Annotated in this window: 103 protein-coding genes (2 of these 103 cut by a window edge); 31 read left to right on the top strand and 72 right to left on the bottom strand. The window is 47.7% G+C overall.

What is annotated here, in order from left to right:
• The 4 genes from HHL17_RS01490 to HHL17_RS01505 all read right to left on the bottom strand — a co-directional run.
• A protein-coding gene (locus tag HHL17_RS01490; protein ID WP_169223040.1) for a glycoside hydrolase family 125 protein crosses the window boundary here: on the bottom strand, window positions 1-879 show its 5' portion. The gene continues 552 nt to the left of window position 1, outside the view; 879 of the gene's 1,431 nt are visible here — the first part of the coding sequence; the start codon lies at window positions 877-879; the stop codon falls past the left edge of the window.
• Between the two features lie 64 nt (window positions 880-943).
• Window positions 944-3,373 (bottom strand): bifunctional YncE family protein/alkaline phosphatase family protein, encoded by a 2,430-nt coding sequence (locus HHL17_RS01495; RefSeq protein WP_169223041.1) that lies wholly within the window; start codon window positions 3,371-3,373, stop codon window positions 944-946.
• Window positions 3,374-3,738: 365 nt separating this feature from the next.
• The gene (locus HHL17_RS01500) at window positions 3,739-7,137 is read right to left on the bottom strand and encodes a methylmalonyl-CoA mutase family protein (protein WP_169223042.1); all 3,399 of its coding nucleotides are present in this window, start codon (window positions 7,135-7,137) and stop codon (window positions 3,739-3,741) included.
• Window positions 7,138-7,812: 675 nt separating this feature from the next.
• Complete coding sequence (locus HHL17_RS01505) at window positions 7,813-8,532, bottom strand: NUDIX hydrolase (RefSeq protein WP_169223043.1); 720 nt, start codon at window positions 8,530-8,532, stop codon at window positions 7,813-7,815.
• 165 nt (window positions 8,533-8,697) lie between these two features.
• On the opposite strand from HHL17_RS01505, the gene ligA reads away from it, so the two are divergent.
• The 3 genes from ligA to HHL17_RS01520 are packed head-to-tail and all read left to right on the top strand — an operon-like array spanning window position 8,698 to window position 11,961.
• Window positions 8,698-10,803, top strand: coding sequence for an NAD-dependent DNA ligase LigA (ligA, locus tag HHL17_RS01510; RefSeq protein WP_169223044.1), 2,106 nt, complete (start codon window positions 8,698-8,700; stop codon window positions 10,801-10,803).
• 4 nt (window positions 10,804-10,807) lie between these two features.
• Window positions 10,808-11,248: a nucleoside deaminase gene (locus HHL17_RS01515; protein ID WP_168871166.1), complete on the top strand. Its 441-nt coding sequence runs from the start codon at window positions 10,808-10,810 to the stop codon at window positions 11,246-11,248.
• A gap of 41 nt (window positions 11,249-11,289) precedes the next feature.
• Complete coding sequence (locus tag HHL17_RS01520; protein ID WP_169223045.1) at window positions 11,290-11,961, top strand: acetyltransferase; 672 nt, start codon at window positions 11,290-11,292, stop codon at window positions 11,959-11,961.
• A 72-nt stretch (window positions 11,962-12,033) separates the two neighbouring features.
• Here HHL17_RS01520 and HHL17_RS01525 read toward each other — a convergent pair whose 3' ends face one another.
• From HHL17_RS01525 to HHL17_RS01535, 3 genes are all read right to left on the bottom strand, one after another.
• The gene (locus HHL17_RS01525; protein ID WP_169223046.1) at window positions 12,034-12,966 is read right to left on the bottom strand and encodes an SPFH domain-containing protein; all 933 of its coding nucleotides are present in this window, start codon (window positions 12,964-12,966) and stop codon (window positions 12,034-12,036) included.
• 194 nt (window positions 12,967-13,160) lie between these two features.
• A complete protein-coding gene (locus HHL17_RS01530) occupies window positions 13,161-13,370 on the bottom strand; it encodes a hypothetical protein (protein ID WP_168871163.1) in 210 nt (69 codons plus the stop codon).
• Window positions 13,371-13,667: 297 nt separating this feature from the next.
• On the bottom strand, window positions 13,668-14,372 hold the full coding sequence (locus HHL17_RS01535) for a LuxR C-terminal-related transcriptional regulator (RefSeq protein WP_169223047.1): 705 nt from the start codon (window positions 14,370-14,372) through the stop codon (window positions 13,668-13,670).
• A gap of 239 nt (window positions 14,373-14,611) precedes the next feature.
• On the opposite strand from HHL17_RS01535, the gene HHL17_RS01540 reads away from it, so the two are divergent.
• On the top strand, window positions 14,612-15,217 hold the full coding sequence (locus HHL17_RS01540) for a superoxide dismutase (RefSeq protein WP_169223048.1): 606 nt from the start codon (window positions 14,612-14,614) through the stop codon (window positions 15,215-15,217).
• 137 nt (window positions 15,218-15,354) lie between these two features.
• On the opposite strand, the gene HHL17_RS01545 is transcribed toward HHL17_RS01540, so the two are convergent.
• From HHL17_RS01545 to HHL17_RS01655, 23 genes are all read right to left on the bottom strand, one after another.
• Window positions 15,355-16,149, bottom strand: a complete 795-nt coding sequence (locus HHL17_RS01545) for a 3-keto-disaccharide hydrolase (RefSeq protein ID WP_169223049.1) — start codon at window positions 16,147-16,149, stop codon at window positions 15,355-15,357.
• 19 nt (window positions 16,150-16,168) lie between these two features.
• Complete coding sequence (locus HHL17_RS01550) at window positions 16,169-17,551, bottom strand: Gfo/Idh/MocA family protein (RefSeq protein WP_169223050.1); 1,383 nt, start codon at window positions 17,549-17,551, stop codon at window positions 16,169-16,171.
• Window positions 17,552-17,697: 146 nt separating this feature from the next.
• The gene (locus HHL17_RS01555) at window positions 17,698-19,374 is read right to left on the bottom strand and encodes a S41 family peptidase (RefSeq protein ID WP_169223051.1); all 1,677 of its coding nucleotides are present in this window, start codon (window positions 19,372-19,374) and stop codon (window positions 17,698-17,700) included.
• Window positions 19,375-19,431: 57 nt separating this feature from the next.
• The gene (yidD, locus tag HHL17_RS01560; RefSeq protein ID WP_078669980.1) at window positions 19,432-19,653 is read right to left on the bottom strand and encodes a membrane protein insertion efficiency factor YidD; all 222 of its coding nucleotides are present in this window, start codon (window positions 19,651-19,653) and stop codon (window positions 19,432-19,434) included.
• Window positions 19,654-19,744: 91 nt separating this feature from the next.
• Window positions 19,745-20,143 carry a ribonuclease P protein component gene (locus HHL17_RS01565; protein WP_317166564.1) on the bottom strand — a complete coding sequence of 133 codons (399 nt, stop codon included), beginning with the start codon at window positions 20,141-20,143 and terminating at the stop codon, window positions 19,745-19,747.
• Window positions 20,144-20,155: 12 nt separating this feature from the next.
• A complete protein-coding gene (rpmH, locus tag HHL17_RS01570; RefSeq protein ID WP_012788729.1) occupies window positions 20,156-20,311 on the bottom strand; it encodes a 50S ribosomal protein L34 in 156 nt (51 codons plus the stop codon).
• 188 nt (window positions 20,312-20,499) lie between these two features.
• Window positions 20,500-21,009 (bottom strand): OmpH family outer membrane protein, encoded by a 510-nt coding sequence (locus HHL17_RS01575; RefSeq protein ID WP_169223052.1) that lies wholly within the window; start codon window positions 21,007-21,009, stop codon window positions 20,500-20,502.
• Window positions 21,010-21,070: 61 nt separating this feature from the next.
• The gene (locus HHL17_RS01580; RefSeq protein WP_169223053.1) at window positions 21,071-21,586 is read right to left on the bottom strand and encodes an OmpH family outer membrane protein; all 516 of its coding nucleotides are present in this window, start codon (window positions 21,584-21,586) and stop codon (window positions 21,071-21,073) included.
• Between the two features lie 66 nt (window positions 21,587-21,652).
• Window positions 21,653-24,409, bottom strand: a complete 2,757-nt coding sequence (locus tag HHL17_RS01585; RefSeq protein ID WP_169223054.1) for a BamA/OMP85 family outer membrane protein — start codon at window positions 24,407-24,409, stop codon at window positions 21,653-21,655.
• Window positions 24,390-25,151 (bottom strand): isoprenyl transferase, encoded by a 762-nt coding sequence (locus HHL17_RS01590; RefSeq protein WP_169223055.1) that lies wholly within the window; start codon window positions 25,149-25,151, stop codon window positions 24,390-24,392. Before HHL17_RS01590 ends, HHL17_RS01585 begins: the two co-directional genes overlap by 20 nt.
• 220 nt (window positions 25,152-25,371) lie before the next feature.
• Complete coding sequence (gene porG, locus HHL17_RS01595; RefSeq protein WP_169223056.1) at window positions 25,372-26,238, bottom strand: type IX secretion system protein PorG; 867 nt, start codon at window positions 26,236-26,238, stop codon at window positions 25,372-25,374.
• A gap of 170 nt (window positions 26,239-26,408) precedes the next feature.
• Window positions 26,409-27,299: an NAD kinase gene (locus HHL17_RS01600; RefSeq protein ID WP_169223057.1), complete on the bottom strand. Its 891-nt coding sequence runs from the start codon at window positions 27,297-27,299 to the stop codon at window positions 26,409-26,411.
• Window positions 27,300-27,317: 18 nt separating this feature from the next.
• On the bottom strand, window positions 27,318-28,757 hold the full coding sequence (locus HHL17_RS01605) for a POTRA domain-containing protein (protein ID WP_169223058.1): 1,440 nt from the start codon (window positions 28,755-28,757) through the stop codon (window positions 27,318-27,320).
• Window positions 28,758-28,875: 118 nt separating this feature from the next.
• Window positions 28,876-29,535 (bottom strand): CBS domain-containing protein, encoded by a 660-nt coding sequence (locus HHL17_RS01610; protein ID WP_169223059.1) that lies wholly within the window; start codon window positions 29,533-29,535, stop codon window positions 28,876-28,878.
• A gap of 117 nt (window positions 29,536-29,652) precedes the next feature.
• Window positions 29,653-30,429 (bottom strand): alpha/beta fold hydrolase, encoded by a 777-nt coding sequence (locus HHL17_RS01615; RefSeq protein ID WP_169223060.1) that lies wholly within the window; start codon window positions 30,427-30,429, stop codon window positions 29,653-29,655.
• A 60-nt stretch (window positions 30,430-30,489) separates the two neighbouring features.
• Window positions 30,490-31,032 carry a CvpA family protein gene (locus HHL17_RS01620; protein WP_169223061.1) on the bottom strand — a complete coding sequence of 181 codons (543 nt, stop codon included), beginning with the start codon at window positions 31,030-31,032 and terminating at the stop codon, window positions 30,490-30,492.
• A 93-nt stretch (window positions 31,033-31,125) separates the two neighbouring features.
• The gene (locus HHL17_RS01625; RefSeq protein WP_169223062.1) at window positions 31,126-31,575 is read right to left on the bottom strand and encodes a GatB/YqeY domain-containing protein; all 450 of its coding nucleotides are present in this window, start codon (window positions 31,573-31,575) and stop codon (window positions 31,126-31,128) included.
• A gap of 32 nt (window positions 31,576-31,607) precedes the next feature.
• Window positions 31,608-31,955, bottom strand: a complete 348-nt coding sequence (gldC, locus tag HHL17_RS01630) for a gliding motility protein GldC (protein ID WP_169223063.1) — start codon at window positions 31,953-31,955, stop codon at window positions 31,608-31,610.
• Between the two features lie 55 nt (window positions 31,956-32,010).
• Complete coding sequence (locus HHL17_RS01635; RefSeq protein WP_169223064.1) at window positions 32,011-33,123, bottom strand: glycosyltransferase; 1,113 nt, start codon at window positions 33,121-33,123, stop codon at window positions 32,011-32,013.
• Between the two features lie 66 nt (window positions 33,124-33,189).
• A complete protein-coding gene (locus tag HHL17_RS01640; RefSeq protein ID WP_169223065.1) occupies window positions 33,190-33,624 on the bottom strand; it encodes a hypothetical protein in 435 nt (144 codons plus the stop codon).
• Between the two features lie 46 nt (window positions 33,625-33,670).
• The gene (locus HHL17_RS01645) at window positions 33,671-34,801 is read right to left on the bottom strand and encodes an ABC transporter permease (protein ID WP_206155888.1); all 1,131 of its coding nucleotides are present in this window, start codon (window positions 34,799-34,801) and stop codon (window positions 33,671-33,673) included.
• An 87-nt stretch (window positions 34,802-34,888) separates the two neighbouring features.
• Complete coding sequence (locus HHL17_RS01650; RefSeq protein WP_169223066.1) at window positions 34,889-36,031, bottom strand: glycosyltransferase; 1,143 nt, start codon at window positions 36,029-36,031, stop codon at window positions 34,889-34,891.
• Entirely contained in the window at window positions 36,032-36,832 is an 801-nt protein-coding gene (locus tag HHL17_RS01655; RefSeq protein ID WP_169223067.1) for an alpha/beta hydrolase, read from the bottom strand.
• A gap of 295 nt (window positions 36,833-37,127) precedes the next feature.
• Between HHL17_RS01655 and HHL17_RS01660 the strand changes: the two genes are divergently transcribed.
• Window positions 37,128-38,921, top strand: coding sequence for an acyl-CoA dehydrogenase family protein (locus HHL17_RS01660; RefSeq protein WP_169223068.1), 1,794 nt, complete (start codon window positions 37,128-37,130; stop codon window positions 38,919-38,921).
• A 157-nt stretch (window positions 38,922-39,078) separates the two neighbouring features.
• A complete protein-coding gene (locus tag HHL17_RS01665; protein WP_169223069.1) occupies window positions 39,079-40,821 on the top strand; it encodes an N-acetylmuramoyl-L-alanine amidase in 1,743 nt (580 codons plus the stop codon).
• A 54-nt stretch (window positions 40,822-40,875) separates the two neighbouring features.
• On the opposite strand, the gene HHL17_RS01670 is transcribed toward HHL17_RS01665, so the two are convergent.
• Window positions 40,876-43,089 (bottom strand): M28 family metallopeptidase, encoded by a 2,214-nt coding sequence (locus HHL17_RS01670; RefSeq protein WP_169223070.1) that lies wholly within the window; start codon window positions 43,087-43,089, stop codon window positions 40,876-40,878.
• Between the two features lie 246 nt (window positions 43,090-43,335).
• Between HHL17_RS01670 and HHL17_RS01675 the strand changes: the two genes are divergently transcribed.
• The gene (locus tag HHL17_RS01675; protein WP_078669957.1) at window positions 43,336-43,680 is read left to right on the top strand and encodes a carboxymuconolactone decarboxylase family protein; all 345 of its coding nucleotides are present in this window, start codon (window positions 43,336-43,338) and stop codon (window positions 43,678-43,680) included.
• Window positions 43,681-43,728: 48 nt separating this feature from the next.
• Window positions 43,729-44,769, top strand: a complete 1,041-nt coding sequence (locus HHL17_RS01680) for a 2-oxoacid:ferredoxin oxidoreductase subunit beta (RefSeq protein WP_169223071.1) — start codon at window positions 43,729-43,731, stop codon at window positions 44,767-44,769.
• Window positions 44,770-45,010: 241 nt separating this feature from the next.
• Here HHL17_RS01680 and HHL17_RS01685 read toward each other — a convergent pair whose 3' ends face one another.
• Window positions 45,011-45,649 carry a LysE family translocator gene (locus HHL17_RS01685; protein ID WP_169223072.1) on the bottom strand — a complete coding sequence of 213 codons (639 nt, stop codon included), beginning with the start codon at window positions 45,647-45,649 and terminating at the stop codon, window positions 45,011-45,013.
• 23 nt (window positions 45,650-45,672) lie between these two features.
• Window positions 45,673-47,217 carry a GH3 family domain-containing protein gene (locus HHL17_RS01690; RefSeq protein ID WP_169223073.1) on the bottom strand — a complete coding sequence of 515 codons (1,545 nt, stop codon included), beginning with the start codon at window positions 47,215-47,217 and terminating at the stop codon, window positions 45,673-45,675.
• A 166-nt stretch (window positions 47,218-47,383) separates the two neighbouring features.
• Between HHL17_RS01690 and HHL17_RS01695 the strand changes: the two genes are divergently transcribed.
• Window positions 47,384-48,154, top strand: coding sequence for an inositol monophosphatase family protein (locus HHL17_RS01695; RefSeq protein WP_169223074.1), 771 nt, complete (start codon window positions 47,384-47,386; stop codon window positions 48,152-48,154).
• A 12-nt stretch (window positions 48,155-48,166) separates the two neighbouring features.
• Window positions 48,167-49,198, top strand: coding sequence for a thiamine-phosphate kinase (thiL, locus tag HHL17_RS01700; RefSeq protein WP_169223075.1), 1,032 nt, complete (start codon window positions 48,167-48,169; stop codon window positions 49,196-49,198).
• Window positions 49,199-49,303: 105 nt separating this feature from the next.
• On the opposite strand, the gene HHL17_RS01705 is transcribed toward thiL, so the two are convergent.
• The 7 genes from HHL17_RS01705 to HHL17_RS01735 form a co-directional block, all read right to left on the bottom strand.
• The gene (locus HHL17_RS01705) at window positions 49,304-50,983 is read right to left on the bottom strand and encodes an ArnT family glycosyltransferase (RefSeq protein WP_169223076.1); all 1,680 of its coding nucleotides are present in this window, start codon (window positions 50,981-50,983) and stop codon (window positions 49,304-49,306) included.
• 41 nt (window positions 50,984-51,024) lie between these two features.
• The gene (nagA, locus tag HHL17_RS01710; RefSeq protein ID WP_169223077.1) at window positions 51,025-52,122 is read right to left on the bottom strand and encodes an N-acetylglucosamine-6-phosphate deacetylase; all 1,098 of its coding nucleotides are present in this window, start codon (window positions 52,120-52,122) and stop codon (window positions 51,025-51,027) included.
• 12 nt (window positions 52,123-52,134) lie between these two features.
• Window positions 52,135-52,524 carry a VOC family protein gene (locus HHL17_RS01715; protein WP_169223078.1) on the bottom strand — a complete coding sequence of 130 codons (390 nt, stop codon included), beginning with the start codon at window positions 52,522-52,524 and terminating at the stop codon, window positions 52,135-52,137.
• A 12-nt stretch (window positions 52,525-52,536) separates the two neighbouring features.
• A complete protein-coding gene (locus HHL17_RS01720; protein WP_169223079.1) occupies window positions 52,537-53,343 on the bottom strand; it encodes an amidohydrolase in 807 nt (268 codons plus the stop codon).
• A 65-nt stretch (window positions 53,344-53,408) separates the two neighbouring features.
• Window positions 53,409-53,867 (bottom strand): regulatory protein RecX, encoded by a 459-nt coding sequence (locus HHL17_RS01725; protein ID WP_169223080.1) that lies wholly within the window; start codon window positions 53,865-53,867, stop codon window positions 53,409-53,411.
• A gap of 5 nt (window positions 53,868-53,872) precedes the next feature.
• Entirely contained in the window at window positions 53,873-56,218 is a 2,346-nt protein-coding gene (locus HHL17_RS01730) for an ATP-dependent helicase (RefSeq protein WP_169223081.1), read from the bottom strand.
• A gap of 392 nt (window positions 56,219-56,610) precedes the next feature.
• Entirely contained in the window at window positions 56,611-57,111 is a 501-nt protein-coding gene (locus HHL17_RS01735) for an RNA polymerase sigma factor (protein ID WP_078669945.1), read from the bottom strand.
• A gap of 77 nt (window positions 57,112-57,188) precedes the next feature.
• Here HHL17_RS01735 and HHL17_RS33690 point away from each other — a divergent pair, with 77 nt between their 5' ends.
• Window positions 57,189-57,320, top strand: a complete 132-nt coding sequence (locus HHL17_RS33690) for a hypothetical protein (RefSeq protein WP_262889020.1) — start codon at window positions 57,189-57,191, stop codon at window positions 57,318-57,320.
• Between the two features lie 88 nt (window positions 57,321-57,408).
• Here the strand turns inward: HHL17_RS33690 and HHL17_RS01740 are convergent, their stop codons facing one another.
• From HHL17_RS01740 to HHL17_RS01775, 8 genes are all read right to left on the bottom strand, one after another.
• A complete protein-coding gene (locus HHL17_RS01740; RefSeq protein ID WP_169223082.1) occupies window positions 57,409-57,939 on the bottom strand; it encodes an HdeD family acid-resistance protein in 531 nt (176 codons plus the stop codon).
• An 888-nt stretch (window positions 57,940-58,827) separates the two neighbouring features.
• The gene (locus HHL17_RS01745) at window positions 58,828-60,315 is read right to left on the bottom strand and encodes a M28 family peptidase (RefSeq protein ID WP_169223083.1); all 1,488 of its coding nucleotides are present in this window, start codon (window positions 60,313-60,315) and stop codon (window positions 58,828-58,830) included.
• A 126-nt stretch (window positions 60,316-60,441) separates the two neighbouring features.
• Complete coding sequence (gene rpiB / locus HHL17_RS01750) at window positions 60,442-60,903, bottom strand: ribose 5-phosphate isomerase B (RefSeq protein WP_169223084.1); 462 nt, start codon at window positions 60,901-60,903, stop codon at window positions 60,442-60,444.
• Between the two features lie 33 nt (window positions 60,904-60,936).
• Window positions 60,937-61,794: a twin-arginine translocase subunit TatC gene (tatC, locus tag HHL17_RS01755; RefSeq protein ID WP_169223085.1), complete on the bottom strand. Its 858-nt coding sequence runs from the start codon at window positions 61,792-61,794 to the stop codon at window positions 60,937-60,939.
• A 581-nt stretch (window positions 61,795-62,375) separates the two neighbouring features.
• Window positions 62,376-63,641, bottom strand: a complete 1,266-nt coding sequence (locus HHL17_RS01760; protein WP_169223086.1) for a hemolysin family protein — start codon at window positions 63,639-63,641, stop codon at window positions 62,376-62,378.
• Between the two features lie 42 nt (window positions 63,642-63,683).
• Window positions 63,684-64,253: a guanylate kinase gene (gene gmk, locus HHL17_RS01765; RefSeq protein ID WP_169223087.1), complete on the bottom strand. Its 570-nt coding sequence runs from the start codon at window positions 64,251-64,253 to the stop codon at window positions 63,684-63,686.
• 109 nt (window positions 64,254-64,362) lie between these two features.
• On the bottom strand, window positions 64,363-65,673 hold the full coding sequence (gene murA / locus HHL17_RS01770; RefSeq protein WP_169223088.1) for a UDP-N-acetylglucosamine 1-carboxyvinyltransferase: 1,311 nt from the start codon (window positions 65,671-65,673) through the stop codon (window positions 64,363-64,365).
• Window positions 65,670-66,383, bottom strand: coding sequence for a DUF4290 domain-containing protein (locus HHL17_RS01775; protein ID WP_169223089.1), 714 nt, complete (start codon window positions 66,381-66,383; stop codon window positions 65,670-65,672). The genes murA and HHL17_RS01775 overlap by 4 nt, the downstream gene beginning before the upstream one ends.
• A 140-nt stretch (window positions 66,384-66,523) precedes the next feature.
• Here HHL17_RS01775 and HHL17_RS33330 point away from each other — a divergent pair, with 140 nt between their 5' ends.
• The 3 genes from HHL17_RS33330 to HHL17_RS01785 all read left to right on the top strand — a co-directional run bounded on the left by HHL17_RS33330 (window position 66,524) and on the right by HHL17_RS01785 (window position 67,886).
• Complete coding sequence (locus tag HHL17_RS33330; RefSeq protein WP_206155889.1) at window positions 66,524-66,850, top strand: SDR family NAD(P)-dependent oxidoreductase; 327 nt, start codon at window positions 66,524-66,526, stop codon at window positions 66,848-66,850.
• Window positions 66,792-67,034 (top strand): SDR family oxidoreductase, encoded by a 243-nt coding sequence (locus HHL17_RS33335; protein ID WP_240975069.1) that lies wholly within the window; start codon window positions 66,792-66,794, stop codon window positions 67,032-67,034. The genes HHL17_RS33330 and HHL17_RS33335 overlap by 59 nt, the downstream gene beginning before the upstream one ends.
• A gap of 147 nt (window positions 67,035-67,181) precedes the next feature.
• The gene (locus tag HHL17_RS01785; RefSeq protein ID WP_169223090.1) at window positions 67,182-67,886 is read left to right on the top strand and encodes an alpha/beta fold hydrolase; all 705 of its coding nucleotides are present in this window, start codon (window positions 67,182-67,184) and stop codon (window positions 67,884-67,886) included.
• A 3-nt stretch (window positions 67,887-67,889) separates the two neighbouring features.
• On the opposite strand, the gene HHL17_RS01790 is transcribed toward HHL17_RS01785, so the two are convergent.
• A complete protein-coding gene (locus tag HHL17_RS01790) occupies window positions 67,890-68,819 on the bottom strand; it encodes a tryptophan 2,3-dioxygenase family protein (protein WP_169223091.1) in 930 nt (309 codons plus the stop codon).
• A gap of 66 nt (window positions 68,820-68,885) precedes the next feature.
• Entirely contained in the window at window positions 68,886-69,353 is a 468-nt protein-coding gene (locus HHL17_RS01795; protein WP_029465139.1) for an Lrp/AsnC ligand binding domain-containing protein, read from the bottom strand.
• 506 nt (window positions 69,354-69,859) lie between these two features.
• Here HHL17_RS01795 and trmB point away from each other — a divergent pair.
• The 9 genes from trmB (at window position 69,860) to HHL17_RS01840 (ending at window position 76,422) form a co-directional block, all read left to right on the top strand.
• Window positions 69,860-70,567 carry a tRNA (guanosine(46)-N7)-methyltransferase TrmB gene (gene trmB / locus HHL17_RS01800; protein WP_169223092.1) on the top strand — a complete coding sequence of 236 codons (708 nt, stop codon included), beginning with the start codon at window positions 69,860-69,862 and terminating at the stop codon, window positions 70,565-70,567.
• The gene (locus HHL17_RS33805) at window positions 70,539-70,745 is read left to right on the top strand and encodes a DUF5522 domain-containing protein (protein ID WP_169223093.1); all 207 of its coding nucleotides are present in this window, start codon (window positions 70,539-70,541) and stop codon (window positions 70,743-70,745) included. The genes trmB and HHL17_RS33805 overlap by 29 nt, the downstream gene beginning before the upstream one ends.
• Window positions 70,669-71,118 (top strand): MGMT family protein, encoded by a 450-nt coding sequence (locus HHL17_RS01810; protein ID WP_169223094.1) that lies wholly within the window; start codon window positions 70,669-70,671, stop codon window positions 71,116-71,118. The genes HHL17_RS33805 and HHL17_RS01810 overlap by 77 nt, the downstream gene beginning before the upstream one ends.
• Window positions 71,119-71,153: 35 nt before the next feature.
• A complete protein-coding gene (locus HHL17_RS01815; RefSeq protein ID WP_169223095.1) occupies window positions 71,154-71,597 on the top strand; it encodes an IPExxxVDY family protein in 444 nt (147 codons plus the stop codon).
• A 91-nt stretch (window positions 71,598-71,688) separates the two neighbouring features.
• A complete protein-coding gene (locus HHL17_RS01820) occupies window positions 71,689-71,919 on the top strand; it encodes a 4a-hydroxytetrahydrobiopterin dehydratase (protein WP_169223096.1) in 231 nt (76 codons plus the stop codon).
• A gap of 19 nt (window positions 71,920-71,938) precedes the next feature.
• On the top strand, window positions 71,939-74,020 hold the full coding sequence (locus HHL17_RS01825) for a histidine kinase (RefSeq protein ID WP_169223097.1): 2,082 nt from the start codon (window positions 71,939-71,941) through the stop codon (window positions 74,018-74,020).
• A 38-nt stretch (window positions 74,021-74,058) separates the two neighbouring features.
• Entirely contained in the window at window positions 74,059-74,808 is a 750-nt protein-coding gene (locus HHL17_RS01830; RefSeq protein ID WP_169223098.1) for a LytR/AlgR family response regulator transcription factor, read from the top strand.
• A gap of 297 nt (window positions 74,809-75,105) precedes the next feature.
• Complete coding sequence (locus tag HHL17_RS01835) at window positions 75,106-75,744, top strand: TetR/AcrR family transcriptional regulator (protein WP_169223099.1); 639 nt, start codon at window positions 75,106-75,108, stop codon at window positions 75,742-75,744.
• 63 nt (window positions 75,745-75,807) lie between these two features.
• The gene (locus HHL17_RS01840) at window positions 75,808-76,422 is read left to right on the top strand and encodes an outer membrane beta-barrel protein (protein WP_169223100.1); all 615 of its coding nucleotides are present in this window, start codon (window positions 75,808-75,810) and stop codon (window positions 76,420-76,422) included.
• A 187-nt stretch (window positions 76,423-76,609) separates the two neighbouring features.
• Here the strand turns inward: HHL17_RS01840 and rho are convergent, their stop codons facing one another.
• On the bottom strand, window positions 76,610-78,319 hold the full coding sequence (gene rho / locus HHL17_RS01845; RefSeq protein WP_169225880.1) for a transcription termination factor Rho: 1,710 nt from the start codon (window positions 78,317-78,319) through the stop codon (window positions 76,610-76,612).
• Between the two features lie 464 nt (window positions 78,320-78,783).
• Between rho and asnS the strand changes: the two genes are divergently transcribed.
• The 4 genes from asnS (at window position 78,784) to HHL17_RS01865 (ending at window position 83,577) form a co-directional block, all read left to right on the top strand.
• Window positions 78,784-80,223 carry an asparagine--tRNA ligase gene (asnS, locus tag HHL17_RS01850; RefSeq protein ID WP_169223101.1) on the top strand — a complete coding sequence of 480 codons (1,440 nt, stop codon included), beginning with the start codon at window positions 78,784-78,786 and terminating at the stop codon, window positions 80,221-80,223.
• Window positions 80,224-80,417: 194 nt separating this feature from the next.
• On the top strand, window positions 80,418-80,948 hold the full coding sequence (locus tag HHL17_RS01855; protein ID WP_169223102.1) for an ExbD/TolR family protein: 531 nt from the start codon (window positions 80,418-80,420) through the stop codon (window positions 80,946-80,948).
• A gap of 118 nt (window positions 80,949-81,066) precedes the next feature.
• Window positions 81,067-82,023: an isopenicillin N synthase family dioxygenase gene (locus HHL17_RS01860; protein ID WP_169223103.1), complete on the top strand. Its 957-nt coding sequence runs from the start codon at window positions 81,067-81,069 to the stop codon at window positions 82,021-82,023.
• Window positions 82,024-82,473: 450 nt separating this feature from the next.
• A complete protein-coding gene (locus HHL17_RS01865; protein ID WP_240975546.1) occupies window positions 82,474-83,577 on the top strand; it encodes a chromate transporter in 1,104 nt (367 codons plus the stop codon).
• A gap of 1 nt (window position 83,578) precedes the next feature.
• Here the strand turns inward: HHL17_RS01865 and HHL17_RS01870 are convergent, their stop codons facing one another.
• From HHL17_RS01870 to ku, 5 genes are all read right to left on the bottom strand, one after another.
• Window positions 83,579-84,910 carry a sigma-54-dependent transcriptional regulator gene (locus HHL17_RS01870; RefSeq protein ID WP_169223105.1) on the bottom strand — a complete coding sequence of 444 codons (1,332 nt, stop codon included), beginning with the start codon at window positions 84,908-84,910 and terminating at the stop codon, window positions 83,579-83,581.
• 145 nt (window positions 84,911-85,055) lie between these two features.
• A complete protein-coding gene (locus HHL17_RS01875; protein ID WP_169223106.1) occupies window positions 85,056-85,556 on the bottom strand; it encodes a hypothetical protein in 501 nt (166 codons plus the stop codon).
• A gap of 26 nt (window positions 85,557-85,582) precedes the next feature.
• Window positions 85,583-87,445: a DNA ligase D gene (gene ligD, locus HHL17_RS01880; RefSeq protein ID WP_169223107.1), complete on the bottom strand. Its 1,863-nt coding sequence runs from the start codon at window positions 87,443-87,445 to the stop codon at window positions 85,583-85,585.
• A gap of 53 nt (window positions 87,446-87,498) precedes the next feature.
• The gene (locus HHL17_RS01885) at window positions 87,499-88,107 is read right to left on the bottom strand and encodes a DNA polymerase ligase N-terminal domain-containing protein (protein ID WP_169223108.1); all 609 of its coding nucleotides are present in this window, start codon (window positions 88,105-88,107) and stop codon (window positions 87,499-87,501) included.
• Window positions 88,104-88,892, bottom strand: a complete 789-nt coding sequence (gene ku / locus HHL17_RS01890; protein WP_169223109.1) for a non-homologous end joining protein Ku — start codon at window positions 88,890-88,892, stop codon at window positions 88,104-88,106. The genes HHL17_RS01885 and ku overlap by 4 nt, the downstream gene beginning before the upstream one ends.
• 120 nt (window positions 88,893-89,012) lie before the next feature.
• Here ku and HHL17_RS01895 point away from each other — a divergent pair, with 120 nt between their 5' ends.
• On the top strand, window positions 89,013-89,360 hold the full coding sequence (locus tag HHL17_RS01895) for a hypothetical protein (RefSeq protein ID WP_169223110.1): 348 nt from the start codon (window positions 89,013-89,015) through the stop codon (window positions 89,358-89,360).
• Here HHL17_RS01895 and HHL17_RS01900 read toward each other — a convergent pair.
• From HHL17_RS01900 to HHL17_RS01910, 3 genes are read right to left on the bottom strand one after another with little or no spacing between them, the layout of a single operon-like run.
• Window positions 89,349-89,546 (bottom strand): hypothetical protein, encoded by a 198-nt coding sequence (locus tag HHL17_RS01900; RefSeq protein WP_169223111.1) that lies wholly within the window; start codon window positions 89,544-89,546, stop codon window positions 89,349-89,351. The genes HHL17_RS01895 and HHL17_RS01900 overlap by 12 nt on opposite strands.
• Window positions 89,524-90,093 (bottom strand): YciE/YciF ferroxidase family protein, encoded by a 570-nt coding sequence (locus HHL17_RS01905; protein WP_240975070.1) that lies wholly within the window; start codon window positions 90,091-90,093, stop codon window positions 89,524-89,526. The genes HHL17_RS01900 and HHL17_RS01905 overlap by 23 nt, the downstream gene beginning before the upstream one ends.
• 29 nt (window positions 90,094-90,122) lie before the next feature.
• Window positions 90,123-90,323: a hypothetical protein gene (locus HHL17_RS01910; protein WP_169223112.1), complete on the bottom strand. Its 201-nt coding sequence runs from the start codon at window positions 90,321-90,323 to the stop codon at window positions 90,123-90,125.
• 321 nt (window positions 90,324-90,644) lie between these two features.
• Between HHL17_RS01910 and HHL17_RS01915 the strand changes: the two genes are divergently transcribed.
• Window positions 90,645-92,075 carry a sensor histidine kinase gene (locus HHL17_RS01915; RefSeq protein ID WP_169223113.1) on the top strand — a complete coding sequence of 477 codons (1,431 nt, stop codon included), beginning with the start codon at window positions 90,645-90,647 and terminating at the stop codon, window positions 92,073-92,075.
• 79 nt (window positions 92,076-92,154) lie between these two features.
• Window positions 92,155-93,594, top strand: coding sequence for a hybrid sensor histidine kinase/response regulator (locus tag HHL17_RS01920; protein WP_169223114.1), 1,440 nt, complete (start codon window positions 92,155-92,157; stop codon window positions 93,592-93,594).
• Here HHL17_RS01920 and HHL17_RS01925 read toward each other — a convergent pair.
• The 4 genes from HHL17_RS01925 to HHL17_RS01940 all read right to left on the bottom strand — a co-directional run bounded on the left by HHL17_RS01925 (window position 93,575) and on the right by HHL17_RS01940 (window position 98,305).
• Window positions 93,575-94,099, bottom strand: coding sequence for a low affinity iron permease family protein (locus HHL17_RS01925; RefSeq protein ID WP_206155891.1), 525 nt, complete (start codon window positions 94,097-94,099; stop codon window positions 93,575-93,577). The genes HHL17_RS01920 and HHL17_RS01925 overlap by 20 nt on opposite strands.
• Before the next feature lie 60 nt (window positions 94,100-94,159).
• Entirely contained in the window at window positions 94,160-95,593 is a 1,434-nt protein-coding gene (locus HHL17_RS01930) for a sigma-54-dependent transcriptional regulator (protein ID WP_169223115.1), read from the bottom strand.
• A gap of 68 nt (window positions 95,594-95,661) precedes the next feature.
• On the bottom strand, window positions 95,662-96,060 hold the full coding sequence (locus tag HHL17_RS01935) for a response regulator (RefSeq protein ID WP_317166503.1): 399 nt from the start codon (window positions 96,058-96,060) through the stop codon (window positions 95,662-95,664).
• Window positions 96,029-98,305, bottom strand: a complete 2,277-nt coding sequence (locus HHL17_RS01940; protein ID WP_169223117.1) for a glycosyltransferase — start codon at window positions 98,303-98,305, stop codon at window positions 96,029-96,031. Before HHL17_RS01940 ends, HHL17_RS01935 begins: the two co-directional genes overlap by 32 nt.
• 580 nt (window positions 98,306-98,885) lie before the next feature.
• Between HHL17_RS01940 and HHL17_RS01945 the strand changes: the two genes are divergently transcribed.
• On the top strand, window positions 98,886-99,164 hold the full coding sequence (locus HHL17_RS01945) for a hypothetical protein (protein WP_078669906.1): 279 nt from the start codon (window positions 98,886-98,888) through the stop codon (window positions 99,162-99,164).
• Between the two features lie 15 nt (window positions 99,165-99,179).
• On the opposite strand, the gene HHL17_RS01950 is transcribed toward HHL17_RS01945, so the two are convergent.
• From HHL17_RS01950 to HHL17_RS01990, 9 genes are all read right to left on the bottom strand, one after another.
• A complete protein-coding gene (locus HHL17_RS01950) occupies window positions 99,180-100,208 on the bottom strand; it encodes an NAD(P)H-dependent glycerol-3-phosphate dehydrogenase (protein WP_317166504.1) in 1,029 nt (342 codons plus the stop codon).
• Window positions 100,209-100,319: 111 nt separating this feature from the next.
• A complete protein-coding gene (locus tag HHL17_RS01955) occupies window positions 100,320-101,675 on the bottom strand; it encodes an efflux RND transporter periplasmic adaptor subunit (protein WP_169223118.1) in 1,356 nt (451 codons plus the stop codon).
• A gap of 23 nt (window positions 101,676-101,698) precedes the next feature.
• Window positions 101,699-103,051 (bottom strand): TolC family protein, encoded by a 1,353-nt coding sequence (locus tag HHL17_RS01960; RefSeq protein ID WP_169223119.1) that lies wholly within the window; start codon window positions 103,049-103,051, stop codon window positions 101,699-101,701.
• 154 nt (window positions 103,052-103,205) lie between these two features.
• A complete protein-coding gene (locus tag HHL17_RS01965) occupies window positions 103,206-103,871 on the bottom strand; it encodes an ABC transporter ATP-binding protein (protein WP_169223120.1) in 666 nt (221 codons plus the stop codon).
• Between the two features lie 73 nt (window positions 103,872-103,944).
• Complete coding sequence (locus HHL17_RS01970) at window positions 103,945-106,353, bottom strand: ABC transporter permease (RefSeq protein ID WP_169223121.1); 2,409 nt, start codon at window positions 106,351-106,353, stop codon at window positions 103,945-103,947.
• A 10-nt stretch (window positions 106,354-106,363) separates the two neighbouring features.
• The gene (locus HHL17_RS01975; protein WP_169223122.1) at window positions 106,364-108,757 is read right to left on the bottom strand and encodes an ABC transporter permease; all 2,394 of its coding nucleotides are present in this window, start codon (window positions 108,755-108,757) and stop codon (window positions 106,364-106,366) included.
• A 28-nt stretch (window positions 108,758-108,785) separates the two neighbouring features.
• The gene (locus tag HHL17_RS01980; protein ID WP_169223123.1) at window positions 108,786-111,191 is read right to left on the bottom strand and encodes an ABC transporter permease; all 2,406 of its coding nucleotides are present in this window, start codon (window positions 111,189-111,191) and stop codon (window positions 108,786-108,788) included.
• A gap of 94 nt (window positions 111,192-111,285) precedes the next feature.
• Window positions 111,286-113,676, bottom strand: a complete 2,391-nt coding sequence (locus HHL17_RS01985; RefSeq protein ID WP_169223124.1) for an ABC transporter permease — start codon at window positions 113,674-113,676, stop codon at window positions 111,286-111,288.
• Between the two features lie 11 nt (window positions 113,677-113,687).
• A protein-coding gene (locus HHL17_RS01990; protein ID WP_169223125.1) for an ABC transporter permease crosses the window boundary here: on the bottom strand, window positions 113,688-115,343 show its 3' portion. 744 nt of this gene lie beyond the right edge of the window; 1,656 of the gene's 2,400 nt are visible here — the last part of the coding sequence; its start codon lies off the right edge, out of view; its stop codon occupies window positions 113,688-113,690.

Raw genomic sequence — 115,343 nt, forward strand, 5'->3', positions numbered from 1 at the left:
ATCTTTATAGATCTCGGTGCTGATCTCTGACAGCTGCCGCAGTGATACTACCGCAAACATGTTGGACGGGATCAGGAAAGGGAATACGGTAGCATCGTCCGAAGGACGGAAAATAGAAACAATCAGGCCTACCGGCAACATCGGCGAACCGTAACCGGAATTGGGCACAGTGTCCGACTGCCAGGCAGTTACACGCTGAAATTTATACGGTCCTTTGCCTTCTTTACGCTGCTGCTCTTTGAAGGTTTTCACGATCAACTGGGCAGACTGCTTGTATTTTGCATCAAACACACTGGTATCGCCACCGTGCTTCCAGTAGTGGTAAGCCAGCCGCACAGGGTAACAGAGCGAGTCTATTTCCCATTTGCGTTCATGCAGCTCCGGCTTCATGTCTGTCAGGTCTTTTTCCCATTCGCTACCGGTAGGGCCGTCGTTGAAGGCGTTGGCATACGGGTCTATCAGGATACATTTCGCCTGACGGTTAATGACGCCTGCCACCATCTGCTCCAGCTTCTTGTCTTCCTTAATGAGCGGAATATATGGCCACACCTGTGCGGAAGAGTCGCGCAGCCACATGGCATTGATATCACCAGTGATCACGAAAGTATCAGGACGGCCTTCCAGCGTTTTGAAATTAACAGTTGTATCAAGGGTATTTGGGAAGCAGTTCTCAAACATCCAGGCCAGTTTGTTATCGGCAATCTGTTTTTTAACGTTGGTGATTGTCTTTTCCACCGCGTCGCTGGTGAACTTACGTTTCGCCAGTGGCGGACGTTGGGAGGAATAACCATCCCAGCCCAAAACGGTTTTGGGCATTCCCAGTCCAACAGCACCTGCCAGCAGCGCGCTGTTCCTGATAAAATCTCTCCTTGCTACCATACTGTTTATTACGTTTAAGTAGGGCTAAAATAGAAAAGTTTCCGGGATTTGCTTAAACGATTTATCAATCATCGTCATCTTCCTTCTCCTGGAGCTTCACAAAGGCGCTCCGACGGGGTGCCGGCATCACCGCATTTTCGCCACGGACGGCCTTCCACACCACTTCGTTCAGCTCCAGATCAGGTACCCTGTCTTCATGGGCCAGGTCAAAAGCAGCAGAACGGCGGGCGCTCTCGTTCCAGGCGGTATTCCTTTCACGGATATCCACATTGGCTTCCAGCGCCACATAAGGCGTCAGATCAGGCGTAGCGGTGAACAGTTCCCACATAGGGGTAGCAGCAGCATCATACTGGCTCATTGGCGGCAGCCCAAGGATCAGCTCCATGGTACGCAGCATCCCGGAAGTAGAGTACATATTGTGGTTCACGGTATTCCGCTTCACGTAAGGACTGATAACATACGCCGTGGAACGATGGGCATCGATATGATCAGGACCATTCTGGGCATCGTCTTCCAGAATAAAAATGGCGCTTTCTTTCCAGATGCGGCTATGGGAGATATATTCGATCAGTTTGCCTACCGCCAGATCGTTGTCCGCAACGGAAGCGTAAGGAGAATAGGCGCCTTTACGCATACCACTGGTATGGTCGTTGCCCAGGCGGACCGTATTAAAACGAGGTACTGCATCGGCTGCGAGCAAAGAATCAAAATCACGCTGCCAGATCTGTTGGCGGTCCACATCCAGTACTGTCAGGTCAAATGCCGGGTAATCCTTGCAGAAGTGGCCTTCCAGCGTTTTCAGGGTAGCGGAGCCTTTGCCGGTAAACTCGCCGTAGCTGCGGAAGCTCACGCCTGCACGGGCGCAATAATCCCAGATAAACCCTTTTTTCGGATAAGCGATTTTACGGCTGCCTTCATAATCATAAGTACCGCCTCTGCCACCGTAGCTGGTAGGCCAGGTTTTTTCCGTATAGTCGGTAGCGTAAGCAGCGGTGCTCCAGTTATGGCCGTCAGCACTTACTTCAGCATCTACATAAAAATTGTCCAGCAGTACATAGTCTCTTACCAGCTTGTGCTGATTGGGCGTGATACGCTCGGGAAAAATACAGAGACTGCTGTCCCCATTCCCGGCTTTGATGTCGCCCAACACCTGGTCATAGGTACGGTTTTCCTTGATGACGTAAAACACGTATTTGATCGGAGAAGTTTGTCCGGCTTCCTGTGGAATGGGATTACCTTTTTCACCGGGGGCGCGCAGCTCTTTGTTTTTCGTATAGGGGGTGTTGTCATACACCAGCTTAGACCACTGGCCCAACACTTTCTCTCCCGGTTCCCGGAAGATGGACAGCGTGCCTTTGAACAGTCCGGCGATATATTGTACAGAACGGTCTTTACGGGTATTAGCCTCATGCGATCCGCTGGCATCTTTACGGCTGATAGGATTAGGCCCTTCCGGATTGGCCATGGAAGTAAAACCCTTACCATTTGCCACCAGTACCTTTTTACCGGTAACACGTACACAGGTGGGATACCAACCTACAGGGATAAACCCTTCCGCATGGCTTTTGCCCGGAGTAGCCACATCGAATACGGCGAGGCAGTTATTATCTGCGTTAGCGATATACAGTGTTTTGTTGTCATCGGACAGCGCCAGTCCGTTGGTAGTAGAACCTGTTGGCGCATCCGGATACAGTGCCGCGTGCAGGTTCTCAATTACTTTTCCATCTGCAGTAGTAACAACAGATACGGAGTTATCATTGGCATTGGCCACATACAGATACTTACCATTTTTTGATAGAATAATTTCGTTAGGATGACTACCTGTTTTTATCTCCTGTACTATTTTATCGGTGGCAATATCATATACCGCTATAGCATCGCCTCCCCACAGAGAGATATACAGCGTCTTGTTATCTTTAGACAGCAGGCAGGTAAAGGCCTCTGCGGACAACGGTATACGTTTGATCACTTTTTTTGTTGCCAGGTCCAGCAGATAAAGGCTGTTATCTTCCTTGGTTACTACGTATAGCCTGTTACGTGAGTTATCCATCGCCATGCCGGTAGGGCATATTTTCTCTTTAGGCCAGGACAGTCCAAGGCGGATGCTGTCTGTAGCCACCAGCTTATTCTCACGAAGCTGGTATTCCCGGATCACGTTGTCATTGGCGCCGGAAGCGTAGAGCGTTTTCTCATCCTTGCTGAACGCCAGCCCATACCATGATTTGGGGATGACTACTTCGTCCAGCAATGTCTCCTGCCGGGCGTCTATTAGTTGCAAGGTGTGTTTACTCTGTCCATTGTTGTTGACAGCGAGATATTTTCCTGAACCGGAGAGCACCATGTTCAGGGGCAAATCTCCCAGGGGCAGGGAATGTCCAACAGGTGTAAGGGACCACCCGTTTGGCAACAATACCCGTGCGGCCACGGTGTCTGGCGTTTGTGCTGCTACCTGCAATGAGGCCAGTAACAGCGCGCTGAAAATCATTTTTTTCATATGCATATGCGATAATGTGCTGATAATAAACCAATAAGACTGGTAAAAATAGAACAGGCGCCCAGAGCGAAGCAATAGCCAAACGATTGATAATACTAATATAACATTTCCCAGGGCTAAAGCCCTGGGCTACGATGTTTTTCAGGACATCAAAATGATTGGGCCTTTAGTATTGGGGGATTGCTTTTATGGAGCTAAACAATGCAGCCAGGATCTTTAACCTGGGAAACAGCTTTATTTACGAATCTGTAGCGAATGTGCAAAAAAATGGGCCGACCCAAGGCCAGCCCATTAAAATAAATCAATGATTGTCTTCTTTTATCTCCGCCCATCAGGCGAATCAGCACTCATCATGGCTATCACAGTTACATGTTACGGCGGTACTGTCCACCCACTTCATACAACGCATGGGTGATCTGTCCGAGGGAACAGTGTTTCACGGTTTCCATCAGTTCTGCAAAAAGGTTTCCGTTATTGATGGCTACCTGTTGCAGCTGTTTCAGGGCTGCAGCGTTTTTCTGTTGATGACGGTGCTGGAAGGCTTCCAGTGTTTTAATCTGGAAATCCTTTTCCTCTGTGGTGGAGCGGATCACCTCTGCCGGTATAATGGTAGGAGAGCCATTTTTGTTCAGGAACGTATTCACCCCTACGATAGGGTATTCACCGGTATGTTTCAGTGACTCATAGTAGAGGCTTTCTTCCTGGATTTTATTACGTTGGTACATCCTTTCCATGGCGCCGAGTACGCCACCGCGTTCGGTGATGCGTTCAAATTCTGCCAGCACGGCTTCTTCCACGAGATCGGTCAGTTCTTCGATAAAGAAAGAGCCCTGTACAGGGTTTTCGTTTTTAGCAGTGCCCAGTTCGCGGTTGATGATCAGCTGTATGGCCATCGCCCTTCTCACACTTTCTTCCGTAGGCGTGGTGATGGCTTCATCGTAAGCGTTGGTATGGAGGGAGTTACAGTTATCGTATATCGCATACAGCGCTTGCAGCGTGGTGCGAATATCGTTGAAGTCGATCTCCTGTGCGTGGAGGCTTCTGCCGGAAGTCTGAATATGGTATTTCAGCTTCTGGGAGCGATCGTTGCCCTTGTATTTGTATTTAATGGCTTTAGACCAGATACGGCGCGCTACGCGGCCTATCACGGCATATTCAGGGTCCATGCCATTGCTGAAGAAGAATGACAGGTTAGGCGCAAAATCATCGATATGCATACCGCGGCTCAGGTAGTATTCCACATAGGTGAAACCGTTGGCCAGGGTGAAGGCCAGCTGCGTGATAGGATTGGCGCCGGCTTCAGCGATGTGGTATCCTGAAATGCTGACAGAGTAGAAGTTGCGGACTTTCTGCGTAATAAAATATTCCTGCACGTCGCCCATGAGTTTCAGGGCAAATTCAGTGGAGAAGATACAGGTGTTTTGTGCCTGATCTTCCTTCAGGATGTCTGCCTGTACAGTACCACGGACGGTACTGAGGGCGTGGGCGCGGATTTTTTGATACACTTCGCGGGGCAATACCTCTTCACCGGAGATGCCGAGCAATGACAGGCCGAGGCCGTCGTTGCCGGCCGGCAGGTCGCCATTATAATGCGGCAGCGGATGATCTTTGAATTTCTCGCGGATGGTAGCCTGCACCTGTTCGGTCAGTCCATTTTCGTGGATATATTTTTCACACTGCTGATCGATGGCTGCATTCATGAAGAAGGCCAGCAGGATAGGCGCTGGACCATTGATGGTCATAGACACCGATGTTTTCGGATCGCAGAGATCGAAACCGCTGTACAGTTTCTTGGCATCATCTACCGTGGCAATGCTTACGCCGGAGTTACCAATCTTTCCGTAGATATCCGGACGTACGGCCGGGTCTTCTCCGTAGAGCGTCACGCTGTCGAATGCGGTGGACAAGCGTTTGGCCGGCTGATCGAGCGATACGTAGTGGAACCGTTTGTTCGTCCTTTCCGGACCGCCTTCACCGGCAAACATACGGGTAGGATCTTCTCCTTCGCGTTTAAGCGGGAATACGCCGGCAGCATAAGGGAATTCTCCTGGCAGGTTTTCGGTGAGCTGCCACCGCAGGATATCTCCCCAATCGTTGTACTTAGGCAGACTTACCTTCGGAATACGGCTATGGCTGAGGCTTTCGGTGAACAGTGGTAATTTGATCACCTTGTCTCTTACCTGGAATTCGTAGTTGTCCGCTGCATATTTTTTCAGCAGTGCCGGCCATTCGTCCACCAGTTTTTTGCATTCCGGATGAAGCGCTTCAGAGAGTTTCGTCTGGATATCGGCCAGCAACGGAGCTTTAGAAGCATCTATTGCTATAACGCCCGCTATCTGATACAGTTGAGTGGCGATTTTACATTGCTCATCCACCCACTTGCTGTAGTCGGCGATAGCTTCGCCGATTTCCGCCAGGTAACGTACCCTTGCCGGAGGGATGATCTGGGATTTGGTAGTGGTGGATTTCAGGCTTTCATGCGCCATCGGGCCGAAAGGAGCGGCGGTTTTTTCCACTACTTTTTCCATCACCCTTTCAAAGAGCAGATTGATGCCCGCGTCGTTGAACTGAGAGGCGATGGAGCCCACCACTGGCAGTTCTTCATCCTTTGCCGTCCACAGGGTATGGTTACGTTTATATTGTTTGCGCACATCGTGCAGGGCATCGAGGGCGCCGGCTTTATCAAACTTGTTGATGGCGATCACATCGGCGTAGTCCAGCATGTTGATTTTTTCCAGCTGGGAAGCCGCGCCGTATTCCGGTGTCATCACATAGAGCGACACATCGCAGTAGTCGGTGATGGCCGTATCGCTTTGACCGATACCGGATGTTTCGAGGATGATAAAATCGAAGCCTGCCAGTTTACAGATGTCGATCGCTTCCTGGATATGTTCACTGATGGCTTTATCGCTTTCGCGGGTAGCGAGGGAACGCATGTAGGCCCGTGGGTGATGAATGGCGTTCATCCTGATACGGTCGCCCAGCAGGGCGCCGCCCGTCTTTTTCTTGGAAGGGTCTACCGAGATAACGGCCACCGTCTTATCAGAAAAATGAGTCAGGTAGCGGCGTACCAGTTCGTCTGTTACGCTACTCTTACCAGCGCCGCCGGTGCCGGTGATACCCAGTACCGGAGAGGTTTTATCTGCCGGTGTGCTGGTGATGTGCGTACCTTCGTCAGCATCTACGGTAACGGCCTTGCGGGCTTTAGCGCCACTCAGCAGCGCTACCGGTATATCGTTTTCCGCGAGACTGATAGCGCGGGCAATGATTTTCGGGTTTTTACTTTTCTTCAGCTGCGGGATATCTTCCACACTGCCCCCACTGGTCAAGGGTGTAACGGCGATATCGCACTGGCTGATCAGGTCTTCAATCATACCTTCGAGGCCCATCTGGCGGCCATCGTCGGGAGAGTACAGGCGAGCTATGCCGTAAGCATGCAGCTCTTCTATTTCAGCAGGCAGAATAGTACCACCGCCACCGCCGAAGATTTTAATATGCCCGCAGCCCTTTTCCTGCAGCAGGTCATACATGTATTTAAAAAATTCCACGTGCCCACCCTGATAGGAGGTGACGGCTATGCCCTGTGCGTCTTCCTGTACCGCACAGTCTACTATTTCCGCAGCTGAGCGGTTATGCCCCAGGTGGATCACTTCGGCGCCTTTAGCCTGCATGATACGCCGCATGATATTGATCGCGGCATCATGCCCGTCGAATAGTGCTGCTGCGGTTACAATACGTACCTTATGTTGTGGTGTATATGACATATGAGATGCTTTTTCACACAAAGGAGCTATCCTTTGCCAGATTACCAACTTTGCGAGCTATGCAAGTTACGGAAAAACTGCCTGAAATACAGGAGTAACAGGGGTTTAGAAGAGATCAAACGGAAAAAGATTCCTGTTGCAAATTATTTAAGCATACTGCGGATGGGTTAGTTTTTCCCTAAAACAACTTTCCCCTGTACAAATCACTGTACAAGGGAAAGCGTAGAAAATAAGACACTTACAAAAGTGCTCAGCGGCCTTCTTGTTTCATAACGTGGAACTATAAAATCAAACTATTGATAGATACTTAATTGATTTTTTTCTGGCATACTTGATAAATGGAAAATTTCTAACTCCGACTCAATGGCAAAAACGTACAAATACGATTTAAATTCTGGTTTTCATCCCACCTTTTTTTCAAGGTGTGTATATCTTACACAATCTTACTTAAATTTTTGTTAAAAACAAACTTTTTTTCCCTTTTTATGGAGAAATAAGTTCAAACGTCCGCACCACGGGACATGAGGCGCTTAATCCTTCCTGGCAGAGGATTTCACCGACATATATATTAACAGGAATTTGGGTGGACATCCACCGGGAGGCTAAAAAAATATCATCTCAAAATAGAGACAAGTATCATGCATTCACAGGCTGCCAATTAGCAGCACCGGGAGATCAAAACCCAATACCCAGGTAGCGTTTTTTGCGCTGGTCGTATTTATCGAAATTGAACTTGTATAGTTTGGCAGGGCGGTGTGGCACATCTTCCTCTTCCTCATTGAGGTCCATCAGCAGGTCCATAGACAGGAACTTCTTCCGGAAGTTACGACGGTCCAGTTCCACATCCAGTATAGCTTCATAGAGGTTCTGTAATTCACGCAGAGAGAACTTCTTGGGCAGCAGGTTAAATCCGATTGGCTGCACCATTACCTGTTGTTTCAGGCGCTCGTGGCAGGTATCCAGTATCTGCTTATGGTCAAAAGCCATGTTTTGCAGGTCTTTCACCGAATGCCAGTGCAGGTCATTATTATGGTTTTTCAGTTCCACATGTTCGATGTTCACCAGCGAATAATACGCCACCGTGATCACACGACCGGCAGGGTGGCGGTTGATAGCCCCAAATGTCTGCACCTGCTCCATGTACAAATCATCCAGTCCCGTACGTGCTTTCAACACCCGGTAGGCTGCTTCGTCCAGCTCTTCATCCGGCCGCACCACATCTCCCAATAATGACCATTTTCCTTTATATTCCTTCAGGTCAGACTCAATCAGCAGCACTTTCAGCTCATTTCCGTTAAATCCGAAAATGACACAATCTACCGATATGGCAACCTTGAAATAACTCTTAATCTCAACAAGGTGAGTATTGATGTTTTTGGTGTACATAGACATCATAAAAATACGTGGAATTACAATTATCGTCTTAAACCTTGTGCTAAGGTGTTCATAATCCAAATGAAAGAAAAAAACGGGACATTAAAAGCAAAAAGACCGAATTTTTTGCTTTGTTTTAGCGAAGCGGAAAGATAAGTTTATTTTTACAGCTCAGTATCAAGCATTATGTACACAAAGGAAATAGAAATAACCCTGGCAAAGCTGGCCAAAGACCTGCTGAAGCACCAGCAGCAACAAACATTGCTGCATTCCATTGACGAAACCCTGGAGGCATTACGCCGGGTCATCACCTACAACGACTGGCGCTATTATGTACAGAGTGATCCCGTGCTCAGTGACTATGAGTACGACCAACTCTTTGCCTGGCTGAAGAAACTGGAAACAGAACATCCTGATCTCATCAGTCCGGACTCCCCTACCCAGCGTGTGGCCAAAGGCCTTACCAAAGAATTTGTGACGGTACAGCACCTCGTGCCCATGCTTAGTCTTGAGAACTCCTATAATGCAGACGACCTTATTGACTGGGACCGCAAAGCCCGGGAAGCCGCAGGATTACAGGAGATAGAATATTGTATAGAACCTAAGTTCGACGGCGCCAGCATCTCCCTTATTTATGAGAACGACCGGTTGACCCGAGGGGCCACCCGCGGCGATGGCATCGCCGGTGAAGACATCACCACCAATATCCGTCAGATCCGCTCCATCCCGCTGTCTGCCAGCTTCTCCAAATATGGTATTCATCAGATAGAAATACGAGGGGAAGTGCTGATCAACAAAAATACCTTCAAGGCATTCAATGATAAACGTATCGCTGAAAACCTGCCACCGCTGGCTAATCCACGTAATGCCGCCTCCGGCTCATTGCGCATGGTAGACCCCAATGAAGTGGCCAAACGCGGTCTGGAAGCGTTTCTCTACCATATGAGCTATCATACCATGGAAGCAGGCCAACAGGAACCGGATGCCATCAAAACGCACAGCGGTACCCTGGACCTCTTGTCCACCCTCGGTTTCCGCAGCCCTGCCAAAGAGAAAAAAGTAGTGAAAGGCGTTCAGGCAGTCATCGATTACTGCCTTCAGTTTGAAGCAGAACGTGACAACCTGCCCTACGAAATCGATGGTATGGTGATCAAAGTAAATGACTATGCCCTGCAGGATAAACTGGGAATGACCACCCACCACCCCCGCTGGGCCATCGCTTATAAATTCAAAGCCCGTCAGGCTACCAGCCGCCTCCGTGCAGTGGAGTTCCAGGTAGGCCGTACCGGTTCCATCACACCGGTGGCCAAGATAGACCCTGTTCACATCGGCGGTGTGACAGTATCTTCTATCTCCCTCTTTAACGAAGATGTTATCCGGGAGAAAGACCTTAAACTGGGCGATATGGTGCTGGTAGAAAGAGCCGGCGACGTAATCCCCTACATCGTTAAGTCCGTCGCTGACCTCCGCACCGGAGAGGAAACGGATATCGTATTCCCCACCCAATGCCCCGTTTGTAACGATCAACTCGTAAAACCGGAAGGGGAAAGCGTTTTGCGTTGCACCAATATCAACTGTGAAGCACAGGTAGTAGAACGGATGATCCACTTCGTCAGCAAAGACGCCATGGACATCAAAAGTTTCGGGGAAAGCAATGTCCGTAAATTCTATGCACAGGGCCTCATGAAAGATATCCCCGGCATTTATGAACTGGATTTCGAAAAGATCGGCGCCATGGAAGGCTTTGGCAAAAAATCGCTCAGCAATCTGCAAACAGCGATCGACCAATCCAAGTCGCAGCCCCTGCACCGGCTCATTTTCGGCCTCGGTATCCGTTACGTAGGTGAAACAACCGCCAAAACCCTGGCCAATGCCGTTAGCAACATTATGGACCTGCGCAACTGGACAGAAGAACAGATCCTTGCACTGGAAGATATCGGCCCTAAAGTTGCCGGCTCCATCCGGGCCTTCTTCACCAATGACGACAACATCCATATGCTGGAGAAACTGGCATCGCTGGGCATCAACATGACCAACACCAAGAGTGAGCGCCATACCGGCGGCAACCTCGCTGATCAAACCTTCCTCTTCACCGGTACCCTGCACAAACTGAAACGCAGTGAAGCAGAAGAAATGGTGGAACAACAAGGCGGTAAAATCGTGAGCGGCGTGAGCAGTAAGCTCAACTACCTCGTAGTAGGCGAAGAAGCCGGCAGTAAACTGGAGAAAGCAAAAAAAATCAACACCATCAGGATTATCACAGAAGATGAGTTCCTGGAGATGATTAAATAGGATTATGATTGACGATACTTATTATATGAAGCAGGCGCTGAAAGAAGCGCACAAGGCTTTTGAAGACGGAGAAGTGCCCATCGGTGCGGTAGTAGTGCTCAATAACCAGGTGATTGGCCGCGGGCATAATCAGGTAGAGCGGCTGAATGATTGCACCGCCCATGCAGAAATGATCGCACTGACCGCCGCATTTAATACGCTGGGCAGTAAATACCTGATGGAGGCCACGCTGTATGTTACCGTAGAGCCGTGCCTGATGTGTGCCGGCGCCTTGTACTGGAGCAAGATCGGCCGTATCGTTTATGCAGCGGCGGACGACAAGAACAGTTACCGGCGCGCCACCGGCGAACGATCGCCCTTCCATCCAAAAACAAAGCTGGAAGCCGGCCCTTGTAAGGAAGAGAGCCTGCAACTGATGAAAACCTTTTTTGAGCAAAAACGCTAACCATATTTCTGAACCAAACATTTATTGAGAGACCGGAATTTATGCACAGAAAAAATATCGTTGTCATTGGCGCTTCCGGCCATGGCAAGGTCGTAGCGGATATCCTTTCACAGATGCCCGGGTACCGGGTGGTGGGGTTTATTGATGCCTTCATAAAAAAAGGGACGGTGTGCTTTGGTGACCTGACCGTTTTGGGAGGGGAACAGGACCTGCCGGAACTGATGGCTGCACATCAGATAACAGGAGGAATTGTAGGTATCGGTGACAACTGGATACGCAGTCAGGTAGTAGCCAAAATACAGGCCATCGCGCCATCCTTTGAGTTTATCAATGCCATTCACCCTTCCGCCGTGATATCCGATACTGCCAATATCGGCCATGGCAATGTAATTGCGGCCAATGCAGTAATCAATACCAATGCAAACATAGGCGATCACTGTATTGTTAATACGGCTGCCTGTATAGACCACGACAACCATATGGATAGCTATGCCAGCGTAGCTCCACGGGTAGTTACCGGCGGTAATGTGGCCATCGGGGCATATACGGCTGTCAGCATTGGCGCCGTGGTAAAACACGGTATCAGCATTGGTGAGCAAAGCATCGTTGGAGCTGGTGCCGTAGTGCTTAAACCGGTTACATCTTTCAGTATCTGGTATGGCGTACCTGCCCGTAAAATGGGAGAACGCAAGGCGGGAGACAAGTATCTGTAAATGTAAATACCAGTCAAAATAAAAGGCGCCCGGCAGTTTCATACTGCCGGGCGCCTTAGTATATGGAACTTTTTATTTTTCCGTTTTATTCTGCATCAGTTTATTCATTGCCATCATCTGTTTCATGGTTTGGTCCATGCCTTCAGAAGAGCCATCGAGGAAGATAACGTTGCCTTTGGAGTTCTCTGCAAAGTTTTTAATGGCTTCCGTCCACATAGAGAAGAGGATCACAGAAGTGTCGAGATTGGCCTGCTGCATTTCTTTAGCGGCTGTGGTCATACCTTTGGCCACCTCTTCGCGGAACAGGGCTACACCCATACCACGCAACTGTGCGGCCTGGCGTTCTGCTTCCGCAGCAATTTTGATAGCGTTACCATCTGCCTCAGCAGCTTTGGTTTTAGTGATCAATAGCGCCTGGCCTTCGTTTTCTGCGGCAGCTTTCAGGTTGTTGGAAGCTACCACTTGTGCCATGGATTTCATGATCACTTCATCAAAAGTAATATCATTCATCTGGAGATCGAGCAGGTGAAAGCCCCACTCTTCCAGGGTTTTGTCTATCTGTTCTTTTACGTGCTCCGTAATGTCCTTACGCAGGCCGAGTACTTCTGCCTGTCTTTTGGTGGCCACAAAACCACGGATAGATCCTTCGATGGTGCGTACCAGCGCCTGCATGAAGCTTCTTTCATCCATGAACTTAAAAGCTACGTTTTTCAGGGTCTCTTCATCCTGGTTCCATACGGAATACAGCAGCATCGCTTTAAAATAAACGTTGGCCTGGTCTATCGTAATGGCCTGAAACTCCAGCTCTACTGATCTGTTCTGGATGGAAATTTTCTTAAAGACTTTTTCAATCAGGGGTATTTTCCAGTTCAGACCGGGAAACAGTATCCGGCTATATTTACCGAAAATAGTGGTAATAGCCACATTGCCCTGCTGTACGGTCACAAAAGAAGATAAGATTACTATCAGTGCCAGAAATCCCAGGATCATCAGAAATACATTCATAATGCGTTTTTTTGGTTAGGGTAGGGTTTGATGGCCTAAATATAATCAAATAAACCGCAATGTTCAGGAAGGGCAAGGGAATACCGGCAAGCTAAAAGCAGGTTAATTTTGAGGGCGTTTGTATGAAGACAAACAATGGATGAAAAACTGAGCTTAAAAAGACAATGAATGAAAATTATAAAAAGCTGAGTTAATTAGATCCGCTGTTTTCTTCTGAAGTATATGAACACATCGTCCAGTTCAATTTGTTTCAGCTGGTAGGCCAGCCGGGTCCTCAGATCTTCCGTCTCGTCCTTGATCTTTCTGTACTGGTCCTTCAAATTTTCATAACGCTCAACGATCTCTTCTGCGGTGGCAGTTTGGTCCAGTTGTAAGATATAAAATGCTCTTTCCTCGGTTATCATAGTGATAGGGGTATTTCAGCCAATAATCATGTCCGGATGTTTAAAAAACATACTTCTTTTTGATTCACTAAATTAGTGGAGATACAAAAGCAAGCAAATACCCAACCTTGGGTATTTTTATGAAAATTTAGCAAGGTTTAGCAAAAAAAACTTCGCACTTTTTGCAATCGCAAAGGTTGACAATCAACAATATACAATTTATTAATATACTTTTCATCCTTAATGGTAAATGCTGAGGGCAATAAAAAAACGATGCTAAAACAAGAAAAACTGATACTATTTTACCTTTAAGGCCAATTATTGAAAGCCTATCTTCCGGGCGATGGCCACCAGCTCTGTGGTATTACGCACCTTCAGTTTCAGCCGGATATTTTTGCGATGGGTCTCAACAGTGTAACGGCTTAGGTTCAGGGAGTTGGCAATCTCCTTGTTATTGAGCCCCTGTACAGCCAGTCCCAGCACATCCTTTTCACGTGGGGTGAGCTTGTTCAACAGGTTTTCGTTCTGCCGGCGCAGTATCTCATTCAGCGCCACCGTCAGTTGGGCATTGGTATCAATGGCATTGGTGAGGTCCAGGAAAGCACAGATGATCTCTTTTACCTTCCCATGGCTGTCCCATGTAAAGGGTACTTCCATCCCAAGAAGCCAGCGGTAGTCCGTGTCCCCTTTCTTACGGATGCGGGCCACGCCACCGAAATGGCTCTTATTGTCTATGAATGATTGCTGAGCTACGCTCGCCATCTTAAAATCATCCGGATGCATGATATGCCGGAAGAAATCCATCCCTAAACCCGTCATCTCCGCAGGAGCATAGCCAAATGCTGCCGCCAGATAATGGTTGCACCAGGTAATGGTTTTGTTATTGTTATCATAACAATAAAGCATGGCAGGTACACTGTTTACAATGCTCTCCAACCATTGATGACGATCTTTTAGCTGCTCATTTTCCTTTTGCAAGGCGGTGAGGGAAAGGTTTTGCCCTAAGTCCGAGCCTGTATGCATACTATACGTTTTAAACAAACAATAGGTAAACAACTGTCAGGCACATACGAAAAAACATGTCTGATGTTACGTCCTTTTTAAACCGAGTATATGTAAATATAAAATAATTTTCAATATGACACAGCATTGGACGGGGCCTAATTTAGTAATTGAAAATTGAAATTGATTTTTAACGGATTGGCAGTAAATTTGGCGACTATCTGTAAATAATATTTTCAAACCCAATAAAAATAAGAGTTATGGCATTTACACTCCCGAGCTTACCCTACGCTACCGATGCGTTAGAGCCGCATATTGATAAATTGACAATGGAAATTCACCACGGTAAGCACCATCAGGCATATGTTGACAATCTGAACAAAGCGATTGCCGGCACTGAGAATGAGAACAAATCCCTGGAAGAACTGGTGGCAAATGCTGGAAAAATCAGCCCTGCTGTAAGAAACAACGGCGGTGGCCACTGGAACCACAGCTTTTTCTGGACCAGCCTCGCTCCTAATGCCGGTGGCCAACCTACCGGTAAACTGGCTGAAGCCATCAACAGCACTTTTGGTTCTTTTGATGCCTTCAAAGAGAAGTTCAACGCTGCCGGCGCTACCCGCTTCGGTTCCGGCTGGGCATGGCTGCTGGTAAAAGACGGTAAACTGGAAGTTTCTTCCACCCCTAACCAGGACAACCCGCTGATGGACGTTGCTGAAGTAAAAGGCACTCCTATCCTCGGTGTTGACGTGTGGGAACACGCTTATTACCTGAAATATCAAAACCGTCGTCCGGAATACCTGAATGCATTCTGGAACGTGGTTGACTGGAACGCTATCAACAAAAGATACGAAGCTGCCCAATAATATTTAGGGATTTTTTGATTTGCGAATTTTTTGATTTCGCGGATCAGCAATAAAAAAGCAGACCGAAGCGAGTGATTCGCTTCGGTCTGCTTTTTTATTAGTTTACGAAATCAAAAAATTCGCAAATCAAAAAATTCCTAAATCTCTTTGATCTTGATGTTCTTGAACCAGATCTCGCTGCCATGGTCCTGCAACGTAATGTGGCCTTTTTTAGACATCCCGTAGCCTTTGGCATCTTTCCATTTACCTTCTGCTTTGTGTTTCTTCCACTCGTCTGTCCACAGGTCATATTCAGCGGTTTTCTGACCATTCAGCCAGTGCTCTACATGTCCTTTGTTGACGATGATTTTGGTGGTATTCCACTGTCCGATAGGATTGGAAGCAGCCACCAGCGGAGGATTCATGGCATAGTTAGCGCCGGTCTTCTGCCAGTCTTCCAGTTTCTCCGGGAAGTTGTTGTCATCAATGATCTGATACTCCGGGCCACTCAGGTACGGTGCATCAAATTCTTCTGTTACCATATACAGGATACCGCTGTTACCTTTAGCCGCCAGCTTCCAGTCGGCCGTCAGTTCAAAGTTTTCGTATTCTTTATCGGTGATCAGGTCACCACGTTTATCACTTTTATCGGTTGTGCTGCCCAGGCAGTGCAAAACACCGTTTTCCACTACCCATGGTTCTGTAGGCTTGTTCTTAAACCCACGCCAACCATCTTTGCTGGTGCCGTTGAACAATAACTGCCAGCCCGCTGCTTTATCAGCATCGCTGAGGGAAGTAATGGCAGCAGTGTCCACCGCTGTTGAAGAGGGTGCGGCGGTTATCACCGAATCCTTTACGGCCGTTGAATCTTTTGCTTCTTTGGTAGCGCCTCCGCCGCATGACATCACGGTAGCAGCCATAACGGACAAGGCAGGTACTAAAAACTTCTTCATATGGTTCACGTTTTTATGATTAAACAACTTTCAGGTTCTGTGGGTCCCACTGAATGATCTTATTGTTGAAATAACTTTCGTTACACAGTAACGCCGGTGCGGCTGCACGGAAGCCGAACAACGGATCTTCCGCTACTTTACCGCCGGTACGCATGGCATTGAACAGGTTGTAGAAGTGATCAAAATGCGCACCTTTATAGCCTTTATCTGCTTCATATACCATTTTATCGGGAGGCAACATGTCCGCACGGTGATAGGTATACGATTTGGCGGCATCCGCAGCGGCGTTGGCGGCTGCCAGCGGATCATTCTCGTCTGCCGCTATTCTGTTGCGGTACAACGTTACCCGGTCCCATTCTACGGTCATGGAACCTTCGCTGCCCACCATGCGCAGGTAGTTGGTACCACCGGTACCATCAACGAAGTTGACGCGGAGTGACAGGTTAAACGCAGGATGGATAGCTGTTTCAGGATAATCAAACATACCGAGCATGATATCCGGTACTTCACGGCCGTCTTTCCAGTAACGCAGGCCACCGGTAGCCATTACTTTATTAGGCCCGATGGAGCCGGTCACCAGGTGAAGGCTGGAGAACAGGTGCACGAACAGGTCACCGGAAACGCCGGTACCATAGTCTTTGTAGTTACGCCAGCGGAAGAAACGCAGCGGGTCAAAAGCGCGCTTGGGCGCGTTTTTGAGGTAAGCGTCCCAGTCAACCGTTTTGGTGGAAGCATCTGCCGGAATAGGATACTGCCAGGCGCCGGTGGGCGACATACGTGCCCAGAAGCCTTCAGCATAGTTCAGTTTACCGATAGCACCGTCTTTCAGCAGCTGACGGGCTTTTTCGTTGCCCAGTGAGCTCATGCCCTGGCTGCCTACCTGGTACACTACCTTGCTGTTTCTTTTCTGTGCGTCCACTACGGCAGGGCCTTCAGTCACATCATGTACCATTGGCTTTTCGCAATAAACAGATTTGCCTTTGTTCATCGCTGCCACAGAAATCTCCTTATGCCAGAAGTCCGGCACTGCAATGATCACCGCATCGATATCTTTACGGTCAAGGATTTCATTGTAGTTACGGGTCGTGAAGATATCATTGCCCCATTTCTTTTTGGCATCCGCCAGGCGGCCGTCATACAGGTCGCAGGCTGCCACCAGTTTCACACCGGGTACGGTGATCGCGGTGTTGGCATCTGCTGTGCCCATGCCACCGGCGCCAATCAATGCCACCTGAATCTGGTCATTGGCACTGTATTTTTCGTTTAGTCGTGAGAGTGATTCAACGTTCCGTTTTCTGTCAGCTGCTGTAATGATGCTAGGCAATAAAGAAGCCCCCACCACACCTTTTGCAAATTTGCTGATAAAATGCCGGCGTGAGCTTTCGTTGGAATTTACTGGCATGTATATCTTTTTACTTTAATGGAAGAAATTGATGAATGCGTTTGTTAAAATAAAAACAATAAATGGGAAATCATAATTTTAAACATACGAAAGCCTGCTCCGGACAAGGGAAGCAGGCTTTGCGCTAATATTTTATGTGGTTGGATTTACTTGCGGCTGGTGCTGAGCGCCTGTTTATATACCGATGGATCGCGCAGCATGGCTGCTGCGGTAGTTACGTCACGGTCCCATACCAGCGATTTGGCGATGCGGCCATGTTGTGAATAGTACCGGTTGGTGATTTCTTCTTCCAGCAGGCGTTTAATCTCGGTTTTATTTTTCAGCAGGTCCTGTTTCTTATCATGTTTCATCTTCTGCTCCAGTTGCTCCAGCTCTTTAGACACGGCATCGTAGTATTTTTCACGTTTGGCTGTGTTCTTGAAATTCTCCAAAGCGTCTTCACTACGGGTTTTATAGCTATAGTCCTTGTTGTCCAGGTAACGCTCAAAATCCGCGAATTCGTCATCGGTGAGTGCGAAATCAGCTGCCGGCGCTACTTTAGGATGACTGTAATAATAGCTGGTAGCGTAGTCGAATATGAACTGTTTGCGCAGCAGGGTGGCAGATACCTGGCTGATGTACGTGGGAGATACCAGGGTATCCGGTTCAATACCGCCGCCATCTTTTACCGTACGGCCGTTGACGGTATGAAATGTCTTTTTCAGGGAATCGGGCACATAGTCAACGCTGCCATCGTCATTACGATGGGAGTAGTCGATGGCCTGTATACAGCGGCCGCTGGGCGTATAATATTTAGCGGTGGTGACTTTCAGTTTGGTGTTATAAGGCAGTTGACGGGTCGTTTGCACCAGTCCCTTGCCATAGGAGCGCTGCCCGATCACCAGGCCCCTGTCGAGGTCCTGAACGGCCCCTGCCACGATTTCTGCGGCGGAAGCGGAAGAATGGTTGGTCAGCACTGCCAACGGAATATGTATATCCAGGGGCGTCTCTGAGGTTTCGTAGTTACGGTCCCAGTTTTTTACTTTGCCTTTGGTACTTACAATCAGCTTGTTTTTGTCCACGAAGATGTTGGACACTACTACCGCCTCATCGAGCAGGCCGCCGGGGTTGCCACGCAGGTCAAGTATCACGCCTTTAAGACCAGGGGTGGCCTGTTTCAGCTGCTGAAAAGCGTTGCGTACCATAGCGCCGCTGTTTTCGGTGAACTGGGTCATCCGGATATAAGCGATGTCTTTGCCTACCAAGCCGGAGTAGCTGACAGGTTTTACATTGATTTCTTCCCGTATAATTTTTTTGGGAGACTCCTTTCCTGATACCGGGTTCCTGAACAGGATGTCGAGCGATGTGCCGGGAGCGCCTTTCAACATTTTGCTGATGTCTTCCTGGGGGGTGTCTTTCACCGATTTACCATCCATGGTAACGATGATATCCCCGGGTTTCACGCCGGCTTTGTCCATCGGGCTGCCTTCATACACATCGGTGATGGTGGTCCATTCTCCGTTTTTATTGATAGAAGCCCCTACCCCGCCGTATTTACCGGTGGCCATGAACTTCAGGTCGTCCAGGTTTTCTTCGGTCACAAAATCGGTGAATGGGTCTGTTTCTTCCAGGATGGCCTCAATGCCACGATGCATCACTTTCTCCGGCGGCAGGTCATCTACGTAGTAGGTGTTCAGCTCCCGGTAGAAGGCGGCGAAGATATCCAGGTTTTTGGCGATCTGGAAATAGCGGTCGCTTTCATTATAGGCGAAGAGGCCGCCAGCGGTGATCAGCAGCAGCAGGGCTGCCAGTAATTTCTTTCTTTTATTCAAAAATGCACGCATGCAAAGAGGGTATAAGATGAATAATGATGATCGTTAGCGGCTGAATTCGGCGCGGTGTCAGGGAACCGGATCATAACCGTGCCCTCCCCAGGGATGGCACGACAAAATACGTTTTATCGTGAGATAGCCTCCTTTAAAAACGCCATATTTCCGGAACGCTTCCAGTCCATATTGAGAGCAGGTGGGCGTATAGCGGCATTTGGCGCCGAGCAGCGGAGAGATCAGCCACTGATATACTTTAATCAGGAAGATAAACGGATAACTTAACCAGCGCTTCATAGTAGCATCGCTTTTAGGCCAATAGCCGGCAGGGGTGTCGGCTTTTAGTAAAACAACTTCCCAGCATTCCCTAAAAGCTAACAGCAACAAGCTAGTAGCTATTCTTCAATTTCTCTAAAATTACCGAAATTTTGTGGTGCAGGGTAGAAAAATCCGTGATTTTTTTGTCGGTATAAACGAGGAAAACGGCTAGTTGGCGGGATTCGTTGCGCAGGTGGTCATACAATCCCTGCTTTTGAAGACGCCAGGCCTCACGGGCGAGACGTTTGATGCGGTTACGGTCTACTGCATGGGGAAAACGCCGGGAGGAGGCACTAAAGCCCACCTGCACCGGGTATTTATTTACCGGCAGCTCCTTGACGGGCAGGTAAATGATACGGAACGGGAAAACAGAAAACGCTTTTCCTTCACGAAAAAGCGTTTCAATAAGTTTTCTGCTCTTTAACCTCTCCTCTTTTGTAAAAGAATAAGTTTTTATGGCAAATAGTATTTAGCTACTGGATTATTTCAGCTTACGCTCGTCAGAAACAGTCAGCTTCTTACGACCTTTTGCTCTACGGGAAGCCAGTACCTTACGGCCGTTGGCAGTTTCCATTCTCTTTCTGAAGCCGTGAACGCTCTTTCTGCGTCTGTTATGCGGTTGAAAAGTACGTTTCATTTCTTTTTTATGTTTTTACCTGTACTATACTAAAAGACTCCCCTTGCGGAGATACTATTTTTTAAAACGGAAGGCAAAGGTAGCAGAAATAATTCAAAAAGTAAAATAAATCCCAAAATACCTGCTTCCGGAATAAAAAATGGAATACAGCACCAGCCGTATTCCATCTCTTATATTAACAAAGTTAATTATTTGATACCCAGTTTGGTTTTTACTGCAGGCAGCAGGTCGTCAGCCGTAGGAGACACCAGCAGCAGACCAGCAGAGCTGTCGATTACATAACCGTAACCTTTCTCTTTGGCAACATCTTCGATCGCTTTACGGGCTTTATCGTAGATAGGTTTCAGCAGCTCCTGTTGTTTCTGCTGTACCTGTGTTTCTGCTCTTTCGCGGTAGTCCTGGATACGTTTCTGAGCGTCCTGGATTTCACGGCCTTTGATTTCTTTCATATTTTCAGTCATGCTGGCCGCTTTGTCGTCGAATTCTTTTACTTTTTTAGTGTACTCATCCACCATTGTTTTGCCCTCAGCTTCCAGGCTTTGTGCATAAGTCTGGAGATCAGTCTCAGCTTTTTTGGCTTCCGGCATGCTACCTACAAGCGCTTGCGCATTGATATGTGCTACTTTGGACTGGGCCATTGCATTCACGCTGAACAAACCGGTAACTGCTACGAAAGCAATAATTACGAACTTCTTCATGATGTTGTCTGTGTTTAAAAAAAATTTAATACTTATTAGTTAAAAAATAGGTACAAGATAATTATTTCTTTACGCCCAGCGATTTCAATATTTCCTCGCTTTTATCCAGTTTAGGATCTGAGAAAATCACGGTAGTGCCGCCTGCCTTGTCCAGTACAAAGTCATACATCCGGCTGGCAGAAAGCTTCTGAACAGCATTGTAGATCTTATCCTGAATCGGTTTTACCAGCTCTTCCCGTTTTTTAAACAGGTCCCCTTCATATCCGAAACGTTTCTTCTGCAGGTCCTTGGCTTCTTTCTCCTTTACCACAATCTCGTCTTCCCGCTTGCGTTTCAGCTCTTCTGTAAGCATCACCTGCTCCGCCTGGTAAGACTTATACATTTTATCCACTTCCTGGAACTTGACATCAATTTCTTTCTGCCATTGTTCTGCCACTGCATCCAGCTTTTTCTGGGAGTCCTTGTACTCAGGAATACTCTCCAGAATATATTTGGTATCTATCACACAATAGCGCTGTGCACTCGCTGCACCTGCCATGGCCAGTACTAAGGCCGCTGTAATAAATATTTTCTTCATGCTACTATAGAGTTTTGGCTTCCGGGAAACCGGTTAATCTTTGCAATATATAAATTTATTTCACAATTATTCTGGTTCAAAGCCGAGCATGAAGGTAAACTTAGCCGCATCCTTCAGGCCACCGCCGGACTTGATACGGTCAAATCCTATACCATAATCAAATCCAAGCAGACCAAACATCGGCAGATAGAAGCGCATACCGATACCAGCAGAGCGACGCAGCCTGAAAGGATTGTAATCCTGCATATCACGGTAACCGTTAGCTGCCTCGATAAACGCCAGGCCAAAAATAGTAGAGCTGGGGTTCAGGCTGAACGGATAACGCAGCTCCATCACATATTTGTTGAACACGGTGAATCCACGGTAATCAGCCGGTTGACCGGATTCCGGGTTCAGGCTCGGATCGGAAGTATAATACACGGGATAACCTCTCTGGGAGATGATATCACGGTCATAGATCGCAAAGTTGCTCAGACCATCGCCACCCAGCTCAAAGCGGCCGAACGGAGACAGCGTAGTGCGGTTGTTGTACCGGGAGATATAACCGAATTTGGCTGCCACTTTCAACACGAAAGTTTTGTTGTCGCTACCCATCGGACGGCTCAATGGTACGTACCATTCTGCATTGAAGCGGTATTTCTGGTACTCGATAAAATTAAACTGCTTGGAGATCGGATCTTTCGTATAGTCCTTTCCCGGGTCGAACACAGAGTACGGAGGCGTATACTGGGCAGACAGCATGAAGTTGGAACCACTGCGCGGGAAGATCTGCTGGTCCACAGATGAACGCGCCAGGGTAAACTTCAGGTTAAGGTTATTGGAAGTACCGTTATCAAAACCAGGGATACCGAAGTAGTTATAGTTCTTCAGCTTGTACTGTTGGTAGTTGACAGAATAGATCAGCGTGAAGAAGTCATCCGGCCATTTCAGCTGCTTACCGAGTGATACGGAAGCACCCAACACTTTAAAGTGACCGTCGGTGGTAGTATTGTTCTGATTATAAATGTTAGCGTAGTAGTTGCTGTAAGCGTATGGGTTCTGATAGCTGCTGTAGAAGCTAACGGAGAACTGGTTACGTTTTTTACCGCCCAGCCATGGCTCTGTGAAGGAGAAGTTGTAAGAGCGGTATGCTTTACCGTTGGAAGACACGCGGACAGAGAGTTTCTGGCCATCGCCGCTTGGCAGCGGGTCCCATGTTTCTTTACGGAAGATGTTACGCAGGGAGAAGTTGTTGAACGTTACACCCAGGGTACCGGTCAAACCGATATAACCACCCCAACCGGCAGACAGTTCCAGCTGGTCATTGGCTTTCTCTTCTACTGTATAGTCGATATCCACTGTACCGTCGGCCACGTTAGGCACCGGGTTCATACCGATCTTTTCCGGGTTGAAGAAGCCAAGGTTGGCAATTTCACGGTTAGAACGGATCAGGTCAGCGCGGCTGAATTTTTCACCAGGGATGGTGCGCAGCTCACGGCGGATTACGTGTTCATTGGTTTTTTCGTTGCCTGCAATGCGTACTTCTTTGATGGTAGCCTGCGGACCTTCACGTAAACGGATCTCATAGTCGATGGTATCGCCACGGATGCCGATTTCCACGGGGTCGATCTGGAAGAAGAGGTAACCGTAGTCCATGTAGTAGCCGGTGATGTCGCCGCCTTCCTGTGACATTTGTTTACCCAGTCTTTTTTCCAGCAGTTCAAGGTTGTACACGTCCCCTTTTTTGATACCCAGGATACGGGTCAGTACGGAGTCGCTGTAACGGGTATTGCCTTTCCAGGTGATATCGCCGAAATAGTATTTTTTACCTTCGGAGACAGCCAGGTCAATATTCAGGTTGCTGGCGCTGGACTTGTAGGTGGTGTCTTTGGTAATGAGCGCGTCCCTGTAACCTTTGGAGTTATAGTAGCTCACTACTTTGCCTTTATCTTCGATGTATTTGGCTTCGTTGAATTTAGCAGAGCTGAAGAGTTTAAAGCGGAAGTAAGGGTCCAGCTTATCCAGTGCACGGGTTGGCTGCAGGAAACCGTAAGTTTTCCAGAAGTCGTCCGGTTGGGCCAGAGAATCCACATACACCTGTTGGGTATCAGGGTACAGGGTGAAGCGGGTACGTTCTTTGGTGCCCTTCATTCTCTTTTTCAGCTTGGAATCGGGGATGTTGTAGTTACCAACAAAGTTGATATTGTCGATACGTACCTTATTGCCTTTATTCACATAGAAAACGAGGCCCATGGAGTTTACCTGGCCACTGTCTTTTCTTTCTTCCGTTCTTACGGTAGCGTTGCCGAAACCTTTGTCAGCATAAAATTTATGAACCACGCCGATCACGTTCTGTTTAAGCGCGGGGGTTACCACGGTACCTTTACGGAGACCGGCTTTGGTGGCGATATCGTCAGCTTCTGTTTTTTTGATGCCTTTGAACTGAAAGCTGTTCATACGGGGCATTTCCGTCAGGCCGATTTCCAGCCAGATTTTACCATCTTCGATTTTGGTAACGTAGATGGTCACGTCAGCGAAGAGGCGCTGGGACCAGAGGCTTTGGATAGCCTTGGTAAACTGGTCTCCCCCGGGGTATACCACCTTATCGCCTACACTGAGGCCGGAGAGTGACAGCAGTAATGCTTTATCCAGGTATTGGGTACCGGCAACGGTGATATCTGCAATCTCGTACTGTTGCGGATTAGCCATGCTCGGGGAAATTACCGGCGGATTAGCGGGTGGCTGTACGGGGGGTACGGTATCTTTCTGTTGAGCGGATACACGTATGCCTGCACTGCAACATAATGCTATAGCCAGAAGGCCCTTAGGAAATAATTTCTTCATTCTGCTGAATTTGTTCGCTTGTTTTGCCAAAGCGCCGTTCTCTGGTTTGATAATTTAAGATGGCTTGGTAAAGATGTTCATTGCGGAAGTCCGGCCAACGGGTATCTGTAAAGTACAGTTCCGCGTAAGCCAGTTGATATAGCAGGAAATTGCTGATCCGGCATTCTCCACTGGTACGGATCATTAATTCCGGGTCGGGCAATCCTGCAGTACAGAGATATTTTTCCCATACATCCGGCGTTACGGAAGCCGGGTCGAGGGTTCCTTTCTTCACATCCAGAGCGATTTTCTGGGCAGCATTCACTATTTCCCATCGGGCACTGTAGCTGAGGGCCATGATAAGATTAAGGCCGGTATTGTGGCTGGTCAGCGCGATAGCCTCTTCCATTTCCTGTTGGGCCTGGGGGGGCAGCATGCTCATGTCTCCGATGACACTCAGCCTGATATTATTTTTGGATAAGGTCCCTACCTCCTTCCGGATGGTATTTACGAGCAATTCCATAATACCGTTCACCTCGTAAACGGGGCGATCCCAGTTTTCAGTAGAGAAAGCATACAGGGTCAGGTAGCCTATTCCAAGTTCTGCACAGGTTTCTACGATATTGCGCACACTTTCCACGCCTTCGTGATGCCCATACAGCCTGTCTTGTCCACGCTCCTTAGCCCAACGGCCGTTACCGTCCATGATAATGGCGATATGGCGGGGTAACCGTTGTAAGTCTAATTTATCCTTCAAGCTCATTTTGTGTCAGGCGTATTATATCAGTTTATACAGATTTACTAAAAGTGTGCAAAGATACAAAAATAGAGCAATGACTTTTTTAGCAAAGCTTGACCCCCTGTTTTAACGTAGTTTTAACAGCGAATTCAATACCAGCGGGGATTTTCGGGAATTTCGGCGGTATAACCGGGCTATCTGGAGGCAAGAAATGCCGGCCCGTAGAAAGTATTTTAACGGTAAATTAAAATTTACAGTTGTAGGAGGTGAACAGAATACTGATCGTGAGCTCTATGGTAAGATATTGGTCCTTATCGCGGCTATTGCCCCTCTGCCGGCCGGTAACACCAATAGGTTCACCGGTTACGTACGACCGGTCCTGCAGCCGGTAGGCCACACTGGGCTGCCCGTTAGACAATGTCGGAAATGCCCCCGGTCCTGCATAAGTGGTACTTACATCATCCAGATAGTCTGTCTGCGTAAAACGGTACAACGCTTCCAGACCCACATTCACTTTTTTTGATATATTATACTTGAAGCCTCCGCCAATCAGGAAGGCATAAGAAACAAGGCTGTAAGGCTTACGGTCGGGATAAAGGGCCGATCCCTGCCCTTCCGTACGCATGGGCTGGAGATAATATTTAACCCCGTCCATATAGGCGTAAGGGTTAAAATGGAAAATACTGGCGCCGCCAGACAAATACGGGGAAAAACGATGGTCGAGCGTCCCCGGCTCAAACTTGAAAAAATTAAAATCGCCCTGCAGGGCCAGCTCAAATACATCCGTATTAAAACTGAGGTTCCTGCGGCGCTCAAATTCATTTTTATTATATGCGTCTGAATAACCCAATTGCATAAAACGGGCATGGGCACGCACGCCCACATATTCGTTCAGGTATTTACGGTAGTAAACACCTACTGCCGGCTTGATGGTATTCAAAGCCCCCCTGGTATTCAAATCCCCGAAATATTGCGCCCCGCCGATCGATATTCCCAACTCCCCTACATATTCCAGTTCATTTTGTGCTTTCGCTTCACCGGCCAACAGGCAAATGATCGCCAATAGGAACGATAGCACGAAGTTTTTAGGATATAAAAAAGGTTTCAGCATAAATCAGTTCTACTTAAACGCAATAATGCCGGATTTATTTAATGTGTGACCGATCATTTATGCTAACAGCTTACTTATCAAACCACTTCACAGGCACAATTGAATTTACAATCAACAGGCAATACATTTGTAAATGTAGGAATATATTTAACAAATATTATATCCGGCACTCATATTTTGATCCGGTTCCGGGCATCAATGCCCCAGAGCAATTTATTGCGCAGGGTATGGAGGAAATTACTTTCATCGAGCCGCAACAGGCTAATTTTGAACCGCTCTTTTTTGATGGCCAGCTGCACAGAGCTGTCAATAGTTTCCATACGGCTGTCCAGCGTACACAGAAACTGGTCGCTCCGGCCTTCCACCTCAAAAGAGATAACGCTTTCATTAGGAACAATGATAGGGCGCACATTGAGGTTGTGCGGCGCCACCGGGGTGATCACAAAATTACCGGCGTCCGGGAAAACGATCGGGCCTCCGCAGCTCAGGGAATAACCGGTAGATCCCGTAGGTGTGGACACGATCAGGCCATCTGCCCAATAAGTGTTCAGAAACTCGCCGTTCAGGTACGTATGGATTTTCACCATCGCGGAAGTATCTTTCTTATGTATGGTAAATTCATTTAATGCATATGGAATTTCACCAAACAGCGGCACATTGGCATCGAGGTGTATCAGCGACCGCTGGTCTACCATGTAGGTACGGTCCAGCAGCGCCTGTACCAGCGCATGGATTTCATCTTTACCGATACTGGCTAAAAATCCCAGCCGCCCGAAGTTAATCCCGATCACAGGGATGTTGGTGTCACGTACATAACACACTGTGTCCAACAGGGTACCGTCGCCACCGAGGCTCATCAGAAAGTCTATTTTTCCCGGCAGGTCTTCTGCACAGGAAAAGAGGGCGGGTTCCTTTTCAAAAGCAATATACTGTACCAGGATACGGTAAAACGGTTCGTAAAAAGTAGCGGTGATCTCCGCGCGCTGTAATTCATCCAGCAACAACCGGATGTTGGCTATGTCTTCCGAAATAAATCCCCTGCTATAAAGAGCAACCTGCATAATGAACACTTTTTTTGACTACATATCTACACTGGTGTGTAAAAATAGTCCTTTTTGCCCTAACTGGTTAACGCTGTACTCTATACGTAAACAGGTATCATAGAAAGAAACAATATCGAGACCTATGCCGCCGGTATACAGAAAGCGGTTATTGAGGAAGCCATTGCCCGGAAACTTGCTGTAGGCGTAGCCTGCATCACCAAAGGTTTTGGCCAGGATGCGCACAGGCACGGTATTGAATTTTTTAGGTACAATGGGAAGCTTGATTTTGAAAGACACCAGTTCCTGTCGCAGCGTGGATTTCAGTATGGCGAAACTGGTACCGTCCACCACGTAGTACTCAAGCCCGCGGAGGTAATCATCCCCATATCCCAGTGCCTGTTGGTTGATGTAGGGCTGTTCATCTGAGAATTTTACCTGTCCGCGCATGCCCAGCGATAAAAAGGTTTTACGGTGCACCTGCCAGTACTTGGTGAAGTTGAGCCGGAACCGGACATCATCTATATCACTGAGCGGCCCAATGCCCCTTTTACCGGCTTCTCCCATGATACTGACACCCTTAAGCGGGTATATCCAGCTATCTGCCTTGATGTAGGTAAAGCGATAGGTTAGGTCGATAAAACGTACACTGGTACGGCCTTTACCGAGATAATCGGGATTGAGGACCGCCACGGAGTCGGCCACCTTTTCATAGTTGTAATTAAGAAATACCTGGTGGCGTGTGTTGATGGCCTTACGATAGCTGTAGCGCAGACCGATCACATATGCCTGACGCAGGTATTCATCATCCTTTTTGAAAAACTGCTGTTTGTTATTGCTCGTTAGATTGTTCACCTCACGGTTACGGCTATATGCAAACAGGATACCCAGTCCATGACGGAAGCCTTTATCAATATAGGGCAGATTATAAGCGAGGGATATCTTCTGTGTGTAGCCGAATTGGAGCGTCGCATCCAGTCCATCGTTGCGGCCGGTCAGGTTTTCCTGCATGCCTTTCACGCCAAGGTTGAGGCGGTTGAATTTATGTCCTTTCTCCACCCACCACTGGTTGAAATTACGGTCGGCCAGTTTGAAGATGGGGAACGCGAAAGTGTACCATCGCTCCCATACTTCAAATACGAGTTCGGCACTGTTGCCTTCCCAGTTTTTGACGTTAGCGGTGACATTGAGGAAGAGGGAAGTATTGAGTAACTGTTTACGGCGTTCTTCCAGCGTTTCAGCCAGATCTTTCAGGTAGATGGTATCTCCCGGCACAGTACTGATTTCCCTGAGTATGATGGAGGTACGGGTTTTCTTGTTACCGATAACAATGATATTTCGGACAACCAGGTAGCCGGAATCCTGCACCAGTGCTGTAGCACCATCTCCTCCCCCTCCTTTCCGGCCTGCGGCCGTGCCGGATAATCCGATGCCGAGCAGGCATATGATTCCCAGCAAGTAATAACAGCATCTCAGCATTGTAGGCGTCTCTGATTTAGAAAATTCTAAAGTTATTTAAATGTGTGTCCTTATCATGGAAGATAACGAAACCCCATCAAAATAATCAACAAATAACCGGAAAATTAATGTGACGCCCTTACATGCTGATATAATTCATCAACAGGTCGTAGTTCTTTTTGAGCAGGTCTTCTTCCTGTTCTTCAGCATAAATGTATTTGATCGTGTAGTTAAACCGTTCATAGGTAGCCACGAGGGAATGCAGCTCCTGACGGTTGGTTTTCAGCAGTACTTCCAGTTTACCGGACGGATCGGTTAATGTGTTCACGCTAAGCAGGGTTACATCGTTGGATTCAGCGATACGGGCAATTTCGCTGAGGCTATAATCCCTGGGGTCCATTTCCAGGGCCAGGATGCCACCGGCTTCCTTGGCGCCATTATATTGGGCCAGGGCTGCCAACAGGTTATCTTTGGTGATAATGCCCAGGTAGTCGTTTTCTTTAGTAACGACGGGCAGTACAGACAATTTGAATTCGTAAAACAACTTCAGCGCCTCGAAGAGATGGGCACCTTCCTGGATGGCCGGACGGTTGGCACCGTTATATTGTATGGACTCCAGCTTTATTTCCGGCTCCTCCAGGTCCATAATCTGATCCTCCTCCACCAGCGCCATGTACTTATTCTCCACTACCATTGGCAATTGCGTAAGATGATATTCATTCATCAGGCGCAATGCCTTGGCACCTGCATCCGAAGGCTGCAGAATTGGCACGGTGGATATGAGTTCTCTGGCGGTCATTTTCGTGTATTCTTACACAATAATAACAAAGAATCTTCCAACAGAAAAAGAAATTACGCGTACAGGCCGCCAGCCGCACCTGTAGAGGGCGGTGTATAGGCGTTTACAGCTCCGTTTTTAAGCAGTTGGCTGTGTCTTCAGTCTTTCCAGGAAAGCGTGCAGAATCTTGTTAAATTCATCAGGGACTTCCATCATCGGGGCATGACCGCATTTATCGATGAATTCCAGTTCAGAATTAGGTATAAGCTTTTGGAATTCTTCGCCTACCATAGGTGGTGTAACGGTATCATTGCGGCCCCAGATCAACAGTGTAGGTTGTTGAATATCCTTCAGTTCATCGCCCAGGTTATGCCGGATAGCAGACTTTGCAAGGGTGATGATCTTAATCACTTTCAGGCGGTTGTTCACAATTTCAAACATCTCGTCTACCAGCTCCTTGGTAGCGATCTTAGGATCATAGAAAGTAAGTTCCGCTTTTTTACGGATGTATTCATAGTCTCCTCTCTTAGGATAAGTTTCGCCCATTCCATTCTCAAACAGGCCGGAACTACCGGTGAGTATCAGCGACTTAACTGGTGCTTCCGGGTGTTTCAGCAGGTATACCAGTGCCACATGGCCACCGAGGGAGTTGCCCAGCAGGTGTATGTTCTGGTAGCCTCTGGCCTCAATAAACTTATGCACAAACTTCGCCAGCCCGCCAACAGACGTTTCCAGGATGTTTAAATCATACAGGGGTAACATGGGTATCACAACCTTGTTATACTGCCGGAAATACTCGATCATGTGCGAGAAATTGCTCAAAGCACCAAAAAGTCCATGCAATAATACCAGCGGTTCTCCTTCTCCTTCTTCTATATAATTAAACTTACCCTGTGTTTTGATTTCGTAATCCATTGCCAAATCTTGAAAGTCAATTTTACGCTAAAATAATTCTTTTTATTAATCTAAATACTGTCAGGCCGGTTGTAACTGCCGGGCAGCCTTATCAAAGAAGGCCTGCAACTGGGAGAAAATGTCTTTAAAAACAGGTATCCAGTCCCCCATGTGGTCCAGTACCCACGGGCCAATAGGTTCGATATAAGGATATATTACTGATTGAAGTTTGGTTTCCGGGCTCAACAGATAGATCTGGTTGGCCATCCACAGTACCACACTGTAAATAATCGTAAATATCAAGGCATACAGCAGGATACCGCCCAGCCGGTTCAGCCATCCCATCATAACCATTTCCACCAACTTCTGCAGGGCTCCTGCGCCCAACCGTACCAGTAATACCACTCCCACAAAAAGACAAACGAAACAAAGTACAGGGACCCACCGGGAGTGAACATCCCACCGTTGCTGGACTTGCAGGGCCGTTACCGCGGAAAGTTTGAGGGCTACCGCCATCCCGAGGGTTACAGCGATCAGCGAAAATACGGCCACTATCAATCCCCGGGTATAACCCTTATAAAGGGCCAATACCATGATAATGGCAAAAACGATATCAATCGACAAACTAATACATTTGATTATTTTAATATTAGGTTATTTAATTATTTCAATGCGGGAGGCCCGATATCAAAATAATTAAATAACCAAATATCAAAATTATTTAAGGAGTTCTTTCACCATAGCGGAAATGGCCTTGCCATCAGCTTTACCGGCCAGTTGTTTGGTGGCCGCGCCCATCACCTTGCCCATATCGGCAGGGGAAGCGGCGCCTACAGACGCAATGATGTCTGTCAGGGCAACTCTTAATTCGTCTTCGGTCATTTGTTTGGGCAGGAAACGCTCAATTACTTCCAGTTCCTCTTCTTCCTTCTTTGCCAGGTCTTCACGGTTCTGCTGACGGAAAATTTCGAGGGAATCTTTCCGTTGTTTTGCCAGTTTCTGTAACAGCTTGCTCTCATCGGCTTCAGTCAGCTCACCAGTGCTGCCTTCTGCTGTTTTAGCCAGCAGGATGGCAGCCTTGATAGCGCGCAGTGCACGCAGGTCTGCTTCTTTTTTGCCCAGCATCGCCGTTTTGATCTCGGCATTGATGTTTGTTTCTAAAGACATATGTGGTTACGTTTAATGGATAATCAGATAGATTATTTGGTTTCTTCTGCCTGTTGTTTCTCCTGGAACTTTTTGAAGAAGTCCCTGGCAAAAGTTTTAAATTCTTCACCCTGGTCACGGTAATTGGTAGCACGAACATAGGTATCGGCCATGGTCATCATCGTCTGAAAGAAGAAATCAGCCATTTCATCCACCATCATGTCTTTTGTCCACAGGTCGATCCGCAGGGCAGCTTTTTCTGCCGGGTCCCAGAAAGACACCATCATGGCTTTCGCCTTCATCATACGGTCTTCCTTATTATCAGTAGCGCTCCACTCAATCGTTTCCGGCACTTTATTTTCGTCCAGACCCACCTGGATCTGTATGTTTTTCTTATTCATGTGATTTTATTAAAGCGCAAAAATAACTAATCATCAGGGATTTTGACATCCGGCTTTATTTTAACAGGTTGGCCAGCGCCGCGCCGGCAGCATCCCAACTGCTGCCCGGCCTCATCGGTGGCTCCATGACCAGTAACCGGTTACGCAGCTGTTCGTCTTTATACAGCAGGCTCATTTTCTCCGCCAGGTCGTCTACACTGGCAGGATCGGTATATAGTACCGTTTCCCCGCCGGCTTCACGGGCTGCCATACTCTCCAGTGCAATCCCCGGCACACCGCATTGACGGGCCATATACAAAGGTAAGGGCAAACCATCGAAGCGGGTGGGATATATCAGGGCATAAGCCCCTCCCATGGCTGATGCCAGCTCCTCCATCGTCAGGTCTTCCTTCCATACCACATCGTGACGGAACTTAAAACTTTCCAGCGCCTTGACGATTTCCGCCCCGGCAGCGGCCAGATTACCGGCCAGCACCAGTTTCAGGTTGGTACGCTGCCGCTTCTTCAAAGCGGAAAAAGCCTTGAACACCGGCATAATATTGTTACGTGGATGAATACTGCCTGTCACCAGGAAATATTCCACACCACCGGACCATGTTTTTTTGGCGGCCTCCCGGTCGTCCCACTCCAGCGGCCGGAAAAGGCTGCTGACGGCAGGTTCCAGTTGAACTACCTTGCTGGCCGCTCCCGGCGCATAACGCAGCAGCTCTTCTTTGGCGGTAGCCGACAGCACAGCGATCTGCTTTGCCCGGTCGAGGTAACGGATAATATACTTTTTCAGGGAATCCTGCTCCCGGATGGATTGCAGACCTGCATCCTTCAGGAACGACAGGTCCCTTAACAGAATAATCGCCGGCACCTTGCTGCGTAAGGGCAGCGTGCCGTCCAGCCCAATATACCATTGCGCTGCACCGGCTTTCATGGCACGGGGCAATTGCCATTCGCGCCACCAGTAACGGTGCCACCGCTTACCACCTTTCAACGGCAGTACCACCGGGGTAACATTAGCCGGAAAAGTCAGGTGCGCGGGTATCTCCCCATCAAAATAAAAAGTAAAGCGGTGCTCCGGCTGTTGCCGGCAGAGTGCGAATATGATTTCAGTTGCCACCTGTCCGGTATCTGCAGGCAGGTCTCTTCTCAGGCAGGCGGCATTAACAGCAATTTGCATAGTCGTTTCACTTGATGTGACAGCCTGCAAACCTACATTATTTTGCCTTGCCGCGAGACGGATAATTTATGAGCCGGATTTATTGGTGATCAGGAACTCCATCGGAGTGGCTATATTGGCGGTATTCCCCAATGATGACAGGGAGACCGTGACCTTGTATGTTTTTACTTCCTTCAGATGCTTCAGCGTAACATTGATAGTATTCCCGGTACCATTGGAAACATCATCCTGTGCCAGCGGAATGCCTCCGGGGTCTGTTACTACGTTGAGCACTATTTTCACGCCTTTGTCCGGCACTTTGGAAGTGACTTTCACCTGGAAAGTGAAAGTGCTGTCCATCGCCACATTGGCTTTACCAGCCACCACGCCGGCCAGCTCCACTTTAAGGGCTTCCTCCTGGTTAACAGGTGCAGGGTCCTCGCCCTTTTTGTTTTTCTTGCAGGCAGCCAGTGCTATCAAAGCACCAGTCAGCAGTATGGTTAAATAGTTTCTAAGTGACATGCAACAGGGTATATAGGACTAAAATTATATTTTTTTCATATGTAAATCAAATTTTACTTCTTACGTCGAGCGCATCCCGCAAGCCATTACCCAACAGATTGAAAGCCAATACCAGTAACATGATAGCAACGCCTGGTGCCAGCGCCAGCAAGGGATTATGGGTAATAATGAAGTTATAGTTCTCTTTGATCATCAGTCCCCACGAGGGCTGCGGCGGTTGTACGCCTACCCCGAGAAAACTCAGCCCCGCTTCCACCACAATGGCGGTAGCGAAATTTCCCGCCGCCACGACCATCACCGGTCCGAGGATGTTAGGCAGGATATGCCGGACAATAATACGAGTATGCCCATATCCCAGCGCCCGGGCAGCCTCTACAAATTCCAGTTCCCGCAGGGTCAGTATTTGTCCCCGGATAATGCGGGCCACACCTACCCACAAGGTAAGCCCCACAGCAATAAACACTTGCCAGAAACCTTTGCCCATAGCGAGTGTCAGGGCAAATACCAGCAACAATGACGGCATCGACCAGACTACATTGACCAGCCACATGACCATATCATCAGTCGTTCCCTTGAAATACCCGGCGATGGCGCCCATAAACACCCCGATGGTCAGGGAGATGATGACCGCTATACAGCCCACCCCCAAACTAACACGGGTACCTACCAGCAGGCGGCTCAGGATATCGCGGCCAAATTTATCAGTACCTAGCCAATAGGTGACCGGGAAAATCCTTTCCCTGGTAATCTTCTGTTGCAGTTCCGGCAAAGGGATATCACCCGTCTGCCGGCTGCCATACCATATTTCGCGGAGGTCATATTTTTCTTCACGGGAGAGGCTTTCATCTACATAACGTTGTACGATCAACGTACTGTCCTTAAACTGCCAGGAGTGCACCGGCGTCCAGGTGACATCCGACTCCTGCCCATACAATAACTTCCCCCAAAAAGATACCCGGGCTACCGGTTGGGCTTTTTTAACGGCCAGCATATGCACCCGGAAACCCGGATGCTGCCCGCCCACTTCGAGCACCATTCTGTTGGCATCAGGCGTATTATCCGGCGCTATCAGGTAAGCCAGTAAGCTGACAGCCACGGCCAGCGCAATCACTATCAGACCAGCCAGCGCGCCTTTGTTTTTTTTAAGCCTCTTCCAGGCAGATTGAAAATCGGACAAGTTTATTTTGTTATTTTTTTATTTTTTCATTTTGGCATTTGGCGAAAGCCGGAAATCCTTCCATGAAAAAAATAATAAAATGAAAAATTAATTCACCTGCCGGCCTTTCCACTGATAACTGCCAAACTTGCCCAACCAACCGGCGAGAACAATATAAGGAATATGAAATATTTGTCCCGGTATAAACCATACCAGTAAAGCTGTCTTGTGGAAAAATCCTGCTACCGGCACCAGGAAATACAGTTCGAGCGTCACCTTGAACAGCATCAGGATAAGGAAAGCAGGCCACCAATGCGGTATGAACAAGGCGATGGCGCCCATGGCCAGCAAGGCCACGTTGAAGAAATATACCAGCAACAGCATCCAGGTAAGGCGCCGGTCCTCGTATTTGTCGGCCTTGGACGACCAGCGGATACGCTGGTTCATAAATCCGCGCAGTGTTTCCACCGGCAACGTACGAACGATCACATCATCATTTTTCAGGTACATCACCCCATTGGGGTAAGCGTTGTAGATTTTGTACATCAACAACATATCATCGCCGGAGGCGATATTATCAATCCCGGTAAAACCTCCAACAGCCTGAAAAGCGCTCTTCTCGTAAGCCAGGTTGGCGCCATTGCACATGGTACCGGACTTCAGCCGGGCTACCGCCCCTGTAATGCCCTGCATCGTCATGAAATCGAGCGATTGCAGTTTCATGAAGAAATTACGCTCCCTGAAAAAGCTCACCGGCGCCGCAATAAACTTAGGCCGGTATGTTTCATAGAAACGGACAATGGTTTCTATCCACTTAGGCCCCATCACACAATCCGCATCGGTTGTAACAATAAGATTGCCTTTAGCCCTGGCGATCGCCATGGCAATCGCTTTTTTCTTATAGGCATTCAGGCGTTCGTTTTTGGTGAGCATGTCTTCCATTTTCAGCAGGCGGACGTTGGTCGCCGGAAAACGGGTAACAATGCCCGCAGTATCATCTGTGGAAAAATCATCTACAACAATCACTTCCAGCAGGTCCGCCGGGTAAGTTTGTTGTTGCAGTGCCTTTAACAGCACGGGCAGATTTTCCGCCTCGTCCCGTGCAGGAATAATAACCGTTACGCTGGTAGTGCCTTCTATTGGCTGCGCCGGCATAAATTCCGGCAGCTTCCTCCAGCCGCGGCTATACCACAGCATCAACAATCCATATCCAAGGGCCAGTAAGGCTACAACGATCAAGAAAAAATACATTCAGCTCAGGTTTGTTTTAATAACGGAGGCCAGCTCCTTCGAAATCAGCTGGTGTCCTTTATCAAGGACCAGCATTTTACAGGGAAATGAACCATCCATAAAGCGGGTGCCCAGAACAGGCGGTATTACCCGGTCATATTTTCCAAATATCAGGAGTGTAAAAATGTGACGGGCTCCCAATAGTTGTTTACACTTCTTTTTATCCGGCATCATCCGGCGCATCAGTGTCCAGATATTGTACACCTGCTCCCTTCTGACCTGTTGGTTCATCCGGTGTAACGCAAATTTATATACGCTCTGGTTCAGCAATCCCAGTTTACGCCATAGTTCCAGCAGGGTAAAGAACAGCCGGGGATTGTCTGTATTGTATTTAAAAATACGGTTCCCGATGCTGGTTTGTGTTACAAACATATGCCAGGGGTTGTTCCGGAGGCCATCTGCCGCCAGCATGATAAGGTTGTCTATGCTGTCCGCCATGGTTTCCACCAGGCAAAGGGCCAGCCGGCCTCCCATGCTGTACCCCAGCAGGGAAAAGCGGTCCTTGTCATGTTGCTGCAATACCATTTCCACTATGGCCTTCAGATCTGACTTTTCAAAGGGGCGATCTTCCAGCCAGATGGTTTCTCCATGCAGCGGCATGTCGAGCGCCACAAGGGTAAACTGATCCCCCATACCTTCCGCCAGCAGCGTAAAGTGGGCCGCGCTTTCACCGAATCCGTGCAGGCAGATCAGCAACTGCGGACCTGTGCCGCTACTGATTCCATGGAACCGGCTTTTAGCATATGGCAGATAAAAATCCATAAGGGGGAACAATGATAGGGAAAAAACTGCAGCCATTTAGGGATTTACGAATTTTTTGATTTTTTGATTTGAATACAGTCTGACTTCCTTCAAATCAAAAATTCGTACATCAAAAACTCCCTAAATGGTAAACTGTTTCGGTTTTGTTAAAAATTTCCCTCCGAAACGATTGTCCCGCGGGCAAATGGCCGGCCAACCGGCGCCGGGAAGCAGTGGATAAATCAGGGAGGCTGCCGGTATGGTTATATTTCAGGTTAATTCGGTAAATTACGGAAGTACCAAAAAATCAGAAAACATGGACGCAACAGTTGACAATAAGCAAGCGCTGAAAGGCGCAGAGTTCCTGATCAAGGAAAGTGTACCAGAGGATGTGTTTACTCCCGAAGATTTTTCGGAAGAGCAGTTGATGATTAAAGACATGGCCGATCAGTTCATCAGCAAGGAGATAACGCCGATCGTTGACCGGATTGATAAGCTGGAAGAAGGCCTGATGCCTTCCCTGCTGGAGAAAGCAGGTGAGCAGGGCCTGCTGGGTGCATCCTTCCCTGAAGAATACGGTGGGCTGGGCAAAGATTTTGTAACGGCCACCATCATCAACGAAGGACTGGGCGCCGGTCACTCGTTTTCTGTAGCCATGGCCGCCCATACAGGCATTGGCTCACTCCCTATCCTTTATTTTGGTACAGAAGCCCAGAAACAAAAATATATTCCCAAACTGGCCACCGGCGAAATGAAAGGCGCTTATGCCCTCACCGAGCCTGATTCCGGCTCCGACGCGCTCGGCGCCAGAACTACGGCCAAACTCACCGAAGACGGCCAACATTATGTGCTCAATGGCCAGAAGAGCTGGATCACCAACTCCGGCTTTGCGGACGTATTTACCGTATTTGCGAAAATTGACGGTGATAAATTCACTGCCTTCATTGTGGAAAAAGGTACGCCCGGCTTCACACTGGGAGCGGAAGAACATAAAATGGGCATCAAAGGGTCCTCCACCCGCCAGATCTATTTCCAGGATGCTAAAATACCCGTGGAAAACGTACTGGGCGTGATCGGCAAAGGACACCTGATCGCTTTCAATATCCTTAACATCGGCAGGCTGAAACTGTGTGCCGCCGCCCTGGGCGCCGCCAAGAAGTGTATCACCACTACCGTGCAGTATGCCAATACCCGTCACCAGTTCAAACAACCGATCGCCAATTTCGGCGCCATCAAACATAAGCTGGCGGAAATGGCCATCCGTACCTGGACCGCTGAGTCAGCCCTGTTCCGCACAGCACAGCTGATCGATGAGAAAGAAAAAGAACTGCTCACATCCGGCAAACCGTTCAACGAAGCCCTGCTGGGCGCCGCTGAGGAATATGCCGTGGAATGCGCTATTCTGAAGGTAAATGGTTCCGAAGTACTGGACTATGTAGTGGATGAAGGTGTTCAGATTCACGGAGGCAACGGCTTCAGCGATGAGTACATCATCTCCAAAGCGTACCGCGACTCCCGTATCAACCGCATCTTTGAAGGCACCAATGAAATCAACCGCCTCCTGACGCTCGACATGACCCTGAAACGTGCCATGAAAGGAAAGCTGGACCTCATGAACCCGGCCATGAACGTCATGAAGGAACTGATGAGCATCCCCGACTTCGGCAGCGATGATGAAAGTGCATTCAGCAAGGAAAGAAAACTCCTCACCAATTTCAAGAAAGCCATCCTCATGACTGCCGGCGCCGCCGCACAGAAACTCATGATGAAGCTGGAAACTGAACAGGAAGTACTGATGAACATTGCAGACATGGCCATCGAAACCTTTGTGGCAGAAAGCGCCCTGCTGCGCCTGATGAAGCTGGTACAACACAAAGGCGAAGCTGCCGCTGCACTGCAAACAGACATCGTTCGCACCTACCTCTACGATGCAGCAGACCGCATCAACAAATCCGGCAAAGACGCCATCAACGCATTCGCTGAAGGCGACGAACAACGGATGATGCTGCTGGGCCTCAAACGCTTCACCAAAGCAGAACCTTTCAATGCAAAAGAAGCCCGCAGAAAAATAGCGGACCAACTCATTGCAGAAAACAAATACATCTTTTAAAATTTAGGGATTTTTTGATTTTCGGATTTTTTGATTTCGGGGATCTTCTCTAAGCGAATTAAAATCGCGAAATCAAAAAATCCGAAAATCCCTAAATGATTAAATATCAATTGCTTTATCCTATTTCCCTCTTATCTTTACATGATTACGCAGGGATATGAAGCACGTATCGAGATTATTACTCCAGACATTAATAGCCATTGTAGTTCCCCTGTGGGCCAGTAGCCAGGCATTTATCCGGCTCAGCCAACCTTCCCGGGAACAAAATAATGTGAGCACCGCCCGGCAATTTATCGCCGGCAGGACCTGCACAGGTTGTAAGGTCACCATCAACAATGAAAAGGTATACGTGTACAGCACCGGCACCTTTGCTGTAAAAAAAGAACTCACAGAAGGAAGAAACGCTTTCACCATCGTTGCTGAAGACGATAACGGTAAAACCTACACGAAAAATATTACCTGGTATTATGCACCGGTACCACCACCCCGCGTGACCAGCTCCTTTCGCATAGACTTTATGGAGATCTCTCCCAAAGGCAACCTGGAAATGTCTGTGGGGGATACGCTGCACATAAAAATGAAAGGATATCCCGGCGCCAGGGCCACGTGGTTCAATAATGTGCCACTGCGTGAATTACCCGCCTCCCAAACCGGTGGCGTCGCCGGTTATTACACGGGCATGTACGTTCTCCAGCCTTCCGATTCGCTGCTGAATGGGAAAATACAGGTCCGCCTGCACAACGGCAGCGAAACCGCCATCCTAAACAGCACCTACCGCTACAGTATGATGCCGCACGGTATCCCACTGATGGGGCGCACTATCGACAACATGACTTACCTCACTTCCGTCGCGGAAGGAGACCGTCTCGGACCAGACAAAATAGGTTACCTCGATAAAGATGTGCTGCTGCATATCACCGGCCGGCAGGGCGATTACTTCAAAGTACGCCTCTCCTCCCACAGGACCGCCTTTATTCCCGAGCCACTGGTAGATACTGAGATACCGCAGGAATCCCCTGCCGTGAGCATCGTATCAGATGCTAAAGTATGGGGCGATGAAAAAGCCGATTACGTATCGGTGGAACTGTCGGATAAATTACCCTACACTTCCACACAGATGATATCTCCCGGTAAAATCATTGTAGATATACACGGCGCTTACGCGGAACAGGGCATCAGCTCTATATTACAGGGAACACGGGAAATTACCGGCGTGCAGTGGCAGCAACCGGCGCACGACGTGTTCCGGATGGCCATCTCCCTGAAACATGCACCATGGGGCTACCAGATTTATTATGAAGGCAACCGTATAACGGTGAAGGTTAAACGTGTTCCGGAAAACCTCTCCCTGCGCGGCCTGGTCATCGGCGTAGACGCAGGCCATGGCGGCGGTAATATGGGTTCTGTAGGCCTTACCGGCGTTTACGAAAAAACGCTGACACTTAACCTGGCACTGCAACTGAAGAACGCACTGGAAAGAGAAGGTGCCAGCGTGATCATGACCCGCACTACCGAAAAGTTCGTGGCCAATGAAGACCGCCTCTCCCTCTTCCGCCGCGCCAATCCGGACCTCCTGTTGAGCATACACCTCAACTCTTCCGGTAACCCGGTGGATGTTTCCGGCACCGCTACCTATTATAAGCATCCTTTCTGCGAACCGCTGAATGCGGCTATTCACCGCCGACTACTGGAAACAGGCCTGAATGATTTCAAAAATAACGGCGACTTCAATTTCATCCTGAACAACCCCACCGAGTTTCCGGATGCACTCATAGAAACACTGTTTATCAGCAACCCCGGCGACGAGGAAGAGATACTGAACCCTCAATTCCAGCAGGAACTGATCAATAAAATTATACTGGGCCTGAAAGATTATCTGAAAGGTTTAGAAGGCAGATAACTGCCCACCATATTCAAAGCAAAAGGGCTGATCGATTGATCAGCCCTTTTGCTTTTAGTTGTTGCTTAGTGCCTGTAGATATTTAGCGAGCCTGTTGATAGCTGCTGCAGCAGCATCTATCTGCTCTCCGGCTTCCTTCCACCGGCGTTGTTCCAATGCTTCTCTTACACCCGGAATGGTTTTCACACCATAACCGGTATAGAACCCGGGCGCATAGAGCGTATGCTTGTACCATGGGCGGGAAGGCAACCCTTTATCGCTGAGGAGCTGTTGCTCCGCCTGATAAAGTTGTTTGTTGAGTTGCGGTTTGCCCGTTGCCAGTTTACCGGAAAAGCCCTGCGTCACAGTATCCAATCCAGCGAGCGCATTTTGCAGCGGGCTGAAATCGATGTAAGGCACCGCCGCGCGGGGAGCAGGCGGAGACAGGTGTTTGGCCGTATCAGCTGCCAGCTGGTATTTATTTTCCCGTATCAACTGGTTCTCCAGTGCGGTAGTCTCACGCAGGTCGGAGGCCAGTTCAGTGAGCTCATTCACGTATCCATTCACAGTTTCATATAGTTTGCGGAAATCAAAGGGCAATGTAACGGCATTGGCTATACGCAAAGCAGTATGTCCTGCTGTCTGTGACAACGCTACGCCATAGCTGAAAGTAGGGTCCTTGAACCGTACGTAGTTATCATAGGAATCGTAGATGGAATGGTATTCGCCACCCGCATCTTCCCCACCGAAACCAAGGTCCAGCGAAGGAACACCGAGGTGCTGCAGGAAAGAAGAATAGTCGGAACCCGAGCCCATGGCGCTGATAGCAATTCCCTGGCGGGACAGCTTTTCCTTCTTTTGTTTGACGGTGGCAGCCCTTAGCACATCAGCAGCCTGGCGGCGGGCGAGTATGCTGACTTTAGTCTGTGGGTCGATAATATCACGGCCTACCTGGTTGACGAGGGTCTCCAGTGCGTGAGATCCGCTGGCATTGAGGAATCCGCGACCATTGCTGTCAGAGTTGATGTATACCACTGCTTTCTCCTGTAGTTCAGCGGCATGATCTTCCACCCATTCAGTGGAGCCGATGAGCCCTGGCTCTTCCCCGTCCCAGGCGCAATACACCAGGGTGCGGCGGGGTTTGAAGCCTTCTTTGCTCAGTTCACCGATGGCTTTGGCTTCTTCGAGCAAGGCAGCCATACCGCTGATAGGGTCTGCCGCACCATTTACCCAGGCATCGTGGTGGTTGCCACGTACCACCCATTGGTCCGGCTCTTCAGCGCCTTTCAATTTAGCGATCACGTTATGGCAGGGACGTATCTGCCAGTCGAATGCCAGTTTGAGGTGTACTTTGGTTTTTCCGGGCCCGATGTGATAGGTGAAAGGCAGCGCGCCACGCCATGCGTCCGGTGCTACAGGACCGTCGAGTGCTTTGAGCAATGGTGCCGCGTCATGGTAACTGATAGGCAGCACCGGTATTTTTAAGAGGTTAGGCGCCTGAAGGCGGTCCAGCCTTTTAGCGTTGGCAGTGGAGCCTACATTGGGCGTGAGCGGGTCTCCGGGATAGATCACCATATCCATGATAGAGCCGCGTTGTACGCCATATTCATTTTTAAAAGCTCCCTGTGGATAAACATCGCCTGCAAAGTAGCCGTCATCTTTAGGGTCGGAGTAGATAATACAGCCGATAGCGCCGTGTTCCTGTGCTACTTTGGGTTTGGTGCCACGCCAGGAGCGGCCGTATTTGGCGATAACAATTTTACCACGTACATCTACGCCAGCGCGTTCCAGGTATTCATAATCTTCCGGGAGGCCATAGTTCACAAAAACCAGTGGGGCTGTTACGTCCCCATCGGCGCTCCAGCAGTTATAGGTCGGCAGCTGGCCTTCCTGGCCGGAGGTACCATCTTCTTTGAGTGCAGGCTCTTTTAATACGGCTTTATAGCTGGTAGGGCCGGTCATTTCCAGCAGGCGTTCTTTGGGAGTAGGGAACAATACCTGGTAGGTAACGATTTCAGCATCCCAGCCATAACTTTTAAAGCGTTGCAGGATATCTTCCGCCACCGCTTTTCCTCTGGCCGAACCGATATGGTGTGGCTGTGAAGAGAGAGACTTGATGGCTTCCCCAATATGGCTGCTGCTGAGATGTTGGTCAAAACGGGCTTCCAGTTGTTGCTGGCGGACAGCTTCGCTGTCGGTATACCCCAGCATTTTTTTATCCTGCGCCAGTAGGGTCCCGCTGGTGCATACGCATATGGCCAGCAGGCGGTAAAAAAGCGTTTTTTTCATAATCGGAGGTTCAGATCTGTTGGTTGACAAAAAGAAGTTGGTATATCAGACAATATACAAATAGTCCACCACATCGATGGCCCTTTTTGATGAAGAAATTATCAACATAACTTTTTGTTATTGTCCATAATCACAGGTTATAGGGCAAACAGTCCACTTAATCAGTAGATTAGTCTATATTTGTAAACACTTTCATAGCTTTATCCCTGTGAAACCATCCGTTAAACTTTTATAAAGAGGATTTATATGTCAAATACGATTCAGGAGTTCAACGACTACCGCGGTAAGATGAACGAAGTGATTCTGGGAAAGCAGAACAAAGTGATTAACAGGCTGTTCAACCTCGATACCAACACTTATGCCGAGGGAGCATTGAGCACGAAAACGAAGGAAATGCTGGGCTTGGTAGCCTCGATGGTGCTTCGTTGCGACGACTGCATCAAATACCATCTGGGCAAATGCCATGAACAGGGCATCAATACGGAAGAGATGTATGAGATCTTTGCGGTAGCCAACATCGTGGGCGGGACCATTGTTATTCCGCATACCCGCCGGGCAGCTGAATATTGGGAAGAGCTGAATAATCAGTAACTTTACAGGATACATATATACATACTCATATATACTTAACTCATACAAATGTCAACAGCAACTATAGCTCCGCAGGCTTTAACAGCCAAAGATTTTGCAACGGACCAGGAAGTACGCTGGTGCCCTGGCTGCGGCGACTACTCTATACTTAAACAGGTACAAACCATTATGCCTTCGCTGGGCATTCCCCGCGAAAATATTGTGATCGTTTCCGGTATCGGTTGCTCTTCGCGCTTTCCATATTACATGAACACGTACGGCATGCACTCGATCCACGGGCGTGCTACCGCCATTGCTTCCGGTCTCAAGGCTACCCGCCCTGAGCTGAGCGTATGGATCGTTACCGGTGACGGCGACGGCCTGTCTATCGGCGGTAACCACACCATCCACCTGCTGCGCCGTAACTTCGACGTGAACATCATGTTGTTCAACAACCAGATTTATGGTCTGACCAAAGGACAATATTCTCCTACTTCCGAAGAGAACAAAGTGACCAAATCCACTCCTTTCGGCAGTATCGACCATCCGTTCAACCCGCTGGCGCTGGCACTGGGCGCTGACGCCACTTTCATTGCCCGCAGTATGGACCGCGATCCGAAACATCTGCAGGAACTGCTGAAACGCAGCCACGCCCACAAAGGAGCATCCTTCCTGGAAATATACCAGAACTGCAACATCTTCAATGATGGCGCATTTGAAATATTCACCGAAAAATCCAGCAAAGCAGAAGAAACCCTGTTCGTAGAACAAGGACAACCACTGATCTTCGGCGCCCAGAAAAATAAAGGTCTCCGTCTCGACGGCCTCAAACCCGTAGTAGTGGAACTGGGCCGCGAATACAGCGCCGCTGACCTCTGGATACACGATGAAAGCGACTTCTATAAAGCACAGCTGCTGACCCGTCTGTTCGACGATCCGCGCATCGAAGGACACATGCCACGTCCTTTCGGCGTGTTCTATCAGACCCAGCGTCCTACCTACGAAGCAGTAATGGCCGCCCAACTCGAAGAAGCCATCTCCAGAAAAGGAGCCGGTGACCTGGATAAGTTGCTGGCAGGAAATGAAACCTGGACAATAACGACCCCGTGATGGCCATGATTACTGCTGATTTTCCTGATTTGAGGAGATTTAAGTAGAGATAGAAGCGGATTTTTAATACCACTAATTTTTTTATAAAAAGAAGATCGCCCTTTGATATAATATCAAAGGGCGATCTTCTTTTTATTTATCAGGATAAGATGTCGGTCATCCCAAAAATTCTATTTTACATTATACTTCGCTTCGATCTTCTCAAATCAGCGAAATCAGCCATAATCATGGCCATCACAGTTTAGTGGCCTAGTGTTCCCAGCTCAAACATCACTTTATACAGCAACACCACTCCAAAAATAATCATGCTCACACCAGCGATACGGTTAAGCCATTCCACATTGTTGAGGGTCAGTTTATGACGGATTTTGTCAGAGATAAACACTTTGAGGATATCAGCGGAGAGTACCAGGGCCAGACATACGCCATACATCACAAACCGGTGCCCGACAGACGTAGCGGCATTAGCCACGCATACGCCCAGCCAGAAAATAATAACGCCGGGATTGAGGGTGTTCATCAGGAAACCGGCAAGCCATATCTTCAGGTAGTCGTGTGTACGGAACATCTCCGGTTTCTCATCACCGGTGCTGATTCTCACCTTTTTAAAGAACAGGCCGTAAACCCCCATCCCAATCAGGAGGAAGCCACCTACTACCCCAATAGAACGTTTGTATTCTTCCAGTCCGTTGATAAAGGAGGTAGCCAGGTTTCCGGTCACCACAAAGAAAATATCACTCATAGACACGCCCAGCGCGAAGCTGATGCCTGCCTTGAAACCATTATTGATACTGTACTTGATGATGGCGAATATTACAGGCCCCACCGATAACGACAGAAATAATCCCAGTCCTAATCCAGCTACAATTGATGTTATCATGTGTATATATTCGGGGTCACGGGTTATGCCTGATGCTTCACTGTCTTACCGGCCAGGAATTTCTCCCAGTCTTTCAGTTTTTCTCCTTTCATTACCCGTGGGAATTTGTTCATCGCGCCTTCTTTGCCTTTGCAACGCAGGTAATCGATAAATACTTCGTTAGGCAGTACTTCCACAAACACTTCTTTCAGTGCGGAAGTCCTTTCCACAGCATAGTCATCGTTTACTTCAGCCAGGGTCTGATCGATGATTTCCCGGATTTTAGCCACGTCCGCTACCGGTTGATCTGTACCAATGTACCAGCGGTGCGCGAACAGGTTTTCATAAGGGAAACCAGCCACGGTAAACTCACGGATGGTAATGCCCATCTTTTTCTGTACCGTGTCGATAGCCTTGTTCATGTTATCAACGCTCATATGCTCACCAGCGAGGCTGAGGAACTGCTTAGTACGGCCTACGATCACGATTTCATGCTCCTTCACGGAGGTGAATTTCACCACGTCGCCAATCAGGTAACGCCATGCTCCGGCGCAGGTAGACAGCATCACCGCATACTCCACATCTTCCACCACCTCATTGATCATGTAAGATTTGGGATTGGGTTTTACTTCACCGTCTGCATCGAAGTTTTCCTCATTGAAAGGAATGAATTCGTAGAAGATACCAGCGTTCAGCACCAGTTTGATGCCTCTTACGTTCGGGCGTGCCTGGAAACCAAAAGAGCCTTCAGAGGCCATATAGGTTTCAATGAAGTTGATCGGCTTGCCCAATAATTTCTGGAAACTTTCACGATAAGGTTCAAAAGACACCCCACCGTGGATATAGATGGCCAGGTTAGGCCATATCTCATGGATATTTTTTACACCGTGGTATTTGATGATCTCTTCAAACACGATCTGTACCCAGGCCGGTACACCACAAACGGTGCCTACGTCCCAGGTAGGCGCCTTACGGACGATCAGTTTGATACGCTGCTCCCAGTTAGGCTTGCGTGAAATGCTGCCTCCGGGCTTATAAAAGCGACGGAACCACCTGGGGATATTCTTGGCCTGAATGCCGCTCATATCTCCTTCATAGTAGTCGCCTTTTTCAAACAGGGAGGTTGTACCTCCCAACATCAGGATTCCTTTTGTAAAAGACTTGGGCGGGATGTTGAAGTTAACCATGGAATACAGTTGCTTCACCCCTACCTTCTTCACCGTCTTCAACATGGCTTTGGTAACAGGAATATGCTTGCTGGCTGATTCGGATGTCCCGGAGCTCAGCGCAAAATACTTGATCTTCTCGGGCCAGCTTACGTTAGCTTCCCCTTCCAGGCAGCGGTACCACCATTCGTTGTGCATCTTACTGTAGTTATGCACAGGTATTTTCTCCCGGTACTGACCGATAAAATTCGGACTGTCCAAAATGTCCTGGAAATCGTAGTGCCGGCCAAACTCAGTATCCTTGGCCTTCTCCAGCAGACGGTGCAGCACCTGCAGCTGGTATTGGCGAGGTGTACCTAACTTAAACGTGAACTTCTTCCTGATACGTAGTGACCTGGAAATCAGATTACCTATGATGGCCATTAACTTTCCCTCTCTTTAAATGAACTGCAAAAATAAGTTGAATAATGAATATAAACGCGAATTACCAGTTATAGGTTGCAAGTTAACGAATAACACATGTATTTTTTACTAATAACGCTGTAAAATTGGCAACCGGCAATTGATAATTCGTTTTTACCTTTGCGGCATGCTAAAATCTACTTTACTCAAAGCTACTGAAGCCGGCGGAAAAATACTCCAACAATATTTTAACGGGGCTTTTGAAGTAAGCAGCAAAAGCACTGTCAATGACCTCGTAACTGAAGCGGATAAAAAGTCTGAAGCCGTAATTATCGAGGTAATACGCCAAACTTACCCTGACCATTTCATTCTCAGTGAGGAAGTGGGCGCCATTAAAACAGATTCTGCTTTTAAGTGGATCATTGACCCGATAGACGGTACTGTTAATTTTGCCAATGGCATCCCCATCTGCTGCGTCTCCATAGGCGTGGAAAAAGAAGGTGAAATGATACTGGGAGCGGTATACAACCCTTTTATGAATGAGCTGTTCATCGCTGAAAAAGGCAAAGGCGCCACCCTGAACGATAAACCCATCCATGTATCTGCCAAAACCAGCGTGGCCACCTCCTGCCTGGTAACCGGATTCCCCTATAAATGGGAAGAAAGTGATCGCGACCCTTTACAGGTGCTCACCAGCGTTATTAAACAGGGCATTCCCGTACGCCGCCTGGGCTCCGCTGCCATAGACCTCTGCTGGGTAGCCTGCGGCCGGTTCGATGGCTTCTGGGAACACCACCTTCAGGCATGGGACAGCGCTGCCGGATACCTCATGGTAGAAGAAGCTGGCGGAAAAGTGACCCACTTCTCCGGAGACAAATACTCCCCCTATCAAAGTGATATACTGGCCACCAACGGTCATATCCATAGTGAATTGCAGCACCTCATTAACGGTAAATAAGTATTGGAAAACATGGAAGAAAGAACAGAAATACAAGACCTGGGTGAATTTGGCCTGATCGACTATCTCACCAGGAACATAGAAATACAAAATGCCAGCACCGTACTCGGTGTAGGCGACGATGCCGCCGTCATCGACCATTTCGGCAAACAAACCGTTATCAGCACGGATATGCTCGTAGAAGGCATCCACTTTGACCTGATGTATACGCCATTAAAACACCTCGGCTATAAATCAGTAGTGGTGAACATCTCCGATATCTATGCCATGAATGCCACCCCCACTCAAATTACCATGAGCGTGGCCTTCTCCAACAAAGTATCGCTGGAAGCCCTGAACGAATTTTATGAAGGCGTATATGCTGCCTGTGAAAAATATGGCGTAGACCTCATCGGCGGCGATACCAGCAATTCCCAGAAAGGGTTTATCATCAGCGTTACTGCCATCGGCGAAGTTACCCCCGACCAGTTCGTGAAAAGATCTACCGCCCAGAAAGGTGATCTGCTCTGCGTTACAGGCGACCTGGGAGCTGCCTACCTCGGCCTCACCCTGCTGGAAAGAGAAAAGAAAATATTCCTGGAAAACCCGGAGGTTAAACCCGACCTGGAAGACCAAACCTATATCATCGGCCGGCAGCTGAAGCCGGAAGCCCGCAAAGACATCATCGAATTCCTGCAGGAACAGGAAATCGTGCCTACTTCCATGATGGACGTGAGTGATGGCCTCAGCTCTGAAATACTCCACATCGCCAAACAAAGCAACCTGGGCGTAGTAGTGTATGAAGAAAAAATCCCCATTGCACAGGAAAGCAAGGAAATGGCCCTGAAATTCAGCCTCGATCCTACTGCCTGCGCACTCAGTGGCGGAGAGGATTATGAGCTGCTCTTCACCATGAAACAACAGGATTACGATAAGATCGTTCTCAATGAACAGATCAGCGTGATCGGATATATGGCGGACATCTCCGAAGGCGCCCATATCCACACCAAAGGCGGCAATAAATTCAAGCTGGTGGCACAAGGCTGGAATGCCTTCCAACAATAGCATTTAACTATTTAGCCATTTGGATATTTTATTATTTGGAGATTTACCGCGGATAGGCAACCCCTAAATAATAAAATATCCAAATGGCTAAATAATAAAATGGTTCTATTTTTCGACAATCACTTTAATACCCTGACTGTTATGCGTAGGTGGCAGATCACCAGCAAACACACAGAACTTCAACAGGTATTCACCCGGTTTGTCCGGCATCGTTACCGGCATTGTTACCACCCGGCGTAACATCGCACGTTCCAGCGGTAACTCCGATTTTACCACCGAAAACACATCGTCTTTTGTGGAGAAGCCATAACCCAGCATGGGCGGGTTCTCCCGGTCTATTGGAAACGGCATTTTGTAACCATTGTTCGGCTGCAACAGCACATTTACCTGCTCACGCGGATGGGCTTTAATACGCTGTAATCCCACCTTCATCTGCACCAAAGAATAAGAATAATAAGCCGGTTGTATATTGATGTCCCACGTTCCACGGATGGTTTTGATGCTGTCTGTTACCGGCATATCCACACCTGGCTCAAATACTACCAGGGCCGGCTTGCCCCAGAGCTGCGTTTCTGTGTCCCAGAAATTATACTGGCTGCGGCGGGAATAGCGGCTGTTAAGGCTATAAGACAATTGCCCGGTATAAAACATATACTTGGAAGGCAGTTGATAACTGTTCAAAAACACCACCGGACGGCCTTCTGCACGGGTAGCAAGGGCTGATGTCCATTCTTTGTTGTGATGTATTTCCGGCCGGATTTCCACTCCCGGCATAAAATCCCAAACCATATATATCCTTGTTACCAATACCAGCAACAAAGAAACAGGCAGGGTATATAATAACGGTTTACGGGACCAGCCTCTCCGTATGATGGCCTGATGAGCCAGAATCACCACCGGTGTAAACACCATCACCGTCCAGTTGGCCTCTACCCTTCCTTTGAAAGTGCTAATGGCGAAAAACACCAATACACCGATCAGGCAGAATTTCAACGCACGCTCAAAAGTATTCTGGATAGGGCACCGGAAAGCATAATACAACAACAACCAACCCAGCAGCGGCCCAAACAGCAGCAGCTGCCCGCCCAGATAGTCGAGCGTATACGTGATATCATAAGACGAGGCATTGCGTTCTACCAGGTGATATTGCAGGGAAGGGAAACCATGCGTATACTGCCAGTAGATATGCGGGAAAAAGAGAATGGTGGTGATGATACAGGCAGCCCAGAACTTACCCACCCGCAGCAGGTTCATGTTGGACAATACCGTAAAGAATACCAGCAATACGCCATGGTACTTGCTGTAAAACATCAATGCCATGGCAACGCCCAGCAGCAGCGTATTACGCCAGTTCTGACTGGCCAGAAAATAACGGTAGGCCCAGAAATAAACTGCTGCAAAGAATATCAGGGGAAGGTCCGGTACGGCCAGCATACCGCCTATCTGCATAGCGCCCATGGCGCCCATGATCAGATAAAACAGGATATTGTCTTTGGAAGCGATCAGCCGGGAGGTAATCCACAGCGTGGCGGTATTGAGCAGTACAATAAACAACCGTACGCCCAGTTCGTTATGAAAAATACCGTACCCCATTTTTATCAGGAGGGCAATCATCGGTGGATGATCAAAATACCCCCAGTCCATATGGCGGGAATACACCCAATAATAGGCTTCGTCATCCCAGAGATCAGAAAAACAGGCTTGTAAGAGGCCCAGGACCAACCAGGTCAACAGGAACAGGTTCTTGTACTGGCGTCTCGTAAAAAAACGGATTATGGCGTCCATGCGCTAATTAAATGGTGATTTATCCTGCGAAGATAGTAGTATTAACAGTAAACTGTCATATCCCAGTGGTCCCGCAACACGATAAATGCCGCCTCATAGCCGGTTTCGATGCGTCCTAACCGTGTGTGAAGGCGCAAAGCCCGCGCCGGGTAAAGGGATGCCATCTGAAGGGCGGTGTGTAGTGGTATGCCAGCCTTCTCCACGCAGTTGTGCACTGCCTGCAGCATGGTCAGCCGGGAGCCGGCCAGTACACCGGCGGCATTGACATAGCGGTCTTTTTCCTGTATGTAAACATAATCCCCTTCGGGATTCTCCGCTGCCGCATCGGAGATGAGAAAAAGGCGGCCGTCCATTATCTTGTGGCTGATGCTGACCGTGGCAAAGTCCACATGCACACCGTCTGCCACAATGCTGGCAAATATTTTAGGCTGATTATATACCGCTCCTACCAGTCCGGGCGCACGGCTTTCCAGCGGCGACATGGCGTTGAACAGATGCGTTACATGATGAATACCGCTTTCAAAGGCTGCCATAGCTTCTGCATAGGTAGCGTTGCTATGGCCTGCAAAAATGGTGATGCCAGCGTCCTGCAATTCTTTTACCAGCACGGGGTCACAGCATTCCGGCGCCAGGGTGATCATCTTCACCACGCCTTTGCCGTGATGCAGTATCCAGTTTACATCCTCCCGGGTAAGCGGATGAATGTACTTTTCAAGATGTGCTCCTTTTTTCACCGGATTGATGAAAGGGCCTTCCAGATGCAGCCCCAGCACTCCTCTCCCGCCTTCCCGCCAGTAATCCCTGACAGCTTGTATGGCCAGCAATACTTTCTCCGGCGCTATGGTGGCCAGGGTAGGCATGATATGGGCCGCACCGCCAGCTTTACTGGCTTCATAAGTGGCCTGGAGACTTTCTACAGAAGGGTTTAGGAAGAATACGCTGCCATTGCCGCCGTATACCTGTAAATCCACAAAAGCCGGGGCCATGAACCCACCTTCCAGGTCTATCACATCGGGATGACCTTTGTATTCTGAAGCCGGCACGATGCCTGTAATCAGGTGATGGTCCGTCACAACTGCATGGTCACTGAGAATCCTGTCGCCGGTGAATATCAGGGCGTTTGTATAAATAGCGGACATGGCGAAAATATATTAGGGCTGTTCGTACAACTCTAAAGGTAGGCCATCAGGGTCAGTAAAAAAAGTGAAACGCTTACCGGTGTAAGGGTCTATACGAATGGTTTCTGTGGGCACACCTTTCTGGTGCAGTTCCTGTACCGCAGCAGCGATATCCTTCACGGCAAAGGCAAGGTGACGGAGGCCGCAGGCTTCAGGGCGACTAGCCCGTGGCGGCGGATCAGGGAAGGAAAAAAGTTCTATCACATACTGGTCGCCCAGTGCCAGGTCCAGCTTCCAGGAGTCACGTTCTTCACGGTATACCTCCCGGATGACCTGCAGACCCAGCACATCGGTATAAAAGGCCTTACTACGATGATAATCAGCACAAATTATAGCGATATGATGTACGGCCTGCAGGAGCATCTATGATAAAGGTTAAACGAGTTCGTTACTGAGAATAGTGAAGTTATCGGCATCTTTGAGGAAAGGAATATTTTTCCTGACTTCTTCCAGTCTGTCACGTTGAAGGGTATACGTAAAGATATCCTCATCATGTGACTTGCGGTAGATGATTTCGCCCATTGGATCTATCAGGCTGGTTTCCCCGCTGTGGTAGATTTTATTGCCGTCATCGCCAACTCTGTTAACGCCGATAGCGTAACACTGGTTTTCGATGGCGCGGGCCTGCAGCAGTGTGGTCCACGCAGTGCTGCGGCGTTCCGGCCAGTTGGCCACATATACCAGCACATCATAGGCGGGGGTGCCGTCTTGCTGGATGGTATTGCGGGCCCATACCGGGAAACGCATATCGTAACAGATATTCAGATTGATTTTCCAGCCTTTCACCTGTGCAATCAGCCGTTTGTTGCCCGATTGGTAGTGCTCATGTTCGCCGGCATAACCAAACAGGTGGCGCTTATCATAGGTGCCATAGGTGCCGTTGGGCAGCATCCAGATGAGGCGGTTTAAATAATGACCGTTTTCTTCGATGATCAGGCTGCCGGTGAGGATGACATTTTTCTCCGCAGCCTTTTTCTTCATCCACTGCACAGCGCTTCCATCCATGGTTTCTGCCAGTTTCTCCGGCTGCATGCTGAAGCCGGTACTGAACATTTCGGGTAAAAACACCACTTCTGTCCGCTCACCGATGCTGTCGATTTTTTCATCAAACATTTGCAGGTTTGCCGCAATATCTTCCCAGTAAAGCCGGGATTGTATCAGTGTAACTTTTAAATCTGCCATTATTGGGTATTATAGCTACAAATGTACTGCCTGAGGGATTAGAAACTTTTCAAATTATTCTATTTTCAGGCATCATTATTTGCAATTTCTTCAAGCACGTCGTTAATCAGGGAGCTCTCAAACCCACGCTGCAAAAGGTGCTGCATCGTTTTGTACCGCCGTTTGAGCGCAGTTTCACGGTCAAGTGACTGCCATTTCCTATCAGCCAGCTTTAGCAGCGCAGCGTAGTAATCGTCTCCATCAATCTCCGCCAGCCCTTTCCTGATGCAGTAGTCAGACACCTGTTTTTGTTTCAGTTCCGCCTTTATTTTGTTGCGGCCCCATTGTTTTATCCTGAATTTACCGCCCGCAAAGGCTTTGGCGTATCTTTCCTCATTCAGGAAGTTGTCTGCTATCAGTTCCGCTATCGCTTCATCCACGGCATCACCACGTAATCCCAGCTCCAGGCATTTATATTTCACTTCCTGATGGCACCGCTCCTGATAAGCGCAGTAGCGACGCAGCATCTCCAGTTCTTTTTCCATGCAGGTTATCTTACGATCCTCAGCTTGGCGTAGTTAAGCATAATTTTCTTTTCACCACCGCCTTTAGGGAATACGACTGTCGCTATCCTGTTGTTGGGAGCGCCTTCCATGGCCGTGATGGTACCGAAGCCGAATTTCTGGTGTTCCACCTGCATACCGGGTTCCATTCCTGCCGGATCGTCCGGGGCAAAGCCGGGCGTAGGCACGTGGGTAGTAGCAGGTGAAGTTGGCCTTGGCGCCGGTTTGGGAGAGGATGGCTGAGAAGCTGGTTGTCCGGGCGCCTTTTTCTGCATCCGGTCAAACATGTTACCCATATTGCTGCCACCGCCCCATCCGGAAGTGTTGCCACCGCCGAAAGCATTGCGGACGCTTCCGCCACCGGCGTAACTGCGGTCAATGAATTTTTCCGGCATCTCTTCAAGGAAGCGGCTGGGCTCATTCTGTACCAGGTTACCGAAGCGATAACGGCTGTTGGCATGCGTAAGCCACAGTCTTGCTTTCGCGCGGGTAATAGCGACATAGAACAAACGTCTCTCCTCTTCCAGCTCTTCACGGGTATTGATCGACATCCCGCTGGGGAACAGGGTTTCTTCAAGGCCCACTGTAAATACCACGGGAAACTCCAGTCCTTTCGCAGCGTGGATGGTCATCAGTTTCACGACGTTGCTGTCTTCATCCGTGCCCTGATCTGCGTCGGTGAGCAGAGTGATCTGCTGCAGATAGGTGCCCATGGTTTTATTATCCAGCAGTTCTCCTTCTTCATCCGGTGTTTCGGTGAACTCCTTGATGGAGTTCAACAACTCCTGCACGTTTTCGTAACGGGCGAGACCTTCGGTGGTCTTATCGTTGAACAGTTCTTTTACGATATTGGTGGATTTGCCTACTACCACTGCTACATCATACGCGTTGTGGGTAGTCAGTAGTGCCTGGAAACTTTTGATCATCACCACAAAAGCTTCGATCGCTTCAACGGTACCACCTTTGAAACCGAATTCCCTGGCTCTTTCCAGCACTTCCCACATGGTGATGTTGTGCTCATTGGCGAGCACAATAGTTTTTTCCAGGGTGGTTTTACCGATGCCACGCACCGGGTAGTTGATGATCCTCTTCAGCGCTTCTTCATCGCGGGTGTTCATGGTTACACGGAGGTAAGCCACAAAATCCTTGATTTCCTTGCGCTGGTAGAACGACAGGCCACCGAAGATACGGTAGGGAATGGCTTTCCGACGGAGGCTTTCCTCGAAGGAACGGCTCTGGGCGTTGGTACGGTAGAGGATAACGAAATCCCGGTTTTCGTAGTGGTTGCGCAGCTTTTGTTCTGCGATGGTGTCCGCTACGAACTTCCCTTCTTCATTATCAGTCATGGTACGTACCAGTTTGATGGTATCACCTTCAGTATTGTCGGTCCACAGATTTTTTTCAATCTGTCCTTTGTTGTGGGCAATGACTTCGTTGGCCACACTCAGGATGGATTTGGTACTGCGGTAGTTCTGTTCCAGTTTCACCACTTTCACATCATCATAGTCTTTTTCAAACTGGAGGATGTTTTGGATGGTAGCGCCGCGGAAGGAGTAGATGCTCTGGGCATCATCGCCTACCACGCATATATTTTCGTTGACAGCGCCCAGCAGTTTAATGATCTCGTACTGAGCAGGGTTGGTATCCTGATACTCATCGATCATGATGTATTTAAACTTGTGCTGGTATTTGTGCAGTACTTCAGGGAAACTTTTGAGCAGCACGTACATTTTGAAGAGGAGATCATCGAAGTCCATCGCGCCGTTTTTAAAGCAGCGCTTGGCGTACATATCGTAGATCTTTCCGATCAGGGGTCTGTTGGCCCGCATGTCTTCCTGTTGTACGAGATGATCGAGCTGATATTCTTCCGGTCCCATCAGGCTGTTTTTGGCAGCGGAGATCCGGTTGTATACGAAGTTCGGTTTATAGTGCTTATCGTCGAGGTTAAGCTCGTTGACGATGGTTTTAACAACGCTTTTGGCATCATCTGCATCATAGATGGTAAAATCGTTGGGGTAACCCAGCCGGTGTGCTTCTGCACGGAGAAGGCGGGCAAATACGGAGTGGAAGGTACCGATATAGAGGTTGCGGGCTTCGCTGCCTCCCAGGATTTTTTCCACACGTTCTTTCATTTCACGTGCTGCTTTATTGGTAAAAGTCAGCGACAGAATATTAAACGCGTCGACCCCATTCCGCATCAGGTGTGCAATACGCGTGGTCAGTACTTTTGTTTTTCCCGAACCGGCGCCTGCAACGATCATCAGGGGGCCATTGATATGTACTACTGCTTCCCGCTGTCTTTCGTTAAGCTCGTCTAAATAATTTGCCTTCATCACGACTTTTTTGAGGGTGTAAAAGTACGAAATGAAACTGTGATTCTTTTTATTTTACAGCGGCAGTAGGGCACACTCCTGACTTTTGCTGGCGGGATGTGGCCAGCAGGCTGAAAGGGACGGTTACGGGATATTTTTAGAACGATGAAAACGGAATAGGAAAGTATGTTCACTTTCGGGGCTGCGGCCTGAACCGAAGCCCGCAAACTTAGCACAACAGATACTGGCCATCTGAGCTGCAGGGGGCGCTGCAACACGGGTTATTGGCGTATCATAACACATCTCAGCCCACTATCGGGTATTCATAGAACAGCGGCTTCCGGTATTTTGTCCTGTTTGCCGGGCCTCCGGTTTCCAAAAGCCTTACAACTGGTAAATATTCCAAATAACATTTAGTGCCGGGTTATCCTGGTTTTCAGCATTTTCCGCGCAAAATGGATGCGGCTTTTCACGGTACCCAATGGTTCATTGAGGATAGCCGCGATTTCATAGTACTTATATCCTTCAAAATAAAGCAGGAAGGGCTGTTTAAAGATAACCGGCAGATTGTAAACGGCCATCTGTACATCTTTCACCCGCAAGTCTGATTCAGCAAAATTGCCGATAGCAGAAGGCTGGTGGCTCAACAGGTAATCGCCGACGGCATTGTCCAGCAATTTATACTGACGGTTCCCTCTCCGGTAATTATTGATAAAAATATTCCGCATGATGGTATACAACCATGCCCGAATATTGGTGCCGGCGAGGTATTTATCACGATTGGACAAAGCTCTGAACAAGGTTTCCTGATAGAGGTCCTTGGCGGATTCAGAGTCTTTGGTTAGCGTAACTGCATACGGCCGTAGGAAATCAGCATTTCCCAGTAACAAATTGTTGAATTCGGTGGATGACATAACGGTTAACTTTAAATTTTCAAATAAGGCTACAGCATGCTAACCCATTTGAGGGCCAGGGAGTAAGCATACGGAATGTGGGGCAGCAAATGGTGGCCACCGGTACTCCGGACCGGTGTACTGCCGGCACCTGCTGGCGTCGGGACCGCGGTGGTATCAACACCGGCGGGGCAGACGCTGAAACAGGCGCCTCTAACCAGGTGTCTTGATCATCATCGTATAAGCGTTTTAGTTAGAAAATAAGCTTGCATATGGGGATAATTTAGTTGAACAACAACAAGGGTCTTCCGTTTCTTATTATTTTCTCCGTAACCGGAACGATAACGATATCAACATGACTCCCGATATCACTGCATAAAAGCCAAACAACCATGTCAGCGTAATAGCAGCCGTTTCGGGGTTAGACAACAGCAGAATGCCAAAGAGTATAGACAGCAGTCCGCCAGCGATATACCAACCTTCACCGGTTATCAAAGCTCTTAGTCTGATCGCAATAATGATTTCAAAAATACCGGCCAGCATCGCCCAAAAGCCTACCAGGAAAATCAAAGCCGCACCAGTGGCAAAAGGATTGTATAATGTAAGGATACCTAATATAACACCTGTTAAACCAGACAACAAAAATATCCCCCAGTTCTCAGCAGTCTTGCGGGCGGCGATAGCGCCTACCACCGCAAAAACACCGGCGATAAAAAGGTAAGCTCCCAAAAAGACAATCAAAGTGGCGAAAGTAACCCCCGGCCATATGATAGCCAGCAATCCCAGCACCAATGCAAATATTCCTCTGAGCAAAAAAATCCACCAATAGGCACTATAAAAATTACGCATGCATCCTCGTTTTATAATTTCACAATGAGCACTCCGGCTAAATGAATAGGGTACAAAATCGCGTTTAAACAACCAGGTATATCTTGAGTTTTCATGGATACATTATAAAACGATGATGGCCTCCCTATGGAATTCCATGACAACATCGGCGCGGGACTAATGCATACATCCTGCGGGCACAATGGGTCATCAATGGAAAGGTGGCAGGTGCTTTCATGATGGTAAATTTATATGGTTACCAAATAGCGGGGTCTAAGTTTCCGGTTCAACAAATGACGAGCTTATACACCGCCTGATACTATAAATACCGATTTGAACAACAACAGGTTTGTCGAAAAATGTTTTAAAGGGTTTTTTCCTGACTCTCGAAAAAAAATCGTCCGATCTCACTCAAATGACAATGCTTACATTCAATCACAAATTCACATAAAATATATGATATATATATCTATTATTTTAAGCTAGGACACTATACACAATTTATAAAATTTTGTTAAAAAAAACAAAAAAAACTGAACTGTGATGGTCATGATTCCTGCTGATGCCCCTGATTCACGGAGATCACAGCGGAGACAGATACCGAGAATAGGATAGACAGGACTGCTACCGGTGCTGATAGTACCGAAAATAAGACAATGGAACATGTAGATGACTACCCTGGCAAATCATTAAGTCTGTTATATGACGACACCCTGTCTCAGAGGTTTAAAGTCGCTGTTTTTCTTTAGAAAAAATAATAGTGATCTCAAAAAAAACCGTCTTAATTGATGGCCTGTGGTCATCAATTAAGACGGTAAAATAGTGAGTGATATTAATTGCTGTAAGTCTCCTACCCACTTCTTCGCATCCATCTCCGCAAATCAGGAGCATCAGCAGGAATCATGGCCATCATAGTTTGGTGTCCGTCATCGCAATCTGCCAGGCGGTGTAAAACACCAGCTGCGCTCTCCTGGCCAGTAAATCGTAATTGATTTTCTCCACGGTATCTGTTGGCTGGTGATAATCGGCATGTGTGCCATTGAAATAAAAAATCACCGGAATACCATGACGGGCGAAGTTGTAGTGATCAGAACGATAGTAAAACTGATGCGGGTCGTTCGGATCGTTAAACTTGTAATCTAGCTTGAAACGCGTGAAATTATTATTCACGTTCTCACTGAGCGGGCGCAACGCGCTGCTGATTTTATCATCCCCGATGATGTAGATATAGTTGGGATCATGCTCATGCTCCGGATCAATACGTCCAATCATGTCAATATTCAGGTCCACCACGGTTTTGGCCAGCGGATATACCGGATTTGATGTATAATAGTCAGATCCCAGCAAACCTTTTTCTTCGCCGGAAACAGTCATGAACACTATGCTTCTGCGGGGCCGGTGGCCTTCACGGGCGGCCTTTCCGAAAGCTTTTGCCATTTCTATGACGGCGGTGGTCCCTGAGCCGTCGTCATCTGCGCCATAGTTGATTTTGCCATCTACAATGCCCAGGTGATCATAATGCGCGGTAATAAATACCAGCTCATCTTTTTTGTCTGTTCCTTCGAGATAACCCAGCACATTGGAGGGCCGGAGCGTAAGGTCCTTTTTCTCAAAACGGATTTGCAGCGCTTGCGGCGCCTCTACAGGTAATAATCCTTTCTCAGCCTGCACGCTGTCCCGCCCCATGATGGCCGCTGCCATGACCGGGGTGATGTAATAAACGCCTGGTCTGCCGCTGGTATCACGGCTTTTGTAGATGTCTGTTCTGCGGAGATATTCCTGGTCCAGCAACCGGAAGCGGTTGGCGCTTTTACTCACGACCAGCAATGCGGTAGCGCCACGGAAAGCTGCCACCGCCGCTTTTTCCGTGGGATTGGCTTTTTCACGCAGCACACCCGTGGGCACGCCTTCGCGGACCATCACAATTTTACCTTTCACATCAAGCCCTTTGTAATCGTTGCGTTCAGGGGTAACGACGCCGTAACCGGCAAATATCACCCCGGCTTCCATATTGATATTGGGTGTTTCCTGCACATTGGCGTAGAAGTCAGTCCCGAAATGGAAAGTGCGGCCTCCGGTGGTAATGATGCCTGTTTCCAGGCTGTCGCGGTACAGTGGATAATGTTGCTCCCACTGGCCATTGGCTCCGGGTTGTAGTCCTGCTTCCCTGAACTGTGACAGAATATAGGCGGCAGCCCTTTTCTGCCCGCGTGTACCGGTTTCCCTTCCTTCCATCTCTTCTCCGGCAATAACGGCCAGTTGCGCTTTAGTTGATGCTGGCGTAATAGTGGCACCATAACGCAGGGCGGTGGCTTTTTCAAAAACTAGCGGGGATTTCCCTTGTGCGAATACAGTTGACAGCGAAAAGATACATACTGCCGTAGCTAACAATCTCATGAACTGTTTTTTGGTGAAACCGGATACCGGCTTATAAAAAAAGAGCCGGATTTTCATCCGGCTCTTTAAGTTACAAATATTATGAAAAGGTATTGGCCATCCTTAGTGGGGAATGGTCAAAAACCATTACAGACAGGCCATTTTGCTGACACGGTTCTGGTGACGGCCGCCTTCAAATGGTGTATCAATGAATACGTCTACCATCTGGTTAGCCACGGCTACGTCCACAAAACGGGCGGGAATACACAATACGTTCGCATTGTTATGGGAGCGTGCCAGCCTGGACAACTCTTCGCCCCAGCAGATGGCAGCGCGGATGCCCTGGTGCTTATTGGCCGTGATGGCCACTCCGTTGGCACTGCCGCAGACCAGGATACCGAAGGCTGCCAATCCTCTTTCAACGGCTGTAGATACCGGATGTGCGTAGTCCGGGTAATCCACTGAATCTTTGGTATGTGTGCCAAAATCTTTTACCGTCAGGCCTTTTGCTTCCAAATAGGAGATCACCTCCTCTTTGTATTCAAATCCGGCGTGGTCTGACCCAATAGCTACAGGCAAAGTAGTGTCAAAGGTAGTATGTTGTTGCATAGCGTTACTGTTTACGGTTAATAGTATCCACTTTTAAGACCATTCCTGCACTTCCTGTTTCCGCTCTACTGCTTCTCTGTCACGGAGCGCTTTTTTGGATATAAAGATACTGATTTCGTAAAGACAGTATAACGGCGTGAACACAATGAGCTGGTCTATCAGGTCCGGTGGTGTAATAATGGCCGCCAGGATCAGAATAACCACGATAGCGTGCCTTCTGTAGGCTTTCAGGAAGTCTGGTGTCAGAATGCCCAGTTTGGTCAGGAAAAACACCAATATTGGCAATTCAAACAAGATCCCCATACCCAGTACGATCTGTGTCATCAGATCGAAATAGTCATCAATGAAGAATTGGTTGACCGCCTTATCCGTAACAGTGTAAGACGCCAGGAAGTTGATGGTAAAAGGCGCCATCAGGAAATAGGCGAAACAGATACCGAGGAAAAACTGGAAAGACACCCAGAAAATAGCGCCCCTGGCGCCTTTCAGCTCTTTCTCTTTCAGCGCGGGTTTTACGAAGCGCCAGAATTCCCAGAAAATATAAGGGAAGGCGCATATAAAGCCAATCATAAAAGCCAGCTTGAACTGGAGCATGATCTGGCCCACCATCTTATAGTTCAGGAAGGTCACCTTCACGGGTGTAATACAAAGTTTATCACCCATGCCTATCAGATGGCCCAGTTTGCATAAAGCAGTGTAGGAAGGGAAGTTGGCGTTGGTAGGACCAAATATCACATTGTCCAGGATTTCCTGGGTATATACAAACCCGAATATACTGAACGCGACTAGTGCCAATGCTGATCTTACGAGGTGCCAGCGGAGATCTTCGAGGTGATCAAAAAACGACATCTCTGCCTTGTCCTCGTTATTGGAAAAAAGTTTCTTTAACATGATACGATCGATCGAAGTTGAATGTTTCTTCTACAGGAGCACAAATATAGCGGATGAAGACTAGAATTTACAGTGCAGGCACGATAAAGTATGCGGTTTTTAATAGTCTTTTAAGAAGAAGGAGAAGTACAACGGTGTGATGTTGTGTAAGATAGCGGGCGATGAGTAGGTATAAAAAAAAGAGCCAGCCCGAGAAGAATCAAGAGCCGGCCTTTCATCCATTGTTTGTTAACCCCAAAAAAGTTGAATTCGAGAATGTCTTTTGCTTCCAGTTCAGCTACTTACCTAATTGATGGCAAGCGTTCAGAATAAGTAAGAATCACTGGTCGCTTTTATTTTGTAATACAAAAATAACAAGAATTATTTTATTATCAATGTTGGAACACTTTTTTTACAACCTTTTAACAAAAATCAAATCATTGTGTTACATCATCTACAGCAAATGTATACAATCCGTGTTAAATTCCTACTACTTTTTTTGAAAACGTTTTAGCAAAATTGTTATTGTACCGTTAATACAAACATTATAAAAAAAATTATATCATATAAACATCGTATAACACCTGCTAAAAAACGGCTTTTTATCCCAGGATTTTCATCTTTACCATCTCAATCCGTGTATCCGTAACATTCAGTATATCAAACTCATAGTCTCCGATAATGATACGTTCTTTGATCTTTGGAATAGTTTCATGATGGTTGATGATATAACCGGACAATGTTTCGCTTTCATCTTCCGGAAAATCGAGACTATATTTTTCATTTAAGTAATCTAGTTCCAATCTGCCTGAGAAAATGTACTCTTTCTCGGCGATTTGTTTTTCCACGAACTCTTCTTCATCGTGTTCATCTTTGATCTCTCCGAAAATTTCTTCGAGTACATCTTCGATGGTCACAATACCTGCAGTACCACCAAACTCATCCACCACCCATGCAATGCTCTTACGTTCTTTATTGAACTTGCTCAGCAGGTCGATGGCGCTCATTGTTTCCGGTACAGCCAGTATCGGATGGATGATGCTTTCAATGTTCTGTGGATTTTTGAACATGTCCAGCTGATGAATATATCCGAGAATATTATCGATGGTAGTATCATAGATAATGATCTTGGACAGTTTGGTTTCCATGAATTTTTTCCTGGCATCGATGATCGGGTTTTTGATATCGAGTGCTTCGATTTCTTTACGCGGGATCAGGCAGCCACGGATTTTTACATGTGCCAGTGAAAGTGCATTTTCAAACAGTTCAGTATTCAGCTCCTGGTTTTCCCCCACATGCTGTTGCGACTGCCGGATGAAATGCTCTACATCCACACGGGTAAAGGATTCCCGTGTTTCAAGGATACGGACGTTGAAAAGATATTTCAGCATCCATTCAGAGATAGACACCAGCAGATTGCCGATTATATACAGTGGTTTGGCCACGATGGAAATAGGCAATGCAAAAAAGCTCAGCAGTGTTTCAGGACGTGAGCGGAAAATAGCTCTTGGAATGAAGAACCCGAGGAACAACATGGCTAGTGATGCCAGTAATATCTCCAGGAAAATCACCAGCGGCATGGGCACGTTGTCCGGCGTTGCGTTGCTTGCCTGCCATACAGGCTGAAAGAAACCGGCCAGCAGGATGCTGTAGATCACCACGGTGATGGTAAGCCCTACGAGGCTGGTAGCCAGAAAGCGGCTGGGGTGCTCGGTAAAACCGGCCAGTATTTTGCCGGTAGCTCTCCCCTGCTTTCTTTTGAGCTCAATGCTGAGTTTATTTACATTGGCAAAGGCAGCTTCAATGCCCGCAAAGAAGCCAGCCAGCAGTAAGAGAGAAACTAGAATTATAATTGTGTATCCGTCCATCCTAACAAAAATAATGAATTAGGTACACCAACGATCACCCTGCTATTTTATATTTAAAAAATCCTCCACGAGGTTTTTTACTTCTTCGTATGCGCGTTCCAGTTCATCGTTGACTACAATCTTGTCAAACTCATGAGCGAACGACAGTTCATACTGTGCCTTAGCCAGCCGCTCGTCGATCGATGCCTGTGTTTCCGTGCCTCTGTCACTGAGACGGTTACGCAGTGCGTCAATAGATGGTGGCTGAATAAAGATCGTCAGGGCTTTATGGTGGTAATGTTCTTTAATAGAGAGTGCGCCTTTTACATCGATGTCTACCATGGGGATCTGGTCATTGGTCCAGATACGTTCCAGTTCGCTTTTCAGCGTGCCGTAATATTTGCCGGCATACACCATTTCATATTCCGCGAAAGCATTTTCATCTATTTTGGTGTGGAATTCTTCGGTGGACATGAAATAATAGTCCCTTCCGTTCACCTCGCCGGCGCGGGCCGTACGGGTGGCGGCAGATATAGAAAAGGCCAATACAGGCATGCTGGCCAGCAGCTTCTTTACGATGGTGGTTTTACCCGCTCCGGAGGGGGCGGTGATAATGATGATCTTTTTTTCCATTATGCTAATAAAAAATCGAAATGTGGCGGTGTCATTCAAATGCAAAACCCAAAATCCGGCAAATGGTTGCCCGGAATTTGGGTTTTGAGGTAATATTAACCGTTTGTTTTTATACGCGCTTGATATCGGCTCCCAGGTTTCTCAACCGTTCGTCGATGTACTGGTAACCGCGGTCAATCTGGTCGATGTTCTGAATAGTGCTCTTTCCTTCTGCGCTGAGGGCAGCGATCAGGAGCGACACGCCGGCACGGATATCCGGGGAAGACATAGTTATACCACGCAGCGGGTGCTGGCGGCCCAGGCCTATTACCACGGCACGGTGCGGATCGCACAGTACGATCTGTGCGCCCATGTCAATGAGCTTATCCACGAAGAACAGACGGCTCTCGAACATTTTCTGGTGGATCATCACGCTGCCTTTGGCCTGTGTAGCCACTACCAGCACAATACTGAGCAGGTCGGGCGTGAAGCCGGGCCACGGATGATCTGCGATGGTCAGTATGGAACCATCCAGGAACGTCTGTATTTCATACGATTCCTGGGAAGGAATATAGATGTCGTTGCCTCTGATTTCCAGCTGAATGCCAAGGGAACGGAATTTCTCGGGGATGATACCGAGGCTTTCCACGCCGGCATTTTTGATGGTCAGCTCACTCTGTGTCATGGCAGCGAGGCCGATGAATGATCCTATTTCGATCATGTCCGGCAGCATGGTATGCTGACAGCCACCGAGGCTGGTCACCCCTTCAATGGTGAGCAGGTTGGAACCTACACCAGTGATGCGGGCGCCCATGCTGTTGAGCATTTTACAAAGCTGCTGCAGATAAGGTTCGCAGGCAGCATTGTAGATGGTGGTAATGCCCTGTGCCAGTACAGCGGCCATCACGATGTTGGCGGTACCGGTCACACTGGGCTCGTCCAGCAGCATATAAGTACCTTTCAGGCCACCAGGGGCCTCCAGGCGGAAATAGTTATCGTCAGATTCGTAGTTAAAACGTGCGCCCAGTTTTTCGAAACCGATGATGTGCGTGTCCAGACGGCGGCGGCCAATTTTGTCGCCTCCCGGCTTTGGGATCAGCGCTTTGCCAAATCTGGCCAGCAGCGGACCGGCAATCATCACGGAGCCACGCAGCCTGCCGGATTTCTTTTTAAAATCGGCACCCTGCAGATAGGCCAGGTCGATATCGTCTGCCTGAAACTCACATTTGTCGCGGCTGATACGGTTTACTTTTACACCGGCATCACCCAGCAGCTCAATCAACAAGTTGACATCTACTATATCGGGAATATTGTGAATGGTGACTTTCTCTGAAGTCAGCATCACGGCACTGATGATCTGTAAAGCCTCGTTTTTGGCACCCTGCGGTATAATTTCACCTTTGAGACGGTTGCCTCCTCTTACTTCAAAAGCACTGCTCACTTGTTCCTGTTTTTGTTGTATTTGTTATTGTGCTTGTTATTATTTTTTCCTCCGCCGCTGTTGCTTTTGAACTGTTTGTTCTGCTGGAAGTTTTTACGTTTGTTGGAACGGAAATGGTCGCCACCGCTGCTGGTATTGCCACCCAGATTAAAGCTGCCGGTTGTCTGTACAGATACAGATGATGCACTGCCGCCTGTCTGGAACTCCAGTCCGCCATTGGTGATAGCTGCCAATTCCGCCTTGATAGCGTCATCATGCACACTTTCCTTATGCCAGTTGGAATAGGCCAATTTCATGTAGTTACCGATGCACTGGGTAAAACCTTCTTTTTTCTCGGTGTTATCTTCATGCAGGGCTTTATCGATCACCATCTCCAGGTTTTTACCGAAGTGACGGTTACGTGGATATTTTTTGGGATAAGGCAAACGGTCCGGTTTAGCCCGCAAAGCTTCCTGTGTAGGCACCGGATAAGGTGATTCCACTTTCAGGGTGAAGCCGGATATATTGAATATGTGGTCCCATAGTTTATGTCTGAAGTCTTCCACATTCCTCAAATGTGGATTCAGCGTACCCATTAATTCTATCACTGCCATAGCGTTGCGCTGGCGCTCCTCGTCGTCCTCTATGGTTCCCAGGAATTCCACCATTTTCTGGATATTCCGGCCATATTCCTTCATTATCAGGTAATTACGCGTGGTATTATATTCCATTATATGTATTTAAATGTATTATTGATGTAGGAACATCTTAAAGTGAAGATAGTAAAGTGACAACATCCATGCAAAAATAACAAAAAAATACGAGGAACATTTAACACGGCAGCATTGTTAAGTGAGCTAAAACGACGGTTATGGAACTTCTGAAAGACAAGGTGGCATTGGTAACCGGAGGAGGCTCGGGCATTGGCCGCAGCGTAGCAGAACTATATGCCCGCAACGGCGCCAGCGTGATCGTCAGTGATATTGACGACCGGGGCGGACAAGCCGTGGTGGAGGAAATAAAGCACGCCGGCGGCAAAGCGTTTTTTGTAAAAGCTGATGTGAGCAAAGCGGCGGACAACGAGCAGCTGGTAGCCGCCACCATCAAGGAATACGGCAAGCTGGACATCGCCTGCAACAATGCGGGCATTGGCGGCGAATCTGCCCCCACCGGGAACTACAAGCTCACGATTTATTGAAACACCTTTATTAACCAAACATCTGAGCCAGCAGGAGATGCAGGCATTGGTAGGTTTGCATCCCATAGGCCGGTTGGGCAAGCCGGAGGAAGTGGCGGAACTTGTATTATGGCTAAGCGCCCCCCTCTCTTCCTTCGTAACCGGTGGTTATTACCCGGTAGACGGGGCATACCTGGCTCAATGATTTGGAAATTTGGGTATTTTGATATTTGGTTATTTGACCGGTATTTGGTTTTAAGTGTTTGTTTTTAAGGAGATTTTCCTTTAAATAGCAACCTGTAATAACAACATCTCCATCAATAACTAAATATCAAAATACCCAAATATCAAAATGTATAAATCCCCTCTCCTGCTACTGCATGGCGCCCTTGGGGCTGCAACACAGTTCAAAACGCTGGCAGACCAACTGGAACCCTACTACGACATTCATACGATCAACTTCAGTGGCCACGGCCAGGTGCCGTTTTCCCCCAATGGTTTTAATATACAGGTGTTTGCCGCAGAGGTACTGGAATACCTCGATCAGCATCAGCTTGACTTTGTACATATTTTCGGATACAGCATGGGGGGTTATGTGGCCATGTACCTGGCCCGGCATTATCCGGAAAAGATAGGCAGAGTGATGACGCTGGCCACCAAATATAACTGGAACGAAGCCACTGCAGGCAAAGAGGTAAAACAGCTGAACCCGGAGCTAATAGCCGAAAAAGTACCCGGCTTTGCTAAACTGCTGGAGGAAAGGCATACCTCCAACGACTGGAAAGAAGTGGTTACACGTACGGCACAACTGATCGAAGACCTGGGCCACCAGTCGTTATTGAAGGCACACGATTATGCACAGGTGGCATCTCCATGTATGCTGATGATGGGAGACCGCGACAATATGGTGTCTTTCACGGAGACAATAGAAGTATACCGGTCCCTGCCGGAAGCCCAAATGACTATTTTACCAGACACGGCACATCCGCTGGAAAAGGCAGATGTACCGCTGCTGGCATATTATATCAAAAGATTTACTACACAGAAAATAGACTAGGGGTTATTCGCCCATCGCCAGTTTACCCCAGTTATTCAGTTCTTCTTCCGTCCACAGCTCCGGGAAAAATATAATGCGCTTGTTTTTCGGAGGCAGGAACTGTTGCCAGTTGGTCCCTCCTGTAGCGGCAATATCTTCCGGTTTTTTATGCAGGTACCTGACAGCTGACTTATAGTGCATCAGGGGCCATCTCACGTTGATGTTCAGGTCATATTCCTTCAACAGGGGGATAACAATCGCTTTATCGGCCTCCGACAGTTGCTGATAGGCAGCCTGGATATTAGATTGCTCGTACCGGGTAGCCAGTTGCAGGAAAGGTCCCATATATTTCTTCTCAAACTGCTGCAGGGTAAGGGTCTTCTTTCCAGTAGCCAGTTCGGTGGCGCCGCTTCTCCAGTAAATGTTGTCCAGTACCGTTTTCAGGTCACAATTTTCCATGCCGGGGCGCTGGGGCTCATAAACCAGGTTAGGCAGCCGGGTGGAACAAATCTCGATCATCCTGAATTGTCCGCTCTGGAAGCCGCTGGCCGGCAGTAGTGCCATTCTGAATTGCAGGAACTGATCTTTATCCATGCCGTCGACCATGATCTCAAAAGAGTTGACCAGGTTGCGGAAATAGTTATTGATCCGTCTTAACTGTGTGGTAAACACAGTCGCGGTCCGCTCCGGCGCAAAGCTGATCTGTTCGATCGCCTGTAGCGTCAGTTTAAAATACAATTCCGTTATCTGGTGATAAATGATGAAGATGTTTTCATCCGGAATCGGCGTGCGCGGATGTTGCAGATTCAGCAACACATCCAGTTGGATATAATCCCAGTATGTCAGATAATCCGCATATAGCAGCCCGTCGAGATAGGAAGACAGGTTCTGCCCCATAGCGGCGTATTTTTCTTCCAGCCGTTTTATTTTATCGGCAATTTCTGTTGTAACCATTGGCGGAAATTAATCATTCCGGATGAAAAAGCAACTGCAGCTGTTTCCGGGTCCGGCCTGCCTTAATTACTCCACCACGTTGATAGTGCGGTAAAAACTTTCTTCGAGAGAGATGAGGGTTTCTGTTCTTTCAATTCCTTTTATTTTCTGTAATTCATCGTGGAGGATACGGCGTAACTGGGTAATGTCTTTACAGATGATTTCAGCGAACATGCTGTAGCTGCCGGTGGTGTAGTTGAGGCGTACCATTTCCGGGATTTTACGCAGTTCTTTGGCTACTGTATCATACATGGAGCTTTTTTCCAGGTAAATACCAATAAAGGCAATTACATCATAGCCGATCATTTTCAAATCTACATGTAATTTAGTACCTTTAACTATACCCAGTTCTTGCAATTTCTTCATTCTCACATGAATAGTGCCGCCGGAAACGAACAGTTTTTTCCCCAGATCGGCGTAGGAGATCTCAGCATTATTCATCATCTCGCTGATAATCTGCAAATCGAGTTTGTCAATATTCAAATTGTGGCTCATTTTTACAATTTGTTTTTGAATGTTTTAAAGTTATATGCAAATATTTAAAAAATATCGAAAATTCAAAAATTTTTCTTAAAAAATTTGCAAAGAATCGCCCGCGTCTTTAGATTTGCATTATAATCATTACGAAATAAGCCACCGGAAAGAACGTGACAGTAATGATAATAAAAATTGTGGGATGATGAAACTGGCAGACATGCCCCCTTGTCTCGGGGGTGGGGAGTTCGGGATAAACGTAGCATAAATGGGTTGACCACTAATCTTAATTGTGCTATGGCTAACTGCCCCGTGGAGGTTCGACTCCTCCTCCTACAGCCAAATTGGTTTAAAGAGCTCGTGAGCCTATGGCTCATGGGCTTTTTTCATTTTGATATTTAGCTATTTTGAAATTTGTTTATTGGGAGAGTCTCTTAATGGCATAATGGTTAAATAACCCAACAAGCCCCCAATAGCCAAATGACCAAATGGCTAAATAAAAAAATATCGTGGTATTTTTGCGCCTAATGGGACAGAAAAAACTACAACGCTTTGCTGAAATTGAGACCTTCCCCAATGTATTGATATACCCGGAAGGCATGCAGGGAAAATGGAACGAGTACTTTAAAAACAACCATCCGGTCACCCTGGAACTGGCCTGTGGCAAAGGGGATTATACCCTTGGAATGGGCCGCCTTTTTAAAGATCAGAACTTTATCGGGGTAGACCTGAAAGGCAACCGCATCTGGAGAGGCGCTAAAACAGCCCTCGACGAATCGCTCAATAATGTGGCATTCCTTCGTACACAGATCGAAAAACTGGACAACTATTTTGCGCCCGGAGAAATCAAGGACATCTGGATCACCTTCCCCGACCCTTTTCTCCGTAAGTCCAAAGCCCGCAAAAGACTGACGCATCCGCGCTTTCTTCAGCTGTATCAGCCGCTGCTGGCAACGGGCGCTACCATCAATCTGAAAACAGATTCCCCGGAATTATATGCTTTCACACAGGAAGTGATCGCCGCCGCCGGCCTCACCCTTATCGAAGATATCCCGGATGTGTACGCAATGCCGGAAGTACCGGCCCTGCTGAAAATACAGACCTACTACGAAGGCATGCACCTCGCAGATGGCCGCACCATCCGTTACCTGAAATTCCGGCTGCCAGATACACCATTGAACTGGCGCAGCATAAAACTGCCTTCCGATGAAGCAACCGTTGGTGGAGAAGATTGATTTTTACTATAACGCGGAGGGCTATATGGTATTTACCGAAAAATATCACCTGGACCGGGGCTACTGCTGTGGCAACGGCTGCAAACATTGTCCATTTTCATATGAAAACGTACCCGAACCCAAAAAGTCCATCCTCCGCGAAAAACGCCGCAACGAAGAAAAAGACGGACGACCCTAAACCCGTCTCTTTCTTCGATGTAGTGTATAAAATAGTGCGTAAAATACCGAAGGGCCGCGTCACTACCTACGGCGCCATCGCTGAAGCCGCGGACATCAAACTAACGCCCCGCATGGTGGGATGGGCCATGAACGGCGCAGGCAGCGCCAACCCGGCCGTACCCGCCCATCGCGTGGTCAACCGTAACGGTGAACTCAGCGGCCGCCAGTTCTTTCCCACCCCTACCCTGATGCAGGAACTGTTGGAACAGGAAGGCGTCACCATCAAAAATGATAAGGTCAGCGACTTTAAAACAGTATTTTGGGACCCGGGCAAACCCAAAACTGCTTCCGCTAAGAAAGCCGTCAAAAAAACTGTCAAAAAGAAAGCCTGAGCACTAATTCCCCCGAATCACCTTATTTTTATATTATGTCGATACTTAAATTGAAACTGGACCAGGAGCAGTTGGTAGAGGATTTCTTTGAAAACACCCACCTGATCGGTATCGCCTCTACCGCCCGTGATTACCAGCTCTGCTGGCAAATCAACCGGCAACTGTATACCAATTTCAGGGTCAACAATCTGCTGGAGATCACCCTTTCCAAGAAAAACAGGTCGTTCCATTTCACGGTGATGGAATTCCATGAGCCGACCAATTCCGTATCCCATTACTTCTATAACAACCACTGTCAGGCTGAGTTCCTGTTGCCCGAACTCAAAAATATCCACTTCCTCTGGATGATCAAGGGCGACTATTACCAGGCTGATGATGTCAAAAAATTATTGGAACAATTACGCGTTGTTCCCCTCGTACAATTAGTATCTTTACTGGATACCAGGGAGATCAAAAATAAAATGAACCTCATTTTTTAAGACAGGAAGACGACCAACAGCTGTTACATACATCATATTTTGACCAGTACCCTAGTGAATTGCCGCATTTTCACCTTTAAACACTTGCTGTATGTGGGAAGAAAAAGACAATCAACTGCACCGGGCTTTTACATTTAAAGATTTCCGGGAGGCATTCGGGTTTATGGCCCGGGTGGCGCTGGTCGCAGAAAAAATGGACCACCACCCCTACTGGACCAATGTCTATAACAAAGTGGACATCTACCTCAGTACACACGACGCAGGCAATGTGGTAACTGAAAAAGACCGCGCGCTGGCAAAAGAGATCGATCAATTATTATAATTAAATCCATACACCATTTGTGAAGCGCATTATCATCTTAATGCTGTTGTTGTACTGTTTCACCGCAGGCGCCCTTGCCTTTAACCCCACTCCGGACACCCTGACAGCAAAAGAAGGTTTTGCTGCCTCGGCCCTGGATCTGCGCCCCTACATAAGCAGCCTCTCCGATCAGGAGGGCCATCTGACCATCCAGCAGGTGGTACACCTGCCTTTTACTGCTACCCCGCAACTTTTTCACAACTACAAAAAAAATAACGGCCAGGTTAATAACTGCTGGTTCCGGCTACAGGTGAAAAACGAAGGCTCAGACAGCCTGACCGCCATTCTCTTTGCCGGTTGGCATGACTTCATGGACTGGTACGAAAAATCCCCCGGCGATACGCCCGTCCTCCTGATGCAGACAGGTCTCATGTACGACAAAGGCGGCGTGGAAAGATGGGACCACTACGGCTTCAACGTTAATGTACCCCCTCACCAGGTCCGTACCTTCTACCTGCACATCATCAACAAGTCGTACAACGAAAACCCGCTCATGCCCAGCCTTTTCAGCGAACAGGCTTTTGCGCGGTTTCACAACCGGGAACAGGACAGTTACCGCAAAGAGGCCGTTATTATACAGGTGTTGCTGGGCATGCTCCTCGTTTTCTTCAGTATCTCGATTATCAACTATATCCAGTTGCCTGACCGGTCCTATATTTACTTTGCCATTTATATCCTTGGACTGATCCTGTTTTTCGCACTGCGACTGGAAAGCAAGCCCTATCAGCTTTCGTTCTTCCACCGCTGGCCTATGTTGAAATACTACTGGGACATACCGGGGCTGCTGTTCTGTTTTTATCTCATGTACCTCATGTTCGGCAATACTTTCCTGAACCTGAAAGAGCGGTACCCCTTCATGGAACAGGTGTTCACCTGGGTAGCTACCGTAGTGGGGGGACTGATCATCGTCTGTATTTATTGTATCCTGATGGAGCAATATCATCTCCCGGTGATCATCTACAGCTACGTATATTTCTGTACGTTACTACCGTTGCTGGTAGTATTTGTGGCACTGGCCCGGCGCTCCCGTCATCATCCGTTGCTGCGCTTTTTCCTGTATGGGTCTGTATGCCTGTACCTGGCCTGCCTCGGCTCTTTCCTCATGCATATCAAGCCCCTGGGCCTATTGAGCGCGTTGGGTGAACTGGCCGCGCCCAGCATACTACTCATTGGCGGGGTACTGTTGCAGGCCATGTTTTTCCTGGCCGGTCTCAGTTACCGTAACAAGCTGGTACACCTGGAAAGGACCCGTACCCAGGAGTTGCTGATCAAACAGCTCAATAAAAACAAAGAGTTGCAACGCAAGCTCAATGAGCAACTCGAAGAACTGGTGAAAGAGCAGACCACAGAAATATTACGCAAGAAACATGAGCTGGAAGAACAAAGGAAAATTCAGCTCGAAACAGAGTACGATAAAAAACTCACGGAGATAGAGCTCAAAGCCATTCGGGCGCAGATCAATCCGCACTTTATCTTCAACTGCCTGAATTCCATTCAGCTGTTCGTGATGCAGCGCGATTATGAATATGCCCAGAAGTACCTGTCAGACTTTTCCTACCTGATCCGGAAGACGCTGGATTTCTCGCGGCGTAACTTTATCTCCCTGGCAGATGAAATCACTTATCTCAATACTTACCTCGGCCTTGAAAAGATGCGGTTTGAAAACAGGATGGAGTACGAAATTGTAGTAGATCCGGAGATTGCCACTGCAGAACTGGAGATCCCGGCGATGCTGCTGCAGCCTTACGTGGAAAATGCCGTGAAACACGGCATGACCAATCCGCAGCAGCCTATTGGCCAGTTAACTATCCGGTTTACGCAGATTGCCGCAGACATGCTGGAATGTGTGATCGCCGACAATGGTATTGGTATTGCCCGCTCCCGTTCACTGCGCACGCTGCCCAAACACCACCAGTCGTCCGGTATGGAGATCAGCCAGAACAGGGCAGAACTGTTGAATAAAATGTACAATACGGAGATTCATATCGAGATCATAGACCTGTCGGCGCGGAATGAAGCAGATAGTGGCACGATAGTGAAGATCCTGATACCTCAACTATAATAATATATACATAAACGTTAGAGCAACATACTACTGTCATGATAAAAGCGGTGATCATTGATGATGAGCGAAACAGCCGGGACATCATAGCCCTGATGCTGGAGAAATATTGCCCCGAGGTAACGGTAGCGGCAACAGCTTCCGATTGTGCAGAAGGTATTGCGCGGATCAGGGAGCATCAACCGGAACTGGTATTCCTGGACCTTGAAATGCCCGATGGTACTGGCTTCGATGTGTTGCTGGGCACACGGGAAGAAATACCTTTCGAGGCCGTATTTGTAACTGCATTTGAGAAGAAGTTCCTGCATGTGATCCGTTGCGCTGAAGTGGAACTGATCCTCAAACCGATTGACAAAGAAAGCCTGTTGCAGGCTGTATCCCTGGTACACGAGCGGATTGCAGGCAATAGCAGCAAGCAGCGTTACCAGGTATTGCTGGAGAACTTTCATAACCTGCAACATGCCTCCTGGAAGCTGCTGATACAGGATACTAACGGGGAAACCCAAACGATATTCCTTCCTTCAGTGGAATGCCTGGAGTCGCGGCAGGACAACTGCCTGTTCCGGATGGATTCGGGGGCGGAAATTGAGGCGGTGCGGCCTTTCCGGTATTATGCCGATCTGTTTTCCTCGCTGCAGTTTTATCAGGTGAACAATATGCAGATGATACAGTTATCCAATATCAGCCAGATAGACGCCAACCATGGCAAGGTGATGCTGAAGAGCGGTATGGTGGTAGAGATTACGGAACGCCGCCGGAAGGACCTGCTGTCCCGTTTGCAGCGGTAGTGCTGCTTAGCGGGAAAAACGTATATGTAAATGCTGATTTTCCCGGCATTTACCCCATCTGTTTTACGCAATTTCAATATTTTGTTGACCCTCCTTCAATTTCCTTCAAACAAATCACTTCTTTTTTGACGGGCTGAACGTACCATACCCTGTTTTTTTTCTATTTGATGTATTTGCGCGGAGAATACGTAACAATTATTTAACAAAAAAATTTGGTGGAATAGGTTTTGGTCGTACTTTTGACTCGTCAAACAAAATAGTCAGACAGTCAGACTACGAAAATTGACGAAACTATCTATGGCAGAATTAGACCAGAAGCGAACACTTATCCTTGAGGCCGCTTTAAAGCGGTTCAAAAGGTTCGGTCTGTCAAAAACTACCATGGAAGAGATTGCCAGGGATTTGGACATCTCAAAAGGATCTTTGTATTATTATTTTTCAGATAAGGAATCCATTTATGTAGCGGTTGTGGAGCGTATGATAGCAGACTGTTTTCTTGACATGTCTGATTTTGTGGAAACAGCTACCTCTACCGATGCGATTATTAACCGGTATCTGGAATTGAAGGAAACCATGTTGAAAGAGTATCATTTTCTGTTTGGGATTAACCAATGGATAAAAGATATGCCCTCTACCCTGATGCGGCAAACGATCGAGTTGCTGCAGACAGTGGAAATTTCCTTCCTTTCCGCCACTATCAAAAAAGGGATTTGCCTGGGAGAGCTGAATGAAGACACTGATGCTGATGCAACAGCGCAGTTGTTGATCAACGTATTATTCGGACTATGGGTAATATGGTGTAAATGGCAGGTAACAGGCTTTAACCCGCAGGACCGTGAAGCGCTGCATTGTTTCATGGACCGGGAAAAAAGAGTATTGGATATTTTCTTTAATGGATTAAGATATAGACCAGCAATCAACCAAGCTAGGCTTTAATGTATGTAGAAGAATCAAAGAAACACGAGAACAGTTTTAATGTATATTTAAATTTTACGAAAGATGAAAAAGTTGATTGTAATGGCCGCAGTAGTACTGTTCGGCACACAAGTAGCAAAGGCTCAGTTATCAAAAGGCGATGTTATCCTGGGCGGAACAGTTAATGTAAAAACCACTTCTGCGAAAGTAAAAGACGGTGATGACAAAACCACCAATACCTCTTTCGGTGTTAGCCCTAAAGTTGGTTACGCACTGAACTCTAACTGGGTAATCGGTGTTTTCGCTGAAACTCAGTTCGGTAATAAGAAAGTTAGCACCAAAACTGGTGATGTTAAAACCAAAACCCTGGATATCACTCCTGGTGTCTTCGTTCGCAACTACCATATGATCGGTCAGAGCAAATTTGCTTTCTTTGCTGAAGCAAATGCTGGTTACGGTTTTGGTAACACTAAAGTAGACGGTAGCAAAATCGAAAGCTACAATGGCTTCGCAGTAAACGTACTGCCTGGTATCACTTACTTCGTGACTAAACACTTCATGATTGAAGGTGCTTTCGGTGGTCTGAACTACACTTATGCTCAGAACAAAGCTGAAGCAACTGGTATTAAAACCAACGTTAGCAGCTTCGACTTCAACTTCACTAAACAGTTGAACCTGGGTGTTAACTTCATTTTCTAGTCTGAATTGATTGATGTTTTACATAAGAAAGTCAAAAGGTTAGATAGATTGGATAATCCCGCTGCAGTATTACTGTAGCGGGATTCTTGTTTTAAGTAGTTTTTGTTTTGCCTGATACATATTGACGCACAAAAAAAGCCCCGCCATACCGGCGGGGCTTTTCTCATTGTATAAGTTGGACTCCTGATTATCCGTTCATGGAGATCAGGAATTCTTCGTTGTTTTTAGTACCACGCATATGCTGCAGCATGAAGTGCATGGATTCGTCTGTATTCATATCTGCCAGGTGATTGCGCAGGATGTGGATACGTTTGAGCGCATCTTTGTCCAGCAGCAGATCGTCGCGGCGGGTAGAAGACGCAGATACGTCGATAGCCGGGAAGATACGTTTGTTAGCCAGTTTGCGGTCGAGCGCCAGTTCCATGTTACCGGTACCTTTAAACTCTTCGAAGATCACCTCGTCCATTTTGGAACCTGTATCAATCAGGGCAGTGGCCAGAATGGTGAGGGAACCGCCGTGTTCTATTTTACGGGCAGCACCGAAGAATTGTTTAGGTTTCTGCATGGCGTTAGCTTCCACACCACCGCTCAGCACCTTACCAGAGGCAGGGGCAACGGTATTGTGAGCTCTTGCCAGACGGGTGATGGAGTCGAGCAGGATCACTACATCGTGGCCACATTCTACCAGTCGTTTTGCTTTCTGCAAAGCGATAGCAGACACTTTCACGTGTTTTTCAGCTGGTTCATCAAAGGTAGACGCGATCACTTCTGCTTTTACGCTGCGTTCCATATCGGTCACCTCTTCCGGACGTTCATCGATCAGCACCACCATCAGATAAATTTCGGGGTGGTTGGTAGCGATAGCGTTGGCTACTTCTTTCAGCAGCATGGTTTTACCCACCTTCGGTTGCGCCACGATAAGGCCGCGCTGTCCTTTACCGATAGGGGTAAACATATCCATGATACGGGTGGAGTAGTTATTGGAAGTAGTTGTCAGCCTCAGTTTCTCGAACGGAAACAGCGGTGTCAGATAATCGAAAGGCACGCGGTCACGTACTTCTTCCGGTGATTTATTGTTGATCGTTTCTACTTTCAGCAGTGCAAAATATTTCTCTCCTTCTTTCGGCGGGCGAACGGAACCGTTCACAGTGTCGCCGGTTTTCAGGCCAAACAGTTTGATCTGGGAAGGAGATACATAAATATCATCAGGAGAGCTCAGGTAGTTATAATCAGAGGAGCGCAGGAAACCGTAGCCGTCGGGCATCATTTCCAGTACGCCTTCACTGAGGATCACGCCGTCGAACTCAATATTGAAAGCCACGTCCTTCTTGGGATAGCGCTGTTTCTGCGCAGCAGGAACAACAGGGTCCAAACCTTCCGGCATCACAAAATCATCATCCTCCTCTTCTTCTTCCTCTTCCAATGCCGGAACAGGCGCAGTTTCCTCTTCTTCTTCCGCTTCATCTTCTGTGAAAGCAGGAATGATGATATCATCATCATCATCAAAAGTGAGAGAAGGAATGCTGTCCAGGTCTATATCGAAATCTTTTATTTTAGATTTAGCTGCCGGAGCTGGAGCTGGTTCTGCTTCTACTTCTTTGCTTTTGCTTCCGGAAACTTTTTTGGTAGATTTTTTTGCGGCTGGTTTTTCTTCCGCAGAGGAGGGTTCTTCAGTCTCGTGATGCGCTTCGTCTTTCTTTACAGGTTTGCGTTTGCGTGCTTTTTTCTCTTCTCCGTTGGACTGGTTATCTTCTGAGGCCATCACCGCTTGTTTGTCCAGAATTTTGTAGATCAGGTCCTGTTTGTTCAGTTTTTTCGCGTTGGGAACATCAAGCTTCTCTGCAATGTCAAGCAGCTCAGGAACGAGCATGTCGTTCAATTGTAAGATGTCGTACATCATCTGTGTTGTCAAATTTTAGAAGTGTTGTGAGGCGGGTACCACTGCATACCAACATACACCAATTACAAATAATTGTTTTGTGTCAAGAAATTTAATAGATTATTAAATTTGATAGGGAATGATTGAGTTTAGGAACTGCTGATGAAGATGTGAATTTGAACTTAATCAGTCAGATTATACCGCAAGATTAAAACAAGTTTTATTATTATCCAAAAAAATTTCAGCCCAAATGCCCCGCAGTTAAAGCTGTGACGCCATTCGGGCCTCCTGCTCCGGGCTATAAATGCGGAAGGGCGCGGGCCTTAAAACCCGCTCTGATCATATATCCTTTTTTATATTATATTCATTTTTAACATTTCTTTTGCATCCAGGCAGGACTAATTATCTTGTAGGGACCGGCACAAGACGTTATGGACTATGGCCGGGAAAACTTATTTTTGCAATCCAAAATTTAATTTTTTATGAGCCAAAGACTGAAAGTCAAACAAATCTTGTCAGACGACAAGTCGCATTATGAAGCAACAGTAAAAGGTTGGGTACGGTCTTTCCGTAACAACCAGTTTATAGCTTTAAACGATGGCTCTACCAATAATAATTTACAGATCGTTATAGACGCTGAAAATACTGATGCAGCGCTGCTGAAAAGGATTACCACCGGTGCGGCCATCAGCGCTACCGGCCAGATCATCCCTTCTATGGGAAAAGGGCAGCGTGTGGAACTGAAAGCAGATACGCTCGAAATACTGGGCGACTGCGATCCGGAAAAATTTCCGCTGCAGCTGAAAAACAAGCCCAGCCTGGAATACCTGCGTGAGATCGCACACCTGCGTTTCCGCACCAACACCTTCGGTGCTATTTTCAGAATCCGTCACTCACTGGCATTCGCAGTACACAAGTTCTTCAATGAACACGGCTTTGTATACCTGCACACCCCTATCGTCACTGCATCCGACGCGGAAGGCGCAGGTGAAATGTTCCGGGTAACCACACTCGACATGCAAAACCCGCCCCGTACCGAAGCCGGCGATATTGATTACAAAGAAGACTTCTTCGGCAGGTCTACTAACCTAACCGTGTCCGGCCAGCTGGAAGGGGAACTGGGCGCTATGGCCCTGGGTGAAATCTACACCTTCGGCCCTACTTTCCGCGCAGAGAACTCCAACACAGCCCGCCACCTCGCTGAATTCTGGATGATAGAACCAGAAATGGCTTTCTACGCCCTGGAAGATAACATGGACCTCGCTGAAGCTTTCATCAAATCACTCATCGGCTATGTGCTGGAGCACAACCGCGAAGATCTCGACTTCCTCGCTACCCGCCTGGCAGAAGAGGAAAAACAAAAGCCGCAACAAGAACGCAGCGAAATGGGCCTGATCGAAAAACTGGAATTTGTGCTGCACAACGAATTTGTTCGCATCACCTATACGGAAGCAATCAGCATCCTGAAAGACAGCAAACCCAATAAGAACAAGAAGTTCCAGTATCTCATCGAAGGATGGGGCGCCGATCTTCAGAGCGAACATGAACGTTACCTGGTAGAAAAACATTTCAAAAAACCGGTTATCCTCACGGACTATCCGAAAGAAATCAAGTCTTTCTACATGAAGCTCAACGACGATAACAAAACCGTTCGTGCTATGGACATCCTGTTCCCCGGCATCGGTGAAATCGTAGGTGGTTCCCAACGTGAAGAGGACTACGACAAACTGGTACAACGCATGCAGGAAATGCACGTGCCGGTTGAAGAGCTGTCCTGGTACCTCGACACCCGCCGCTTCGGTACAGCACCGCACGCCGGTTTCGGTCTCGGTTTTGAACGCATGATGCTGTTCGTAACCGGTATGACCAACATCAGAGACGTGATACCGTTCCCAAGAACACCGAAGAATGCTGAATTCTAATCCCCAGGGCTGAAGCCCTGGGCTACCATGTAATTTATAAAACCCGTACAGGCTTGGCTTGTACGGGTTTTTTCTGTTAATGCCGGCCTGTTTTTATCCGATGAAATATCTACCCTGTATGGAAAATAAATGCTACTGCATCTTTTATGCAGAAAGCGCTTTCAACCAATTTCGTACATCCCAAACCGTTACTTATGGCTGAAATGAACAACGACGCGCCCAAGGGCCGTCACGGCAGTAAAAATGCCCGCTGCAGTAAAAAATCAACCCGCGTGGACATGACACCCATGGTGGACCTTGGCTTCCTGCTGATCACTTTTTTTATGCTGACCACCACGCTGGCCCAGCCCAAAACCATGCAACTGCTTATGCCCCGCAGCGATGGCGATTCCATGTCGCTGCCTGCCCAAAAAGCATTGACCGTTATTCTGGGGCCGCAGGGCCGCGTTGCCTGGTATGAAGGTATCGGTGATGATCCCACCGCACCACCGCAGGTCAACTACACCAGCTTCGCCAATCATAACGGTATCCGCGATGTAATTATCCGGAAGAAAGAAGTCGTGTACCAACATACCCAAAAGAATGACCTGATGGTATTGATCAAAGCTGTTAAACAGGCCCGCTATGAGAATGTGGTGGATATTATGGATGAAATGCTGATCAATCAGGTAGACCGCTACGCCATTGTAGATATCAATCAACAGGAAGAAGGCTACTTTAAATAATGACGAATGATGAGGTAGGAACTATGCACTTGCATTTGCATTTTCTTTAATACATAATTCCTACCTCATAATTCGTAATTGGATTCCGTACCTTTACCGCTCCAAAACAATATACGATATGGCAATAACCCATTCCATCCCCTCTGTAGATCTGGCGGACTTTACCTCTGGTGACGCCAGCCGGAAAGCTGCCTTTGTGCAGCAACTGGGAAAAGCTTACGAAGAAGTTGGATTTGTAGCAGTAAAGAATCATGGCATTCCTGATGAGCTGATTGCTGACCTCTACAAGTATGTTCAGCAGTTCTTCCAGCTGCCCTTTGACACAAAACATAATTACGAAATCCCTGAACTGGCGGGCCAGCGCGGCTACACCTCCTTCGGTAAAGAACATGCCAAAGGATATGAAGCCCCTGACCTGAAAGAGTTTTTCCAATTTGGACAAACTGTGGAAGACAACGATCCTATCGGATCAGAATATCCGCCGAATGTGCAGGTGGATGAAGTTCCGGCTTTTACGCCTACTTTCTTTAAAGCTTACCGCGGCTTTGAAACTTCCGGCAAATACCTGTTACAGGCTATCGCCCTGTTCCTCGGACTGGACGAAAATTATTTTGACAATAAGATCCACAATGGCAACTCTATCCTGAGGGCCATCCACTACCCTCCTATCAAAGAGGAGCCTAAATCAGCCATCAGGGCAGAACAACACGAAGATATCAACCTGATTACCCTGCTGGTGGGCGCCTCTGCCGACGGGTTACAGATCCTCGATAAACAAAACAACTGGGTACCGGTAACGTCCCTCCCGGAACAGATTGTGGTAAACGTAGGCGATATGTTGCAGCGTCTTACCAACAACCGGTTAAAATCCACTACCCACCGTGTGGTAAATCCTCCCCGCGAAATGTGGCATACCTCCCGTTATTCCATTCCTTTCTTCCTGCATCCTAAGTCCGCCATGAGACTGGATTGCCTGGAAAGCTGCATTACCGCAGAGAATCCACTGGCATACGAACCCATTTCCGCCGGTGAATATCTCGATGAAAGGCTGCGCGAAATCGGTCTGAAAAAATAAACTTCCTATAACGTTCAAAGTCCCGGCAGGACTACCTACCGGGACTTTTCGTTTATTCCTGCGCAAGGGCAAGTCTGGTTATTTCAGGCTTTTCAGCATGGTTATTTTATGCAAGGTTTTTCTGATATGGTCACTTTTTTGATCCGGGCACTATTTCATGCCGGTGGGTTATAAGCTTCACAGTACAAACTAGTTACAACGGATAAAAGGCCATATTCGATTACGTTAGCCACCCATATTACAAGTATTGTGCCCTTATTATATTACAGATTAGTATTATTAGCAACACTGTTGTATTTTGTCGGATTATTTTTACTAACTTATTGAAGCCTTCGAGCGGAATTCACTTTATCAATAACTGTGTTTCTACGTCATATACCTTTTTTAAAAGCGGTGCTATTACATAGCATAACTGCCTACGGTGGCCCGCAGGGGCATCTGGCAATGATGATGAAAACATTCGTATACCAGCGAAAAGATGTTACCGAGCAGGAACTGATGGAATATAATGCCTTCTGCCAGCTTCTCCCGGGTGCCTCCTCCTCTCAAACACTTACCCTTATAGGTTATAAACGTGGCGGTGTAATGCTCGCCATTGTTACCCTGCTGATCTGGATTACTCCTGCCTGTCTGCTGATGGGGTCGCTTAGTTTCCTGTTGCAGTATTTCGACAAGCGGGCACTTCAGACCGATATTTTCAAATACGTACAGCCGATGGCGGTAGGCTTTCTTGCTTTTGGCAGCATCAAAGCTTTCCGTATCAGTATCAATAACCTGGCGACCTTCGTGATTATGATCGTGGCCATGTTTGCCGCCTTTTACCTGAAATCGCCGTGGACTTTCCCGGCACTGATCATATTGGGGGGCATCGTGTCCAACTTCAGTAACAAACGTATCCCGGATATCCCGGACAAACCTAAAAAAATACAATGGGGAAACATCTGGCTGTTTGTGCTCATCTTTGTGCTGGCCGGTTTTTTCTCTGAATATGCACGTTCCCATGAGTGGATCACGCGCCGTCCTTTTAACCTTTTTGAGAACTTTTACCGTTTCGGCAGCCTGGTCTTTGGTGGCGGCGATATCCTCATTGCGATGATGCTGGAACAGTATGTGACCCGCACCAAGTCAAACTATATGACTGCGGAAGAGTTGCTGACAGGCGCCGGTATTATGCGTGCCCTTCCCGGGCCTACCTTCTCCATTTCTGCTTATGTAGGCGGTATGGCGATGCGCAACCTGGGCATGGGCTACCAGTTTCTCGGCTGTATTCTCGCTCCCATCGCTATCTTCCTGCCAAGCCTGTTACTGGTGCTTTTCTTTTTCCCTATCTGGCATAACCTGAAAAAATATGTGGTCATCTACCGCGCACTGGAAGGGATCAACTCCGTGGTAGTAGGTATCATGTGGGCAGCCACCCTTATCCTGTTTTTCGCTATTCCGATCAACTGGTACAACCTGCTGATCATGTTCACCACACTGGCATTGCTGCTGTTTACCAAACTGCCGTCACCGTTTATCGTAATTGCCTGCCTGATAATGGGCTGGCTGCTATAACTCAGATATTATATTCCTTGATTTTATTGTACAGTGTGGTGAGGCCTATATCCAACAGTTCCGCCGCCTTTGTTTTATTGCCTTTTACGTGGGCCAGCACCCGGATAATATGGCTTCGTTCCATATCCGCCAGCCGCAGGGAAGAAGACGTACTGTCTACCCCTTGCTGAAAATCAAACGGCAATGAAGACACATCCAGTATATCCGTGTCCGTGAGGATAGCGGCCCGCTCTAATACATTGCGCAGCTCCCGGATATTACCTTTCCAGCTATGCTGCTGCAATGCCTGTAGAAAAGCCGGGCTCATACCGGTCAGGCGTTTGTTCAGTTTAGGAGAAAACTGTTGAATAAACCAGGTAGCCAGCAGGGGGATGTCTTTTTTCCGTTCGTTGAGTGAAGGCAAAGAGATCTGGAATACAGAGAGCCGGTAAAACAGGTCTTCCCGGAAATTCCCGGCAGCTATTTCCTGCTCCAGGTGCCGGTTGGTAGCGGCAATTACCCGTACATCGGTCTTAACCGGTTTGGCTTCCCCTACTTTATAGAACTCCTGTGCTTCCAGGACCCGCAGTAGTTTAGCCTGCAATTCCACCGGCATCTCCCCCATTTCGTCCAGGAAGATGGTACCTCCGCGGGCTTCCTCAAAAAAGCCTTTCTTATCCTTTACCGCCCCGGTAAAGGCGCCGGCCACATGTCCAAACAGTTCACTTTCCAGGATATCCTTACCAATAGCGCTGCAGTTGACCGCCACAAAAGGCTGCTGGCGCCGGTTGCTGCCTTCATGAATAGCATGGGCAAACACTTCTTTGCCGGAGCCGGTTTCACCCAGCAGCAGCACGGTCATATCTGTTGGAGCCACCTTCCGGGCCAACTCCTTGGCAGCATTGATTTCAGGGGAATTACCCAGGATGTTGTCAAAATTATATTTACCGGCTATTTTCTTTTCCAGATCGCGGATGCGGAACTGTAGCCGGGCTTTGTCCATCGCTTTGCTGACCAGTGGCAGGATACGGTTGTTATCATCTCCTTTGGTGATATAATCAAAGGCGCCATTTTTAATGGCCTGTACACCGTCTGCAATATTGCCGTAGGCTGTCAGCACAATGGTTTCCACCTGTGGGAAACGGCTGCGGATAGTTTGTACGAGCTCCACGCCGTTGCCGTCCGGCAACTTTACGTCAGACAATACCACACTGACTTCCTCTTTTTCCAGGATTTTCATGGCAGAACGGATATTGCCCGCTTCATGCATGGTGTATCCTTCCAATGTTAACAACCGGCTTAGGAGCTTCCTCAGCTGGTCTTCATCGTCGATAATAAGTATATGACCCTTCAAGGTATTTCGTTATTTGGTTATTTGGGTAGGTAGATATTTTCTATTTACCACATAAACACAACAAAGTAACTAAATAACCAAATATCCTCTATCAAATATCCAAATATCAAAATATCAAAATATCAAAATAACCCAATAGTTAATACTATTCATCCTCGGTGGTTTTCTGATTGGCTTTAAAAACGAGGGCTGCCAGGAATGCCGCCAACACGCCCATCGCAATGTTGGCAAACAGCACAGTGCCCACGAACATAATCCAGAACCGTTGCTGTCCGAAGTTCATATTGCTGATAACATTAGCGTCGCCTACAAATTCATCCTGTATCATATGATGCCCTTCCTCTCCAATCACCAGGAAATAAAATACCAGGGAGAACACGGCCAGCAGGAAAGTAGCCAGCAAGGTAGTCTTCAGGCCCATCATAAAAGAAGAAATGGTAGAAGTATGCTGATGGTGTCTGCCATTATAGTGCACAACTGACAACATCACCCCTACCAAAAAAACGAGGCTCGTACAAAAGTCCGTCCATAGTTTTCCATACTGATGGGTGAGGTAAAAGACCACCGTCAGCGCCATACAAATGACCGCGATAATAACCCCGTACACAGGAGTCAGTTTCACATGGACTTGCGATGACTGTTGCATAGCTTTGGGTTTTAACGTGTCAAAAATCAGGTAACCGCCGACTGTTCTACATCCTGGATGAATCTACGCAAATCATTTTTTGCACTTTGAATATCGCGCCAGATATCGCCTATTTCGTTTATACGTTCCAGTGAGTTGAACATATCAAAATCACTGATCTTCAGTTTCTCATTCACTTCTTTCCATTGTAGCGGCATGGACACGGTGGCGCCAGGCCTGGGCCTTACTGAATAAGGTGATGCTACTGTCTGGCCCCGGCTGTTTTGCAGAAAATCAAGATACACCTTCTTATTGCGGGCCGATTTGGCCCGGGTAACACTGGTGCTCTTTGGCAACTGTTTGTTTACGTGACGGGCAATGTATTCCGCAAATAACCGCCCGGTATCATAGCTGTGTTTTCCCCCGGTGGGAATATAAATATGCAGCCCGGTAGAGCCGGAAGTTTTGCAGAAGGTCGTTATTTTATATGGGTCAAGGAAAGCCTTGATATGCAGGGCAGCTTCTACCACATACTTAAAATCGATGTTCTCCGGATCGAGGTCCATTACCACGTAATCAGGATTATCCAGTTTACTGGTGCGGGACAGCCATGGATTGATCTCTATACAACCCAGGTTGACCATATAAGCCAGCGTAGCTTCGTTGTTGCATAACAGGTAGTCCACATCCCTTCTGGCAGAAGCAGCATGCAAAGCAACACTCTTAATCCATGCCGGCGCCTGTTCCAGGTCGAGGTCTTTCTGATAAAACGAAGGCTTGTCAATCCCGTTCGGGAAGCGGTGCAACGACATGGGCCTGTCTTTCAGATGCGGCAGTATATACTGTGCAACCGACAGGTAATAATCCACCAGCTGGCCTTTGGTGATCTTCTCTTGGGGCCAGTATATTTTCTGTTGATTGGTAAGGTTTACCTTTTTGCTATTGAGCGTAATAACGCGGTCCTTTTCTACAGTAGTGGTAGCAGTGGCCATAGTCTGAACTGTTTTAGGTGTTTCCGGATGTACGTCTGCAGGTGGTTTATCTTCTCTTAATCCCAGAAATACCGGCATACGGAGGATACCGTCGCCGGTCCATTCCGAAAATTTCACCTGGCACACCAGTTTAGGCTTCACCCAGGTGATGGGCATGTCTGTCTTTATTTTACGGCCAAAGGGCGAAGCTTGTTGCACCAGTGGCTGCAGTTTCTTATACAGCATGTCAAGCGTAACCTCATTGAGGCCGCCGCCACAGTTGCCGATGTATTTCAGCTGTTTATCATCATACAAGCCGAGTACCAGAGCGCCCAGTTTCTTACGGCTGCCTCTCGGTGCGGTAAATCCGCAGATGATGGCTTCCTGCTCGTTGGTGACTTTTATCTTCAGCCAGGAGGCAGACCGGCGGCCTTCTTCGTACAGGCTGTCTGTTTTTTTGGCGATCATCCCTTCCCATTGCTGGTGTCGGGCTTTCTCAAAAAATTCTTTCCCTTTTTTGAGTACATGGCCGGAATACTGTACCCGCTTGTCTTTAAGCTGTGTCACAACATCTTTCAGCAGACTTTTTCGCTCCAATAACGTCAGTTGCTGAAGTTCAACACCATTGAGATGCAACAGGTCAAACACCATGTAAACAAGATTGCCTTTGCCGGTCGTTTTATAATTCTGTAAGGATTGGAAATGTGAATTCTTTTTACTGTCGAGTACGATAATCTCTCCGTCCAGTACCACATTGTGCGCAATATTCTCTACGGCCGCCACCACAGCGGGATAGTCTTTTCCGAAGTCTTTTTCATTGCGGGAGTAAAGTTGTACTGTATGATTTTGCACCGCAGCAATAGCGCGATATCCGTCCCATTTAGTTTCAAACAGCCAGTCGGCGTCATCAAAGGGAGCATCTACCAATGTGGCCAGCATAGGCTTATAGACCTTTTTAATGGTTTCTTTCTTACGGGAGGATGTCGATTTCTTTACCGGCCCGGGTGTGGGGATTGGGCTTTTTTTTTACGGCCGGATTCTTTCTCACGGAGACCTTGTGCTTTTACACGCTCCGGCGTATAGTCTTCACTGTCATACTTCTCTTTCACGTATTTATCGCGGTGTTTGATCAGCAACCAGGCATTATCATCGGAGGCTTTCATCTTCACCAGGGCAAATTCCCCTTTTAGTTTTTTTCCATTCAGCACCACTTTCAGGTCGCCAGCCTGTATTTCTTTCAGTGCTTCTTTATCGAAGCTTTTACCATCATCACGCAGCAGTTCAAACGTGCCTTTATCCCAGATGTACACGGTGCCGGCGCCATAGTTTCCTTTGGGAATGGTGCCTTCAAAATCCTTATAGTCGTACGGATGGTCTTCTACCTGCATGGCCAGGCGTTTATCGGCGGGGTCCAGCGAAGGGCCTTTGGGCACAGCCCAGCTTTTCAGTACGCCATCCACCTCGAGACGGAAATCGTAATGCAGCCGGGTAGCATGATGACGTTGTACCACAAAGACGTGTTTCCCTTTTTCCGGCTTGCCGGCGGTGGGCTCTGTGGTGTCCCCGAAGTTCCGTTTCTGTTTATATCTGGCGAGACTCATGAGGCGCGTTTTTTAGAAGAGGATGGTTTGGCGCCCAGACTGGCTTTCAGCTGATCAAACAGGTCATCGCTCTTGGTATGTACCACCTGTAACTTCTTCACCACCGGTTTCTTACCACTGGCTTTGGCTTTAATGATCTTGAGCAGTTCCGCTTTGTATTCATCTTTATACTGACTAATATCGAATTTTGCAGCGTACTGTTTGATCAGTTCAATAGCCATGTCCAGCTCCCGTTTAGCTATTTTAACGTTATCAGGTAGACTGAGATCTTCAGCCGAGCGTATCTCCTCTTCATAGCGCAGCTGTTGCAGCAGCAGGTAGTTTTCCCGGGGCCTGATGACGGACAGATGTTCCTGCGTACGCAGCACGAAACGGCTGAGCCCCGCTTTTCCTGTTTTCTGTAAAGCTTCCAGCAACAGTTCATATGCTTTTTCCCCACCTTTGGCCGGTTCTAAAAAATAAGGATTTTCAAAATAGATATCATCTATAGAAGCCTCATCCACAAAGGATTCTATTTCGATAATCTTACTTTTTTTGGGACTGGCGGCTTCAAAATCATCATCTTCCAGTACCACATATTCATCATTGTAGAGATATCCTTTCACAATTTGTTCCCAGGGCACCTCTTTTCCGGTATTTTCATTCACTCTTTTAAACCGGATATGGGCCAGTCCCTGGCTGTCGAGCATATCGAGGTCCAGCTTGCTGTCCTGTGTGGCACTATATAATTTGACGGGTATATTCACCAACCCGAATCCTATTGATCCTGACCAAATTGCACGCATGGTGTGAAGGTTTTGGTTACACGTTAATGTTTAACACAAATGGTACCAGTGTACGCTATAATGGTAAACAGCGCGGCATAACTTTTGGTTTTTCCGTTGGTAACCAAAAAACCTTATTTTATGGAAAAGCCTGGAGAAATGACAACACTTACACGCGTTCTGGAGCGGTTACATGAAAAAGGATATGATCATGAGCTGAAGATGAGTGACCACGGCAGAATGCAATCGCCGGACACGCAGAAAATCTATAATCCGGAAGATCTCACCATCATTAAAACCTATCGTTTTGAAGGGGAATCAGACCCGTCAGATTCTTCCATACTGTATTTGATGGAAGACGCCGAGGGCAACAAAGGGTATGTACTGGATGCTTATGGTGTTTACACCTCACATGATGAGCCCTGGTTCGACGAGTTCATCAAAAAAATCAAAGTAGAAGACAGAGAAGAACAGTTGCTATTTGGCTAACTGCTTCAGATAATGCAGCAAAACTTTTTCATCAGCATGCAACCCGTCACCGTTGGCGGGTTGTTTGTTTTTGCCCGGATGGGCAACAAAAAGGCCCCTGTACAGAGACAGGGACCCTTGCAGTTTCGATTCAACAACTAACAATCTTTTAAACAAGCGTGGTTTATTCGGCAGCTGCTTCATCATTCACGGTAGATTCAGCTATTTCTGTGAGCAAACTGTCTGCATGTTTTTCTTCTTCAAGTGTTTGTTCCAGCAGTTCCGCTGCATCCGCGTGTCCCATGACATTAGCCAGTGTACGGAGGCTACCGTAGGCAGATATTTCGTAGTGTTCCACTTTTTGAGCGGAGATGATAATACCGGCGTCCCGTACCATGGAATCTTCTTCTGTATCATCTACCCCGCGCTGGGCTTCCCTGATGAGGCCTTCCATGGCTTCACATTTTTTAGCCTGGGCTTTTTTGCCCATCATTTCAAAAATATCTTCCAGCCGGGCAACATGGATTTTTGTTTCTTCCAGATGGTGGCCAATGGCATCTTTAAGGTCTTCGGAGGTAGCAGCTTTCTGCATCCTGGGCAGGGCTTTTACCAGATTTTTTTCGGCCCAGTAAATATCTTTCAGTTCATCCATGAACAGTTCATGGAATTTAGAATTGCTCATTAGCTCCCTTGATCGCTGGGCGGGCTTTCTGGCAATGGAGGCCGTTTTTGTTGTTGTTCTGGACATACGCATAAACGTAAATTTAGTTGCGTGACGAAATGTTAGTTATCCGGTTTGTGTCTTTGAAACGCTTTCTCAGCCTGTGGATCTGCCGGTTGGTGGGGAACGTCCCTTTCAGGCAGTTCTTCCGGTATTGGTTCAGGCTTGTCAGGCGGTGGTTGCACAGGTGTCGGCTGTTCCTTTCCCGGTTGTTCTTTATCGGGCGTAGGTTCCTCTTCTGGCTTTTGTCTTTCCGGGTTCATAGCTTGCTGTTTTATGGGTTAAATAACTCCTGAAAAAAATCAAAGTTCATTCCAATGCCGGCATATTCGTTATCCACATCTGCTTACATCCGTCGCAAACATCGTGCTGCAAAGATTTTCAGACGTCAATAGCGCTCACCTACAATGCCAGCCGCACAATACATTTATAACTCCGCATGAGCCGTAGAAATAAGTGGCATACTGTGGAAATAGTTGCGCAGAAAGGGCTCCGGAAAATACGCAGATCTGGTCATCTGTTTTTTACGCATAAAATAGTATCTTGAATTGCTTACACAATTACCACCTATTTGAAGAGACCAAATGCACTTTCCAGTATATAAAAAAATACGCATCGGATTTTTCATTGCCTTTACGGTTATTATCGCTGCATCCATCTTCTCCTACCTGGTGGCTAAAAACCTGCTGGAAAATGCCGGCAGGCTGAATCATGCCATCGAAGTGTCCAAACGGCTGGAAGTGATCACCCGTCAGCTAAAAGAAGCTGAGGCCGCCATCCGGGGTTATAACCTTACGAAAGACAGCTCTTTCCTGGACCCCAGCATGGAGGAAAGAAGCAAACGTATAGAAAGGGAATATCTGCTCTTACGTAAAATCACCGCTGAAAGCCCGCGACAGCAGAAGCACCTGGATACCCTCCGGCAATTACTGACCATCAAATACCAGCAGCTGATGACCGGCAGCCAGACGGTGACCGTTGCCCGACAGGAAAGCTCCGTGAAAGAAGGGGAAAAAGCCGCTGACCGGCTGGACCGCAAGGTGCAGGACATGATACGCATTGAAGAAAACCAGGTACATGAAAAATCAAAGCTGTTTCATTTCTTCTCCGTATTGTGGGTACCCGTGATCTTCATCTCCTCGATCGTGGCCATCCTGATAGGCATCTATTCCTATGTGACGCTTACCCGCGAGTTCAGGCTGCAGCTGCATATCGAGAGCAAGATGAAATCCTATCAGCGCGATCTTCAGCAAAACATCTCCCTGCTCAATAAAACCAACCAGGAACTGGAACAGTTTGCTTATGTGGCCTCCCACGACCTACAGGAGCCACTGCGTAAGATATCCACCTTCAGTGACCGGTTGCAGATGAAATACAAAGACCAGCTCCCCCCGGATGCTACCCAGCTGATAGACCGCATGGTATCTGCCGTGTCCCGTATGCGGGTACTGATCAACGATCTCCTGGTGTTCTCCCGGGCGGGGCGCATTACCCCGGAAAGCATCACCCGTGTGGATATGAACGTGCTGCTACAGGAAGTGCTCACTGACCTTGAAGTGACCCTGGAAGAGAAAAAAGTGACCGTCACTTACGACAGTCTGCCGGAAATAGAAGGCAGTGATACTTCTTTTCACCAGCTGTTCCAGAATATTCTCGCTAACGCCATCAAATTTGCCAGCCCTGACCGGCCGTTGGCAATCAATATCCAGCAGCAGGTACTGACCGGTAAAGAGCTCAGATTAGTGAAGGAAAGCCGGTGGGATACGCTCTTCTGTCGTATCAGCATAGCAGACAACGGCATCGGCTTCGACCCCGCCTTTGCTGAACGTATCTTCCTGATCTTCCAGCGCCTGCACGGCATCAGCGAATACACCGGCACTGGTATCGGACTGGCTATCTGCAAAAAAATTGTTGACAGCCACAACGGTTTCATTTTCGCGGAAGGCGAGCCTGGAGAGGGGGCTACTTTTGTCATCGTTTTACCCCTTGTTCAGGGCAATAAAAATGAGGTTTGATACGATTTAAGAAAAGATTAGCACTTTTATTGCGGAGGCAAACGTTATCTGAACTTTTGCCACACTTTAACTTATCCAGATGAGCGAACGACCGATACAGATACTCATGATCGATGATGATGAAGATGATTTTTTCCTGGTAACGGAACTATTGCGCGATATTTCTCCCGGCCAATACACCCTGGAATGGGCCTCTACGTATCAAAAAGGCGTTGAAGCCATTGAACGAAAAGCCCATGACATATTCCTGGTAGATTACCGGCTGGGGCCGCACACGGGCCTGGACATCCTCCATCATCTTCAGGAAATGCAATACAGCATGCCCGTCATTATGCTTACCGGCAAAGGCGATTATGCCATCGACCAGGAAGCCATGAAAGCCGGCGCCTATGACTATCTTGTAAAAGGCGAAATCACCGCCGATCTGCTGGAACGTTCCATCCGCTATGCACTCGACGAATACAAACACCTACGCACCATCGAAGAAAGTGAGAAAAAATACTTCGGCATCTTTGAAAAAGCACACGACCTCATCATTCTGGCCGATTGCGATAAAAACATCATCGATGCCAATCCGGCTGCCCTCCGGAGATTACAGTATCAGAAAGACGAAATCCTGAAGCTGCACCTGCGCGATCTCTTTACCATACAGGAACAAAGCGAACAATTCCTCAACAACATCAGCAACGATGGCGCTACCGGCGTACAGGAATATGAATTCAAAACACGCGATAGCAAAAAACTATTTGTGCTCATCAATGCAGTCATGCTGGATGAAGCAGAACAAATCTTCCTGTGCGTGATACAGGATATCACAGAGAAAAAAAGAGAGGAACAGGAAAAACAACATCAGGAAAAATTCGTGATCACAGGACGCATTGCCCGGGTGATTGCCCATGAAGTAAGAAACCCGCTCACCAATATACTGCTGGCCGTAAGCCAGTTCAAAGAAGAAGAAGACGTTGCCGCCAACGATGACTCTGGCTTGTACACAGACATCATTGAACGTAACTGTACCCGCATTAATCAGTTGATCACCGAACTGCTGGACAGCACCCGTATGATAGAGCTGCACACAGCGGAACATGGTATTAACCAACTGATCGAAAATGCGCTTAAACTATCGCAAGACCGTATGCAGCTGCATGAAATGCGGCTCAACAAACAACTGGTTGCCCCCGATATCAAAGTGAATGCAGACGATGAGAAGGTGGTGATTGCCTTTCTGAATATCATTATCAACGCGATCGAGGCCATGGCTCCGGGCAAAGGCATCCTCACCGTTACCACCCGGCGCAATCAGGACAAAGCACAGGTACAGATCTCCGACAATGGCATTGGCATTCCGGAGGAAAAACTTTCGCGCCTGTTTGACCCGTTTTACACCAATAAAGCCAAGGGAACAGGTTTAGGCCTTACCAGCACGCAAAACATCCTGTTAAATCATAAGGGGACCATCCACGTAGACAGTGAACAGGGCAAAGGAACAACTTTTACCATCACATTGCCGGCGGTTTAGTTTCTCCCGGTCCGGCATCTTCGGGATATTTCTTACGTCTACGCAAATGTTCTTCATGTTTACTGAGTGCGCCGTTAATCGCTTCTTCCACAGAGTGCGATTCATTCATGCTGATTTTTCTGGCAGTTTCTTCTGCCATCACATGATAGTATTTATGCAGGATATCCAGCTCTTCTTCGGAAAGATTTTCCACATCAATCAGCCGGTTGCTGGCCTGTTTGTGTGCAGCAATCAATTCATTCAGCTTCAGCTGGATGGACTTGGAGTCTTTGTTTTGTGATTTCTGAATGAGGAACACCATCAGGAAAGTGATAATGGTGGTACCGGTATTGATCACCAGTTGCCAGGTATCGGAGTAATGAAATACGGGGCCGGTCAATCCCCAGACGATGATGACGCCCAGCGCAACAAAAAAAGCCCAAGCGCTGCCGGTAGCGGCAATTACTTTGGCGGCCATGGCTTCAAAAAATCTGATACCGGATTTTTTCTCGGATAATGGTTTCATAGCTGCCTCTTTTATTGTAAGAAGATGCAGGCAAATAAATCTGCCTGCATCTCACCCTATTTAGTAGTTGATATTCAGCAAGCGCAATTTATTGTACAGCGTTTTGCGGTCGATGTTTAACAGTTGTGCCGCTTTGGTTTTATTATATTTTACTTCTTTGAGCACATTGATGATTTTATTGTATTCAGCCTGCAGTGCAACGGTTTTCAGGTCGTTATCATTAGCCATGATGGCTAGTTCTCCCGTTATCTGCAATTCTTCCTGTGGTTGGGCAAATGATTCTTTCATTTCCAGCGGAAGGGCCGCCATGTTGATTTCCTGCATTTCCGGCGTCAGCAGGCAGGCGCGGCGAATGATATTTTTCAGTTCGCGGATATTACCCGGCCAATTGTACTGTTGGAAGCATTTCCACACTTCCGGAGATATTTTACCACAGGATTTCTCCAGTTCTTTTTCCACTTGTTCCACGAAGGATGCTACAAACAGCGGCAGGTCTTCTCTGCGCTCACGTAGTGGCGGGATATAGATAGTGAATTCATTGAACCGGTGGAAGAGGTCTTCCCGGAATTTTCCGCGCTGTACTGATTCCGACAGTTTTTCGTTGGAAGCTACGATGATGCGGACGTCTACCGGTATTTCCTTAAGGCTGCCCACCCGGCGGATCACTTTTTCCTGTAATACACGGAGCATGGCTACCTGGATGTCGTAAGAGAGATTGGAAATTTCATCGAGGAAAAGCGTGCCTCCCTGAGCCTGTTCAAAGGCGCCGATTTTAGTGCCGATGGCGCCGGTAAAGGAGCCTTTTTCGTGGCCAAACAATTCACTGGCGGCCAGTTCTTTGGAGAGGCTTCCGCAGTCCAGTGCTACAAACGGCTGCGACGAACGTTTACTGTGATGATGTATCAGGTGTGCCACAGACTCTTTACCAGTACCGGTTTCCCCGAAGATGATCACACTGTAATCAGTGGGCGCTACCAGTTTTATCTGGCGAATCAATTCGCGGGCACCTTCACTTTCACCGTAAACATATTTATCATTTTTCTCACTTTGGTTGCGGGACAGGAGTGTTTCGCGGGCTTCAGGCGCACTGCCGGCATCTACCGGCTGCACTGCCATGCGTTCCTGTTCGGATTCCTTATGTGCAAAAGCTTTGTGCACCAGGTTAAGTATTTCATCCGGATACAGCGGCTTGGACAAATAATCATACGCGCCGTTCTTTACCATTTCCACGGCTACACGCACATCGGTATAGCCGGTGATGATAATGACGATTGTCTGCGGATTGATTTGATGGATGTCTTGCAGCAACTGTGCACCATCTGTATCTTTCAGCCTGTAATCGCACAATACGAGATCAAATGTTTTTTCTTTCATCATTTTGAGCGCAGCAGCGCCCGTCATGGTGGTATCTACATTGAACCCATGTTTGCTCAGAAATTTACTGAGGAGCGTACAGATATTGATTTCGTCATCTATAATCAGAATATTTTTCATACTTCTCTAATATGTGGTATTTGTCAACAGCTTACTAAAATTACTAAATAAATCCCGGCTCGTAGCCGCTAGTGCCTGATATTGCCTATCAGTTCGTCAACATGTTTTACACTGAAAGGCTTGGGTAGAAAGAAGGTGGCTCCTGCGCTCAGCGCTCTTTGCTTCTCCATACCGTTATCATAGGCACTAATGGTAATGACCGGTAAAGTCGGGCATTCTTTTCTGATCTCCGGCAATGCGTCCAGTCCAGACCCGTCCGGCAGGTGAATATCCAGGAACAGCAGGTCCGGCTGCTGGCTGCGCAGATATGATAATCCTTCGTTCAGAGCATGTACATACTGAACATGATAGCCATGCCTGACAAGGGTTAATTGCAACAATCGACAAATGTCCGGTTCGTCGTCGATGATCAGGATATAAGATCCGTTTTTTATTTTATCCGTTGAACCCAATCCGGACCGGTTCACGGTTCTCTTTTTTGGTTGTAACATATTTGTGTTTGTTCCATTGTTCCATCAAAAGGCGGGCTATAAGATAGCATACGGTCGATTCAGCGCCCTGGTTCTGATTAACGTTATTACGTTCCAGGCCGTCATAACATCCGTAGGTAAGAGGGTTATAGACCAACTGTTTGAGATGATTATTCCCCAGGTACCAGCTGAAGGCGACGCGCATTTTTTCGAGGTACAAATGGTTTTTAGAGGTATTATAAAAAGTGTCCAAAGCCAACATGGTATAAGCCACTTCGATAGATTGCTCACCTCCCGCTTCACTGGCAGGAGGCATGTTTTTATGATACCATGTTTTATTGCTGATGACTTTCATATAGCTATCCGTAAATGTTTTGCTACAAAGGAATGCCAGGCTTTCTTCTGCTGTTTTACGATAGGCGGGTGTTCCTGTTACCTGGTAAGCCATCATCATAGCTTCCGGGAGAACAGCATTACCATAGGTAAGGTAGGATTCAAACCATTTCCAGTTATCATCCGCCTCCGCCGTATAATACTCCTGCAATCCGGAGGCCAATTTATTGAGCAATTCTATCACCTGTTCAGTTTGCCGGTATTGCAGCGAATAAAACAATCCTTTTATGGCAAATGCGATGGCCCTCGGGGAAGAGAGGCTGTCAATCCAGCGCAGGCAAGGCCTGAAGAGGGACAGCAACTCCTGTATCATATCAAAAGACAACATTCGGTAGCAGGACAGGGCATATCCCAGCGCCCATACCGTACGGCCGTTCGCATCTTCCAGGTTCACTTCTTCGTTCTGGCCGGTGAAATTCCCGTCTTTATCCACATAATTCAGGAAGCGTCCGGAGGGTTTACGGCAGCCTGCTATAAAACGGATGTATTTGCGGATCAGGGAATCCGCGAAACTACTGGGCTTGATAGTAGTGATATACATGCAGAGCGCAATGAGCGCCCGGGCATTATCATCGAGCGTATATCCGTGAGACGGGTCCGGCACATCATGGCGGGCGAACTGCAGCATGCCCAGTTCGTCTGTCAGGCGGTCTATATGGTCCAGGTAAGGTGCCGGCAGATTAGGCATGGTCACCTTGTTATCATCCAGCACTTCGCTGAACATGGCCATGTGCGCAATGGCCACGTTGTCCCAGATAGAGTTACGTGTTTTTTCAATGGCATTGCGGCTCATACGCTGGCGCAGCTCCGGATTGCCGAGCAGGTTCATGGCAGCTGTCGCCAGTTGCCCTGCATCGTTAAAGTCAATCAGGCAGCCACAAGTTTCGTCCAGCATCTCTTTTGCCTGTACAAAAGCGGTGGAAATAACCGCGCAACCCGCGCTCATGGCGTATACAAAAGTGCCGCTTACAGCCTGGTGGGGGTCTTTGGAGGTGAAAAGGTAAATATCCGTCAGTGATAAATAATCCAGTAAGGTATCGAGAGAGAGGTAGCTATTAACAAACCGCACATTTTTTTCCAGGTGATATTCCTTTACCATTTCTTCCAATCGCTCGCGGTAGCGCTCTCCCTCCCGTGTCAGGATTACCGGGTGGGTCTTCCCTAAAATGAGATAAATGGCATCGGGATATGTTTTGACAATTTCCTTCATGGCCCTGATACCTGTTTCCAGCCCTTTATTTTCGCTTAACAGCCCGAAGGTGCTGAGTACCAGCTTATCTTCAAGGTCGTATTGTTTTTTGAGGGCTTTCACGTCCTCAATGATATGGGCATGGGTACCATGCGGAATATGAACGATTTTATCTGCCGGCACCTGGTATACATCGCAAAGCAAATTTACCGACGAGCGGGTCATGGCGGTTACTTTGGTCGCCAGTGCACCGATAAGGCTTACTACCTTCAGGCATTTCTGGTCCGGGAAAGGCAGTACAGTATGAAAACGGACGATAAAAGGTTTATCCAGCAATGATAACATAGCCAGCAGATTATGTCCATATTCGCCGCCATACAGGCCAAATTCATGCTCAAAGCAGAGCAGGTCTATTTTAGGATTATCATTGACCTGCTGCGCAAATGCGATACAGCTGTCAATGTTGAAAGGATTTACAGTATAAGTTACTGGTGATTGTTTTTCTGCCCATGGTTTTCCTGACGCTTCCAGTGCACAGATCTCGATATTCAGTTTTCCGGCGAAACTTTTGTCCAGCGCGTTGATCAGATCTTGCGCAAATGTAGCTATGCCGCACTCACGGGGCGGAAATGATGATACAAAAAGCAAGTTTTTAGTCATTGGTCAAAAATTTAAGGCTTTCATTCACTGTGGACCATTGGCTGTCCGGGATGTAGCTTTTCAAATATCAATCCAACGCCTGCCTATTGCTTTTTAGCGAATTCATCGAACTAAAACTGTGGAAAATATTCCCCATATGTTTGTTCCATTTTTCCCGATGTGGAAATATTTTTTAGTGTCAATCGTACCCGTTTAGATTTGATTAACATTTTGTATCATTATTTATAATTATAATTGTAAATTATTTGTTATTGACGATGAGATAGCAATCAACAGACGGTATTATCCGGGAATTTGTTTATACACAAAGCATTTATAGCCGCATAAGAAGAGGGCTTCAGGGAAAAGATTAAAGAAAAGACAGCGCTTCAATATCAATTAAAACATTGTTAAAAAAACAAAAAATGTATACAATTTTGTTAATTGTCCAAACTTGCTTATTTTTAAATTCATAACCATATCTGACCAAATTAACCAGAGATTAACACACTCCTTTTTTGACACGTTTTAGTTCTAAGTATTCGGCGATTTAAACAGGATCAAAATCTATCTGTTCATTTATAAAAACCTTACCGCGCTTATGCGACATATTGCATGTACCCTCAACGTGGATGGAGTCCCCACTAAAATCAACATCCGGAAAGTAGCCAAAGAAAGAAGATTCCTGGCAATTGTAGATCAGACAGTAACAGAATACATCATTTCTGACGAAACCAATGAAGTGGAATATTATGAAGGACCAAAATTGGATGACTATCTCTTTGAGAAAATAGCTGCCCTGATTAAACAGTATTTTCCCAAAGTAAAAGCCATTGTTAAAGTAGGGGAAGATAATTATGAGGACTATGACGACTACTAGTCGTCAGTCCTTGTGTCAGATAAATCCTTTTTCGAGAGAGAGAAAGGCTTCAGAAGGATGCACCTGTTGCCACAATACCGCATATACGGCCTGGGCCACAGGCATTAACGCCCCTATTCCCTTGTTCATCTCATACATACATTTGCTGGCATAATAACCTTCTGCAATCATATTCAGCTCCAATTGAGCCGCTTTTACAGAATATCCTTTTCCGATCATATTGCCAAAAGTCCGGTTCCTGCTATGCAGGGAATAACAGGTCACCAGCAGATCACCCAGATAGGCGCTGGCACTGTAATTATGTACTACCGGCTCACTGCCCCGCAGCTCTGCCTTCTGTGCTTCATATTGCTCCAGAAAAGCCTGCATCTCCCGGAAACAGTTTGTGATATATACACTCAGAAAATTATCGCCATATTCCAGTCCATGCGCAATCCCCGCTCCCAGCGCATAGATGTTTTTCATCACGGCTGCCAGCTGCACACCAATCATATCTGTATTGACGATCGTCTGCAAATAGCTCCCGGTGAATTTGTCGGCTATCGCTTGTGCCGCTTCCAGATGAACACCGGAGAAAGTAAGATAGGAAAGCTTTTCATTGGCTACTTCTTCCGCATGACAAGGACCGGTGATGGTAAAATAATGCGCCGGCGGAAGCTGGAAGCGCTCTTCCAGGTACTCATTGATCAACTGGTTGTTGCCTGGTACCAATCCTTTAATGGCCGAAATCACCTTTTTGCCTTCCAGTGCTAATGACGGCAACTGGTCCAATACATCCACCAGAAAAGCGGAAGGAACAGCCAGTACAATCTCGTCACACGCCGCTACCACAGCACTTACATCGCTACTGAGCGACAGCAGGCTGGTATCAAAATATACAGAAGTCAGGTAATGTTTGTTATGATGACGCTGTTGCATATGTCGGATGGTATCTTCATTACGAATCCACCAGTGGATATGCTGTCCATTGTCTGTCAGTATTTTTGCCAATGCAGTAGCCCAACTGCCACTGCCGATAATACCAATGCGATTCTCCTTGCTCACAATGCTAATTTTACGCAAGATAGGAAATCTGCGCACAAAGGCGCTAAAACAACAAAGACGCAGGGCGTGGGTACGCGCTGCGTCTTTGCAACAGAATATTATTTCAGGCTACTATTTCGTTTGCCCTTCAAAAAGTTTGTCTTTAGCCACCACCTTTACTTTTTTACCGTTGTTCAGGGTGCGGGAAACCGCACTATAAGGGGCACTGATCACCTGATCTCCTTCCTGCAGACCTGCCAGGATCTGGATATAGGAGTCATCCTGTACGCCGGTTTTTACAGGGACCATTTTCACGGAGTTGTCTTTCTGCAATACAAACACCACTTCATTCATTTCTGACTTGCTCTTGGTGTCGTCTTTTTTCTTCTCTCCGCTATTCTTGGTGGAATCCGCATCGCGGGTGGTAACGGCATTGATGGGTATCGCCAGCACATTATTTTCATGACGGGTCTGGATATCCACGCTGGCGCTCATGCCTGGGCGGAAAGGAAATGCTTTGTGATGGGAACTTTTCAGCAGATCAGCATATGATTCCGGCAGGATGCGGATATGCACAATATAGCTGGTCACCTGTTCAGCCGAAGAAGCTGAGGAGGCAGTAGCTGTGGCAGCGCCCTTGCTGGAGCTGGCGATTTGTGTCACCACGCCTTTAAAACGGCGGCCATTGTAAGCATCTACTTCAATGAGGGCTGTATCTCCATATTTCACTTTGGGGACATCGTTTTCTCCAACATCCACCTGTACTTCCATACGGCTCAGGTCTGCGATGCGCAGCATTTCTGTACCGGTCATCTGGGCAGTACCTACCACACGTTCGCCCTTCTTTACGTTGAGCAGGGAAACGATACCATTCATGGGAGCGGTAATAGTGGTACGGCCAAGGTTTTTATTCGCTTCTTTCAGGTTGGCCTGTGCGCTTTGCACGCCAAACTTGCTGCTGTTGATTTGCTGCGCCGCCGCGTTAAAATCGGCCTGAGAAGCGAGGTAGGTCGCTTCACTGGTTTCAAATTCAGAGCGGGAGATTACTTTCTGCGAAAGCAATTCTTTATTACGAAGATAAGCGGCCTTGTTCTGGTCCAGGCGGGCTTTGTAGGAATTCAGTGCAGCAGCGGTGTTGGCCAGCTGTGCCTGTGACTGACTTACAGAAGCCGTGGCCTTGTCCACCATAGAGCCATAAATATCACCGTAAATACGGGCCAGTACCTGGCCTTTGTGAACAGTGTCGCCTTCGAGCACTGTTAGTTCCGTAATCTCACCGGATACGTCGGAGCTTACTTTTACTTCAATTTCGGGATAAATTTTTCCGCTGGCAGTCACTACCTCGATGATATTCTTCTTTTCCGCCTTGTCTGCGGCTACGTTCAGCATTTCTTCCTTACCAATAACACCCGAAGCTTTCAAAACAATGAGCAAAATAACAAGTAAACCTAAGCCCGTGAGCCAAAAAAGGGTCTTTTTCTTCTTCATAAAGCAGTTTGTTACCTGGCGTCCTACAGGGATATTCTCTGGTCCCGGTAAAATTCCAGCAATTTCATTTTGAAAATATAGTCGTACTGTGCCGAGACTTTATCAATCTGGGCTTTGAACAATCTGGTTTGCGTTGTGATATAATCAATGGTGTTCATTAATCCAATGTTAAACCGTTTGGTGGCAAAGTCGTACGCTTTCTGTGCGGCCATTACACCGGTGGCGGAAGCGTTGTATTTCTGCAGAGCGGCCACTGCGTTGGCATGGGCGGTATAGATGTCCTGGCGCAGTTTCTGATTGTCCAGGTCGCGGGTCAGCTCCATGTTGTACACATTTACCTTCGCTTTAGAAACGGCTGTCCGTTGTTGGTAACCGTTAAACAGCGGGATTTTCAGACTCAGCCCTATATTTTTACCGAAGGTATTATCCAATTGTTTATTAAATGGTATCAGCTTTCCGTCCATACCATAGAAGTTGTTCGCATAGCTGGTGGAAAGCCCTCCTGTCAGCGCCAGCGAAGGGAATAACTGCCCTACTGCGGACCGGTAAGACCGGTATGCGCCTTTGATCCTGAGTTCATCTGATTTTACCAGCGGATAGGAAGTCAGCGCTGCACTATACACCATTTCCGGGGCCATTTCAGCCAGCGGGGTAATAGGCAGAGATGATATATTATCCGGGATTTCCGGTACGAAGGGTATATCAAAACCCATATTCAGATAAGCCTTCATTTGCAAGATAGCCAAAATTACATCATTCTTGGCGGTCACCAGATTGGTACTGTCCTGTGCCAGTTGCGCTTCCAGATCTGCCTGGTTGCTCTCGGGAACAGAACCGGCAATAACCAGTTTTCTGGTATTGTCAAGGTTGGACAACGTCTGTTTTACCTGTACCTCATTTACTTTTACCTGTTCATTTTTCAGCAGGATCTGCAGAAAAGCTGTTGCAACATTAAAAGCGAGGTCATTACGGGCTTTCTGCAGCAGAAAACCATTGGATGCCACGTCGTACCTGTTGGCCGCAATCAGGTTTTGTTTAGAGAACCAGTTAAACAAATCACCATTCATATTAAGCTGTCCGCTGGCGTTGAAAACAGACTGATTAATATAGGCGTTATCCGAAATGCTGGCAATACGGCCATCGGAATACCAGGCATTCACGTTGCCGTTAAAACTAGGAATCATACTGAGACGGCTTTGCTGCAGGGTAAGTTCTGCCAGCCGTTTTTGCACCTCCTGTTGTTTTACAGTGATGCTGTTTTCCATAGCATAATCCACACAACGTTTCAAACTCCACGTATCCTGCGCCACAGCCGGGGTTATGTTAGCAAAGAAGCAGAAGAGCAGGAAAAATCCTGCGATTTGGGATATTCTCATAACATGCCAAAAATATAATAAATGTAAGGATAGTTTTCCTCCCTTCTTGATAGAAGGTAAAATTTTGTTAGGTATGGTGTCATACCTAACGCCATGCGTATACAACATAGTCTTTTTTTTGGAGATTAATACTGATCAAGAACACCATCTGTAATTATCCCTGTATATGTCCGTCCCGGATCTGGATAATCCGGTTTCCATAGGTTGCATTCAGGTCAGAATGGGTTACCTGTATGATGGTTATTTTATCCTGTTCATTGAGTTGTTTAAAGAGTTCCATAATAACTTTAGCCTGATCAGAATGGAGGTTACCGGTAGGTTCATCTGCCAGTATCACCCGTGGCTCGGCAACAATAGCACGGGCTATCCCGACCAGTTGCTGCTGCCCACCGGAAAGCTGATTAGGGAAAAGGTCTTTTTTAGCGACCATATTAAACCGGTCCAGCACATCCGCCACTTTGCTCTTTCTTTCGGAGCCGGAGAGACTTTTATATAAAAGCGGGGTCTCAATATTTTCATAGACGGTCAGTTCGTCAATCAGGTGGTAAGCCTGAAACACAAAACCAATGGCACCGCGGTGTAACTGCGTCCGTTTTTTTTCATTCATTTTATCTACCCGTTCTCCCTGAAAGAGATATTGCCCGGCAGAAGGTTCTTCCAGCAAACCCAGAATGTGCAGCAATGTGGATTTACCAGATCCGGAAGGTCCCATAATGGACACAAATTCACCTTCTTCAATAGTCAGGTCGACGTCTTTCAGGATCTCGTTTTTACCAAATCCTACCGGGTAATGCTTGGATATTTTCTGCAGTTGTATCATAATAGTTTTTTTGAATTTGGACTTGCTTACAATTTTCCGGTAAAGCAATATAAGCTCATTTCACCGGATCTTTTTATTCAGTTTTTAAAGTATTGGCCGGATTACTGAGGGCTGCCCGCACCGTCTTCAGGCTCATCGCGGTTAAAGCCATTATGGCCATGATCCCCCCTCCCGCTGCAAACACCCACCAGGTAAGGCCGGTGCGGTAAGCGAAAGTTTGCAACCACAGGTTCATAGCCCACCACGACACCGGTATTGCAAGTAAAAACGCTACCAGTACTGGTTTCATAAAATCAGTGGTCAGCATGCTGACTACCTGCCAAACCGTGGCACCCAGCACTTTACGGATACCTATTTCCTTTGTACGCTGGTCTGTTGTAAAAATAACCAGCCCCAATAGCCCGAGGATACTGATGAAAATAGCCAGGCCGGCACACCAGTTCAACAGATTGCCCATCTGCCGCTCCTGCTGGTAAAGATTCGCCACTGTTTTATCCAGGAATTCATAACTAAACTCCTCCCTCGGATATATTTCCTTCCATGCTTTCTCCATGCCCGCGAAGGCATTTTTCCACACCACTCCCCCTTCCCCCGCATTACGCAACCGTACATGCAAGGTCCGGTGGTTGCTCAATGCATCGCTACCGATGGCCACAGCAGGAATCTCACGACGCATACTGCCCACATTGAAATTGCCCACTACCCCTACTACCGGATGTCCCTCCACCAACTGGCCAATGGCATCCTGCGGGCGCTTAAATCCAAAAGCCCTGGCTGCGGTTTCATTCAGCAGCCATTCCCGTACTGAATCCGTGGTAGCGATGTTCCTCCCTGCCAGCAAATGCAGCTGATATACCGGCAAATAAGCACTGTCACCATAACGCACTTCTACTACCTTCTCAATTTCCTGCTTTCCGTTATTATGCTTCATGGTGATGGTCATCCAGCCGTTCATAGCAGGCGTGCATCCTGAAAGACTTACCTTCTCCACTTCAGGCAGGGCGGCAATCCGCTCCTCCAGCAGCCTGCGCCTGGACTGGTCCGGATCGAGCCGCGGTGTTCCAATGGTAAGGATGGCATCTTTCCTGAATCCCAGATCTTTATTTAAGGAAAAGTGGATTTGTTTGCTGACAATCAATGTGGCTATCACAAAAAACTGCGCTACGGTAAACTGCACCGCAGTCAACGTCTGACGCACCCATACTTTTCCCCCACGGTTTCCTGTATTCGATTTTAACACCACCATCGGCTGGAACCGTGCCAGCACGTAAGCCGGATAAACACCGGCAATTAATGCCACCACTACTGCCAGAATGAACAGAAATGCCAACACCGGTGCGGTATACAGTTGTGTGACCGGCAGGTCCTCCGGCAGAAAAGCATGAAAACTGATGATCAGCAATGGCGCCACCAGTAGAGAGAGAGTGGCTGCTATCAGGGTAAGTACCGCCGTTTCTCCAAGGAATTGTTTGATCAGCTGTCCGGTCGTTCCCCCGATCGCTTTGCGGATGCCGGTTTCTTTAGCCCTACGGGAAGCCTGCGCTGTTGTCAGGTTCACAAAATTGATGACAGCCAGCACCAACAAAGCCACAGCGACTACAGACAGGATATTCAACTGCTTTCTATCCGCAGTGCGGTTGTAAGCATGAAAATCAGTATTAAAATGCAGATCACTCAGTGGTTGCAGCGATAATGCCGTTCTGGAATCTTTTGTATTATGCTCCGCCATATACTTCATCAGCGTAGCGGTTACTTCCTGAGGCCTGGAGGAAGACAGAAGCTTAACAAACAGCTGCGTGGAGGAGCTAATGCTCTGCCAGTCACGATCAAGATAGATTCCCTTAAAATAGCTGTTGGACTGTAAGGTGGGCATTGAAATCATTTCCCGGAACCAGAAATCAGTATTGTAAGACAGCTCTCTCACAACACCAGTCACGGTAGCCCTGATGCTGTCATCGTAAAGGATCTGTTTTCCCAGCACCTGATCTGCCGACAGACCGGGAAAATACAAATGGGCGCGGTCCTGTGTCAGCACCACAGAGAGTGGCTGCGACAACGCAGTAGCAGCATCTCCTCCCAGCCACTCGTATCCCAGCATATCCATATAATTCCTGTCAGCAAAAATGACATCTTCATTATTCTGAAAATCCTTTCCATCAACGGTGATCCGGCTGGTAGTATTGTTAATAAAAAAACGAGTGGTTTTTTCTACCTGCGGCACATTCTCCTGTGCAACGGCTATAACGGGAACGGCCACACCACTATTCTTCACACTGTCACCCGAAAAACTGATAGTGGAAACCACCCTGTATATATGCTCCCCGTCTGGCACGGCTTTATTAAACCCGGATTCATAAAACACCACCAGGTATACCACCAGCGCGGCACTGATACCAATCACCAGCCCCATGATGTTTAATAGGGAGAAGACTTTATTGCGCCATATATTTCTGATCGCTACAAGAAAATAGTTTCTAAACATAATTATCTTTTTATTCCGATCTGAGGCTCTTTACCGGGTTCATGGTGGCTGTTTTTACGGATTGCAGGCCGACCGTCAGCAGCGCCACCAAAATAGCCAGTGCGCCCGCCATCAGGAAAAGCCATATACTCAGGGAGGTATGGTAGGCAAAAGCATCCAGCCAGTTGTGGCCAACAAACCAGGCCACCGGTATGGCTACTAACAGCGCCACTAACACCAGTTTGATAAAATCTTTTGATAACATGGCCACTACATTGGTCACAGAGGCGCCTAATACCTTGCGGATACCAATTTCCCGGGTACGCTGCTGCGTGGTGAGCGCAGCCAGCCCCAGTAAACCCAAACAGGACACTACCATTACCAGCGTGGCGAAAGTGCCCAGTACGGCGCCTACGCGGTATTCCGATTTATACATCCGGTTAAAATCATCATCAAGGAAATGATAATCAAACGGCGCCACCGGCTGCACTTCTTTCCACAGCGCTCCGATAGCAGCAATCACCTGTTGTTTGTTGCTTCCGCCTGTTTTGACATATATCTGCTGGAACCAGTCATATTCCGGGAATACCACAATCGGCTCTATCTTGCTTTTCATAGAAGCAAAGTGAAAATCTTTCGTCACTCCTTTCACCGTTCCTACACGGCCATTAAGCATCATCCGTTTGCCGACTGCAACTTCCGGTGTCCAGCCCAACTTTTTAACAGCTGTTTCATTCAGGAAGAAATGATAGGCGCGTTCTTCTGATTTTTCTTTCAGGATATCAGCAATATCAGCATGGGTAAGATCTTCCCCTGACAACAGGGAAATCCCTAATGTTTTCAGATAATCTTTTTCTATCGGCAATGCATTGATATTCATAGTATAATTCTGCGGACGGCCTTCTATATGGTCTATGCTGTAGCCTCCCTGGATAAATACCGGAGACTCTGCGGCAGCAGTAACCTGCGTCACCCCGGAGAGTTGCAACAGCCGTCCCTTAAGAGACTCCAGGACTTGCTCGTTACCTTTAAACCCATCCAGCACCAGCACTTCTGAGCGGTCCAGCCCCAGTTTCTTATGTTGTATATATTGCATCTGCCGCTGTACAATAAGTGTACAGATGATGAAGAAAATAGAAGCCGCAAACTGGAACACCACCAGCGACTGACGGATGCCACGGCCCTGGGGCGTGGCAGTCTGCGAGCCTTTCAGTACCTGCACAGGCCTGAACCCGGAAAGGAACAACGCAGGGTAAATACCCGTCACAAATGATACGAGGAAGAAAACACCCACGAGTATAAAGTAAATCCGGTAACCACCGGCGCCGCTCATTTGCAGCTGTACATCCGCCAATTGATTGAAAGCCGGCAGCAGCAGCCTCGCCAGCAGCAGGCCTATGCACATCGCGATACCGGTGAGCAGGGCCGACTCCATCATAAACTGCCAGAAGAGCTGTCCCCGCTGCGCTCCCAATGCCTTACGGACGCCCACTTCCCGGCTCCTCTCGGTAGACCGTGCAGTGGCCAGGTTCATAAAGTTGACACACGCAATGATCAACAGCATTCCGCCTATCAGTGCAAAAATATAATTGTAGCGGACGTCGCCTTTTTCCTCTGTCATGTCAGCCTCCACGGAATGTAGGTGAATATCTGAAACACGTTCCGGCACAAAGTTCAGAACTGTTCCATTGCTACGCTCTTCATCGCTGAGTTGCTGCTGGCCGATGGCAGTAAGGCTCGCCTGCAGCGTGCCCAGCTGCGCCGGCTGCTGTACCTGTACATAGGTGTAGTAGTTGGCTGATCCCCAGTACTCCTTCAATTGCAACGTGCTATAACTGGCTACAAAATCAAATTTAAGATGGGTATTGGCCGGCGCATCAGCGGCCACACCGGTTACCTGGAGAGAACGGTTACCGTTGATCAACAGCGTTTTACCGACAGGATCTGTATCGCCGAAATATTTTTTCGCCATGGAAGCCGAAATCACCACCATATTAGGCCCATTCAATACCGTGGCTGCATTGCCGGTTTTCAGCGGAAAAGAAAACAGCTGAAAAAAGGGGGCGTCTGCATAGATGAAACGGTTTTCGTTCCAGCTCTTGTTTTCATACCGAATGCTTACATCCCGGTGGTACACGCGGACAACCTTCTGAACTTCCGGCAGGCCTTTAATGGTAGTAGCCAGGATATTGGGTGTCATGGCTGTTTGTACGAGCTTCTCTCCTTTCTCTCCATAATCCATGCGCAAGCGGTATAACTCAGACACATTTTTGTACCACCTGTCATAAGTCCATTCATTTTCAAGATACAGGGACAACAATACAAAACAAGCAATCGCCGTAGCCAGTCCAAAAACGTTGATACCTGCGTACAACTTACGTTTCAGGAGATTTTTAACTGCTATTTTAAAATAGTTTTTCCACATCAGGTATTTGTTTATAACAAGTTAATAGCTAATCAATTTTCAAACTGTTTGCCGGGTTAGACAATGCAGCCCGTACGGTTTGCAGACCGGTGGTGGCCAACGCGATTACCACCGCCAAAAGGGAAACGCCCGCAAACAGCCACCAATGGATTTCCACGTGGAAAGCAAATCCATTCAGCCATCGCTGCATCAGGTACCAGGATATGGGTATTGCCACCAGTACTGCTATCAGTACCAGTTTCAGGAAATCGCGTGACAGCAACACCACAATACTGCCTACCGAAGCGCCCAACACTTTACGGATACCAATTTCCTTGCGTCGTTGCGCCATCACCAGCACGGCTATCGCAAACAGCCCCATACAGGAGATAATGATGGCCAATACAGCGCCACTCATGAATATTTTGGAAAAACGGGCCTCCTGGCGATACAGCCTGTCAGTGTTTTCATCCAGGAAACCGGGATCATTCTTAGCCAGCGGATTAACTTCTTTCCATACAGCAGTGATATGCTCCATAGCCGCAGCCGGATGGCTGGTATTGACTTTCACAAACAAATAATTCATGCGCGATTGTGCGTCCATCATTATCATCAGCGGTTCTATCTTCTTGTGCAGCGACTCAAAATGATAATCCTTCACCACCCCGATTACGTGGTAAGGTTGTCCACTGGGATTGAGTATCGCACCTAACGGGTCTTTTTCGTTTAGCTGTCTGGCCATTTGTTCGTTGATCACCACACCAGAGGAATCTGTTCCGTACTGACGGGAGAAATCCCTACCGGCCACCATCTTCAGGTCCAGCGTCTTTGCATAGTCATAGTCTACCACGATACACTGCGTGCTGATATGACTGCCTTTATAGTCAAAACCGCGGTTCCAGTTACCAGAAGAGCCGTCTTTCCCTATTCCAAGATTCAGTATGCTGCCGGTAATACTTTGCACCGACGGTTCTGAGGCCAGTTTATTGCGAAAAGCTGCACGGGCTTGCGGCGGGGCATTGTCAGCCGGAATACTGATCACCTGTGTGGTATTGTAACCTAACGGGGTAGCACGTATGAAATTCATTTGCTGCCAGATAACTGCAGTACAACTGATTAACATCGCCGCCACCATGAACTGGAAAACAATCAGGCCATTACGCACACTACTTCCCCTGTTTAGTCTTAATTTCCCTTTCAATACCTGTACAAGGTTGACCCGCGCTATTTTCCATGCAGGATAACCACCAGCCAGCAACGTTACCAGGAAGAAGCCCACCGCGGTCCCTAAAACTATCCAGCCATTACGGAAAAGATGGAAGCTCAACTGATGCCGGAAGGTGGCGTTGTAATATGGCAGCAGCACTGCCGCGAGCAACAGGCTTACAATGAGGGACACCAAACAAAGGAGAAAGGCCTCACTCCAAAATTGCATCATCAGCTGCCTGTCCATGGCGCCCAGTGCTTTCCTCAGCCCGATCTCACCACCACGGGTAAAGGATCTGGCAATTGACAGGTTGATAAAATTAATACAGGCTATGCCTATGATCAAACAGGCCAGCATCACCATCATCCATGGATAAAAAGGACGCAGCCCGCTGCCAAACGTACTATAGGGGGAAAGGTGAAAGTCATTGAGCGTGATGGTGTTTATACGTAGCAACTCACCATCTTTATCCGGTATCCCTCCCATAGTTTTCAGGCTGGTAATAGGATCAGCCATATACTTGTGCGCAATGGCTATCAGGCTTTTATCAAAGGCAGCAGCATTTACATTGGCCGCTACTTCTACCATTAAGGGGTAGCTGGAAACGTTCCAGTTATCCCGGATAGTGCTATAATCCTCTACATTCTCAAAGCGGGTCAGCGCTTCAAAAGTGATACTGGAATTGTCCGGTATATTATCTGCTACTGCCGAAACCACGAAGGGTTTCCAATTATCGCCTATTTTGACCTCCAGCGCTTTTCCCACGGGATTTTCCTCATTGAACAGCGCCTTCGCTGAGTTTTGTGTCAGCACAAGCTGGTCCAGGCTCCCCAGGGCGGTTTGTTTGTTGCCTTGCTGCAAGGGGAAAGAAAACATCCGGAGGAAATCGGCATCCACCATCTCCACATCCAGGTAAATATTTTTATCCTTATAACGTACAGGCATATCCCCGCCACCCATACGGGAAACGCGCTTCACGCCCGGTACTTCTTTTTGTAATACGCCGGCAAGTGGCTCAGAAAAACTTTTGTTGATCCGTACGCCTTTGCTGGTATTGTCCTTCCGGTACAACTGATATACATGTTCCTTGTTTTCCTGGAAGTTGTCATAGGACCATTCATGATAGGCTGTAAGGGATAGCAGTAACGCTGCGCAAATAGCGATACTCATGCCGGTCATATTCACCGCGGCAAATACTTTTTGCTTCCATAAGTTTCTCCACGCAATCCTGAGATAGCTTATAAACATGAGATATCACTGATTTAAAAGTTAGAAAATAAAACAGGGCGCGTAGATACACACTCTGATTTGCTGTTCACTTGTTATTCTCTTTATAATATTTTTAGTCATTCCTTAATACATCCACCGGGTTAGACGACGCTGCGCGCCATGTTTGGGAGATGATCGCCAGCAGGGCGATACACAGTAAGGCGGCAAAGCTGCCGGCCAGTGTAAAAAACCCTATGCTGATGCGGTTGGCAAATATTTGCAGGAACAGCAGACTACCCAGGTAGCCCAGTGGCAACGCAATCAAGCCTGCCAGCAGGATCAGCCGGAGATAATTGCGGGACAGCAACAATACCAGTCCAGATACACCGGCCCCCATCACCTTGCGTACGCCAATTTCCCTACGACGGGTGAAAGTAGTGTAGGAGACCACTCCCAACAGGCCCAGCGCAGCGATGACCGTAATCATCAGCACCAATATTGCCACTGCGGACACCGGCTCTTTTCCACTGGTTTTCTCATGTAACAAGTCACTCATCCATTCGGCTGTAAACGTCTGCTCCGGATGCATTTCCAGCCACGCCGCTTTAATACCGGCCATGACAGTTTCTCTATCCCCGGTATTTACCAGTACCTGCAACTGCCTGAACTGGTCCGGAACAAACCGGATCGCCATCGGGAATATCGGTGCTTCTATAGGTTGATAATTAAAATCCTTTATTACACCAATGATGCTGACCATCGAAGAATCGGAGATCCATATGGCCTTACCAATGGCATCTGACGGTGATTTGAGGTTCAGGGATTTTACCATCTGCTCATTGACAATAATGTATTGCTCATGGTCCCGGGACATGGTAGGCGGAAAGCCAGTCCCGGCCAGCAACTTCAGCTGCATTATTTTCAGGAAGTCAGCATCACCAGCATAATAACCCATCTCCATGCGGCTACCATTCATTTCCGTTCTCACCTGCCAAAAGCCGCTGTGCCTTGGAACGCCCAATGTACCTGAGCTGGCGGTGATCGCTTCTACTCCCTTCACCTGCATCATACGGTCTTTCATCAACTGAAAGTCAGCATCAGCCAATGGTACGTTCAGGATATTATCCCGGGAAAAGCCCATGTTAAAGGCCTCTTTATAAGCAAACTGCCGGTATACGGTCACAAAGAAGATGATCGCTGTGAGTGATAATGTAAACTGTATCACGATAAGCGTCTTGCGCAAACCCAGACCACCGAACAATTTGATGTCTACCATATTGCGCAGTACTTTGGCCGGCTGAAAAGAAGACAATGCCCAGGCCGGGATAATACCCGCCAGAATACCGGTAAATACACTGAAAATCAGGAACCACCCTATAAGCCCGAAGTCTACCGGTTCACCAGACAGGAATGCGATGCCGATGGAAGTATAATTTTCTGCCAGTATCAGCAACACGATAGCCAGTACCAGGGAGAGCATGCACATGACAACCGACTCTGTAATAAACTGCATAAACACCTGCCAGCGGAGCGCACCGTTTACCTTGCGGACACCTACTTCCCGCGCCCGTTGCAGGGACCGTACAATAGACAGGTTGGTATAATTAAAGCAGGCACATACCAGCAAACCGAAGGCAATGGCTATTGCCGCCAATACTTTGCCCCATGGCGGCGCATTGCCAATGTCGTTATATAACTCTTGTGCAGGGGAAATGCTGCCAAGAGATTGCTGTTCCAGCGTAATACTGCCTATCCCTTTGGCTGCCGGCTGATAAAACCGTTTGGATATAAATGACAGCGCAGTGGCCAATGCCGTTTTGCTGACATCGGGTTTAAGCTTCACATAGATATATCCATCCTGTACCTGGTTCCAGTCCAGCAACCGCTTAGGCAAAACACCCTGCTGTTCTAACGCAGGAACGGACGACAATGAAGCATACGCATCATAGTCAATATGACTCAAACCCGGCGGAGGAGCCAGAATACCAGTAACGATATAATCGCCCTGCTTTTCGAAATGCACCACTTTTCCCATGGCTTGTGTATTCCCGAAAATTCTGCTGGCCGTAGCTTCACTCAAAACAATACTGTTGGGTGCAGATAAGGCAGTAGCCGGATCTCCGCTCTTTAGCCTGAAACCGAATACCCGAAAGAAAGATGGTTCTGTGAAAGCACCATTTACCGGCAATTTCTTTTTCCCGTCGATCACATTGCCCGATAATACACTGTATAAGCTCACCACATCTTCGGCAATGGCATAGTCTTGCCGCAATACCGTCGCCAGCGGCAATGGCGAACTGGCCATGTGGTAATGTTTTCCTTCCTGCGTGGTAGCCTGGGAAGTAATACGCCAGGTACGGGAAGCAGCAGGATGGAACTTATCATAACTAAAATCTTTTTTGGTCGACTTCAACACCATTAAACATACAGTCATGCTTAATGCCAGACCGGCAATATTGATAAAGGCAAACAGCTTTTGCCGGCGCAGGTTCCTGAATGCAATTAGTATGTAACGGAGAAACATATACGTTAAGATTATTCAGTCCTCAATGATTTTACCGGATTCATGAGTGCAGCCCTCACAGACTGGATGCTCACAGTAAATAAAGCGATCAGGATGACAACAAGGGCAGTAAGGGCAAACATCCACCAGTACAGGTGTATCCTGAAAGCAAAATGGTGCAGCCATTGCTCCATGCAGAACCAGGCTACCGGTATACCAATGGTGATACCCACCAGTACCTGCTTCAGGAAATCCCGCGACAGTAACGCGGACACTTGTACCACGGAGGCTCCCAACACCTTACGGACACCAATTTCTTTGGTGCGCTGCCGGGCTATCAGCATAGACAGTCCCAGCAAACCAATACAGGCAATAAAAACAGCAAGGCTAGCGAAGATGCCAAAAATCTGTCCCATGGTCCGCTCGCTGACGTATTGCGTCTGCAGGTCCTGTTGTACAAAGGAATAGTTGAAAGGATTATCAGGGGCCAGTTTATTCCACACCTTCTCCATACTTGCCAGCTGGTCAAGATGATTGCCCCTCGCGAGCCTGACAGTCAGCACCGCTGCTTCCTGAGGCCTTACCTGGTAAATCACGGGGTCAATCTGGTAATGAAGGGAACGGAAGTTAAAATCTTCTGTGACGCCTATAATTGTTCCCTGTTTAACCAAATTTCCCGGTCGCCACTCAATACGTTTTCCGATAGGATCTATCAACCCTAATCTTTTGGCCGCGGCCCTGTTGACAATAAAAGCGTCACTGGAATCCGTGGCCATAGCAGGATCAAAGTCCCTGCCGGCGATCAGCTTGATGCCTGTGGTCTTCAGCAGTTCAGCATCTCCACTGATCACATTGGCTACAAAAGCTTCTTTATCTGAGCCTCCCACCATGCCAATCGGGCAGTCCATCAGGATCCCCGTGCCGACCAGGAAGTTACTCAGTGATGCCTGTTGCACACCAGGCAACGCCTTCAGTTCCACTTTCAGTAATTGCGCCCGCGACACCGTATCAAGACCATCCAGGTATATATTGACCAAATGTTCTTTATCAAAACCAAGATTTTTTTGCTGCCAGAAACGTAACTGTGTATAAACTACAGTTGTAGCAATTATCAATATCACCGCAATAGCAAATTGCGATACCACAAGCGCCCGGCGGACAAACGACTTGGTGGCCGCCGCCATAAAACGCCCTTTTAATACCCTGACAGGCATCAACCCTGACAGGTACAAAGCAGGATAACTGCCTGCCAACAGGCCCACTATTGCCGCCAGCCCCAGCAGCCCACCGTATATAAAACCGTCTGTGGATGTAAATAAACCCAGGGATTTTCCTGTAATACTGTTGAATAACGGCAGGAAAGCGAGCACCAATATCAATGCAGCTACCAGCGACAAAAAGCTGATCAGGACCGACTCTGCCAGAAACTGGAACACAAGGCTCTGCCTTTCTGCTCCCAGCACTTTACGCAATCCCACTTCTTTTGCCCTCTCATCTCCCCGAGCCGTAGTCAGGTTCATGAAATTGATACAGGCTATTAATACTATAAATGCAGCTATAGCGATGTAGAGACGGATAGCCAACATATTGTCTGTTCCCCCAATGTCGCCGTCAGGACGTAAATGAGCGTGCTGTAACGGTTGCAGCGCAAGGGAAAAATGGATGTCATACTTTTCAAGTATGCTGCC

This window comes from Chitinophaga fulva, assembly GCF_012927205.1.
GTDB classification, from domain to species: Bacteria; Bacteroidota; Bacteroidia; order Chitinophagales; family Chitinophagaceae; genus Chitinophaga; species Chitinophaga fulva.

Bases quoted from the DNA above. Each gene is read 5' to 3' on its own strand.
- HHL17_RS01955 (WP_169223118.1), bottom strand. From the start codon at position 101,675: ATGAAGAAGAAAAAGACCCTTTTTTGGCTCACGGGCTTAGGTTTACTT.
- HHL17_RS01520 (WP_169223045.1), top strand. From the start codon at position 11,290: ATGCACAGAAAAAATATCGTTGTCATTGGCGCTTCCGGCCATGGCAAG.
- thiL (WP_169223075.1), top strand. From the start codon at position 48,167: ATGGAAGAAAGAACAGAAATACAAGACCTGGGTGAATTTGGCCTGATC.
- HHL17_RS01840 (WP_169223100.1), top strand. From the start codon at position 75,808: ATGAAAAAGTTGATTGTAATGGCCGCAGTAGTACTGTTCGGCACACAA.
- HHL17_RS01725 (WP_169223080.1), bottom strand. From the start codon at position 53,867: ATGGAAAAAGAACTGGAGATGCTGCGTCGCTACTGCGCTTATCAGGAG.
- HHL17_RS01815 (WP_169223095.1), top strand. From the start codon at position 71,154: ATGTCGATACTTAAATTGAAACTGGACCAGGAGCAGTTGGTAGAGGAT.
- HHL17_RS01885 (WP_169223108.1), bottom strand. From the start codon at position 88,107: ATGAGTCTCGCCAGATATAAACAGAAACGGAACTTCGGGGACACCACA.
- HHL17_RS01575 (WP_169223052.1), bottom strand. From the start codon at position 21,009: ATGAAGAAGTTCGTAATTATTGCTTTCGTAGCAGTTACCGGTTTGTTC.
- rpiB (WP_169223084.1), bottom strand. From the start codon at position 60,903: ATGCAACAACATACTACCTTTGACACTACTTTGCCTGTAGCTATTGGG.
- HHL17_RS01925 (WP_206155891.1), bottom strand. From the start codon at position 94,099: ATGAAACCATTATCCGAGAAAAAATCCGGTATCAGATTTTTTGAAGCC.
- HHL17_RS01660 (WP_169223068.1), top strand. From the start codon at position 37,128: ATGGACGCAACAGTTGACAATAAGCAAGCGCTGAAAGGCGCAGAGTTC.
- HHL17_RS01695 (WP_169223074.1), top strand. From the start codon at position 47,384: ATGCTAAAATCTACTTTACTCAAAGCTACTGAAGCCGGCGGAAAAATA.
- HHL17_RS01970 (WP_169223121.1), bottom strand. From the start codon at position 106,353: ATGTTTAGAAACTATTTTCTTGTAGCGATCAGAAATATATGGCGCAAT.
- HHL17_RS01865 (WP_240975546.1), top strand. From the start codon at position 82,474: ATGAAAACATTCGTATACCAGCGAAAAGATGTTACCGAGCAGGAACTG.
- HHL17_RS01585 (WP_169223054.1), bottom strand. From the start codon at position 24,409: ATGAAGAAATTATTTCCTAAGGGCCTTCTGGCTATAGCATTATGTTGC.
- HHL17_RS01685 (WP_169223072.1), bottom strand. From the start codon at position 45,649: ATGATAACATCAATTGTAGCTGGATTAGGACTGGGATTATTTCTGTCG.
- HHL17_RS01730 (WP_169223081.1), bottom strand. From the start codon at position 56,218: ATGAAGGCAAATTATTTAGACGAGCTTAACGAAAGACAGCGGGAAGCA.
- HHL17_RS01625 (WP_169223062.1), bottom strand. From the start codon at position 31,575: ATGTCTTTAGAAACAAACATCAATGCCGAGATCAAAACGGCGATGCTG.
- HHL17_RS01580 (WP_169223053.1), bottom strand. From the start codon at position 21,586: ATGAAGAAAATATTTATTACAGCGGCCTTAGTACTGGCCATGGCAGGT.
- HHL17_RS01590 (WP_169223055.1), bottom strand. From the start codon at position 25,151: ATGAGCTTGAAGGATAAATTAGACTTACAACGGTTACCCCGCCATATC.
- yidD (WP_078669980.1), bottom strand. From the start codon at position 19,653: ATGAAGCGCTGGTTAAGTTATCCGTTTATCTTCCTGATTAAAGTATAT.
- HHL17_RS33330 (WP_206155889.1), top strand. From the start codon at position 66,524: ATGGAACTTCTGAAAGACAAGGTGGCATTGGTAACCGGAGGAGGCTCG.
- HHL17_RS01835 (WP_169223099.1), top strand. From the start codon at position 75,106: ATGGCAGAATTAGACCAGAAGCGAACACTTATCCTTGAGGCCGCTTTA.
- asnS (WP_169223101.1), top strand. From the start codon at position 78,784: ATGAGCCAAAGACTGAAAGTCAAACAAATCTTGTCAGACGACAAGTCG.
- HHL17_RS01760 (WP_169223086.1), bottom strand. From the start codon at position 63,641: ATGGACGGATACACAATTATAATTCTAGTTTCTCTCTTACTGCTGGCT.
- HHL17_RS01895 (WP_169223110.1), top strand. From the start codon at position 89,013: ATGGAAAAGCCTGGAGAAATGACAACACTTACACGCGTTCTGGAGCGG.
- HHL17_RS01495 (WP_169223041.1), bottom strand. From the start codon at position 3,373: ATGAAAAAAATGATTTTCAGCGCGCTGTTACTGGCCTCATTGCAGGTA.
- HHL17_RS01735 (WP_078669945.1), bottom strand. From the start codon at position 57,111: ATGTCATCCACCGAATTCAACAATTTGTTACTGGGAAATGCTGATTTC.
- HHL17_RS01680 (WP_169223071.1), top strand. From the start codon at position 43,729: ATGTCAACAGCAACTATAGCTCCGCAGGCTTTAACAGCCAAAGATTTT.
- HHL17_RS01795 (WP_029465139.1), bottom strand. From the start codon at position 69,353: ATGAGCCACAATTTGAATATTGACAAACTCGATTTGCAGATTATCAGC.
- trmB (WP_169223092.1), top strand. From the start codon at position 69,860: ATGGGACAGAAAAAACTACAACGCTTTGCTGAAATTGAGACCTTCCCC.
- HHL17_RS01500 (WP_169223042.1), bottom strand. From the start codon at position 7,137: ATGTCATATACACCACAACATAAGGTACGTATTGTAACCGCAGCAGCA.
- HHL17_RS01540 (WP_169223048.1), top strand. From the start codon at position 14,612: ATGGCATTTACACTCCCGAGCTTACCCTACGCTACCGATGCGTTAGAG.
- HHL17_RS01965 (WP_169223120.1), bottom strand. From the start codon at position 103,871: ATGATACAACTGCAGAAAATATCCAAGCATTACCCGGTAGGATTTGGT.
- HHL17_RS01745 (WP_169223083.1), bottom strand. From the start codon at position 60,315: ATGAGATTGTTAGCTACGGCAGTATGTATCTTTTCGCTGTCAACTGTA.
- HHL17_RS01855 (WP_169223102.1), top strand. From the start codon at position 80,418: ATGGCTGAAATGAACAACGACGCGCCCAAGGGCCGTCACGGCAGTAAA.
- HHL17_RS01665 (WP_169223069.1), top strand. From the start codon at position 39,079: ATGAAGCACGTATCGAGATTATTACTCCAGACATTAATAGCCATTGTA.
- HHL17_RS01740 (WP_169223082.1), bottom strand. From the start codon at position 57,939: ATGCGTAATTTTTATAGTGCCTATTGGTGGATTTTTTTGCTCAGAGGA.
- HHL17_RS01985 (WP_169223124.1), bottom strand. From the start codon at position 113,676: ATGTTTCTCCGTTACATACTAATTGCATTCAGGAACCTGCGCCGGCAA.
- gmk (WP_169223087.1), bottom strand. From the start codon at position 64,253: ATGGAAAAAAAGATCATCATTATCACCGCCCCCTCCGGAGCGGGTAAA.
- HHL17_RS01705 (WP_169223076.1), bottom strand. From the start codon at position 50,983: ATGGACGCCATAATCCGTTTTTTTACGAGACGCCAGTACAAGAACCTG.
- HHL17_RS01690 (WP_169223073.1), bottom strand. From the start codon at position 47,217: ATGGCCATCATAGGTAATCTGATTTCCAGGTCACTACGTATCAGGAAG.
- HHL17_RS01910 (WP_169223112.1), bottom strand. From the start codon at position 90,323: ATGAACCCGGAAAGACAAAAGCCAGAAGAGGAACCTACGCCCGATAAA.
- HHL17_RS33335 (WP_240975069.1), top strand. From the start codon at position 66,792: ATGCGGGCATTGGCGGCGAATCTGCCCCCACCGGGAACTACAAGCTCA.
- gldC (WP_169223063.1), bottom strand. From the start codon at position 31,955: ATGAATAAGAAAAACATACAGATCCAGGTGGGTCTGGACGAAAATAAA.
- HHL17_RS01915 (WP_169223113.1), top strand. From the start codon at position 90,645: ATGCACTTTCCAGTATATAAAAAAATACGCATCGGATTTTTCATTGCC.
- HHL17_RS01980 (WP_169223123.1), bottom strand. From the start codon at position 111,191: ATGTTTATAAGCTATCTCAGGATTGCGTGGAGAAACTTATGGAAGCAA.
- ku (WP_169223109.1), bottom strand. From the start codon at position 88,892: ATGCGTGCAATTTGGTCAGGATCAATAGGATTCGGGTTGGTGAATATA.
- HHL17_RS01600 (WP_169223057.1), bottom strand. From the start codon at position 27,299: ATGCAGGTTGCTCTTTATAGCAGGGGATTTATTTCGGAAGACATAGCC.
- HHL17_RS01555 (WP_169223051.1), bottom strand. From the start codon at position 19,374: ATGCGTGCATTTTTGAATAAAAGAAAGAAATTACTGGCAGCCCTGCTG.
- porG (WP_169223056.1), bottom strand. From the start codon at position 26,238: ATGCTGAAACCTTTTTTATATCCTAAAAACTTCGTGCTATCGTTCCTA.
- HHL17_RS01650 (WP_169223066.1), bottom strand. From the start codon at position 36,031: ATGTATTTTTTCTTGATCGTTGTAGCCTTACTGGCCCTTGGATATGGA.
- HHL17_RS01525 (WP_169223046.1), bottom strand. From the start codon at position 12,966: ATGAATGTATTTCTGATGATCCTGGGATTTCTGGCACTGATAGTAATC.
- HHL17_RS33805 (WP_169223093.1), top strand. From the start codon at position 70,539: ATGAAGCAACCGTTGGTGGAGAAGATTGATTTTTACTATAACGCGGAG.
- ligD (WP_169223107.1), bottom strand. From the start codon at position 87,445: ATGCTGGCCACATTGGTAGATGCTCCCTTTGATGACGCCGACTGGCTG.
- rpmH (WP_012788729.1), bottom strand. From the start codon at position 20,311: ATGAAACGTACTTTTCAACCGCATAACAGACGCAGAAAGAGCGTTCAC.
- HHL17_RS01810 (WP_169223094.1), top strand. From the start codon at position 70,669: ATGAAAACGTACCCGAACCCAAAAAGTCCATCCTCCGCGAAAAACGCC.
- HHL17_RS01860 (WP_169223103.1), top strand. From the start codon at position 81,067: ATGGCAATAACCCATTCCATCCCCTCTGTAGATCTGGCGGACTTTACC.
- HHL17_RS01615 (WP_169223060.1), bottom strand. From the start codon at position 30,429: ATGGATTACGAAATCAAAACACAGGGTAAGTTTAATTATATAGAAGAA.
- HHL17_RS01790 (WP_169223091.1), bottom strand. From the start codon at position 68,819: ATGGTTACAACAGAAATTGCCGATAAAATAAAACGGCTGGAAGAAAAA.
- HHL17_RS01920 (WP_169223114.1), top strand. From the start codon at position 92,155: ATGAGCGAACGACCGATACAGATACTCATGATCGATGATGATGAAGAT.
- nagA (WP_169223077.1), bottom strand. From the start codon at position 52,122: ATGTCCGCTATTTATACAAACGCCCTGATATTCACCGGCGACAGGATT.
- HHL17_RS01535 (WP_169223047.1), bottom strand. From the start codon at position 14,372: ATGCATACAGGCTCGGACTTAGGGCAAAACCTTTCCCTCACCGCCTTG.
- ligA (WP_169223044.1), top strand. From the start codon at position 8,698: ATGTACACAAAGGAAATAGAAATAACCCTGGCAAAGCTGGCCAAAGAC.
- HHL17_RS01635 (WP_169223064.1), bottom strand. From the start codon at position 33,123: ATGCAAATTGCTGTTAATGCCGCCTGCCTGAGAAGAGACCTGCCTGCA.
- HHL17_RS01550 (WP_169223050.1), bottom strand. From the start codon at position 17,551: ATGCCAGTAAATTCCAACGAAAGCTCACGCCGGCATTTTATCAGCAAA.
- HHL17_RS01930 (WP_169223115.1), bottom strand. From the start codon at position 95,593: ATGAAAAATATTCTGATTATAGATGACGAAATCAATATCTGTACGCTC.
- HHL17_RS01830 (WP_169223098.1), top strand. From the start codon at position 74,059: ATGATAAAAGCGGTGATCATTGATGATGAGCGAAACAGCCGGGACATC.
- HHL17_RS01655 (WP_169223067.1), bottom strand. From the start codon at position 36,832: ATGGATTTTTATCTGCCATATGCTAAAAGCCGGTTCCATGGAATCAGT.
- HHL17_RS01530 (WP_168871163.1), bottom strand. From the start codon at position 13,370: ATGATAACCGAGGAAAGAGCATTTTATATCTTACAACTGGACCAAACT.
- HHL17_RS01715 (WP_169223078.1), bottom strand. From the start codon at position 52,524: ATGCTCCTGCAGGCCGTACATCATATCGCTATAATTTGTGCTGATTAT.
- HHL17_RS01505 (WP_169223043.1), bottom strand. From the start codon at position 8,532: ATGATGTCTATGTACACCAAAAACATCAATACTCACCTTGTTGAGATT.
- HHL17_RS01975 (WP_169223122.1), bottom strand. From the start codon at position 108,757: ATGTGGAAAAACTATTTTAAAATAGCAGTTAAAAATCTCCTGAAACGT.
- HHL17_RS01900 (WP_169223111.1), bottom strand. From the start codon at position 89,546: ATGATGAAGCAGCTGCCGAATAAACCACGCTTGTTTAAAAGATTGTTA.
- tatC (WP_169223085.1), bottom strand. From the start codon at position 61,794: ATGTTAAAGAAACTTTTTTCCAATAACGAGGACAAGGCAGAGATGTCG.
- HHL17_RS01610 (WP_169223059.1), bottom strand. From the start codon at position 29,535: ATGACCGCCAGAGAACTCATATCCACCGTGCCAATTCTGCAGCCTTCG.
- HHL17_RS01775 (WP_169223089.1), bottom strand. From the start codon at position 66,383: ATGGAATATAATACCACGCGTAATTACCTGATAATGAAGGAATATGGC.
- HHL17_RS01940 (WP_169223117.1), bottom strand. From the start codon at position 98,305: ATGACTAAAAACTTGCTTTTTGTATCATCATTTCCGCCCCGTGAGTGC.
- HHL17_RS01640 (WP_169223065.1), bottom strand. From the start codon at position 33,624: ATGTCACTTAGAAACTATTTAACCATACTGCTGACTGGTGCTTTGATA.
- HHL17_RS01605 (WP_169223058.1), bottom strand. From the start codon at position 28,757: ATGCTGAGATGCTGTTATTACTTGCTGGGAATCATATGCCTGCTCGGC.
- HHL17_RS01720 (WP_169223079.1), bottom strand. From the start codon at position 53,343: ATGGCAGATTTAAAAGTTACACTGATACAATCCCGGCTTTACTGGGAA.
- HHL17_RS01820 (WP_169223096.1), top strand. From the start codon at position 71,689: ATGTGGGAAGAAAAAGACAATCAACTGCACCGGGCTTTTACATTTAAA.
- HHL17_RS01675 (WP_078669957.1), top strand. From the start codon at position 43,336: ATGTCAAATACGATTCAGGAGTTCAACGACTACCGCGGTAAGATGAAC.
- HHL17_RS01515 (WP_168871166.1), top strand. From the start codon at position 10,808: ATGATTGACGATACTTATTATATGAAGCAGGCGCTGAAAGAAGCGCAC.
- HHL17_RS01875 (WP_169223106.1), bottom strand. From the start codon at position 85,556: ATGCAACAGTCATCGCAAGTCCATGTGAAACTGACTCCTGTGTACGGG.
- rho (WP_169225880.1), bottom strand. From the start codon at position 78,319: ATGTACGACATCTTACAATTGAACGACATGCTCGTTCCTGAGCTGCTT.
- HHL17_RS01905 (WP_240975070.1), bottom strand. From the start codon at position 90,093: ATGCGTATGTCCAGAACAACAACAAAAACGGCCTCCATTGCCAGAAAG.
- HHL17_RS01785 (WP_169223090.1), top strand. From the start codon at position 67,182: ATGTATAAATCCCCTCTCCTGCTACTGCATGGCGCCCTTGGGGCTGCA.
- HHL17_RS01545 (WP_169223049.1), bottom strand. From the start codon at position 16,149: ATGAAGAAGTTTTTAGTACCTGCCTTGTCCGTTATGGCTGCTACCGTG.
- HHL17_RS01670 (WP_169223070.1), bottom strand. From the start codon at position 43,089: ATGAAAAAAACGCTTTTTTACCGCCTGCTGGCCATATGCGTATGCACC.
- HHL17_RS01945 (WP_078669906.1), top strand. From the start codon at position 98,886: ATGCGACATATTGCATGTACCCTCAACGTGGATGGAGTCCCCACTAAA.
- HHL17_RS01960 (WP_169223119.1), bottom strand. From the start codon at position 103,051: ATGAGAATATCCCAAATCGCAGGATTTTTCCTGCTCTTCTGCTTCTTT.